The sequence below is a fragment of the Burkholderia seminalis DSM 23518 genome, assembly GCF_902832885.1.
Lineage (GTDB): Bacteria > Pseudomonadota > Gammaproteobacteria > Burkholderiales > Burkholderiaceae > Burkholderia > Burkholderia seminalis.
This window is the reverse complement of sequence record NZ_CADFDK010000008.1, coordinates 113456-228158: the sequence shown is the minus strand read 5'-3', so window position 1 is coordinate 228158 and position 114703 is coordinate 113456. Positions and strand designations below refer to the sequence as shown.

105 protein-coding genes, 1 tRNA gene, 1 pseudogene and 2 riboswitches (2 of these 109 cut by a window edge) are annotated in these 114703 nt (G+C 68.8%); of the genes and pseudogenes, 55 read left to right on the top strand and 52 right to left on the bottom strand.

What is annotated here, in order from left to right; genetic code table 11:
- From flhA to flhD, 19 genes are all read right to left on the bottom strand, one after another.
- Positions 1 to 1598 carry the 5' portion of a flagellar biosynthesis protein FlhA gene (gene flhA / locus HWX00_RS24310; protein ID WP_059559372.1) on the bottom strand. 505 nt of this gene lie to the left of the window's left edge, so the window shows 1598 of its 2103 coding nt (coding positions 1–1598); the start codon lies at positions 1596 to 1598; the stop codon falls past the left edge of the window.
- Between the two features lie 76 nt (positions 1599 to 1674).
- A complete protein-coding gene (flhB, locus tag HWX00_RS24305; RefSeq protein WP_034188074.1) occupies positions 1675 to 2874 on the bottom strand; it encodes a flagellar biosynthesis protein FlhB in 1200 nt (399 codons plus the stop codon).
- Between the two features lie 333 nt (positions 2875 to 3207).
- On the bottom strand, positions 3208 to 3588 hold the full coding sequence (locus HWX00_RS24300) for a DUF805 domain-containing protein (RefSeq protein ID WP_034188075.1): 381 nt from the start codon (positions 3586 to 3588) through the stop codon (positions 3208 to 3210).
- Positions 3589 to 3885: 297 nt separating this feature from the next.
- Positions 3886 to 4389: a VOC family protein gene (locus HWX00_RS24295; RefSeq protein WP_034188076.1), complete on the bottom strand. Its 504-nt coding sequence runs from the start codon at positions 4387 to 4389 to the stop codon at positions 3886 to 3888.
- Between the two features lie 164 nt (positions 4390 to 4553).
- Positions 4554 to 5786, bottom strand: coding sequence for a DUF3443 family protein (locus HWX00_RS24290; RefSeq protein WP_175029358.1), 1233 nt, complete (start codon positions 5784 to 5786; stop codon positions 4554 to 4556).
- 16 nt (positions 5787 to 5802) lie between these two features.
- A complete protein-coding gene (locus HWX00_RS24285) occupies positions 5803 to 6306 on the bottom strand; it encodes a DUF2844 domain-containing protein (protein WP_034188078.1) in 504 nt (167 codons plus the stop codon).
- A 258-nt stretch (positions 6307 to 6564) separates the two neighbouring features.
- Positions 6565 to 7296, bottom strand: coding sequence for a protein phosphatase CheZ (cheZ, locus tag HWX00_RS24280; protein ID WP_069707187.1), 732 nt, complete (start codon positions 7294 to 7296; stop codon positions 6565 to 6567).
- Between the two features lies 1 nt (position 7297).
- Positions 7298 to 7693, bottom strand: a complete 396-nt coding sequence (gene cheY, locus HWX00_RS24275) for a chemotaxis response regulator CheY (RefSeq protein WP_006485893.1) — start codon at positions 7691 to 7693, stop codon at positions 7298 to 7300.
- A 67-nt stretch (positions 7694 to 7760) separates the two neighbouring features.
- Entirely contained in the window at positions 7761 to 8852 is a 1092-nt protein-coding gene (locus tag HWX00_RS24270; protein WP_175029357.1) for a protein-glutamate methylesterase/protein-glutamine glutaminase, read from the bottom strand.
- Positions 8849 to 9613, bottom strand: a complete 765-nt coding sequence (cheD, locus tag HWX00_RS24265; RefSeq protein WP_034188081.1) for a chemoreceptor glutamine deamidase CheD — start codon at positions 9611 to 9613, stop codon at positions 8849 to 8851. Before cheD ends, HWX00_RS24270 begins: the two co-directional genes overlap by 4 nt.
- On the bottom strand, positions 9610 to 10602 hold the full coding sequence (locus HWX00_RS24260; protein ID WP_175868150.1) for a CheR family methyltransferase: 993 nt from the start codon (positions 10600 to 10602) through the stop codon (positions 9610 to 9612). The genes cheD and HWX00_RS24260 overlap by 4 nt, the downstream gene beginning before the upstream one ends.
- 3 nt (positions 10603 to 10605) lie before the next feature.
- Positions 10606 to 12567: a methyl-accepting chemotaxis protein gene (locus HWX00_RS24255; protein ID WP_034188083.1), complete on the bottom strand. Its 1962-nt coding sequence runs from the start codon at positions 12565 to 12567 to the stop codon at positions 10606 to 10608.
- A 37-nt stretch (positions 12568 to 12604) separates the two neighbouring features.
- Positions 12605 to 13120 (bottom strand): chemotaxis protein CheW, encoded by a 516-nt coding sequence (gene cheW / locus HWX00_RS24250; protein WP_006486165.1) that lies wholly within the window; start codon positions 13118 to 13120, stop codon positions 12605 to 12607.
- Positions 13121 to 13167: 47 nt separating this feature from the next.
- Positions 13168 to 15426 (bottom strand): chemotaxis protein CheA, encoded by a 2259-nt coding sequence (cheA, locus tag HWX00_RS24245; protein WP_124608591.1) that lies wholly within the window; start codon positions 15424 to 15426, stop codon positions 13168 to 13170.
- A 33-nt stretch (positions 15427 to 15459) separates the two neighbouring features.
- Entirely contained in the window at positions 15460 to 15837 is a 378-nt protein-coding gene (locus tag HWX00_RS24240; RefSeq protein WP_034188085.1) for a response regulator, read from the bottom strand.
- Between the two features lie 28 nt (positions 15838 to 15865).
- Positions 15866 to 16882, bottom strand: a complete 1017-nt coding sequence (gene motB / locus HWX00_RS24235; RefSeq protein ID WP_034188086.1) for a flagellar motor protein MotB — start codon at positions 16880 to 16882, stop codon at positions 15866 to 15868.
- A gap of 13 nt (positions 16883 to 16895) precedes the next feature.
- A complete protein-coding gene (motA, locus tag HWX00_RS24230; RefSeq protein WP_011350592.1) occupies positions 16896 to 17756 on the bottom strand; it encodes a flagellar motor stator protein MotA in 861 nt (286 codons plus the stop codon).
- A 168-nt stretch (positions 17757 to 17924) separates the two neighbouring features.
- Entirely contained in the window at positions 17925 to 18479 is a 555-nt protein-coding gene (flhC, locus tag HWX00_RS24225) for a flagellar transcriptional regulator FlhC (protein ID WP_034188087.1), read from the bottom strand.
- 93 nt (positions 18480 to 18572) lie between these two features.
- Positions 18573 to 18893, bottom strand: a complete 321-nt coding sequence (gene flhD / locus HWX00_RS24220) for a flagellar transcriptional regulator FlhD (RefSeq protein WP_011350590.1) — start codon at positions 18891 to 18893, stop codon at positions 18573 to 18575.
- A 666-nt stretch (positions 18894 to 19559) separates the two neighbouring features.
- Here flhD and HWX00_RS24215 point away from each other — a divergent pair.
- Positions 19560 to 20624, top strand: coding sequence for a glycosyltransferase family 4 protein (locus HWX00_RS24215; RefSeq protein WP_034188088.1), 1065 nt, complete (start codon positions 19560 to 19562; stop codon positions 20622 to 20624).
- A gap of 103 nt (positions 20625 to 20727) precedes the next feature.
- Here HWX00_RS24215 and HWX00_RS24210 read toward each other — a convergent pair whose 3' ends face one another.
- On the bottom strand, positions 20728 to 21024 hold the full coding sequence (locus HWX00_RS24210) for an H-NS histone family protein (RefSeq protein ID WP_006489320.1): 297 nt from the start codon (positions 21022 to 21024) through the stop codon (positions 20728 to 20730).
- A 300-nt stretch (positions 21025 to 21324) separates the two neighbouring features.
- Here HWX00_RS24210 and aqpZ point away from each other — a divergent pair, with 300 nt between their 5' ends.
- Positions 21325 to 22068, top strand: coding sequence for an aquaporin Z (gene aqpZ / locus HWX00_RS24205; RefSeq protein ID WP_034188089.1), 744 nt, complete (start codon positions 21325 to 21327; stop codon positions 22066 to 22068).
- 132 nt (positions 22069 to 22200) lie between these two features.
- Here the strand turns inward: aqpZ and HWX00_RS24200 are convergent, their stop codons facing one another.
- On the bottom strand, positions 22201 to 23025 hold the full coding sequence (locus tag HWX00_RS24200; protein WP_059559383.1) for a Cof-type HAD-IIB family hydrolase: 825 nt from the start codon (positions 23023 to 23025) through the stop codon (positions 22201 to 22203).
- 144 nt (positions 23026 to 23169) lie between these two features.
- Complete coding sequence (locus tag HWX00_RS24195; protein ID WP_059559387.1) at positions 23170 to 24051, bottom strand: glucosamine kinase nucleotide-binding domain-containing protein; 882 nt, start codon at positions 24049 to 24051, stop codon at positions 23170 to 23172.
- Between the two features lie 142 nt (positions 24052 to 24193).
- On the opposite strand from HWX00_RS24195, the gene HWX00_RS24190 reads away from it, so the two are divergent.
- Positions 24194 to 24796 (top strand): DNA-3-methyladenine glycosylase I, encoded by a 603-nt coding sequence (locus HWX00_RS24190; protein WP_034188092.1) that lies wholly within the window; start codon positions 24194 to 24196, stop codon positions 24794 to 24796.
- 86 nt (positions 24797 to 24882) lie between these two features.
- Here the strand turns inward: HWX00_RS24190 and HWX00_RS24185 are convergent, their stop codons facing one another.
- Positions 24883 to 26118: a PepSY-associated TM helix domain-containing protein gene (locus HWX00_RS24185; RefSeq protein ID WP_175028451.1), complete on the bottom strand. Its 1236-nt coding sequence runs from the start codon at positions 26116 to 26118 to the stop codon at positions 24883 to 24885.
- Between the two features lie 699 nt (positions 26119 to 26817).
- Entirely contained in the window at positions 26818 to 27030 is a 213-nt protein-coding gene (rpsU, locus tag HWX00_RS24180) for a 30S ribosomal protein S21 (protein ID WP_006401410.1), read from the bottom strand.
- A 522-nt stretch (positions 27031 to 27552) separates the two neighbouring features.
- Here rpsU and HWX00_RS24175 point away from each other — a divergent pair.
- The 3 genes from HWX00_RS24175 to HWX00_RS24165 all read left to right on the top strand — a co-directional run bounded on the left by HWX00_RS24175 (position 27553) and on the right by HWX00_RS24165 (position 30309).
- Positions 27553 to 28377, top strand: coding sequence for a flagellin domain-containing protein (locus tag HWX00_RS24175; protein ID WP_034188094.1), 825 nt, complete (start codon positions 27553 to 27555; stop codon positions 28375 to 28377).
- Positions 28378 to 28565: 188 nt separating this feature from the next.
- Entirely contained in the window at positions 28566 to 29975 is a 1410-nt protein-coding gene (gene fliD / locus HWX00_RS24170; RefSeq protein ID WP_034188095.1) for a flagellar filament capping protein FliD, read from the top strand.
- A gap of 37 nt (positions 29976 to 30012) precedes the next feature.
- Complete coding sequence (locus HWX00_RS24165; protein WP_059559395.1) at positions 30013 to 30309, top strand: flagellar protein FliT; 297 nt, start codon at positions 30013 to 30015, stop codon at positions 30307 to 30309.
- 139 nt (positions 30310 to 30448) lie between these two features.
- Here the strand turns inward: HWX00_RS24165 and HWX00_RS24160 are convergent, their stop codons facing one another.
- The 6 genes from HWX00_RS24160 to HWX00_RS24135 are packed head-to-tail and all read right to left on the bottom strand — an operon-like array spanning position 30449 to position 41661.
- A complete protein-coding gene (locus tag HWX00_RS24160; protein ID WP_175028450.1) occupies positions 30449 to 32725 on the bottom strand; it encodes an O-linked N-acetylglucosamine transferase family protein in 2277 nt (758 codons plus the stop codon).
- Complete coding sequence (locus HWX00_RS24155) at positions 32722 to 35208, bottom strand: tetratricopeptide repeat protein (RefSeq protein ID WP_175028449.1); 2487 nt, start codon at positions 35206 to 35208, stop codon at positions 32722 to 32724. Before HWX00_RS24155 ends, HWX00_RS24160 begins: the two co-directional genes overlap by 4 nt.
- Positions 35205 to 37709 (bottom strand): tetratricopeptide repeat protein, encoded by a 2505-nt coding sequence (locus HWX00_RS24150; protein WP_175868149.1) that lies wholly within the window; start codon positions 37707 to 37709, stop codon positions 35205 to 35207. Before HWX00_RS24150 ends, HWX00_RS24155 begins: the two co-directional genes overlap by 4 nt.
- A gap of 12 nt (positions 37710 to 37721) precedes the next feature.
- Complete coding sequence (locus HWX00_RS24145; protein WP_175028447.1) at positions 37722 to 38927, bottom strand: class I SAM-dependent methyltransferase; 1206 nt, start codon at positions 38925 to 38927, stop codon at positions 37722 to 37724.
- The gene (locus tag HWX00_RS24140) at positions 38924 to 39865 is read right to left on the bottom strand and encodes a UDP-glucuronic acid decarboxylase family protein (protein ID WP_175028446.1); all 942 of its coding nucleotides are present in this window, start codon (positions 39863 to 39865) and stop codon (positions 38924 to 38926) included. The genes HWX00_RS24145 and HWX00_RS24140 overlap by 4 nt, the downstream gene beginning before the upstream one ends.
- Entirely contained in the window at positions 39862 to 41661 is a 1800-nt protein-coding gene (locus tag HWX00_RS24135) for an O-linked N-acetylglucosamine transferase, SPINDLY family protein (RefSeq protein ID WP_069705882.1), read from the bottom strand. Before HWX00_RS24135 ends, HWX00_RS24140 begins: the two co-directional genes overlap by 4 nt.
- 558 nt (positions 41662 to 42219) lie before the next feature.
- Between HWX00_RS24135 and HWX00_RS24130 the strand changes: the two genes are divergently transcribed.
- Genes HWX00_RS24130 through HWX00_RS24105 form a run of 6 tightly spaced genes read left to right on the top strand, consistent with a single transcriptional unit; the run spans position 42220 to position 49820 of the window.
- On the top strand, positions 42220 to 43005 hold the full coding sequence (locus tag HWX00_RS24130) for a class I SAM-dependent methyltransferase (protein WP_175028445.1): 786 nt from the start codon (positions 42220 to 42222) through the stop codon (positions 43003 to 43005).
- Positions 43002 to 44387 (top strand): NAD(P)/FAD-dependent oxidoreductase, encoded by a 1386-nt coding sequence (locus tag HWX00_RS24125; RefSeq protein WP_175028444.1) that lies wholly within the window; start codon positions 43002 to 43004, stop codon positions 44385 to 44387. The genes HWX00_RS24130 and HWX00_RS24125 overlap by 4 nt, the downstream gene beginning before the upstream one ends.
- Positions 44388 to 44392: 5 nt before the next feature.
- Positions 44393 to 45100 carry a WbqC family protein gene (locus HWX00_RS24120; protein WP_049032510.1) on the top strand — a complete coding sequence of 236 codons (708 nt, stop codon included), beginning with the start codon at positions 44393 to 44395 and terminating at the stop codon, positions 45098 to 45100.
- 10 nt (positions 45101 to 45110) lie between these two features.
- Positions 45111 to 45761 carry a class I SAM-dependent methyltransferase gene (locus tag HWX00_RS24115; RefSeq protein ID WP_049032513.1) on the top strand — a complete coding sequence of 217 codons (651 nt, stop codon included), beginning with the start codon at positions 45111 to 45113 and terminating at the stop codon, positions 45759 to 45761.
- A gap of 58 nt (positions 45762 to 45819) precedes the next feature.
- Positions 45820 to 46980, top strand: coding sequence for a dTDP-4-amino-4,6-dideoxygalactose transaminase (rffA, locus tag HWX00_RS24110; RefSeq protein WP_034188106.1), 1161 nt, complete (start codon positions 45820 to 45822; stop codon positions 46978 to 46980).
- A gap of 44 nt (positions 46981 to 47024) precedes the next feature.
- On the top strand, positions 47025 to 49820 hold the full coding sequence (locus HWX00_RS24105) for a glycosyltransferase family protein (protein ID WP_175028443.1): 2796 nt from the start codon (positions 47025 to 47027) through the stop codon (positions 49818 to 49820).
- 43 nt (positions 49821 to 49863) lie between these two features.
- Here HWX00_RS24105 and HWX00_RS24100 read toward each other — a convergent pair whose 3' ends face one another.
- On the bottom strand, positions 49864 to 51393 hold the full coding sequence (locus HWX00_RS24100; protein ID WP_175028442.1) for a TIGR04222 domain-containing membrane protein: 1530 nt from the start codon (positions 51391 to 51393) through the stop codon (positions 49864 to 49866).
- Between the two features lie 563 nt (positions 51394 to 51956).
- Here HWX00_RS24100 and HWX00_RS24095 point away from each other — a divergent pair.
- From HWX00_RS24095 to HWX00_RS24050, 11 genes are all read left to right on the top strand, one after another.
- Positions 51957 to 52163, top strand: coding sequence for a tail protein X (locus HWX00_RS24095; RefSeq protein ID WP_034188108.1), 207 nt, complete (start codon positions 51957 to 51959; stop codon positions 52161 to 52163).
- A gap of 16 nt (positions 52164 to 52179) precedes the next feature.
- Positions 52180 to 52524, top strand: a complete 345-nt coding sequence (locus tag HWX00_RS24090; RefSeq protein ID WP_034188109.1) for a putative holin — start codon at positions 52180 to 52182, stop codon at positions 52522 to 52524.
- A 1-nt stretch (position 52525) separates the two neighbouring features.
- Positions 52526 to 52792 (top strand): phage holin family protein, encoded by a 267-nt coding sequence (locus tag HWX00_RS24085; RefSeq protein ID WP_034188110.1) that lies wholly within the window; start codon positions 52526 to 52528, stop codon positions 52790 to 52792.
- Between the two features lie 3 nt (positions 52793 to 52795).
- Entirely contained in the window at positions 52796 to 53638 is an 843-nt protein-coding gene (locus tag HWX00_RS24080; protein WP_175028441.1) for an N-acetylmuramidase domain-containing protein, read from the top strand.
- The gene (gene lysB, locus HWX00_RS24075) at positions 53635 to 54075 is read left to right on the top strand and encodes an Rz-like lysis system protein LysB (RefSeq protein ID WP_175028440.1); all 441 of its coding nucleotides are present in this window, start codon (positions 53635 to 53637) and stop codon (positions 54073 to 54075) included. Before HWX00_RS24080 ends, lysB begins: the two co-directional genes overlap by 4 nt.
- Positions 53963 to 54199 (top strand): Rz1-like lysis system protein LysC, encoded by a 237-nt coding sequence (gene lysC, locus HWX00_RS36950; RefSeq protein WP_226194209.1) that lies wholly within the window; start codon positions 53963 to 53965, stop codon positions 54197 to 54199. Before lysB ends, lysC begins: the two co-directional genes overlap by 113 nt.
- Positions 54192 to 54641: a phage tail protein gene (locus HWX00_RS24070; protein ID WP_175028439.1), complete on the top strand. Its 450-nt coding sequence runs from the start codon at positions 54192 to 54194 to the stop codon at positions 54639 to 54641. Before lysC ends, HWX00_RS24070 begins: the two co-directional genes overlap by 8 nt.
- Before the next feature lie 492 nt (positions 54642 to 55133).
- A complete protein-coding gene (locus HWX00_RS24065; protein ID WP_034188114.1) occupies positions 55134 to 55820 on the top strand; it encodes a phage baseplate assembly protein V in 687 nt (228 codons plus the stop codon).
- A complete protein-coding gene (locus HWX00_RS24060; RefSeq protein WP_034188115.1) occupies positions 55817 to 56179 on the top strand; it encodes a GPW/gp25 family protein in 363 nt (120 codons plus the stop codon). The genes HWX00_RS24065 and HWX00_RS24060 overlap by 4 nt, the downstream gene beginning before the upstream one ends.
- Positions 56176 to 57090, top strand: a complete 915-nt coding sequence (locus HWX00_RS24055) for a baseplate J/gp47 family protein (RefSeq protein ID WP_034188116.1) — start codon at positions 56176 to 56178, stop codon at positions 57088 to 57090. Before HWX00_RS24060 ends, HWX00_RS24055 begins: the two co-directional genes overlap by 4 nt.
- Entirely contained in the window at positions 57083 to 57625 is a 543-nt protein-coding gene (locus HWX00_RS24050; protein ID WP_175028438.1) for a phage tail protein I, read from the top strand. The genes HWX00_RS24055 and HWX00_RS24050 overlap by 8 nt, the downstream gene beginning before the upstream one ends.
- On the opposite strand, the gene HWX00_RS36945 is transcribed toward HWX00_RS24050, so the two are convergent.
- Positions 57619 to 57828, bottom strand: coding sequence for a hypothetical protein (locus HWX00_RS36945; protein ID WP_226194211.1), 210 nt, complete (start codon positions 57826 to 57828; stop codon positions 57619 to 57621). The genes HWX00_RS24050 and HWX00_RS36945 overlap by 7 nt on opposite strands.
- Before the next feature lie 154 nt (positions 57829 to 57982).
- Here HWX00_RS36945 and HWX00_RS24045 point away from each other — a divergent pair, with 154 nt between their 5' ends.
- The 9 genes from HWX00_RS24045 (at position 57983) to HWX00_RS24005 (ending at position 67361) form a co-directional block, all read left to right on the top strand.
- A complete protein-coding gene (locus HWX00_RS24045) occupies positions 57983 to 60253 on the top strand; it encodes a phage tail protein (protein ID WP_244131189.1) in 2271 nt (756 codons plus the stop codon).
- 16 nt (positions 60254 to 60269) lie between these two features.
- Complete coding sequence (locus HWX00_RS24040) at positions 60270 to 60908, top strand: tail fiber assembly protein (protein ID WP_034188119.1); 639 nt, start codon at positions 60270 to 60272, stop codon at positions 60906 to 60908.
- 55 nt (positions 60909 to 60963) lie between these two features.
- Complete coding sequence (locus HWX00_RS24035) at positions 60964 to 62136, top strand: phage tail sheath protein (protein ID WP_175028436.1); 1173 nt, start codon at positions 60964 to 60966, stop codon at positions 62134 to 62136.
- A gap of 28 nt (positions 62137 to 62164) precedes the next feature.
- On the top strand, positions 62165 to 62674 hold the full coding sequence (locus HWX00_RS24030) for a phage major tail tube protein (RefSeq protein ID WP_034188121.1): 510 nt from the start codon (positions 62165 to 62167) through the stop codon (positions 62672 to 62674).
- A 75-nt stretch (positions 62675 to 62749) separates the two neighbouring features.
- A complete protein-coding gene (locus tag HWX00_RS24025) occupies positions 62750 to 63130 on the top strand; it encodes a phage tail assembly protein (RefSeq protein WP_069705869.1) in 381 nt (126 codons plus the stop codon).
- Positions 63131 to 63138: 8 nt separating this feature from the next.
- Positions 63139 to 63252 carry a GpE family phage tail protein gene (locus HWX00_RS24020; RefSeq protein ID WP_006484104.1) on the top strand — a complete coding sequence of 38 codons (114 nt, stop codon included), beginning with the start codon at positions 63139 to 63141 and terminating at the stop codon, positions 63250 to 63252.
- 15 nt (positions 63253 to 63267) lie between these two features.
- The gene (locus HWX00_RS24015; RefSeq protein WP_175028435.1) at positions 63268 to 65838 is read left to right on the top strand and encodes a phage tail tape measure protein; all 2571 of its coding nucleotides are present in this window, start codon (positions 63268 to 63270) and stop codon (positions 65836 to 65838) included.
- A 24-nt stretch (positions 65839 to 65862) separates the two neighbouring features.
- Positions 65863 to 66294: a phage tail protein gene (locus tag HWX00_RS24010; RefSeq protein ID WP_034188124.1), complete on the top strand. Its 432-nt coding sequence runs from the start codon at positions 65863 to 65865 to the stop codon at positions 66292 to 66294.
- Positions 66291 to 67361 (top strand): phage late control D family protein, encoded by a 1071-nt coding sequence (locus HWX00_RS24005; RefSeq protein ID WP_069705867.1) that lies wholly within the window; start codon positions 66291 to 66293, stop codon positions 67359 to 67361. The genes HWX00_RS24010 and HWX00_RS24005 overlap by 4 nt, the downstream gene beginning before the upstream one ends.
- 166 nt (positions 67362 to 67527) lie before the next feature.
- Here HWX00_RS24005 and HWX00_RS24000 read toward each other — a convergent pair whose 3' ends face one another.
- Both HWX00_RS24000 and HWX00_RS23995 read right to left on the bottom strand, forming a co-directional pair.
- Complete coding sequence (locus HWX00_RS24000) at positions 67528 to 67824, bottom strand: hypothetical protein (RefSeq protein WP_034188126.1); 297 nt, start codon at positions 67822 to 67824, stop codon at positions 67528 to 67530.
- A 309-nt stretch (positions 67825 to 68133) separates the two neighbouring features.
- Entirely contained in the window at positions 68134 to 68625 is a 492-nt protein-coding gene (locus tag HWX00_RS23995; RefSeq protein ID WP_226194221.1) for a helix-turn-helix domain-containing protein, read from the bottom strand.
- Positions 68626 to 68715: 90 nt separating this feature from the next.
- Between HWX00_RS23995 and HWX00_RS23990 the strand changes: the two genes are divergently transcribed.
- The 6 genes from HWX00_RS23990 to HWX00_RS23970 all read left to right on the top strand — a co-directional run bounded on the left by HWX00_RS23990 (position 68716) and on the right by HWX00_RS23970 (position 74340).
- Entirely contained in the window at positions 68716 to 68931 is a 216-nt protein-coding gene (locus HWX00_RS23990) for a hypothetical protein (RefSeq protein ID WP_034188128.1), read from the top strand.
- Between the two features lie 167 nt (positions 68932 to 69098).
- Positions 69099 to 69347, top strand: coding sequence for an Ogr/Delta-like zinc finger protein (locus HWX00_RS23985; RefSeq protein WP_006485448.1), 249 nt, complete (start codon positions 69099 to 69101; stop codon positions 69345 to 69347).
- A gap of 127 nt (positions 69348 to 69474) precedes the next feature.
- Positions 69475 to 69732, top strand: a complete 258-nt coding sequence (locus tag HWX00_RS23980) for a hypothetical protein (protein WP_069705866.1) — start codon at positions 69475 to 69477, stop codon at positions 69730 to 69732.
- 5 nt (positions 69733 to 69737) lie between these two features.
- Positions 69738 to 72530 (top strand): toprim domain-containing protein, encoded by a 2793-nt coding sequence (locus HWX00_RS23975; RefSeq protein WP_034188130.1) that lies wholly within the window; start codon positions 69738 to 69740, stop codon positions 72528 to 72530.
- Positions 72531 to 72907: 377 nt separating this feature from the next.
- Complete coding sequence (locus tag HWX00_RS37325; protein WP_341773186.1) at positions 72908 to 73357, top strand: helix-turn-helix domain-containing protein; 450 nt, start codon at positions 72908 to 72910, stop codon at positions 73355 to 73357.
- Positions 73270 to 74340: a tyrosine-type recombinase/integrase gene (locus HWX00_RS23970; protein ID WP_338152894.1), complete on the top strand. Its 1071-nt coding sequence runs from the start codon at positions 73270 to 73272 to the stop codon at positions 74338 to 74340. The genes HWX00_RS37325 and HWX00_RS23970 overlap by 88 nt, the downstream gene beginning before the upstream one ends.
- Before the next feature lie 15 nt (positions 74341 to 74355).
- On the opposite strand, the gene HWX00_RS23965 is transcribed toward HWX00_RS23970, so the two are convergent.
- Positions 74356 to 74431, bottom strand: a tRNA-Arg gene (locus HWX00_RS23965).
- Positions 74432 to 74682: 251 nt separating this feature from the next.
- On the opposite strand from HWX00_RS23965, the gene HWX00_RS23960 reads away from it, so the two are divergent.
- Positions 74683 to 75567: a c-type cytochrome gene (locus HWX00_RS23960; protein ID WP_034188131.1), complete on the top strand. Its 885-nt coding sequence runs from the start codon at positions 74683 to 74685 to the stop codon at positions 75565 to 75567.
- Positions 75568 to 75650: 83 nt separating this feature from the next.
- On the opposite strand, the gene HWX00_RS23955 is transcribed toward HWX00_RS23960, so the two are convergent.
- Positions 75651 to 77738 carry a UvrD-helicase domain-containing protein gene (locus HWX00_RS23955; RefSeq protein WP_034188132.1) on the bottom strand — a complete coding sequence of 696 codons (2088 nt, stop codon included), beginning with the start codon at positions 77736 to 77738 and terminating at the stop codon, positions 75651 to 75653.
- 310 nt (positions 77739 to 78048) lie between these two features.
- Here HWX00_RS23955 and HWX00_RS23950 point away from each other — a divergent pair, with 310 nt between their 5' ends.
- The 8 genes from HWX00_RS23950 to HWX00_RS23915 all read left to right on the top strand — a co-directional run bounded on the left by HWX00_RS23950 (position 78049) and on the right by HWX00_RS23915 (position 88403).
- Positions 78049 to 78756: an SGNH/GDSL hydrolase family protein gene (locus tag HWX00_RS23950; RefSeq protein WP_175868148.1), complete on the top strand. Its 708-nt coding sequence runs from the start codon at positions 78049 to 78051 to the stop codon at positions 78754 to 78756.
- Positions 78757 to 78990: 234 nt separating this feature from the next.
- Positions 78991 to 80043, top strand: coding sequence for an oxidoreductase (locus HWX00_RS23945; protein ID WP_175029228.1), 1053 nt, complete (start codon positions 78991 to 78993; stop codon positions 80041 to 80043).
- A 201-nt stretch (positions 80044 to 80244) separates the two neighbouring features.
- Positions 80245 to 80613: a hypothetical protein gene (locus HWX00_RS23940; RefSeq protein WP_034188135.1), complete on the top strand. Its 369-nt coding sequence runs from the start codon at positions 80245 to 80247 to the stop codon at positions 80611 to 80613.
- A 121-nt stretch (positions 80614 to 80734) separates the two neighbouring features.
- A riboswitch (glycine riboswitch) is annotated at positions 80735 to 80837 on the top strand.
- Positions 80838 to 80871: 34 nt separating this feature from the next.
- Positions 80872 to 81005, top strand: a riboswitch (glycine riboswitch).
- 82 nt (positions 81006 to 81087) lie between these two features.
- Complete coding sequence (gene gcvT / locus HWX00_RS23935) at positions 81088 to 82206, top strand: glycine cleavage system aminomethyltransferase GcvT (RefSeq protein WP_175029227.1); 1119 nt, start codon at positions 81088 to 81090, stop codon at positions 82204 to 82206.
- Positions 82207 to 82323: 117 nt separating this feature from the next.
- Positions 82324 to 82704, top strand: coding sequence for a glycine cleavage system protein GcvH (gcvH, locus tag HWX00_RS23930; RefSeq protein WP_034188137.1), 381 nt, complete (start codon positions 82324 to 82326; stop codon positions 82702 to 82704).
- A gap of 58 nt (positions 82705 to 82762) precedes the next feature.
- Entirely contained in the window at positions 82763 to 85690 is a 2928-nt protein-coding gene (gcvP, locus tag HWX00_RS23925; protein ID WP_175029226.1) for an aminomethyl-transferring glycine dehydrogenase, read from the top strand.
- Between the two features lie 151 nt (positions 85691 to 85841).
- A complete protein-coding gene (locus HWX00_RS23920) occupies positions 85842 to 86984 on the top strand; it encodes an alginate lyase family protein (protein ID WP_034188244.1) in 1143 nt (380 codons plus the stop codon).
- Positions 86985 to 87014: 30 nt separating this feature from the next.
- Entirely contained in the window at positions 87015 to 88403 is a 1389-nt protein-coding gene (locus tag HWX00_RS23915) for an L-serine ammonia-lyase (protein ID WP_034188139.1), read from the top strand.
- Between the two features lie 66 nt (positions 88404 to 88469).
- On the opposite strand, the pseudogene HWX00_RS23910 reads toward HWX00_RS23915, so the two are convergent.
- Both HWX00_RS23910 and HWX00_RS23905 read right to left on the bottom strand, forming a co-directional pair.
- Positions 88470 to 88592, bottom strand: a pseudogene (locus tag HWX00_RS23910) (VapC toxin family PIN domain ribonuclease); the annotation flags it as partial.
- Positions 88593 to 88665: 73 nt separating this feature from the next.
- Positions 88666 to 88950, bottom strand: coding sequence for a type II toxin-antitoxin system RelE/ParE family toxin (locus HWX00_RS23905; RefSeq protein WP_175029225.1), 285 nt, complete (start codon positions 88948 to 88950; stop codon positions 88666 to 88668).
- Positions 88951 to 89039: 89 nt separating this feature from the next.
- Here HWX00_RS23905 and HWX00_RS23900 point away from each other — a divergent pair, with 89 nt between their 5' ends.
- Positions 89040 to 90743: a thiamine pyrophosphate-binding protein gene (locus HWX00_RS23900; protein ID WP_175029224.1), complete on the top strand. Its 1704-nt coding sequence runs from the start codon at positions 89040 to 89042 to the stop codon at positions 90741 to 90743.
- Complete coding sequence (locus tag HWX00_RS23895) at positions 90740 to 91834, top strand: glycosyltransferase family 9 protein (protein ID WP_175029223.1); 1095 nt, start codon at positions 90740 to 90742, stop codon at positions 91832 to 91834. Before HWX00_RS23900 ends, HWX00_RS23895 begins: the two co-directional genes overlap by 4 nt.
- Positions 91835 to 91882: 48 nt before the next feature.
- Here HWX00_RS23895 and HWX00_RS23890 read toward each other — a convergent pair whose 3' ends face one another.
- The 3 genes from HWX00_RS23890 to exaC all read right to left on the bottom strand — a co-directional run bounded on the left by HWX00_RS23890 (position 91883) and on the right by exaC (position 95451).
- Complete coding sequence (locus HWX00_RS23890) at positions 91883 to 92917, bottom strand: helix-turn-helix domain-containing protein (RefSeq protein ID WP_034188143.1); 1035 nt, start codon at positions 92915 to 92917, stop codon at positions 91883 to 91885.
- A gap of 217 nt (positions 92918 to 93134) precedes the next feature.
- Positions 93135 to 93677, bottom strand: a complete 543-nt coding sequence (locus HWX00_RS23885; RefSeq protein WP_124670642.1) for a hypothetical protein — start codon at positions 93675 to 93677, stop codon at positions 93135 to 93137.
- A 247-nt stretch (positions 93678 to 93924) separates the two neighbouring features.
- Positions 93925 to 95451 (bottom strand): acetaldehyde dehydrogenase ExaC, encoded by a 1527-nt coding sequence (exaC, locus tag HWX00_RS23880; protein ID WP_175029222.1) that lies wholly within the window; start codon positions 95449 to 95451, stop codon positions 93925 to 93927.
- Positions 95452 to 95773: 322 nt separating this feature from the next.
- On the opposite strand from exaC, the gene HWX00_RS23875 reads away from it, so the two are divergent.
- A complete protein-coding gene (locus HWX00_RS23875; RefSeq protein ID WP_059559541.1) occupies positions 95774 to 96202 on the top strand; it encodes a pyridoxamine 5'-phosphate oxidase family protein in 429 nt (142 codons plus the stop codon).
- 88 nt (positions 96203 to 96290) lie between these two features.
- Here HWX00_RS23875 and HWX00_RS23870 read toward each other — a convergent pair whose 3' ends face one another.
- Positions 96291 to 97895 (bottom strand): MFS transporter, encoded by a 1605-nt coding sequence (locus HWX00_RS23870; protein WP_175868147.1) that lies wholly within the window; start codon positions 97893 to 97895, stop codon positions 96291 to 96293.
- 162 nt (positions 97896 to 98057) lie between these two features.
- On the opposite strand from HWX00_RS23870, the gene HWX00_RS23865 reads away from it, so the two are divergent.
- Positions 98058 to 98942 carry a LysR family transcriptional regulator gene (locus HWX00_RS23865; protein ID WP_059559446.1) on the top strand — a complete coding sequence of 295 codons (885 nt, stop codon included), beginning with the start codon at positions 98058 to 98060 and terminating at the stop codon, positions 98940 to 98942.
- Here HWX00_RS23865 and eutC read toward each other — a convergent pair whose 3' ends face one another.
- From eutC to HWX00_RS23845, 4 genes are all read right to left on the bottom strand, one after another.
- Complete coding sequence (gene eutC / locus HWX00_RS23860) at positions 98943 to 99737, bottom strand: ethanolamine ammonia-lyase subunit EutC (protein ID WP_034188148.1); 795 nt, start codon at positions 99735 to 99737, stop codon at positions 98943 to 98945.
- The gene (locus HWX00_RS23855) at positions 99734 to 101131 is read right to left on the bottom strand and encodes an ethanolamine ammonia-lyase subunit EutB (protein ID WP_034188149.1); all 1398 of its coding nucleotides are present in this window, start codon (positions 101129 to 101131) and stop codon (positions 99734 to 99736) included. Before HWX00_RS23855 ends, eutC begins: the two co-directional genes overlap by 4 nt.
- 100 nt (positions 101132 to 101231) lie before the next feature.
- A complete protein-coding gene (gene eat, locus HWX00_RS23850) occupies positions 101232 to 102641 on the bottom strand; it encodes an ethanolamine permease (RefSeq protein WP_034188150.1) in 1410 nt (469 codons plus the stop codon).
- Between the two features lie 188 nt (positions 102642 to 102829).
- A complete protein-coding gene (locus HWX00_RS23845) occupies positions 102830 to 104293 on the bottom strand; it encodes a mechanosensitive ion channel (RefSeq protein ID WP_069705858.1) in 1464 nt (487 codons plus the stop codon).
- Between the two features lie 276 nt (positions 104294 to 104569).
- On the opposite strand from HWX00_RS23845, the gene HWX00_RS23840 reads away from it, so the two are divergent.
- Positions 104570 to 105448: an AraC family transcriptional regulator gene (locus HWX00_RS23840; protein ID WP_175027846.1), complete on the top strand. Its 879-nt coding sequence runs from the start codon at positions 104570 to 104572 to the stop codon at positions 105446 to 105448.
- A 65-nt stretch (positions 105449 to 105513) separates the two neighbouring features.
- On the opposite strand, the gene HWX00_RS23835 is transcribed toward HWX00_RS23840, so the two are convergent.
- Together HWX00_RS23835 and HWX00_RS23830 are read right to left on the bottom strand one after the other, a co-directional pair.
- Entirely contained in the window at positions 105514 to 105882 is a 369-nt protein-coding gene (locus HWX00_RS23835; protein WP_059559451.1) for a zinc ribbon domain-containing protein, read from the bottom strand.
- A 10-nt stretch (positions 105883 to 105892) separates the two neighbouring features.
- On the bottom strand, positions 105893 to 108421 hold the full coding sequence (locus HWX00_RS23830; protein ID WP_175027847.1) for a heavy metal translocating P-type ATPase: 2529 nt from the start codon (positions 108419 to 108421) through the stop codon (positions 105893 to 105895).
- Between the two features lie 91 nt (positions 108422 to 108512).
- Here HWX00_RS23830 and cadR point away from each other — a divergent pair, with 91 nt between their 5' ends.
- Together cadR and HWX00_RS23820 are read left to right on the top strand one after the other, a co-directional pair.
- A complete protein-coding gene (gene cadR, locus HWX00_RS23825) occupies positions 108513 to 108944 on the top strand; it encodes a Cd(II)/Pb(II)-responsive transcriptional regulator (protein WP_006477300.1) in 432 nt (143 codons plus the stop codon).
- Positions 108945 to 109012: 68 nt separating this feature from the next.
- Complete coding sequence (locus HWX00_RS23820) at positions 109013 to 109585, top strand: PadR family transcriptional regulator (protein WP_059559456.1); 573 nt, start codon at positions 109013 to 109015, stop codon at positions 109583 to 109585.
- 49 nt (positions 109586 to 109634) lie between these two features.
- Here the strand turns inward: HWX00_RS23820 and HWX00_RS23815 are convergent, their stop codons facing one another.
- The 4 genes from HWX00_RS23815 to HWX00_RS23800 all read right to left on the bottom strand — a co-directional run bounded on the left by HWX00_RS23815 (position 109635) and on the right by HWX00_RS23800 (position 113957).
- Positions 109635 to 111065: an FAD-binding oxidoreductase gene (locus HWX00_RS23815; protein ID WP_175027848.1), complete on the bottom strand. Its 1431-nt coding sequence runs from the start codon at positions 111063 to 111065 to the stop codon at positions 109635 to 109637.
- Between the two features lie 12 nt (positions 111066 to 111077).
- Positions 111078 to 111866 (bottom strand): ABC transporter substrate-binding protein, encoded by a 789-nt coding sequence (locus HWX00_RS23810; protein ID WP_175027849.1) that lies wholly within the window; start codon positions 111864 to 111866, stop codon positions 111078 to 111080.
- A gap of 62 nt (positions 111867 to 111928) precedes the next feature.
- Entirely contained in the window at positions 111929 to 113083 is a 1155-nt protein-coding gene (locus HWX00_RS23805) for a pyridoxal phosphate-dependent aminotransferase (RefSeq protein WP_059559464.1), read from the bottom strand.
- Positions 113084 to 113288: 205 nt separating this feature from the next.
- Complete coding sequence (locus HWX00_RS23800; RefSeq protein WP_175027850.1) at positions 113289 to 113957, bottom strand: TetR/AcrR family transcriptional regulator; 669 nt, start codon at positions 113955 to 113957, stop codon at positions 113289 to 113291.
- A 120-nt stretch (positions 113958 to 114077) separates the two neighbouring features.
- Between HWX00_RS23800 and HWX00_RS23795 the strand changes: the two genes are divergently transcribed.
- A protein-coding gene (locus HWX00_RS23795; protein WP_175027851.1) for an acyl-CoA dehydrogenase family protein crosses the window boundary here: on the top strand, positions 114078 to 114703 show its 5' end (the start). The gene runs 1027 nt beyond the window's last position; the window shows 626 of its 1653 coding nt (coding positions 1–626); it begins with the start codon at positions 114078 to 114080; its stop codon lies off the right edge, out of view.

Sequence of the window (114703 nt, the reverse complement as noted above, 5' to 3'; positions counted from 1 at the left end):
AGGTCCTCGACGAGCGACGGCGCGTCCTTGCCGGTGCGCTCGATGAGCGCCTGCACTTCCTGGCGGCCGAGCAGTTCGGCCGCATGCTGGACGACGAGATGGTTCAGGTGCGTCGCGACGACCGTGCTCGCGTCGACCACCGTGTAGCCGTACACCTGCGCCTGCTCGCGCAGCGCGACGTCGATCCACACGGCCGGCAGCCCGAACGCGGGATCCTGCGTGACCGCGCCCGGCAGCGCGGCCGTCACCTGGCCCGGGTTGATCGCGAGCCACTGGCCCGGGAACACTTCGCCGACGCCGATCTCGACGCCCTTCAGCGCGATCCGGTACGCATTCGGCCGCAGCTCGAGGTTGTCGCGGATATGGATCACCGGCGGCAGGAAGCCGATTTCCTGCGCGAATTTCTTGCGGATGCTCTTGATGCGCTTGAGCAGCTCGCCGTCGCTGCCCTTGTCGACAAGCGGGATCAGCCGGTAGCCGACTTCGAGGCCGAGCGGATCGATCAGCTGCACGTCGTCCCAGGTTGCCTCGTGGCTGTCGGACGGCAGCACCGCGGGCGGCGCGATGTCGGTCACGTCGCCGGCCGCCTTGCGGGCCGCCGCGCGCCGGGTCAGCGTGCGGGCCAGCCAGATCGCGCCGCCGCCGAGCGCGAGAAACGCGAAGTGCGGCATCCCGGGGATCAGCCCCATGACCACGATGATCACGCCGGTGATCGTCAGCACGCGCGGGTTCGTGAACAGTTGGCCGGTGATCTGCGTGCCGATGTCCTCGTCGGTCGCGACACGCGACACGATCACGCCGGCTGCAGTCGAGATCACGAGCGACGGGATCTGCGCGACGAGGCCGTCGCCGATCGTCAGCAGCGTGTAGTTCGTGCCGGCCGCGGCGAACGACATGTCGTGCTGGACCATCCCGACGATCAGCCCGCCGATCACGTTGATCGCCATGATGATCAGGCCGGCGATCGCATCGCCGCGCACGAACTTCGACGCGCCGTCCATCGACCCGTAGAACTCGGCTTCCTGCGACACGGCGAGACGCCGCTTGCGCGCCTGTTCCTCGTTGATGAGGCCCGCGTTCAGGTCGGCGTCGATCGCCATCTGCTTGCCGGGCATCGCGTCGAGCGTGAAGCGCGCGGACACTTCGGCGATCCGCCCCGCGCCCTTCGTGATCACCATGAAGTTGATGATCATCAGGATCACGAACACGACGATGCCGACCGCGAAATTGCCGCCGACGAGGAAGTGGCCGAACGCCTCGATCACCTGGCCGGCGGCGTCCGGCCCGGTGTGGCCCTCGAGCAGCACGACGCGCGTCGACGCGACGTTCAGCGACAGGCGCAGCAGCGTCGAGAACAGCAGCACGCTCGGGAACGCCGCGAAGTCGAGCGGCTTCATCGTGTACATGCTGACGAGCAGCACCATCACCGACAGCGCGATGTTGAACGTGAACAGCAGATCCAGCAGCATCGGCGGCAGCGGCAGGATCATCATCCCCAGAATCATGCAGATGAGGATCGGGCCCGCGAGCGCGCGCAGGTTCGTGCCGGCGAACGGGTTCTGGCGCTTGGCGAACAGGCCGGTGGTCGGGGTGCTCATGCTGCCTCCGGCCGGGCCGCGTCAGGGGCGGTAGCCGCTACGGGGAACGGCGCGCACGGGTGAGCGTGGGGGCGGATCATTGCGACGCTCCTTGCTGGCCGAGCGTGTCCTCGGCTTCCTCGCGTTCGTCGCCGGCGGCGACCGACGTGCCCTTGTCGAGTTCGGCCGGCACGTCGAGATCGACCGGCACCGCCGGAAACGCGCCGCCTTCCGAGCGGAAGCGCTTGAGCTGGTAGACCCACGCGAGCACCTCGGCGACGGCCGAGTACAGCGAGCCGGGGATCTCGCGCTCGAGTTCGACGTTGTGATACAGCGCACGCGCGAGCGGCGGCGCCTCGAGCAGCGGCACGTTGTGTTCGGCCGCGAGTTCGCGGATGCGCGCCGCGACGAGGTTCACGCCCTTCGCGACGACCTTCGGCGCGCGCATCTCGCCGTCCGTGTATTGCAGCGCAACGGCGAAGTGGGTCGGGTTCGTGACGACCACGTCGGCCTTCGGCACGGCCGCCATCATCCGGCGGCGCGCGATCGCGCGCTGCTGCTGGCGGATCCGCCCCTTCACGTGCGGATCGCCTTCGTTCTCGCGATGCTCGCGCTTCACTTCTTCCTTCGTCATGCGCAACTTCTTGTTGTACTGCCAGATTTGGTAAGGCACATCGAGCGCGGCGACCACCAGCATCCCGGCGACCGTCGTGCCGCAGCACACGGCGACCAGGTGCAGCGCGTCGGGGAGCGCGACGCCGAGCGGCTGCGTCGCGAGGCCGAGCAGTTCGTCCTTGCTGCGCCAGATCGCGACGCCGCCGATCCCGCCGACGACGATCGTCTTCGCGACCGACATCCCGAGCTGGATCGGCCCCTGGATCGAGAAGATCCGGCCGAGGCCCGAGATCGGGTTCAGGCGGTCGAACTTCAGCTCGAACGTCTTCTGCGAGATCAGCCAGCCGCCGAGCGCCATCGGCGCGAGCAGCGCGGCGAGACCGGTGAGCGCGAGGATCGGCAGCAGCGCGGTGAGGCCCTCGAGGCTCGCGCTGCCGGCCGCCGACAGCATCCGGTTCGTGTCGAATGCGGTCGCGCGATCGAACGTGAACGCGCCGCGCAGCATCGTCTGCAGATGCGCGCCCGACGGGCCCGCGAGCAGCCATGCGCCGTAGAACCCGGCCGCGAGCAGCGCGAACGAAGCCAGCTCGCGCGAACGCGCGACCTGCCCCTCCTCGCGCGCCTTCTCGCGGCGCCTGGGAGTGGCGGCTTCGGTCTTGTCGAGATCGCTCTCGTCTGCCACGGGGCCTCCAGTCGGGTACGGCGGAATGCCGCTTTCCAGTGACACCGATTATTCATGCAGGCGTCAAACGCCGATCGGTCGAGCAAAGCCGGGAAAGGGGGGTATTTCGGAGAATCGGGCGAGCCGGTGCGAACGCGGCTGGCGCGGGGGCGCAGCGACGCGCGGCAACGCGGAAAAACGTGCCGATCGGCGCGATGGCGAGGGGTCGGCCGCGGGCAGGACGCCGACGGCGGGAAGCGGGGAAAAGGGTGAAACGACTGCGGTGAACCGACGGGCGGGAAAGGCGGGATATTCAGGCCCCGGCGCGACGCTCGCGCGCCGGGGCGGGGCCGGTCAGACGGCCGGAATCGGATCGGCGCCGAAGCGGTTCGGGCCGTCGGTGCCGCGCGAGCACATCCACACGAGCAGCAGGATGCCGCCGACCACCGGAATCAGCGCGATCAGCAGGAACCAGCCCGAGCGGCCCGTATCGTGCAGGCGGCGCACGCTGACCGCGATGCCGGGAACGAGCAGCGCCAGCGAGACCAGGCAGATGACGCCGAGCAGCAGCAGCGTGATCAGGCCGCCATCGCGGCCGGCCGCGCCGATGACCTGGGCCGCGATCGAAAGAATGACGCTCAGCAGCGTGAAATACCAGTATTCGGCACGACGCGCACGGCCTTCGAATGTCGCGTATTTATTGAGTGCGGTACGAACGGCTTCGGAAAAACCCATCTTATTACCCTCCTGTTTTATATTGGCACCCCGGAAACAACGCCGGCATTATATGTTTGATTTTCACCGGACTCCATCTCTTTCGCCTGCCGGCCGGCGCTCGCCCGTTCGCATGGACGCCGATGCCGCGCGGGAAAGGCCGCTTAAGCATAATGCGGTACCGCGGCCTTGCATGCCGCGTCATTTTAATAATCTTGAAGACCTGACAGAAACGACAGCCCCCGATAATCCGGCATTTGATTACATTCGAATGAAACCGCGCACCAACGATAATCGCGTGACGTGCGCGGCATTCGATTATCCGGCCTGATCCGCCGCCTGCTGCAGCGCGGCGAGGTCGAGCTTCTTCATCGTCATCACCTGCGCCATCACGCGCTCGGCGCGCGCCGGGTCGCCCGTCATCAGTTCGGCCATCTGCACCGGCACGACCTGCCACGACACGCCGAAGCGGTCGCGCAACCAGCCGCACTGCTGCGCGCGCTCGTCGCCGCCTTCGGACAGGCGTGCCCAGTAATGATCGATCTCGTCCTGGTCGCGGCAGTTGACGACGAACGACACGGCCGGCGTGATCTGGAACACGGGGCCGCCGTTCAGCGCGACGAACGCCTGCCCGTCGAGCTCGAACGCGACGGTCATCACCGCGCCCTCCGCGCTGCCGGACGCGTGCGCGCCGGCCTTGCCGTAGCGCGCGACGTGCACGATGCGCGCGTTGTCGAACACCGACACGTAGAAGCCGGCCGCCGCCTCGGCGTCGCGGTCGAACCACAGGAACGGCGTGATGCGCTGGATACGCGGGTTCATGACGTTGTCTCCTCGATGTCGTGCCGGCACCGGTGCCGGTCTTACATCGTAGGCGCTGCGCCCGCGCGCGGCGGAAATCCGGCCCATCGGACACGCACGGCGGCGCGATAAAAAAAAGGGGGCGATCGCTCGCCCCCTTTGTTCCCGCGTGCCGCCGCGCCCTGTCAGAACGCGACGAACGGCGGCGCGCCGCCGCTCGCGGTCTTGTCCATCCCGAAGTAGATCGTCTTGCCGTAGAAGTGCGGCATGCCGATGTCCAGCCAGCTGGTCGAGCCGAACGGGCCCGCGATGTCGTTGAACGCGAACGTCGACGGGTTCGAGAACAGCGAATCGGCGTTCGAGACGGGCATCGACACGACACCCGACGCGCCGTTCTGGCCGCTCAGCGTCGCCGAGTAGGTCGTCGCGGACGACGGGCAGTAGAACTCCGTGTTCCGCGAACAGACCGTCTGCGCCGAATCGTTGAAGAAATACGCGTTCGAGCCCGTATCGAAGAACGCGGTCACGTTGCGCCCGAGGAACGTCGCGCTGACGTCGCCCGTCGTGGTCGACGTCAGGACCGTCTTGCCGCTCAGGCTCGGCAGGCCGAACGTCAGCGTCCCGGTCGCGCTCGCCTGCCCGTTGCTCGAGATGGCCGGCATCTGCACGCTCACGCCGTCGCTGTTCGCGAAACGATGGACCGGGTTGGCCACCTGCTGCGACAGCGGCACGAGCGCCACCGTGCAGCTCGCGTTGTCGCCGTTCGGGCACGCGTAGTAGTTGTTGCTCGACGACGTCGACGTCGCGCAGGTCGTGCCGCAGTCGTACGGCGCGGGCCCGATGCCGAGGATCCCGTTCGCGCCCAGCGCACCCGCCGAGTTGGCCGACGCGCCGCCGTTCGTGCACGAGCTCGGCACGTTGGTCGTGCCGAGGTCGCCGATGATCTGTACGGGCAGCGCGCTCGCCTGCTCGGTGCCGATCGACAGGTCGACCGTGCGTACCGATCCCCACGTGTAGCTCGACACGAACTTGCCGCACTCGGCCACCGGCGCGCCGCCGCTCGTCACCTGCGGCAGGCTGCCCAGCACGCCCGACACCGCGCTGCCGACGAGCCGCAGCCCGTAGGACGCGGTATCGACCAGCACGTTGTTGACCACCTGGCAGTTCGACGTGCCCGGCGCGCAGACCTTCACGCTGATGGTCGGGATGTTGATCACGTTCGCGACGCCCGTGGCGACCGTGATGACGGCGGTATTTCCGGAATTGCCGTCCGATCCGCCGGATCCGTTGTTGCCGTTGTTGCCCGTGTTGCTGCCGCCGCCGCCGTCGCCGCCGCCGCATGCGGTGACGAGCACGGCCGTCGCGGCCGCGAGGCCCAGCACGCCGAGCCAGCGCTTGAATGTACGATGAATGCTCAAGATCGCTCTCCCGCTGTCACTGGATGTCGGTGCCGGCCAGGCCGGCCGGCAGCGCCGCCGGCAGCCACGCCTGCCCCGAGAACGCGCCCATGTGGCCGCCCGTCCGGATCACGAGGCCGCTCGTGTCGACGGCCACGGGCGCACGCCAGCCGCGCGCCTTGTGCGCCGCCTGGACGCCTGCGGTGTACTGCGGGAAATAGCTGCCGAGCAGCGACGCGAGATCCGGCATCGTCGGCCCGCTCCACGCGAGGCCGAACACGCTGCCGGCGGCCGACGTGTATTCGTGGATGACGGTGCCCGACCCGAGCGTGATCTCGCGGACGGTATAGCCGGCCGTGCTCGTCTGCACGCCGTCCGCCGAACGCATCGCGCGCTGCAGCGCGCGCACGGTGGCGGCCTGATCGTCCGCGGGCGGCGACATCGGCGCGCCGCCCAGTTCAGCATGTGCGTGGACGGCCCACAGCACACCCATTGCGGCCGCCGCCTGTGCGACGGTCCAGCCCAAGCGTTTCAGCTTCACGTTCCCCCCTAAGGGATTGGCTTCGTTGCGGCGGCGCCGCCATCGGGCCTGCGCCGCCTGCCAACCGATGATTCGTACGAATGACGCTACGTTGCTGCTGACGCGTAGTATGCCTGCTGAGTGTGACCAAGTGTCAATTCGACGCAGGATCACGCCGCGCCGCAGGGACGCGGCGCGCACGGGGAAACGAGGCGGGAACGGGAAAGGCGCGCGGCGGGCGCCCCGCGAAACGGGGCGCGCCGACGCGTGGCGGCAAGGTCAGAAGCCGAGGCTCGCGAGCAGGTCGTCGACCTGCCCCTGGTCCTGGACCACGTCGGATTTGCCTTCCGGCGCGATCTGCGGGCCGTTGAGCAGCGACTCGGGGCTGCCGGTCGCACTCATCTGCTCGGCCGCGAGCGCGGCCGCGGTGGCCGCGAACTGTTCGCGCCGCTCGGGCGCGATGTTCTCGACGAGCACGGTGAGGAGCTGCTGCTCGATCAGGTAGACCATGTCCATGATCTTCTTGATCACCTGCCCGGTGAGATCCTGGAAATCCTGCGCGAGCATGATCTCGAGCAGCTGCGCGCTGGTGGCCGACGTCGCCTCGGGCAACGTGCGCAGGAACGCGCGCGTATCGTCCATCAGCTCGCGCACTTCCGCGTGCTCGATCGGCGCCGCATACCACTGCGTCCAGCGCGCGTCGAGCGCCTCGGCCTCGTTCTGGATGCGCGCCTGCATCGGCTTCGCGACCTCGATCGCATTCAGCACGCGCACGGCGGCCTGCTCGGTCATCGTCGCGACGTAGCGCAGCCGGTCGCGCGCATCGGGCACGGCCTCCGCCGCGCGCTCGACGTGCTTGTCGAGCCCGAGCTCGCGCATCGAGTCGCGCAGCGTGCGCGTGACGTGGCCGATGCGCGCGAGGATGCGGTCGCTCGCGAAATCGGCGCCTTCTGGCTGGCTGTCGGCGCTGAATCCCGCGCCGGCGAGCGCCGCATGGATCGGCTCGTTCACGTCAGCTCCCGGCCTTCGCCATCTTGTCGATGATCTTGTTCAGCTTCTCGTCGAGCGTCGCGGCCGTGAACGGTTTCACGACGTAGCCGCTCGCACCGGCCTGCGCGGCCGCGATGATGTTCTCCTTCTTCGACTCGGCCGTGACCATCAGCACCGGCAGGTGCGTGAGCGTCGCGTCCGCGCGGATTTCCTTCAGCATCGCGAGGCCGTCGAGGTTCGGCATGTTCCAGTCCGAGATCACGAAGTCGTAGCCGCCGCCGCGCAGCCGCGCGAGGCCGGCCAGGCCGTCCTCGGCCTCGTCGACGTTCGAATAGCCCAGTTCCTTCAGCAGGTTGCGGACAATCCGGCGCATCGTCGGGAAATCGTCCACCACCAGGATTTTCATGCTTTTGTCCATCGTCGTTCCTTTCCAGATTCGTTTCCGTCGGGACGCGTATCGTGGCACGCGCCCCGTGACATTCCATTCAAACGCGCTGCACGCGGTCGCCCATCGTCGCCAGGCGCGCCATCACGCGGCGGCTCATGTCGGCGAGCGGCGCGACCTCGTCCGCGCCGCCGAGCGCGATCGCCTCGCGCGGCATCCCGAACACGATGCAGCTCGCTTCGTCCTGCGCGAACGTGTAGGCGCCCGCGCGCTTCATTCCCAGCAGGCCGGCCGCGCCGTCACGGCCCATCCCGGTGAGGATCACGCCGATCGCGTTCTTGCCCGCGTGCGTCGCCGCCGAACGGAACAGCACGTCGACCGACGGGCGGTGCCGGTTCACCGGCGGCTCGTCCGACAGTTGCGCAATATAGTTCGCCCCGCTTCTCGCAAGCAACAGGTGCGCGTGGCCCGGCGCGATATACGCATGGCCCGGCAGCACGCGCTCGCCGTGCTCGGCTTCCTTCACCGCGATCCGGCACAGGCCGTTCAGCCGCTGCGCGAACGACTTCGTGAAGCCCGGCGGCATGTGCTGCGCGATCAGCACGGCCGGCGCATCCGGCGGCAGCGGCGTCAGCACTTCGCGAATCGCTTCGGTGCCGCCCGTCGACGCGCCGATGATGAGCAGCTTCTCGGTACTGACGAGCGGGTTGTTGATCATCGGCGCGGCCGCGGGGCTGTCGGCCGAGCGCGCGGCGGCTTGCGGCTGCGGCGCCTGGCGCACGCGCGCGCGCGACGCCGCGCGGATCTTGTCGGCGAGCTTTTCCGCGTAGTCGAGCATCCCGTCGCGAATCCCGACGCGCGGCTTCGTGACGAAATCCACCGCGCCGAGTTCGAGCGCGCGCAGCGTGATTTCGGAGCCGCGCTCGGTCAGCGACGACACCATCACGACCGGCATCGGCCGCAGGCGCATCAGCTTCTCGAGGAAGTCGAGCCCGTCCATGCGCGGCATTTCGACGTCGAGCGTGAGCACGTCGGGGTTGTGCTGCTTGATGAGCTCGCGCGCGACGAGCGGATCGGGCGCGGTCGCGCACACCGTCATGTCGGGCTGGCTGTTGATGATCTCGGTCATCAGGCTGCGGATCAGCGCCGAATCGTCGACGCACAATACTTTGATCTTCTGCACTGCGGTCATGCCTCCTGCTTTCTTGATAGGTTCGCCGCATACGGGTTCGCCGCCCGCACGCCGCCGGCACCGCCCGCGCTGCCGCTGCCGGCCGGCGCGGCGCCGCGCGCGCCGAACAGCTCGATGCGCGGGCGCGCCGGTTGCGGCGCGGCCGGCCGTTTCGCCTGGAACAGCTCGACGTGCGCGCGCGGGCGCGCCGCGCGCAAGCGGTCGGCCTCGCGCGCCAGCGCGGCTTCGCGCTCGGTCACGCCCGGCACCTGCAGCCGCAACTTCTTCACCATCGCGCGCCCCGTGCGCGGCATGAACGCGACCTTGCGCGGATGGACGTCCTGCAAGTCCTCCGCGGTGATGCGGATGCGTTCGAGCGCGAGGTAGCGGCGCACGAAATCCGCGTTGCGATCGCCGATGTTGATCGTTGTCATCCCGGCCAGCACGGCCGCGCCGCCGAACACCTTCGCCTCGAGGCGTTCACGGCGCCCGCCGGCCTTGATCAGTTCGTTGATCAGCACTTCCATCGCGTACGCGCCATAGCGCATCGATTCGGACGCGGCCGCGCCCGCATCGGCGCCGTCGTCGGGCAGCATGAAGTGGTTCATCCCGCCGATGCCCGCGTACGGATCGTGAATGCACGCGGCGACGCACGAGCCGAGCACGGTCATCAGCACCATGTCCTCGGCGGTCGTGTAGAACTCGTTCGGCAACAGCTTCACGCCGGGAAGGCCGAAGTGGCTGTCGAAATAGCGATTGGTCGCGATCGGCAGTGCGCTCATCCGCGCTCTCCATAGGCAGGCACGGCGCCCGCGGCCCGCGCGCGCACGGGCGACGGCATCGCGGCCGCCGCGGGCGCCTGCGCGCCGCGCGGCCGCGCACCCTGCGCGGCGTCGCGTGTCAGTTCGTACACCGTCTGCCCGCGCAGCCGGAACGCCTGCGTCACGTACGTGAAGTTTTCCGAATGGCCGGCGAACAGCAGGCCGCCCGGCTTCACGAGCGGCTCGAAGCGCGACAGCACCTGCCCCTGCGTCGGCTTGTCGAAATAGATCATCACGTTGCGGCAGAAGATCGCGTCGAACGGCTTCGCGATCCCGTAGTCCGCATCGGTCAGGTTCAGTTGCTCGAAACGGATCATCGCGCGCAGCTCGGGGCGCACCTTCACACGGCCTGACTGCGGACCCGTGCCTTTCAGGAAGAAGCGCTTGAGCCGCTCCGGCGACAGGTGCTTGACCTGGTCGTACGTGTAGATGCCGGCCTCCGCCTTCGCGAGCACCTGCGTGTCGAGATCGGTCGCGAGGATCGACGCGCCGCGCGCCGCCGATTCGCCGAGTGCCTCGATCAGCGTGATCGCGATCGAATACGGCTCCTCGCCGGTCGACGCCGCCGAGCACCAGACCGACACCGGCGCCGGGCGCCCTTTCACGAAATCCGACAGGATCGGGAAATGGTGCGACTCGCGGAAGAACGCGGTCAGGTTGGTCGTCAGCGCGTTGGTGAACGCTTCCCACTCGAGCGGATCGTCCTCCTGCTCGAGCAGGTCGAGGTAGTCGCGGAACGTGTCGAGGCCGCGCGCACGCAGCCGCCGGGCGAGACGGCTGTACGCCATGTCGCGCTTGTGCTCGGACAGCGAGATCCCCGCGCGTTGATGGATCAGCGCGCGAATGCGTGCGAAATCCACGCCCGTGAACGCGAAGTCGCGCCCCGGATCCCCTGCGCGAGGCGAGGCATCCGGTGCATCGGGTCGAAACGGCGCGCGCGCGTGCGACATGGCTTAGAAGGTCTCCCAGTCGTCGTCGGACGCGCCGGCCGCCGCCAGCGCCGGCTTCTCGCCGTTCAGCGCCGGGCGCACGAGCGCGGGCTTCGCGGCCGGCTTGTCCGCCGGTGCGGCCGACTTCGCGAGGCGCGGGCCATAGCCGCCCGCGGCGGTGCCGCGGGAAGCCGTTGCATCCTTCTGCGTGCGCGCGGTGTCGGCCGTGCGCTTCGGTTCGGCGCCGGCGCCCGACGCGGCCGCACGGGCGGCCGGCGCGGCGCGCCGTGCCGGTTGTGCCGCCGCCTGAGGCGCCGGCAGCGCGGCGACCGGCGCCGCGTCGTGACGCGGCTCCGACGGCAACGCAGGCACGGCCGCCGGTTCGTGCGCGACCGGCCGCGCGACGCTGCGCGCCGGCGCGAGCGCGATGCCGCCCGCGACGCGCCAGCCCGACACGATCGCCTTCATCTGGCGCGTCTGCTCCTCGAGCGACGCGGCGGCCGCCGCCGCCTGCTCGACGAGCGCCGCGTTCTGCTGCGTGACCGAATCCATCTGGCCGACCGCGCGGTTGACCTGCTCGATGCCGGTCGACTGCTCGTCGGACGCCGCGCTGATCTCGCCCATGATGTCGGTCACGCGGCGCACGGCCTGCACGATCTCTTCCATCGTCGCGCCGGCACGCGCCACGAGCGCCGACCCGCTGTCGACCTTCTCGGTCGAATCGCCGATCAGCTGCTTGATTTCCTTTGCGGCGCTCGCGCTGCGCTGCGCGAGCGAGCGCACCTCGCCCGCGACCACCGCGAAGCCGCGGCCCTGTTCGCCCGCGCGCGCGGCTTCGACCGCCGCGTTCAGCGCGAGGATGTTGGTCTGGAACGCGATGCCCTCGATCGTGCCGATGATGTCGACGACCTTGCCCGAGCTGGCCGCGATGTCCTGCATCGTCGACACGACCTGGCCGACCACGTCGCCGCCCTGCGTCGCGATGTCCGACGCGTTCACCGCGAGCTGGCTCGCCTGCCGCGCGTTCTCCGCGTTCTGCCGCACGGTGCCCGTCAGCTGCTCCATGCTCGACGCGGTTTCCTGCAGCGACGCGGCCTGCTCCTCGGTGCGCTGCGACAGGTCGATGTTGCCGGTCGCGATCTCGCGCGCGCCGACGTCGATCGACTCGGTGCCGCGATGCACGGCCTGCACCATCGTCGTCACCGCGTCCTGCATCCGCTTGATGCCGCCGAACAGGCGGCCGATCTCGTTCGTGCTGAACACGCTCACCGGCTGCGTGAGGTCGCCGCCGGCGATGCGCTCGAAGTGCGCGATCGCGTCCTCGATCGGCTTCACGATCAGGCCGCGCAGGACGAAGCGGATCGCGATCACGACGACGAACGCGATCGCGATGCCGGCGGCGATCAGCGCGACCATCAGCGAGATCTGCGACTGCGTCGCGGCCTGACGCTCTTCCGCGCGCTTCTGCAGCGATGCGATCACGGCCGCCGCCGTCTGGTCGAACGCGACGAACATCGGGCTGATCTTCGCGTCGGCAATCGCGTGGTACGCCGCCATGTCGCCCGCGCGCGCCGCCGCGAATTCGGGCTCGACGCCTTCCTTCACGATCGTCGTGTAGCGGGCGGTGAGCTCGTCGAGGAGCGCCTGCTCGACGCCGAGCTTCGGCAACGACTGGAACGCCTGCCAGTTCTGGTTCGACTTCGCGAACAGCTCCTGCGCGCGGTCGAGCACCTTCGCCGCGTCGGCCGCATTGCCGCCTTCGGTCAGCGTACGGAAGCGGTCGAGCGCGACGCGCGAGCGCAGCAGGTGCGCGGCCGTGTCGTCCAGCGTGTGAATCGCCGGCAGGTCGACGTGCGCGATTTCGTCGAGCGAACGGCTCGCGTGATTGAGCGCGTAGAGGCCGAGCCCGCCGACCGCGGCGGCCAGGCACACGAGAATGAGTCCGACCGCGGTGAGCGTCGTACGGATCGACCAGTTGTGCAACATTGCAGATTCTCCCGAAATTGCTGCGCGCGCGGCGCGCTTACCCGCCGAGTGTCTCGATCAGCGCCATTTCACGGCTCGACATCAGCTTCTCGATGTCCATCAGGATCAGCATCCGGCCGTCGACCGTGCCGAGGCCGGTCAGGTACTCGGTCGTCAGCGTCGCGCCGAATTCCGGCGCCGGCATGATCTGGTCGGTCTGCAGCGTCAGCACGTCCGACACGCCGTCGACCACCATCCCGACCACGCGGTTCGACACGTTCAGGATGATCACGACGGTCTGGTGGTCGTACTCGACGCGGCCGAGATGGAACTTGATCCGCATGTCGACGATCGGCACGATGATCCCGCGCAGGTTGATCACGCCCTTGATGAACTCCGGCGCGTTCGCGATGCGCGTGACGCTGTCGTAGCCGCGGATTTCCTGCACTTTCAGGATGTCGATCCCGTATTCCTCGTCGCCGAGCGTGAACACGAGGAATTCCTGGCCCGTCGCGTCGCCCTGCTCCGCGTCGCGGCGGCTCGTTGCCGCGTTCGCCGCGGCCGGATTGATCATTTGGACTTCAGCAGACACGTTTGCCCCCAATCGGTTAATGGCGAGAGTCAGAACATCGCGAGCTCGGCGCCGGCACGGGCGCCGTGCGTCGCACGGGTTTCACGGTTGAGCGCCGCGACGTCGACGATCAGGGCGACGCTGCCGTCGCCGAGGATGGTCGCCGCCGAGATGCCGTGGACCTTGCGGTAGTTGGTTTCGAGGTTCTTCACGACCACCTGCTGCTGGCCGACCAGCTCGTCGATCAGCATCGCGAAGCGGCGGCCCTCGGTTTCCATGATCGTGACGATCCCCTGCGTCGGGTCGGTGCGCGCGTCCTCGACCGAGAACACCTCGTGCAGCGCGACCAGCGGCAGGTATTCGCCGCGCACGCGCACCACGCGCTCGCCGTTGCCGACCGTGTAGATGTCGTCGGTCGACGGCTGCAGCGACTCCATCACGAAGTTCAGCGGCAGGATGAAGATCTCGCTGCCGACCTTCACCGACATCCCGTCGAGGATCGCGAGCGTGAGCGGCAGCACGATCCGCGTGGTCGTGCCGCGGCCGGCTTGCGACGTGATCTCGACGTGGCCGCCCATCGACTGGATGTTGCGCTTCACGACGTCCATCCCGACGCCGCGGCCCGACACGTCGGTCACCGTCTCGGCCGTCGAGAAGCCCGGCGCGAAGATCAGCTGCCAGACTTCGTCGTCGCTGATGTTGTCGGACACCTGCATGCCCTGCTTCGCGGCCTTCGCGAGGATCCGCTCGCGGTTCAGGCCCGCGCCGTCGTCGCTCACCTCGATCACGATGTTGCCGCCGTGATGCGCGGCCGACAGCACGAGCTGGCCGACCGCATCCTTGCCGGCGGCGACGCGCTTGTCGACGGTTTCGATCCCGTGGTCGAGGCTGTTGCGCACGAGGTGGGTGAGCGGATCGATGATCCGCTCGATCAGGCTCTTGTCGAGCTCGGTCGCCTGGCCGAACGTGACGAGCTCGACCTGCTTGCCGAGCTTGCCGGCGAGGTCGCGCACGAGGCGCGGGAAGCGACTGAACACGTAGTCCATCGGCATCATGCGGATCGACATCACCGCTTCCTGCAGGTCGCGCGCGTTGCGCTCGAGCTGCGCCATCCCGTTGAACAGGCGGTCGTGCAGCGCCGGATCGAATGCGCTCGCGGTTTCCGCGAGCATCGCCTGCGTGATCACGAGCTCGCCGACGAGGTTGATCAGCTGGTCGACCTTCTCCACGCCGACGCGGATCGAGCTGCCTTCGGCGCCCGCGGCGGCGGCCGCGGCCGGGCGCGCACGCTTGTCGTCGTGGTGCGCGGCGGCCGGCGCCGCGTGTTCGGCCGGCGGTTGCGGCGCGGGTTGCGGCGGCTGGGCCGGTGCGGCCGCGGCGGCCGGCTCGGCGGGCGCCGGCGCGGCCGGTTGCGGCGCGGCGGCCGGCGGCGCGAACACCTCGACGCGCGCCGGTTGCGCGGCGGCGGCCGGTTCGGCAACCGGCGCCACCGTGTCCTGCGCGGCAGCCGGCGCGGCCGGTGCGGCCGGCGCCGTGCCGTGCGCGACGCGGATCTGGCTTTCGTCGATCACGAAGCAGCACACGGCGACGATGTCGTCGGACGGCACATCGGATTCGAGCCACAGCGACAGGTCGGCGCCCGCTGCCTCGCGGCCGACGATCCGGCCGAGGTTGCCGAGTTCCTCGGTAAGCAGCGCCTGGTCCTTCGCGTCGACGCCCACCAGCGTGATCTTCAGGTGCGGGCCGCCCGCGCCCGCGTCCGCGTCACCCGCCGGATGCGCGGCCGCGACGGCCTGCTCGACCACGTGATCGGGCGCGCGCTCGCCACCGGCGGCGGGTTCCGCGGCCGGAGCGGCGGCAGCGGGTGCGGCAGCGGGCGCAGGTGCCGGCGCGGCGGCCGCCGCCGGTTCACCCGCGCCGCTCTCGGCCTTCAGCCGTTCGAGCTTCGCGCAGATCGTCGCGGCAGCCGCCGCGTCCGGTTCGGCGCTCGCGCGGTAGTCCGCGAGCTGGTCGGACAGCACGTCCTTGGTCTCGAGGAACGCGTCGACCATCTCCTTGGTCAGCGTCAACTCGTGGTTGCGCGCGCGGTCGAGCAGCGATTCGAGGATGTGCGTCGTATCGGTCAGCGCGGAAAAGCCGAACGTCGCCGCGCCGCCCTTGATCGAATGCGCGGCGCGGAAGATCGCGGCCAGGTCTTCGGGGTCGGGCGAGTCGACGTCGAGGTTCAGCAGCAACTGCTCCATCTGCGCGAGCAGCTCGTCCGCTTCGTCGAAAAAGGTCTGGTAGAACTGAGTGATGTCGAGAGTCATGCCCGGTCACCGGTTGAATTCGTCGCGTTCATGTCAGGATGCGGCCGGCTCGGAGAGCGTCGCGACCAGGTCGACCAGCACGGCCGGGTCGATCGGCTTCTCGATCCAGCCCGTCGCGCCCGCGTCGCGCGCGGCATCCTTGAAGGCATCGCTGCCCTCGGTCGTCAGCACGAGGATCGGCGTGTCCGCATACGCGGTCAGCTTGCGCAGCGCGGCGATCACCTCGAGCCCGTTCTTGCGCGGCATGTTCTGGTCGGTCAGCACCAGGTCGTACGGCGCGGTCGCGGCCATGTCGAAGCCGGCTTCGCCGTCCGGCGCCACCGTCACGTCATAGCCGGCCTGTGCAAGCGTCGCCTGCAGCAGGGCGCGCATGGTCGCGGAGTCGTCGATGGCGAGAATGGTTCGGATCATGTCTGTCTCGGAGCGGGTCTTGTCGATATCAGGGTTTCGGCACCGCGACGGCGGACGCCGCGAGCGCGGGGCGCACGGCCGGCGCCGCGCCGAGCTGCTGCGCGAGCTGCTTCGAGCCGGCCGCATCGGCCGACAGCGTCGTGGTCGTCGCGTCATCGCGCATCAGCGCCTCTTCGGATTTGCGGTTCAGCACGATCACGCTGATCCGGCGGTTTTCCGGATCGAGCGGGTCGGCCTTGTTCAGGTTCTGCGTCGACGCGAGGCCGAGCACGCGCAGCACTTTCGCCTCGTCCATGCCGCCGGAGATCAGCTCGCGGCGCGACGCGTTCGCGCGATCGGCCGACAGCTCCCAGTTGCTGTAGCCGCCCTCGCCGCCCGCGTACGGCACGGCGTCGGTATGGCCCTGGACGATGATCCGGTTCGGCACGTCGTTCAGCGTCTTGCCGATCTCGCGCAGGATGTCGCGCATGTACGGCTCGACGCGGTCGCTCGACATCGCGAACATCGGCCGCTTCTGCGAATCGACGATCTCGATGCGCAGCCCCATCAGCGTCGAATCGATGCGGATCTGCTGCTTGAACTGGCGCAACGTCGGATTCGCCTCGATCGCGGCCATCAGCTTGATCTGCAGGTCGTGCAGGCGCGCCTGCTCGAGCCGGTCCTGCGCGCCCTGCGCCTGCGAGCGCGTGTTGTCGTCGCCGGCCTTCGCGACGCGATCGGCGAGCTGCGTCGAGCCGTCGGTGCGGCGCAGCGTGCCGGCGTCGACGCTCGACAGGTCGCGGCCGCCGGCGTTGAGGATGCTGGAGTCCTGCGAATTGCGGTCGCCGCTGCCGAACAGCGCGGCCTTCAGCGGCGTGTTGAAGTATTCGGCGATGCCCTTCAGCTGCACCGGCGTGACCGAGCTCAGCAGCCACATCAACAGGAAGAACGCCATCATCGCGGTCATGAAATCCGCGTACGCGAGCTTCCATGCGCCGCCGTGGTGGCCCTTCTTCGCCGGGGCCACCCGCTTGACGACGATCGCGCGATCCTTGCTCTTGCTCATCGTGCGCTCCGCGTCACTTCGCCTTCACCCGGCGCACGTGCTCTTCGAGCTCCGAGAACGACGGGCGCTCGGTCGAGAACAGCACCTTGCGGCCGAACTCGACGGCAATCGCCGGCGCATAGCCGTTCAGCGTCGCGAGGATCGTCACCTTGATGCACTGGAACATCTTCGTCGACTCGGCGACGCGCTGCTCCGCCAGGCTCGCGAGCGGCCCGATCAGCCCGTACGACAGCAGGATCCCGAGGAAGGTGCCGACCAGCGCCTGCGCGATCATCGCGCCGAGCACCGCGGGCGGCTTGTCGGCCGACGCCATCGTGTGGACCACGCCCATCACGGCCGCGACGATGCCGAACGCCGGCATCGCGTCGCCGACGCGCATCAGCGCGTGCGCGGGGCCTTCGCCTTCCGCGTGGTGCGTCTCGATCTCCTCGTCCATCAGGCTCTCGATCTCGAACGCGTTCATGTTGCCGCCCACCATCAGGCGCAGGTAGTCGGTCAGGAACTCGACGATGTGATGATCGGCGAGGATCTTCGGGTATTGCGTGAAAATTGGGCTCTTTTCCGGATCGTCGATGTCGGCCTCGAGCGTCAGCGTGCCTTCCTTGCGCGCCTTCGCCAGCAGCACGTAGAGCAGCGCCATCAGCTCCATGTAGACGTCCTTCGTGTACTTCGACCCTTTGAAGAGGGTCGGCAGCACGCGCAGCGTGGCCTTGATGGTCTTGCCGCCGTTGCCGAGGATGAATGCGCCGACGCCGGCGCCCACGATCATCAGGATCTCGACCGGCTGGATCAATGCGCCCAGATGCCCGCCTGCCAGCGCATAGCCGCCGAAGACGGACAACAGCGTCACGAGTGTTCCCACGATAATCAGCACTGCCTGTCCCTCACGAAAGACCGGCGGGAAGACCGCCGTTAAACAGGTTTACGGCAGTCGGCAGGAAAACTTTCGCGGCCGCCCGGCGGCGGCCCGGCAGTGTTTACCAGCACGGCACGGACGATTCGCGCGGCCCGCGGCAACCGCCCGCGCCCCGCCCGGCGGCGCTCAGGCCGCGGTGGCAGCCAGTTCGGCGCGCGCGGCGGCGGCCTTGCGGGTCTTGCCGGCACGCGACGGCGGCTGGCAGAGGCCGCACACGAAACCTTGATGCGGATCATGCGCATGCGCGACGAAGTGGCCGCCGCAGCGCGTGCACGGGGTCATCTGCAGCATCCCCGAATCGAAGAAGCGCACGAGCGTCCATGCCCGCGTGAGGCTCAGCGCGGCCTCGTCGCCGGACAGGTTCACGTGCTCCTGATAGAGCCGGTACGCCTTCACGATCGACTGGATCGGCTCGCAGCGGCCGTGGTCCTGCATGAACCGGTAGATGTTGTAGAACAGCGACGAGTGGATGTTCGGCTGCCACGTCATGAACCAGTCGGTCGAGAACGGCAGCATCCCCTTCGGCGGCGACACGCCCTTCAGTTCCTTGTACAGCTTGATCAGACGGTCCCGCGACAGGCTCGTCTCCGCCTCCAGCAGCTGCAGCCGGGCGCCCAGTTCGATCAGTTCGATGGCGAGGGTGATTTCCTTCACCTCGATCACGACGCTTTTGCTTGCCATGGTGATAACCGTCCGCTTGACGTTGTTCGAATGGATGGCCAATACGCTGCCCTCCGGCGCGGTACGCCGGGACACAACGCAAGGCGGGATGGATCAGCGGACGCCTTCGACCTGCTGCCCGGCCATCAGGATGGCCGAGTGGGCGTGCGCGACGACATCGCTACGGCCCTTGTCGGCGAGCGACGACAGCAGCGCGTGATCGTCGAAGCGGAAGCGGCACAGCATCTGGTTCGACGCGGCAAGCTTCACGGTCTGTGCGAGCGTGAGGTTGGCGAGCACGTCGGCGAGTTCCTGGGAAATTCCCATGCGGAACATGCCCATCGCCTTGTCTTCCCGCAGCAGGCGCTGCGCGAGGAGGAGGTACGACAGGTTGACCTCTTTGATCTCACTGAGCATTTCGCTGGTAGCGCTCATGATTCCCCCGTTATAAGAGCTTTGCTTTGGCCATTCGTGTTATGAAAACGTTTGCTCGATCGGAGCGCTCCTGGCGCACTGTCGGCTCGTTTATAGTCTTACAGGGCGAATTTTGGCCAAACGCCATTTATGTCGGTATCAGCGAAGTGGCGTATGCCATGCAGGATTTGTCTGTAAACCGTGTAGGAATTTTTCCGACAAAGCGAATTGAAAGGGGCAATCGGGAAAGCGGATGACAGCGCGCATTCGGCTGCGAGGGTGCCGATGGCCGCCCGCTCGGTGGCGGAAGGCTTGCCGGCAGGGCTGCCGACAATCGGATCGGTAAAAATTATAGTGGTTTTTCACGATCGCGCAACAATAGTTGCGGCCATCTCGATTCATGATTCCGCGCCCTTTTTCTCGGGGTTTTCGCGTATTTCATCGTGTAACAAGCCTTAAGTGTTTGAAAAAACACTCGAACCCCGCAGGGCGATATCGATAATGGACTCCAATGGGCGGCGGCGCGAGCCGTGCCGGCCCGCCCCGCAGCTTGCCGTCCGGCGCCCCGCGCACCCCGTCCAGGGCCCGGCCACGTACGCCAGACGCGTGCGTCGGCGAGTTCCGCAACGTTGTATGGGATCCGCGTCGGCGCGATGGCGCCCACGGATCGAAAACCGGAGAACACCGATGCGAATTGCCCAGATCGCGCCGCTTTACGAAGCCGTTCCGCCGAAACTCTACGGCGGCACCGAGCGTGTCGTGTCCTACCTCACCGAGGCGCTCGTCGAACTCGGCCACGACGTGACGCTGTTCGCCAGCGGCGACTCCGTCACGTCGGCCCGTCTCGAGGCGGCGTGGCCGCGCGCCCTGCGGCTCGACCCGTCGATCCGCGATTCGATGGCACCCCACATGCGGCTCCTCGAGCAGGTGGCCCGGGTCGCGCACGAATTCGACGTGCTGCATTTCCACCTCGACTACCTGCCGTTCCCGCTGATGTCGCGCCTCGACACGCCGTACGTGACGACGCTGCACGGCCGCCTCGACCTGCCCGAGCTGCAGCCGGTGTTCGACGCGTTCCCGGACGCGCCGGTCGTGTCGATCTCGAACAACCAGCGCAAGCCGCTGCCGCAGGCCGCGTGGGCCGGCACCGTGTATCACGGGCTGCCCGACACGCTGCTGACGCCGCAGCCGGGCGTGAAACCCGAATACCTCGCGTTCCTCGGCCGGATCTGTCCCGAAAAGCGCGTCGACACCGCGATCCGGATCGCCGCGCAAAGCGGGCTGCCGCTGAAGATCGCCGCGAAGGTCGACAAGGCCGACGCCGACTATTTCAAGGAAGTGATCGAGCCGCTGCTCGGCCAGGCGCACGTCGAATTCATCGGCGAGATCAACGAGGCGCAGAAGCCCGCGTTCCTGTCCGGCGCGAAGGCGCTGCTGTTCCCGATCGACTGGCCGGAGCCGTTCGGCCTGGTGATGATCGAGGCGATGGCCTGCGGCACGCCGGTCGTCGCGTTCAACCGCGGCTCGGTGCCGGAAGTGATCGAGGACGGCGTGACCGGCTTCATCGTCGAGGACGTGCAGGGCGCGGTCGGGGCGCTGCACCGGATCGACACGCTGTCGCGCACCGCGATCCGCCAGCGTTTCGACACGCGCTTCAGCTCGAAGGCAATGGCGCAGCGTTATGTCGAAACTTACGAATCGCTTTGCGCGGCGGCCAAGCAACCGGTATTGCGCCGGGTCGCGAGCGCCTGACGCGGAAATCCGCGCGGAAATACTCAGCAAAATCCGCGCCGAAATCGGCGCGTAAAACAAAAGAGCCGCATCGACGATGCGGCTCTTTCTTTTCGGCTTCCGGTCATTCGATCAGGAAACGATCGCGGTTTTTCCCGACGATCCAATTCGGCGGCTTGCCGCGCCCGCTCCAGGTGGCACCCGACTTCGGATCGCGGTATTTCGGCGGCAGCGGCGCCTTCTTCGGCGGGCGCCCGCGCCGTGCCCGTTCCGCGAAGCCCAGGTCCTGGGCCGTCAGGCCGTATTCCGCAATCATTCGCTGGACGTCGGCAATGACCGCCGCCACTTCCTGGCGGCGCACGTCGTCCGCCTGAGCCTGCAGATCAGCGATCTGCGCCTTGAGTTTCGCGTATTGAGACATTTTTCGACTCCCCTTTTCGATGATGCGGCCCCGGCGAATCCGGCCGGGACGCCAACACCCGTTACGTCATCCGCACTGCCGCCCTGCCCTTCGAAATAAATACTGTCATCTTTAACCGATTCGGCTTTATCGAGAATGCGGACTTATTCTAATAAAAGGCATTCGTCAGCCATTCAAATTTAACAATCGTTGACCCTCCCGGACGCGATTCATTTCCTATAATCCAGACCAATTCCGGGCGAGGGATTAAATCCGCAGTGTCGTCCGGTGGTCTTCAACCCACTTGAACGAGGTCCTTACATGAATCTTTCTCAGCGTCTCGCTGCAGAGGTATTCGGCACGTTCTGGCTGGTGCTCGGCGGGTGCGGAAGCGCCGTGCTGGCCGCCGCCTTTCCGGGCCTCGGCATCGGCTTTGCCGGCGTCGCACTTGCCTTCGGCCTGACCGTGCTGACGATGGCATTCGCAATCGGCCACATCTCGGGTTGCCACCTGAATCCGGCGGTCAGCGTCGGCCTGACGGTCGCCGGCCGCTTCCCGGCACGCGATCTCGCTCCGTACATCGTCGCGCAGGTCGTCGGCGCCACGCTCGGCGCGTTCGTGCTGTACCTGATCGCCACCGGCAAGCCGGGCTTCGACGTCGTCGGCAGCGGCTTTGCGACGAACGGCTTCGGCGATCGCTCGCCCGGCCACTACTCGCTGAGCGCATCGTTCATCTGCGAAGTCGTGATGACGGGCTTCTTCCTGTTCGTGATCCTCGGCGCGACCGACAAGCGCGGTGTGCCGGCCGGCTTCGCGCCGATCGCGATCGGCCTGTGCCTGACGCTGATTCACCTGATCTCGATCCCGGTCACCAACACGTCGGTGAACCCGGCGCGCTCGACCGGCCCGGCGCTGTTCGTCGGCGGCGACGCGATCGGCCAGCTCTGGCTGTTCTGGGTGGCGCCGATGATCGGCGCGGTACTCGCAGGGATCATCTACCCGCTGGTCGCCGGGCGTGACGACGCCGTCGACCTGCTTCCGGCATCGGCTCGCACAAGCGAATAAAACACTACGGGGTCAAGCGAGCAGAGCAGCGAGCCTCACGCTGTCCAACAACATCGAGGCAGGCAATTTCGACGGGCGCCACTGGCGCCCGTTTTTCATTTCCGCACGGGACACGCGCCCGGGGCCGGACGCTCAGGAAGCGGCGACGTTGTCCTCGAGCGAGAACAGCGAGCGCAGGTGCCGGGCGACCCCTGCATCGAAGTTGTTGCCGATCCGCGGAATGTGCGGCAGCCGCGCGACCAGGTCGGGGTTCGCGTTGTTCATCATGAACGCGTGACCGGCGGTTTCGAGCAGGTCGATGTCGTTCATGTTGTCGCCGAACGCGATGCAGTGGCCGGTATCGACGCCGAGCCGCCCGAGCACCGTGCGCAGCGCGCGGCCTTTCGACACGTTCGCGGTCATCACTTCCAGACAGTCGGGCAGCGAATACGTGACGTACAGCGCATCGCCGAAGCGCACGCGCATCTGCTCGGCGACGACCGCCAGATCGGCCGGCTCGCCGATATACAGCACCTTCGCGATATCGGCGCCGTCGTGCGCGGCCATGTCGATCACGTCGTAGCGGAAGCCCGAATCCTGGTGGAAGTCGAGCAGGTGCGGCGCGTCGCGGTCGATCAGCCAGCCGTCGTTGGTGAACAGGTTGACGATCGTGCGGCCATGCGCGCCGGTGACCTCCGGCTGCACGAGGCTGCGGACGATCGCGGGATCGATGTCCTGCGCGTGAATCGTCGTGTCGTCCGGCGCATGCACGCGCGCGCCGTTCGACGTGATCAGGTACGGCCGGATGCCGAGCACGTCGCGAATGCCGGCGACGTCCGCGTAATGGCGCCCCGTCGCGATCACGAACTGCAGGCCGTCGCGGTCGAGCCGGCGGACGGTGTCGATCGTGTACGGATCGAGCTGGTGGTCGCTGTTCAGCAGGGTACCGTCGAGATCGGTGGCGATGACTTTGTACATGGGACGGGAGAATGGCGCACAGGACGCTGCGGAATCGCCATTTTAACGTCGTGCCCGGCGGCGCGCCGGGCGGTTCCCGGTCAAGCCGCCTTCGGCGCTGCGCCGACGCGCCTTCCACCCCGCCCTGGCCCGCGTTGCCTCGCTTCAGCCGCCTTCCGCCACCCGCAGCGCCTGCAGCGCGAGCCGCAGCGCGCCATGTGCGGAATCGTCGAGCGGCGCGCGCAGCCGCGCGGCATGGCGCGCCGGCACGGCCGGCGCGAGTGCATCCGCCAGCCCGCCGCACAGGGCGACCGGCAGCGCGTGCTGCGGATCGAGCGCGTCGATCATCTTGCCGATCTCGTCGCCGGCCTGCGCGATCAGCGCGCCCGCCACCGGATGCGTGCGGTGCGTGAACACGACCGGCGCGAGACGCGCGTAGATCGTCTGGTTCGCGTCGCACGACCACTGGACGAGCGCGTCGCGATCCTGCGCGCCCGTTTCCGCGAGCAGCGCATCGGCGAACGCATCGCGCGGCACGCGGCCGTCGAGCGCCTGTTGCGCGTATGCGAGCGCGCGCACGCCGAGCCACGCGCCGCTCGCCTCGTCGCCGGACGGAAAGCCGAACCCGCCGGCGATCCGGCACGCGCCGCCCGCGTCGAGCGCCGCCGCGATGCTGCCGGTGCCGAGCGCGACGATGAGCCCCGGCGCGCCGCCGTGCGCACCGACGACCGTCGTATATGCATCGCTCTCGATCGCGAGCGCGCCGAGCGGAGCCTGCGCCCGGAACGCTGCGAGCCACGCCGCATTGTTGACGCCCGCGAGCCCGCAGCCGAGCGCGCACTGCGACCAGTCGAACGCAAGGCCGGCCTGCGTGAACGCGTCCGCGCACGCCGCACCGATCGACGCCCACGCGCGCTCGATGCCAAGCCCGAGCCCCGACGGGCCGCCGCGCCCCTGCGCGAGCTCGCGCCCGTGCCGGTCGGCCAGCACCGCGCGCGTGCCCGTGCCGCCGCCGTCGATGCCGATCGCAAAAAGTAATGCCGCCATGCCTTCATCCCGCTGATTCGAACAGGCGCCAAGCTTAACCGGATCGGCGCCGCGCGCCCATCTGCCGTTCGGCCGGCTATCCCGCAAAAAGGGCTTCCGCTATGCTGGCACGATCGATTCGACACTGAAAACGAGGCAGACGATGTCGCAGCGGTGCAACTGGGTGAAGACGGAAGCGGACGCTCACTATCACGACACCGAGTGGGGCGTGCCGTCGCACGACGATCGCCACCTGTTCGAAATGCTGATCCTGGAAGGCGCGCAGGCCGGGCTGTCGTGGTCGACGATCCTGAACAAGCGCGCGGGGTATCGCGACGCGTTCGCCGAGTTCGACGTCGACGCCGTCGCGCGCTTCACGCCGAAGCGCATCGACAAGCTGCTGGAGAATCCGGGCATCGTGCGCAACCGCGCGAAGGTCGAATCGGCGGTCACCAATGCGCGCGCCGTGCAGCGCATCCGCGACGAACACGGTTCGCTCGCCGCATTTTTGTGGTCGTTCGTCGGCAATACGCCGATCCAGAATGCATGGCAGTCGTACCGCGACGCGCCCGCGTCGACGGAACAGTCCGACGCGCTCAGCAAGGCGCTGAAGGCATACGGCTGCAAGTTCGTCGGCTCGACGATCTGCTATGCACTGATGCAGGCAACCGGCATGGTCAACGATCACGAGATCGGCTGCCCGTGCCACGCGCGGTGCGCGGCGCTCGGCCGGAAACAGCCGGCACGCAAGCGCAAGGCGGGCTGACCGCGCAGGCGCAGGCACCGGCGCCAGCCGGGCACCCGTCCTTCAACGCCGCCCGCGGCGACGGTGGCCACGGCACCACCCGTCGCTTACCGCGCGGCGCGTGACGACGCCGGCACGGCCGACCGTGCGCTTCGTGCGGCCCGCACGCGTGCGCTGCGCTTCTTCACCCAGATGCAGATGCCCGTCACGCTCAGCATCGCGATGACGATGCCGAGCGCGCTGATCGCGACGCGGCCCGCGACACCGGCGATCCGCCCCGAGTGCAGCGGAAACTGCGCCTGCATGAACAGGTCGCCGGCCGAGCCGCGGCCGGGCACCTGGGCGGCGACCGGCTTGCCCGTCACCGCATCCCAGTACAACCACGCGTTACCCAGCCCGACGTCCCCGTGGTCGTTGCCGGGCGTGAAGAACCCGACCGCATAGACGTTCATCGCCGGCGCGAACAGCAGCGCACCGGGCGGCGCGGTGATTCCCGCGTCGCGCCCGGCCGGGCGCGCGATCTCGACGATTCGCTCGCGCGGCAGCACGGTGCTGCCCGGCGGAGCCGGCGGGAAACGCTCGGGATTCGTGTACGGCGTCTGCGCGAGCGGCGACAGCCGCGACACCAGCGGGCGCACGACCGGAACCGCGAGGTTCATCGAGATCGATGTGACCGCAACGACCAGCAGCAGCCCCCATACCCATACGGCGCCGGAGCGGTGCAGGTCGAATACGAGCGGATAGCCGCCGCGCCGCACGCGGAACGCGAACGACTTGCGCCAGCTCTTCAGGTTCGGGAACGCGAGCACGAGCGCGATCAGGCTGTCGATTGCCCACACGATACCGACGACGCCCATCACCCAGAACCCGAAGTTGATCCCGCCGTACTCGGGGAGGAACAGCGAGTAGTGCAGCCGGTAGATGAACGGCATCAGGTCGAGCCGCGCGAGCGACGGCGCGCCCCATTCGCGGCGGCCCTGCACCGCGCCGGTCGCGGGATCGACGGCGATCTGGCTGAAATCGATCGCGTACGGCCGGCCGGTCGCCGGGTCGGTGCGCGGTATCACGCCCGCCTGCAGCGTGTGCCCCGGCTCGACCGCGAGCGGCAGATAGGTCACCTGCACGCGCGGGTCGGCAGCCTCGATGCGCGTCGCCAGTTCGAGCGGCGCAAGCGGCGCGGCGCCGCTGCGCGCGACGTAGAAGTCGGGGTTCAACGCCGCGTCGAGCTCGTGGTCCCATGCGATCAGCGCGCCGGTGAGCCCCGCGACGAACAGGAACAGCGCGATGGCGAGCCCGAACCAGCGATGCAGGCGGACGAGAAACGGTCGCGGGAACGCATTCATCGCGTGCGCGGCGACGGGAAAACGGGCCGGCACAGGCGGCGGCCCCGGGTCGACGGGAGGAAGGTCATCTGATGTCAAACGCCGCGCAAGCGCCGGCCGGCCGCGCCAGGCGAGGCCGGATGCCCTTGTGCGCGGCCTGGAAATATTGCGCGTTCGGCGGGTCTTGATACGATGCGCGACATTTTAGCGCGATGCGAATGATTCTTACTCGCATTTTTGCTCACCCGCCATGACCGTCGGCTTCGCGCGACCGCCCGTCCGTCCACGCCGCGAGGCCGCCGCCCCCGCCTGCTTCGCCGCCTCGCTCGCGCATGCCGACGATTCGCCGGCGCGACGCCGCTGCGCGCGACCGGCGGCCTCGATGCGCCGGGCTGGCTCGCCATCGATGCGGGCGCACTCCCCGACGCAGGTCGGCCGCCACGCCTTGACGCTGCGCGCGCTAATCGGCAGCGTGCAGAACCGCCGTTACCGGGAATATCAGTACGCGGATGACCTGAAGCCGGGCGACCCGCGCACGGCTGGCCTGACCGCGAAAATCGACTTCCGGACGCCGCACCGGCCGGCCGCCAACCGCGGCCGCCGGCCGGAACGGCCGCCCCGCGGCGAGCCTCGGGATTTTCCCGGACCCCAAAAGCGAAACGGCGGAGCGGCCTCTTTCGAGGCACACTCCGCCGTTTCGCGGCGAACCGTCAGACGCTCTTAGTGGAGCTTCTTCGGCAGCATCTGGCTGCGCAGACGCTTGTGCAGGCGCTTGACGGCTGCTGCCTTCTTGCGCTTGCGGACTGCGGTCGGCTTTTCGTAAGACTGGCGCTCACGCAGTTCAGCGATCAGGCCATTTTTTTCGATAGCGCGACGAAAGCGGCGAATCGCCACTTCGAACGGCTCGTTTTCTTTCAGAAGAATCGTCGTCATGTCGTTCCTAAATTGCTTAAACGGTCAAAAACGTAGCGGCCAAGCGCCACGCACCGGCCATCCGAGCGTCCCCACGAACAGGCGAAACGAGCGGAAATACGGCCTCGGAGGCCGGAAAAGAGAGGCGGAAAGCACCGCGAGTACGCTTCACAGCCGCGTGCAGCGCCGCGTTTGACTGCCAGCAGACATGCCGAAAACGGCAGAGGCGTGACAGAAATCTCAATTCAGCCCGCCATCATAGCAGGGAATCACAGACAAAACCATCCTTTTGTCGATCGCGGGCAAACGTTCCACCCAACCGGGCGGTGTTCCTCGCCCTGGCCACCACGCTGTCCGCCATGCCGGGCGAGCCTTCCCGGCGAAATCCCCTCTTCCGTCCCGAATTTCCTCAAACATCCCTCTAAAGTTTTCGCCGGGTGCCGCCGTCAACCAGGAAAGGCGGGCAGCGCCAGACGCGAAAAAGCGCAACGCCGAAATCAGAACCTGTCTGTATCTCAGGCATTTTCCAAAACGAGGAAGCAAATGCTGAACATCAACACCAACATCCTTTCGCTGACGACGCAGACGAATCTGTCGGGCTCGCAAAACGCGCTGTCGCAAGCGATCAACCGCCTGTCGTCCGGCAAGCGCGTCAACACGGCAGCCGACGACGCGGCAGGTCTCGCGATCTCGACGTCGCAAACGGCAGCGATCAACGCGCTGACCCAAGGCGTGTCGAACGCGAACAACGGCATCTCGATGATCCAGACGGCAGCCGGCGCGCTGCAGTCGACCGTCGACAACCTGCAGCGTATCCGTACGCTGGCAGTCGAAGCAGGCGACGGCTCGCTGGATTCGAACGCACGTGCGAACCTGCAGGCTGAAGTCACGACGCGTCTCGGCGAAATCGACCGCGTGGCAACGCAAACGTCGTTCAACGGCCAGACCATCCTGAGCGCAGCCGGCAACGTCACGTTCCAGGTCGGCGCGGCAGCCAACCAGACCGTGGCCGTCAACTTCGGCGCGACGGTGTGGACGAGCACGGGCGGCGGCCTGAGCCTGAGCGGCCTGACGGTCAGCGACCAGACGAGCGCACAGTCGGCCATCACGTCGATCGACGCGGCACTGAAGAACGTGAACACGTTCCAGGCAACGCTGGGTGCGGCACAAAACACGTTCCAGGCTGCGATCACGACGACGCAAACCCAGGCAACGAACATGAGCGCGGCGCGTTCGCAGATCACCGACGCGGACTTCGCGACGGAAACGGCGAACCTGAGCAAGGCGCAAGTGCTGCAGCAAGCCGGCATCTCGGTGCTCGCGCAAGCGAACTCGCTGCCGCAGCAAGTCCTGAAGCTCCTGCAGTAATCGGGAACACCCCGCGCCGGGCGATTCGCCCGCGCGCACGGCGTCGTCCGCGTTGCGGCGCGCGACGGCGCCGGTTCGATTCGTCGGACCCGACACTCCAGGGAGGCATGCCTCCCTGCTTGCATTGAAACCGAAGTACGGCGACCCGCCGAAACGCGCGTCATCGCGCAAACGACTGGAGCACCCGCATGGCCACGACGAGCACGACGGATATCGGCAGCATCCTGGCGCAGGCCGGACAATCGATCATCAGCGGCGCGACCAATTCGACGCTCGACGTCAATTCGCTCGTCACGTCGCTGGTGCAGGCCAAGACCATCGGCCAGCAGACCACCCTCACGAACAAGCAGACGGCCGACAACACCGAACTGTCGGCGGTCGGCAAACTGAAATCCGCGCTGTCGGCGCTGCAGACCGCGATCACGGGCCTGTCGAACGGCACGACGCTGAGCGGCCTCGCGGCAACCGCGAGCGGCAACGGCATCACCGCGTCGGTCAAGAGCGGCGGCGGCGCGGTGGCCGGCTCGTACGCGGTCAACGTCACGCAGCTCGCCACCGCGAACAAGCTGTCGTCGGCCGGCATCACGTCCTCGGACACGATCTCCGCCGGTTCGCTGAGCATCACGCTCGGCACCGGCACGGCCTTCAACGTCAACGTCGCGGCCGGTGCATCGCTGTCGGACATCGCGAAGTCGATCAACACGACGGCCGGCAACCCGGGCGTCACCGCGTCGGTCATCACCGGCTCGGACGGCCAGCATCTCGTGATCCAGTCGAACAACACCGGCGCGGCCAACACTGTGTCGGTGAGCGGCACCGGCGTCAATTCGAAGCTGACCTCGGGCTACACGACCGTGACGGCGGCCGCCGATGCGAAACTGACCGTCGACGGCACGCCGGTGACGAGCGCGTCCAACAGCGTGTCGGGCGTGCTGACGGGCGTCACGCTGAACCTGACGACGCAGGCGCTGAACACGACCCAGACGGTCACGCTGTCGCCCGACACAACGGCCACGACGACCGCGATCAACGCGTTCGTCAGCGCGTACAACACCTACGTGACGACCGCGCAGTCGCTGTCGTCGTACGATCCGAACACGTCGACGGCCGGCCCGCTGCTCGGCGATTCGATGCTGAACACGATCTCGAACGGACTCGCGACCGCGATCAGCGGCGGCGTCACGACGGGCGGCTCGACCTATTCGCTGGCGGCCATCGGCATCAGCCTGCAGGCGGACGGCACGCTGCAGGTGGACTCGAGCGCGCTGAACACCGCGCTCACGTCGAACAACCCGGCGGTCGGCGCACTGTTCAACACGACGAACGGTGTCGGCCAGACGCTCAACAACCTGGTCAGCAACTACACGCAGACCAACGGCCTGATCGACCAGCGCACCACCGCGATCAACGCGGACCTGAAGAGCCTGTCGGACCAGGCGACGCAACTGCAGAACTACTCGGCCCAGCTGACCACGCAGTACAACGCGCAGTTCACCGCGCTGAACAACCTGATGGCGACGATGGCGAACAACACGAAGTACCTGACCCAGCTGTTCGGCGGCACCAACAGCGCGGGTGCGCTCGCCACCAACAAGTAACGCGCCCTTCGCACGACACCGGACGACGACCATGACCATGACGACCGATGCCCTGAACCATGCGCTGCACCTGACCCAGGCGATGCAGTCGGCGAGCGCGTTGCGCGACTGGGAGCGCGTCGCCGCGCTGGCCGACGCGCGCTCTCCGCTGCTGATGAGCCTGGCGCCGGAGCAGACGCCGGCCGCGCTCGACACGATCCGCCGGATCATGGACATCGACGCATCGATCACACAGGACGCGCAGGCCGATCGCGACCGGCTCGCGCAGCAGTTCACCGCATCGCGCGAGCGGATCCGCGCCGCGAGCGCCTACCAGACGACCGGCATGCTGTAAGCCTGCGAACAACAACGCGCGCCGCCATCGAGCGGGCGCCGACGTCGTATCGTCGAGCCGCATGCGTGCGGCTCTTTTTTCGCCGGCAGGCAGGGGGCGAAAGGAGGCGCCTTGCGCGCCCCCGGGCGCCGCGCCTACGCTAGTGCGCGCCGCGCGCCGCCTGTTCGACCGCCGCCGCATGCATCTGCGCGAACGCCGCTTCGAGGTGCCGGGCAAAGCGCGGCGCATCGCACAACGGCGAGCGCAGGAGCCGCTCGCGCAGCCCGGCCCGCACGGCGGCCAGGCGCGGCAGGTCGTTCGCGAACGCGGCCGCCTTCGCGACGTAAGCGTCGTCGCCGTCCGCGATCCATTCCGGCATGCCGAGCGTGTGCAGGATGCTTTCACCGATATGCGACAGGAAACGGTCGCCGCGCCGCGTGACGAACGGCGCGCCCATCCACAGCCCCTCCATGCTCGTCGTGCCGCCCGGATACGGGAACGGATCGAGCACGATGTCGATGTCGTTGAACGTACCGATATGCGCGAGCCGCTTCGAGCCGCCGCGCAGCAGCAGCCGTTCGGCGGGAATGCCGTGCGCGGCGAAGCGCGCGGCGAGACTCGTGCGCAGCGCCGCCTCGTCGAGCTGCGCCGACTTCAGCAGCAGGCGCGAGCCCGGCACCGCATGCAGCACGCGCGACCACAGCGCGACGACCGGCTCGCCGATCTTGTTCGCGTTGTTCAGGCAACCGAACGTCACGCACCCGTTTCCCTCGGCCGGCAGCGGCCCGACGTCGAGCGGCAGCGCGGGCGGCGTGAAGCACAGATAGCTGTCCGGCAGCCGCCACGGCCGTTCGACGAAATGCGCCGCCTCGTCGGGTGGAAGCACGTGGCGATCGCCGATCACGTAGTCGATCGCGGCGACGCCCGTCGTCGCGAAATAGCCGAGCCAGGTCGCCTGAACCGGCGCCGGCTTCCACGCGAACAGCGGCAGCCGGTTCGACGCCGTGTGACCGCTCAGGTCGACCAGCACGTCGATGCGGTCGGCCGCGATCAGGTCGGCGGCCGCACGGTCGTCGAGCGGCGTGAGGTCGCGCCACAGCGCGAAGTGGCGCTTGAGCGCCGCGGTCGTGTCGTCCTCGACCGGTTGCGTCGCGTAGGCCACCAGTTCGACGCGCGACCGATCGAGCGCCGCGACGACGCTCAGCAGGAACACCGCGACCGGATGCGATTTCAGGTCGCCGGATACGAAGCCGACCCGCAACGCGCGCCCGTTCGCCGGCCGCGGCGCGTGGCGATGCGGCGATGCCAGCGCCGCCATCTGCGCGCCGAACGCGCAGGCGCGTTCGCGCAGTTGCGCCGCCGACAGCCGGTCGGTGCCGGCGCCGTGGAACATGCGGCCCGAGTGCGCGTTGCGAAACGCCGGATCGAGCTCGAGCGCGCGGTCGTAGCTCGCGAGCCCGGCATCGATATGCCACAGCGCACAGAGGATGTCGCCCATCACCGCGTGCATCTGCGCGGTCGGGTTCGGCAACGACAGCGCGACGCGGCAACTGTCGAGCGCCTCGCGCCGCTTGCCCTGCCGCACAAGCGTCTGTGCCAGATGGTGATGCAGTTCGGCGCGATCGGGCGCGACAGCCAGCGCGCGCCGCAGGCTCGCCACCGCACCGTCGAGATCTCCCGCGTGATCGAGCGCGGCCGCGAGGCCGAACAACCAGTCGACGTCGCCCGACTCCGCCGCGCACGCGAGGCTCGCGATCGCGGCGTCGAGTTCGCCGCGCTCCAGCAGCAGCATGCCCAGCGCGTGATGCGCGGCGTGCAGGCCCGGCTGCAGCGCAATCGCACGGCGGTAGTGCGCGATCGCGTCGTCGTGCCGATGCTGCGCGCCGCACACGTTGCCCAGGTTGAAACACGCTTCCGCATAGGCGGGATCGAGCGCGAGCGCCTTCTCGTACGCGCGCGCCGCGGCATCCGCTTCGCCCTTGTCCCGCAGCGCGTTGCCGAGGTTGTTGTAGGCCGGCGCATAGTCGGGCCGCAGCGCGAGCGCCTGCGCGCAGCTCAGCATCGCGGCGTCGGCGTCGCCCGCCTCGTGCAGCGCGTTGCCGAGGTTGCTGTGCGCTTCCGCATAACCGGGCGCGAGCGCGATCGCGCGGCGATAGGCGCCGATCGCGTCGTCGAGCCGGCCGTGCGCGCGCAGCATGTTGCCGAGGTTGTTCAGGTAGACGGGATCGGCACGCAGCGCGATCGCGCGCTCCATCAGCGCGAGGCCGGCCGGAAACTGGCCGAGCTTGCATGCGAGGAGCCCGAGGAAATGCGTCGCGTCCGGCTGGTCGGGCGCGTCGCGGCGAATCGCCTCGTACAACACGCGCGCATCGTCGAGACGCCCGGCCTGATGGTGCGCGAGCGCCGCGTTCAACCGTTCCGCGACGAGGCCCGTCATGCGCGCGGCTCCGTCGTCTCGCCGGCCGCGTAGCGATCCCACATCCCGTGGAACGCGTCCTCGAGATTGCGTGCGAACCGCGCGGCATCGCACAGCGGCGACGCGAGCGTGCGTTCGCGCAACGTCGCGCGCAACGCAGCCAGCCCGTCGCGATCTTGTGCGAACGCGACGGCCTTGGCGAGATACGACGCTTCGCCGTCGGCGATCCAGTCGCCCATCCCGGCCGCATGCAGCAGACTCTCGCAGATGTGCGTGACGAAGCGCCCGCCCTTCATGCCGATCACCGGCACGCCCATCCACAGCGCTTCGGCCGTCGTCGTGCCGCCCGGGTACGGGAACGGGCTCAGCGCGATGTCGATCCGGTTGTACGCGGCGAAGTATTCCGCGCGCGGCGACCCGCCTTCGAGGATCAGCCGGCCCGCGTCGATGCCGTGCCGCGCGAAGCGCGCGCGCGTCGCCGCATTCAGGTCGCCCGCGCCGAGTTCGTGCGCCTTCAGCAGCAGGCGTGCATCGGGCAGTGCCTGCAGCAGCCGCGACCACAGCGCGACGACGTCGTCGCTGATCTTGGTGAGCTTGCCGAAGCAGCCGAACGTCACGCCGCCGTTCGCGGCCATCGGCAACGGGCCGACCGGCACGTCGTAGGCCGGTGGCGTGAAGCACAGGTAGCTGTCCGGCAGCCGCCACGGCGCCTCGACGAAGTGCTCGGCCTCGTCGGCCGGCAGCGTGTACGCATCGCCGACGAAATAGTCGATCGCGCGCACCCCCGTCGTCGCGAAGAAGCCGAGCCAGCTCGCCTGCACCGGCGCGGGCCGGTGCGCGAAGATCGGCAGCCCGCTCCAGTTCGTGTGCCCGGCGAGGTCGACGAGCACGTCGATGCCGTCGTCGCGAATCATCCGCGCCGCCTGGTCGCGGTTCATGCAGGTCAGTTTCTTCCAGCTCGCGAAGCCCGACTTCAGCCGCGCCGTCACGTCGTCCTCGACCACGAAGGTCACGTACGCATGCGGCTCGATGCGCGTGCGATCGAGATGCGCGAGCACGCTTTCGAGGAAGATGCCGACCGGATGCTGGCGCAGGTCGCCCGACACGAAGCCGACGCGCAGCGGGCGGCCGCGCGCGTCTCGCACGCGCCGGGCGCGATCGTGCTCGAACGGCTGCACGTCGCGCGCCAGGCGTTCGCCGTAGCGGTGCGCCTCGACCACCCAGTCCCGCGGCTCGAACGCCGCCGAGCTCGACATGTTGAACAGCAGGCGCGCATACGCGCGATGCGGGTCGTGCTCGATCGCCTCGCGAAAGGCCGCGACGGCGCCCGCGAAGTCGCGCTTCGCCCAGCGGATGTCGCCGAGCGTCAGCTGGATCTTCACCGGATCGATGCCGAGCGCCTGTGCGATCCGGTATTCGTCCATCGCCTCGTCGAGCTTGTCGAGGCGGAACAGCGCGGCGGCGAGGTTGTGGTGCGCATCGGCGTCGTCCGGGTTCAGGTCGATCGCGTGGCGATGGCTCAGCTCCGCGGCCGCCATCCGGTCGAGGTTGTGATACGCGAGGCCGAGAAAGTTGTACGCGTCCGCCAGCTCGGGATCGAGCTCGATCGCGCGCCGGCACAGGTGCACGGACGCCTCGTATTCGCCCTGCTGGCAACGCAGCTCGCCGAGCCGCGCCCAGGCCGGCGCGTAGCGCGGATCGATCTCGCGCGCGCGTTCGAACAACTGGGCGGCGCCGTCGAAATCGTTGATGCTGCGCAACGAGATGCCGAGCGCGCAATGGGCTTCGGCATCGTCCGGCTCGAGTCCCGCGCGTGCATGCGCGAGCGCGCCGTCGAAATCGCCGGTCGCCCGCAGCGCGGCGCCCAACCCGCGTTGCGCGACGCGCAGCGCGGGATTCAGTTCGAGCGCGCGGCGGTAGTGCGCGATCGCTTCCGTGTGTTTTTCCTGCGCACGCAGCACGTGGCCGAGGTTGCTGTGCGCTTCCGCATACGCGGTGTGGAACGCGATCGCCTTGCCGTAACTGGCCGCCGCCGCGTCGAGTTCACCGAGATCCTGCAACACGTTGCCGAGGTTGTTGTACGCCTCCGCGTAACCGGGCCGCAGCTCGATCGCGCGCGTACAGCTCGCCATCGCCTCGGCCGGCACCCGCGCGTCGCGCAGCGCGTTGCCGAGGTTGTTGTGCGCTTCCGGAAACTCGGGGCGCAGCGCCACCGCGCGGCGGTAATGCGCGATCGCGTCGTCGAGCCGGCCGCATTCGCGCAGCATGTTGCCGAGGTTGTTGAAGTACGACGCGTCCGGCCGCGCCGCGAGCGAGCGCTCCATCAGCGCGAGGCCCGCGTCGTACTGCTTCAGCTGGCAGGCGAGCAGGCCGAGGAAATGCATCGCGTCGGGCTGGCCCGGCTGCGCCGTGAGGATCGCGTCGTACAGCGTCTTCGCTTCAGCGAGACGGCCGGCCTGGTGATGCGCCAGCGCGCGTTGCAGGGTGTCGTTGATGTCGTTCATGCTGCGTGTGCCGTTTCCGTATAGCGTGCCCACATGCCGTGGAATGCGTCTTCGAGATGATGTGCGAAACGCGCCGCGTCGCACAGCGGCGACGCGAGCAGCGTGGCGCGCAAATCCGCGCGCAGCGCCGCCAGGCGCGCCCCGTCGGCGGCGGCCGCCACCGCCTTCGCGACATAGTCGTCTTCGTCGCCGGCGATCCAGTCGTTCACGCCGGCCGCGTGCAGCAGGCTCTCGCAGATGTGCGTGACGAAGCGCGTGCCCCGCATGCCGAGGACCGGCACGCCCATCCACAGCGCCTCGGCCGTCGTCGTGCCGCCCGGGTACGGGAACGGGCTCAGCGCGATGTCGATCCGGTTGTACGCGGCGAAATAGTCGGCACGCGGCGATGCGGGTTCGAACGCGAGCCGGCTCGCGTCGATCCCGTGCCGCGCGAACCGCGCGGCGGTCGCGTCGCGCACGGCCGCGTGTTCGAGTTCGCGCGCCTTCAGCAGCAGCCGGGCCGACGGCAGCGCGTGCAGCACGCGCGACCACACGCGCACGACGTCGTCGCCGAGCTTCACCAGCTTGCCGAAACAGCCGAACGTCACGCCGCCGTTCGCGGCCATCGGCAGCGGGCCGACCGGCACGTCGTCGGCCGGCGGCGTGAAGCACAGGTAGCTGTCCGGCAGCCGCCACGGCGCCTCGACGAAATGACGGGCTTCGCTTTCCGGCAACGTGTACGCGTCGCCGATGAAGTAGTCGATCGCATCGCACCCGGTCGACGCGAAGAAGCCGAGCCAGCTCGCTTGCACCGGCGCGGGCTTCCAGCCGAATACGGCCAGGCCGCTCGCCTGCGTGTGGCCCGCGAGGTCGACGAGCACGTCGATGCCGTCGTCGTGAATCGTGCGCGCGGCCGCCTGCGGATCGAGCGCGGCGATCGAGCGCCAGGCGGCCGCATGCGGCTTGAGCCGCGCGGTGACCGCGTCTTCCTCGTCCGACGTCGCATAGACGTGCGGTGCGACGCGCGTGCGATCGAGATGCGCGAACACGCTTTCGAGAAAGATCCCGACCGGATGCAGGCGCAGGTCGCCCGACACGAAACCGACGCGCAGCGGGCGGTGCCGCGCGCGCGCCGCACGTTCGCTTACGTCGTGCGGATAACGCGTCGAACGGGCCGCCAGATGCCGGCCGTAGCGGCGCGCGTCGTTCAGGTAATCGGCGGGCGGCACGCTCGCCGACGCGGCCGACGCGAACAGCAGGCGGCTCAGTACATCGGCCGCGCCGTCGTCCGCGTCGTCGCGCACCAGCGCCAGCGCGTCCCGGTACGCGGGCACGGCGGCGTCGACGTTGCCCTGGCCGCGCAGGATGTCGCCGAGATTCACGTGCATCGCCGCGCTCGGGCGGCCGGCCGACAGCGCCTGCCGGCAATACGCGAGCGCGTCGTCGTGCCGCTCGCGCTTGAGCAGCACGACCGACAGGTTGTGGGCGGCGCCGGCATCGGCCGGGTTCAGCGCGAGCGCGGTGCGGTAGCTCGCGTCCGCCGCGTCGAGATCGTTCAGGCCGTGATACGCATTGCCGGCATGGTTGTGCGCATCGGCGAGACCGGGCGCCAGCCGGATCGCATGCTGCGCATGCCGCAACGCCTCCGCGTAACGCGCCTGGCGGCGCAACACGCCGCTCAGGTTCGCATGCGCGACCGCCATCGACGGATCGTGTTCCAGCGCGCGCCCATAGTGCGACGCGGCGCCGTCGAGGTCGCCCGCATCGCGCAGCACGCCGGCCAGGTTGTTGTGCAGGTCCGCATCGCCAGGTTCGGCCGCGACGGCGGCACGCAGCACCCGCGCGGCTTCGCCGAGTTCGCCGAGCGCCCACAGCGACAGGCCGAGGCCGTGACGCGCGGCCGGCAGCGCAGGGCTCAGTTCGAGTGCGCGGCGGTAGTGCGCGATCGCTTCCGTGTGCTTGTCCTGCGCGCGCAGCACGTGGCCGAGGTTGCTGTGCGCTTCCGCATACGCGGTGTGGAACGCGATCGCCTTGCCGTAACTGGCCGCCGCCGCGTCGAGTTCACCGAGATCCTGCAACACGTTGCCGAGGTTGTTGTACGCCTCCGCGTAACCGGGCCGCAGCTCGATCGCGCGCGTACAGCTCGCCATCGCCTCGGCCGGCACCCGCGCGTCGCGCAGCGCGTTGCCGAGGTTGTTGTGCGCTTCCGGAAACTCGGGGCGCAGCGCCACCGCGCGGCGGTAATGCGCGATCGCGTCGTCGAGCCGGCCGCATTCGCGCAGCATGTTGCCGAGGTTGTTGAAGTACGACGCGTCCGGCCGCGCCGCGAGCGAGCGCTCCATCAGCGCGAGGCCCGCGTCGTACTGCTTCAGCTGGCAGGCGAGCAGGCCGAGGAAATGCATCGCGTCGGGCTGGCCCGGCTGCGCCGTGAGGATCGCGTCGTACAGCGTCTTCGCTTCCACGAGACGGCCGGCCTGGTGATGCGCGAGTGCAGCCTGCAGTTGCGGTCCGATCGACTCCATCGCGTGGGCCGCTCAATACGGATGCGGTTCGCGCCCGAAGTCGATCAGCCGGCCTTCGTGCTCGATCATCACGGCCGCGGCCGCGATCCCCTCGCGCGACATCTCGGCGACGATGTCGCGTGCGCGCCATTGCGTCGGGATGATGATCACGTCGGCCGGCGCCGCTTTCAGCGCGTCGCGGTATTCGATCTTCTGGCCCGTGCCCGGCACGTAGGTGCCGACCTTGTCGGGATCGGAATCGACGACGAGCGGAAAGCGTGCGGCGTCGGCATCGAAGTGATGGATGAACGCGGCGGCCTTGCCGGTACCGCCCCAGATCGCGACACGCCGCCCCGATTCGGCCAGCGCCGCGAGCTGCCCGGCGATCGCCGCGCGGTGCTCGACCGTGCGGGCCGCGAAATGCGTCGACGCATCGGCACGTTTGCGCGCCTGCTCGGGCACGCCGAGCCGCACCAGCGCATAGACGACTTCGCGGTCGTAGCCGTGCGCGAGCGTGACGACCTCGCCCGCGCGCGCCATCAGCGTGCGGAACGATTCCGTCGTGAACTGCGACACGTGCTCATAGAAGAAATCGGCGAGGCGCTCGGTCTCGAACACGCGATCGATGCACGGCACTTCCGCGAACAGCCAGCAGGCGTTCGGCTGGCGCACGGCGCCCCATGCGAGCTGCTCGACGAGCTTCGCGGGTTCGGTCAGGTGTTCGAGCACGTGGCGAATGACGATCGCATCGGGCCGGAAGGCCGGCATGTCGGCGAGCGGCTCGAACAGCCGCGCATGGAACTCGATGCCGTGGCCGGTGCCCGCGCTCGCGTTCGGATCGAAGCCGGCGAAGCGGCCGCCGCGGCTCGCTTCGGCGAGCCCGCGCACGAAATGCCCTTCGCCGCAGCCGATCTCGACGACGGCCGGTTCGGCCGGCAGCGCGCCGAGCAGCAGGTCGCGCGTGGCCGCGAGATGGCCCTTCCAGATCCCGCCGCTGTTGAACATCCGGTTCGGGTTGCTCTGATACGGAATCGCATCGTAGCTGAAGCGGTGGTTCCACACGTGCGAGCACCGCGGGCACTGGACGAAGTCGAGCACATGGCGCGGCAGCCGGCGGGCCGCTTCGGCGGACGCGGGCCAGGCAAGCGTCGCGAGCGTGTGCTCGCCGGCCGGGAAGAACGGCGCGGCAACGGTATGCGCGCAAACGGGGCAGGTGGCGTCGATCAGTTCGGGGGTCATGCATTCACCTGTTTGCGGAAATAGGCGATCGTTTCCTTCAGGCCGTCCTCGAGCGCGACGCCGGGCTGCCAGTCGAGGCGCTGACGCGCACGACCGATGTCGGGGCGGCGCTGCAGCGGATCGTCGGCGGGCAGCGGGCGATATTCGATGCGGCTTTTCGAACCCGTGAGCCGCAGCACGCATTCGGCCAGCTCGCGGATCGTGATCTCGCTCGGATTGCCGAGGTTCATCGGGCCGGTGTCGTCGTTCTGATCCATCATGCGCAGCAGGCCTTCGACGAGATCGTCGACGTAGCAGAACGAGCGCGTCTGGCTACCGTCGCCGTACAGCGTGATCGGTTCGCCGCGCAGCGCCTGCATGATGAAGTTCGACACGACGCGCCCGTCGTCGGCGCGCATGCGCGGGCCGTAGGTGTTGAAGATCCGCACCACGCGGATGTCGACGCCGTGCTGCCGGTGATAGTCGAAGAACAGCGTCTCGGCGCAGCGCTTGCCTTCGTCGTAGCACGCGCGCGGCCCGTTCGGATTGACGTTGCCCCAGTAGCTTTCCTGCTGAGGATGCTGCTGCGCGTCGCCGTACACCTCGCTCGTCGACGCCTGCAGGATGCGTGCGCCGCAGCGCTTCGCGAGGCCGAGCATGTTGATCGCGCCGAGCACGGCCGTCTTCACCGTCGACACGGGATCGCTCTGGTAGTGCACCGGGCTCGCCGGGCACGCCATGTTGAATACGCGGTCGGCTTCGACGTACAGCGGCAGCCACACGTCGTGGCGGATCAGCTCGAAATTGACGTGCCCGATCAGGTGCGCGACATTGTGCTTGCTGCCCGTGTAGAAGTTGTCGACGCACATCACGTCGTAACCGGCGCCGACGAGGCGCTCGCACAGGTGCGAGCCGAGAAAGCCCGCACCGCCGGTGACGAGCACGGACCGGCCGTTCACGACGCGGCTCCCGGCGCGGCCTCGACGTGGCGCGCCCACATCGCGTGCAGCGCGTCCTCGAAATGGCGCGCGAAGCGGGGCGCGTCGCACAGCGGCGCGGCGAGCACCTGCGCGCGCAACGTCGTGCGCAGCACGGCCAGCTCGGCCGGATTGCGCGCGAACGCGACGGCTTTCGCGACGTACGCATCGTCATCGTCGTCGGCGATCCATTCCGGCAGGCGCGCCGCGTGCAGCAGGCTTTCGCAGATGTGCGACAGGAACCGCGCGCCGCGGCGGCCGAGCACCGGCACGCCCATCCACAGCGCTTCGGCCGTCGTCGTGCCGCCCGGGTACGGGAACGGACTCAGCATCAGGTCGACGCGCCGGTACGCGGCGAGGTATTCGTCGCGCGGCGAGCGGCCCTCGAACAGCAGGCGCGCCGCGCCGATGCCGTGCGCCGCGAAGCGGGCCGACAGCGCGTCCTGCTCGCGCGGGTCGTCCAGATGCGGCGCCTTCACGAACAGTTTCGCGTTCGGCACGTCGGCCAGCACGCGCGACCATACCGCGATCACGCGGTCGGTGAGCTTCGCGAGCTTGCCGAAATAGCCGAAGGTCGGATAACCGTTCGCGAGCATCGGCAGCGGGCCGGCGTCGAGCTCGACGGCCGGCGGCGTGAAGCACAGGTAGCTGTCGGGCAAATGCCATGCGCGCTCGACGAAATGCGCGGCCTCGTCGTCCGGCATCACGTGGCGGTCGCCGAGCACGTAGTCGATCGCGCGCATGCCGGTGCTCGCGAAATAGCCGGGCCAGCTCACCTGCAGCGGCGCGGGCTTCCACGCGAACAGCGGCAGGCGGTTGTGGATCGTGTGGCCCGACGCATCGATCAGCACGTCGATGCGGTCGTCGCGGATCCGGGCGGCCGCGGCGGCGTCGCCGAGGCCCGCGAGGCGGGTCCACGACGCGAAGCGCTGCTTGAGGCGCGCGGTGACGTCGTCCTCGACGTCGCGCGTCGGGTACGCATGCAGCTCGACACGCGCGCCGTTCAGGTGCGCGAGCATCCCTTCGATGAAATAGCCGACCGGATGCGACTTCAGGTCGCCCGATACGATGCCGACGCGCAGCGGCCGGCCGATGCGCGCGGTCAGGTCGACGAGCCAGGTCGACCACGGTTGCGCGCGGCCGGTGACGAGCGCGTCGAAGCGGGCCGCTTCGTCGAGATACGCCTGCTGGTCGAACGCATCGCTGTAGTGGTACGCGAACAGCAGGTTGCTGCGCGGCTCGGGCAGCTCGGGGCGCAGCGCGACCGCGTGCTGGTACGCCTCGAGCGCGGCCGGAATCTCGTTCAGGTCGAGCAGCGCATTGCCGAGATTGTTGTACGCCTGCCCGTGGTCGGGCTGCAGCGCGATCGCCTGGCAGAACGCGTCGACGGCCGCGCGCGCGTTGCCCGCCAGCCGCTGCGCGTTGCCGAGGTTGTTGTGCGCGTCGACGTAGTCGGGCCGCAGCTCGATCGCGAGGCGGAAACACTCGGCGGCCGCGGCCGGGCGGTTGTGCGCCTGCATCACGTTGCCGAGGTTGTAGTAGTAGATCGCGTCGGGCTTGATCTCGATCGCCGCCATGATCAGTTCGGACGCCTCCTGATAGCGCCCGTACTGGTGACCGATCAGGCCGAGCAGGTGCAGCGCGTCCGCGTGCCGGGGGTCGGCGTCGAGGAGTTGCCGGTACAGCGTCTCGGCTTCTTCGAGGCGGTCGGCCTGGTGCAGCGCCAGCGCCGCTTCGATCGTGGCGACGGGGGAGTCGGGCAGCGTGAGATCAGTCATCGTGGTAAGCCAGCCTGGGTTCGATAGGGGCGCGCGCACCGGCGCGCGGGCCGGCACGTGATCGCGAAGGCACGCCCGGGCGGATACCGGTCGGCATGCGGGCGGACGGCCTTCGACATGCCAGCATTCTCGGCGCGCGCCTGTCGTTCCAATCGGCGGAGCAGGTGCCGGATTTGGTCGCTTTTCATGTGACCGCGCGGGTGCCGGCATGACGCCGGTCAAGGTTGCGGCTCGAGCGGCGCGGAACGCGGATCGTCGGCCGAGACGGCATGCCGCGCATGGGTGCCGGATCGCGCCGGGCCGCGCCGGATAACGGTTTTCGGCATTGCGGCGGCATGCGGCGGCTGCGCCCGCCCGGCCGCCGGTCGCGGCGGCATCCGTCGAAATGCGGGGTGAAACGGCCCGCTAATCCGCCGTTCGATCCGGGCGCGGATCGATAGACTCGGGCACAGACTTGGAGGCGTCCACCGCGCGGACGATCGCGCCGGGCGCAAGCCGCTTGCCGGCCCGCGGCTGGGGATGCCCTCGAATCCACCCTCAGCGCCTGGAGCCATGTGTATGCACGAGTCCTCAATCATCTCCAACTCGAACGACGATCAGCTCGCCGCGCGGCGCGAACTGTTCGACCTGATGCAGACCTATCCGGCGACGCAGGAGGAACTCGAACGCTCGCTCGGCCTGTTCGTGCGCGGCTCGCTGCTCGCGCGGATTCTCGCGACGTACGAGGTCTATGAGCAGATCGTGCCGTTGCCCGGCTCGATCCTCGATCTGGGCACCTGGCGCGGGCAGACCGCCGTGCTGTGCGAGAACTTCCGCGCGATCCTCGAGCCGCTGAACTTCCAGCGCCGGATTCACGCGTTCGATACGTTCACCGGCTACGCGGGCTTCTCCGACACCGATTCGCGCGATCGCAAGCTGTTCTCCGACGGCACGTACTCGCTCGCCGGCGACTACGCGGACCTGCTGCGCAACCTGCTGTCGCTGCACGAACGCAACAACGCGATGGGCCACGTGAACGGCAAGCACCACGTGTGGGAAGGCGACTGCCGCGAAACGCTCGCCGCCTACGAGGAAGCGCATCCCGGCGAACCGGTCGCGCTCGCGTGGTTCGACCTGAACGTGCCGGGACCGACGCGCCACGCCTTCGAGACCGTGATGAAGCGGCTCGTGCCCGGCGGCGTGGTCGCGTTCTGGCAGCTCACGCGCGGCGGCCAGACGCCGGCCGAAGGGATCCACTACGTGCGCGAGCTGCTCGGCAAGCACCCGCACCGCATCCACAAGGCGAAATCGTATCCGTCGCTGTGCTATCTGACGTTCCCGGAAGGCGGCGGGGTGCGCCCATGAAGATCGCGATCCTCGGCAACGGCATCCTCGGGCTGATGACGGCCCGTGCCTGGCAGCGCGCCGAGCCGGGCATCGAGCTCGTCGTCGTCGGTCCCGCGCAGCGCCCAGGTTCCGCGACGCGCGCGGCCGCCGCGATGCTCAACTCGTTCACCGAACTGGAAGGCGATTCGCTCGGCACGCCGCTCGACCGCTTCAAGTTCGAGCTGAGCCGCGCGGCGACCGCCGCCTGGCCCGGCGTGTTCGCCGAGATCTGCACGCCGGCGCACGCGGTCGCGCACGGCTTCGGCACCTACGTGCTCAACAACGCGGCCACCGACGCGCTCGACGACGAGAACTTCGCGGCGATGCGGCGCTTCTGCCGCGAATTCGAGGAGCCGTGCGAGACCGTCGATCCCGCCGGCATCCCGAACTATCACCCGCATCCGCAGTTCCGCGCGCTGAACGCGGTGTATCTGAAGCGCGAAGGCTGGACGAACCCGAAACAGTTTCTCGATGCGCTCCAGGCCAGCGTGGCCGCGGCAGGCCATGTCACCTTCGTTTCGGCCGAAGTCGAGCGCATCGACGTCGCGAGCGGGCGCGTGACCGGCGCCCGGCTGAGCGACGGCTCGACGGTCGAGGCCGACCGCTTCGTGCTCTGCAACGGCGCGAACCTGACGCGCGTGCTGCAGGCGAGCGTGCCGGAGCTGCCGGTGCAGCGGCTGTTCTACGGCATCGGCATGTCGATCGAACTGCAGAGCAGCGAGAACGTGCATACGCACTGCGTGCGCACGACCAACCGCGGCCTCGCGTGCGGCGTCTATTCGGCGCCGTACGGCCCGGACCGCACGCTCGTCGGCGCCAGCAACTACATCAGCCCGGTGCCGCACGAACACGGGCATGCCGGCAGCGCGTATACGCTGCTCAAATCGGCGATGGACCAGATCAATACGCGTTTCTCGCGCGCGAATCTCGTCAACGTCAACGTCGGCTGGCGCCCGACGACATCCGATCTCTATCCGCTGATCGGCGCGACCAGCGTGCGCGACCTGTGGATCCTCGGCGGCACCAAGCGCGACGGCTTTCATCTGTCGCCGGTGCTGTGCCGCGACCTCGTCGCGGCGATGCGCGGCGAGCCGATCGACCCGCGTTATGCGGACCTCGCGCCGGAGCGGCCGCTGATCCGCAACCTGTCGCGCGAAGCGGCGATCGCCAAGACGGTCCGCCACCAGATCAACGCGGCTTTCCAGCACGACTTCGTCCCGGCGCGCAACCGCATGGTCGAACAGCTCGAACGCGCGAGCCGCGCGGATCTCGAGGCACTGCACGACCGGCTCGGCGCGACGGACTGGGGCATTCCGCCCGAGCTCGTCGACATGTACCGGTACGGTCACATCCCCGCCTGATCGACATGAATCCGCAGCCGAAGCGCATCGCGATCGTCCAGTCGAACTACATCCCGTGGAAGGGGTACTTCGACCTGATCGCCGCGACCGATGAGTTCATCCTGTACGACGACGCGCAGTACACGCGGCGCGACTGGCGCAACCGCAACCAGATCAAGACGCCGCAAGGCGTGCAGTGGCTGACCGTGCCGGTCAAGGTGAAAGGCCGTTATCACCAGAGCATTCGCGAAACCGAGATCGACGGCACGCAATGGGCACAGCAGCACTGGACGCGGCTGCGGCAGAACTACGCGCGTGCGCCGCATTTCGCGCGCTACGCGGAGCAGCTCGAGGCGCTTTACCTGAACGGCCGGCACGACACGCTGAGCGCGCTGAACCTCGCGATGCTGGCCTGGATCAACCGGCAGCTGGGCATCGCCACGCGCATTTCTTCGTCGTCCGACTACACGCTGGAAGGCGACCGCACCGACAAGCTGCTGAACCTGTGCCTCCAGGCCGGTGCGACCGAATACCTGTCGGGCCCCGCCGCACGCGACTACCTCGACGAGAGCCGGTTCGCGGCCGAAGGCATCGCGGTGCGCTGGTTCGACTATCCGGCCTATCCGCCCTATGCGCAGCTGTGGGGCGAGTTCGTGCATGGCGTGACGGTGCTCGACGTGCTGTTTCATTGCGGCCCGGAGGCGCGCCGCCATGTCGTGACCGGCCGAACCTGAGGACCACGCGATGCACGATTCCCGACACTCGAGCCTGCTGGCGGACGTCGCCGCCTATTACGGCGCGCGCCTCGCCGAGCACGGACAGACCGCGCGCGGCGTGGACTGGAACGGCGAGGACGGCCAGCGGCTGCGCTTCGCACAGCTGACGAAAATCGTCGCGCCCGATGCCGACGCCTTTTCGGTCAACGACATCGGCTGCGGTTATGGCGCGCTGGTGGATTTCCTCGACGAGCATGCGGCGGGACGCCGTCATGCCTACGCGGGCAACGACGTGTCGCCCGAGATGGTCGACGCGGCACGGCAGCGTTATCGCGACCGCGCCGACGTGTCGTTTCACGTCGGCGATACGCCGCTGGCGAGCGCCGACTACGGCATCGCGTCGGGGATCTTCAACGTCCATCGCGGCCACGACGACGCGACGTGGCTCGACTACATCCACACGACGCTCGACATGCTGCATGCGACGAGCCGACTCGGCTTCTCGTTCAACTGCCTGACGTCGTATTCCGATCCGCCGTTCATGCGCCCCGAACGGCTCTACTACGCCGATCCGTGCGCGCTGTTCGATCGCTGCAAGCGCCGCTACTCGCGGCACGTCGCGCTGCTGCACGACTACGGGCTGTACGAATTCACGCTGCTCGTCAGGAAGGACGGCTGAACGCGCCCCGCGCAAGCTGCCGCCCGTCGCCCCTCATATGCTCCCGCGGAGTCCCGTCATGTTCGCTCCTCCCAATCTCGACCGCATTCCGTTCGGCCGGCCGTTCATCGTCGGCAAGGAGCTCTACTACATCGCGAAAGCGGTGGAACAGGGCGGGCTCGCCGGCGACCAGGCCTTCACGAAGCTGTGTCACCAGTGGCTCGAAGCGCGCATCGGCTGTCATCGCGCGCTGCTCACGCATTCGTGCACGGCCGCGCTGGAGATGGCTGCGATCCTCACCGACGTCGGCCCGGGCGACGAGGTGATCATGCCGTCCTACACGTTCGTGTCGACCGCCAATGCATTCGCGTTGCGCGGCGCGACGCCCGTCTTCGTCGACATCCGGCCCGACACGCTGAACCTCGACGAGAAGCTCGTCGCGGCCGCAATCACCGAGCGCACGCGCGCGATCGTCCCGGTTCACTACGCGGGCGTGGCGTGCGACATGGACACGATCTCGCACCTCGCGGCCGATTACCGGCTGTGGGTCGTCGAGGACGCCGCGCAGGCGATCCAGTCGACCTGGAAGGGCAGGCCGCTCGGCAGCATCGGCCACCTCGCGTGCCTCAGCTTCCACGAGACCAAGAACGTGATCGCCGGCGAAGGCGGTGCGCTGCTCGTCAACGACGAACGCCTCGTCGAGCGTGCGGAAATCGTCCGCGAGAAGGGCACCAACCGCAGCCAGTTCTTCCGCGGCCACGTGGACAAGTACACGTGGGTCGACGTCGGTTCGTCGTACCTGCCGGGCGAGCTGATCGCCGCGTTCCTGTACGCGCAGTTCGAACACGCGGACGTGATCACCGCGCAGCGGCGCGCGACCGTGAAACGCTACGAAGACGCGCTGCGGCCGCTGCACGAAGCCGGTCACATCACGCTGCCCGCCACGCCGCTGAGCGAGCAGGGCAACGGCCACCTGTTCTATCTCCTCACGCGCAACCTCGCCGAACGCACGGCGCTGCTCGAACGGATCCGCGACGCGGGCGTATTCGCCGTGTTCCATTACGTGCCGCTGCACAGTTCGCCGGCGGGCCTGCGCTACGGCCGGTGCGGCTCCGGCATGCAGGTTACCGACGACGTCGCCGACCGGCTCGTGCGCCTGCCGCTGTACCACGCGATGAGCGAGGCGGAACAGGATCGCGTCATCGACGTGGTATCCGATTTCTACCGGGCCGGCGCGTAACCGGCCGCCCGTCGCCCTTCATCGCGCCTTTCGCCATTCGTCCCATGAACGACTCGCCCCGCATCTTCGCGCCGCTCGACCATCCGTACTACCTCACCGCGCCCGGCTACAAGCAGACGTCGGGCGGCGTGCGCGCGATGCACTACCTGTGCCATGCGCTGAACCTGCTCGGCTGCGAGGCCTACCTCAAGACCACGGAAGTGCATCCCGCGCTGCGCACGCCGTTGCTGACGCAGGAGATCGCGCAGGCCCACTTCGAAGCGGGCCGCAGCCCGGTGGCCGTGTATCCCGAGATCGTCGAGGGCAATCCGTTCGGTTCACGCTGTGTCGCGCGCTATCTGCTCGCGGAACCCGGCCGCATCAACGGCAACCCGCTCGACCTGGCGCCGACCGATCTCGTGTTCGCGTTCGGGCCGACGATCGTGCCCGACGGATGGCAGGCCGACCTGCTGAGAATCCCGCTCGTCGATGCGCGCATCTTCCACTGCGACGGCGTCGACGACGCGACCCGCAGCGGCACGGCCGTCTTCCTGAACCGCCACCTTCGCCGCGGCGGCAGCCTGCATCCGGCGACGGCCGAATCCATCGAGATCTCCGGCCGCGTGCCGGAGCGCTCCGCGCACGAGCTCGCCGAACTGTTGCGCCGGGTCGAATGCGTGTACCTGTACGAGTGGTCCACCATCGCCTTCGAAGCGCTGCTGTGCGGCTGCCCGGTCGTGTGCATCCTCAACGACGCGTCGATGCCGGACGCGGAGCGCTGGGTGATGGGCGGCAAGGGCATCGCATGGGGACTCGATCCGCGCGAAATCGCGCACGCGAAAGCGACCGTGCATGAAGCGCGCGACGTCTACCGGGAAGAAGAGGCAACGTTCTGGCGGCAATTGCGGCACTTCGTCGACAAGACCCAGGCCCATGCCAGCGCGCTCGATGCGCGGCCCGATTCGCGTGGCCCGGCAGGCGCGCGGGCGGCAGCGGCGCGCGCAGTGCGGCGCATGGCCGTCGTCTGCGCCGAACCGGCCACGCACCCGCACATCGCGGCGCGGTTCGGCACCCCGTTCGGCCAGATCGATCGCGAATGGGCGGTGGACTTTCCCGTCGGCAGCAACGGCATCGACCTCGACGCGCTCCAGCGGGCGGACATCGTCGTCCTGCACGGCGCGGTCGCAAGCCTGCTGTCGGGCCCCGCGCTCGAGCAGATGTTCGCGCTCGGCAAGCCGGTCGTCTGCGATCTCGACCGGCCGCTCGACGCGCTCACGCTCGATGGCCCGGAAGTCGCCGGCAGCGCGCGCCGGCTGGCCGCGATGCACGACGCGATCCGGCGTGCCGATGCGCTGGTCGTGCCGTCGGACGCGATCGCGCGCACGTACCGTCACGTCAATGCGGCGGTACACGTGCTCCCCGGCGATGCCGACTGCATCCGCCACGGTACGCTGTACGCGTGGCTCGCCGAACAGGGCCGGCGGCCGGTTCGCGCACCGGCACCCGCGCCCGGCGGCGCGCACGTGCCGCGTGCCTGGCAGAAGAAGCGCCTCGTCGCCTATGCGCTCGATCCGGTCGACGGTGCGTCCGTGCAGCGCCGCGTCGCGCTGCCGTTCGCGCGGCTCGGCAACGATTGGGAATTCGTCTGGGGCATGGCCGACGGCACCGCGATCGCCACGGCGGACGCCGTGCTGCTCGATCGCCACACGCCGGGCCGGCTGTCGCTCGACGGCCTGCGCGCGATCTTCAAATTCGACAAGCCGGTGATTTATGCGACCGACTGCCCGCCGCCCGCGGCGCCGGACGATCCGGCGTGGACGGGCATCGCGTATACGCTCGGCAACGCCTGCGCTGTCGTCGTCCCGACGCCGGATCTCGCGCACCGCTACCGGCCGTGGAACCCACGCGTGTTCGTGCTGCCCGACGGCGTCGATCTCGACCTGTTCCTGCGGCCGGTGCCGGCCCATGCGGCGGATCGCGTGACCATCGGCGTCGCGGGCGACGCGCTGCGGCCGGCCAACTTCGCACGCGTGGACGCCGCGCTGCGCGCGGTCTGCGCGCGCCACGCCGGCCGCGTCGCCGTGCAGTTCTTCGGCACGCACGCGCCCGCCGGCTGGGCGGACCATCCGGCAGCCTCCTTCCTGCCCGCGCCCGATGCGTATCGCGCGTATGCGCAGCAGTTGCGCGTGCTGGACTGGGACATCGCGTTGATGCCGCTCGCCGATGCCGATGACAACGCGGCCAGCGCCATCCGGCGGCAGGAATTCGCGGCCGCCGGCATCGCCGTGGTGGCGAGCGACCTGCCGGCGCTTCGCATCGGCCTGAACGACGGCGACGACGTACTGCTTGCCGGCGACGACCCGCACGCGTGGGACGACGCGATCGACCGCCTGGTCACGCAACCCGCACTGCGCCGGCGGCTGGCCCGCACCGCGCAGGCACGCGTGCGCAAGCGCGACGCGCTGCAGGCGCAACTGCCGCTGCATCGCGAACTTTACCGGTTGTGCGTCGAACGTCAGGGCACGGCCGTGCAGTTGCCGCCGCGCGAAGCGCCGATTCCGGGCGTGCTGATCCTCGACGCCGCCGGCGACGTCGAGCGTGTGCAGGCCGCGCTGCGGATCGTCGCGGCACGCGCCGAACAGGATCTGCTGAGCGTGGTGCTGACGACGTCACCCGACCCGCTGCCCGAGTGGACGGACCGGCTGCGTTACCTGCGGGCCACGCCGCACGAGTATGCGGCCACGGCCGACCAGCTCGCCGCGATGCCGGCGTTCGACTGGTTCACGATCATCGACGCCGCGGACACCGAAGCCGGAGACGATATTCAGGAGACGACCGCCGCGGATGCGGCGATCGATTGACGAAGGCGCCCGGTCCCCATCGTGCCTTCGTGACCGGGCGCGCTCAGTTGCTCGACGAGCATCCGCCGCAACTGCTCGAACTGCAGGAGCTGGAGTTGCACGAACTCGACGAACTGCAGCTCGACGACGAGTCGCTCGAACCGTAGGAGGAACCGGTCGATCCGCCCGCCCGTGCGGCGGCCGGCGCCAACGGCGGCGGCTCCATCAGCACCATCGAATGCGCGGCCCATGCGGTGCCGGCCAGGGCGCCCGCGCCGAACAGCGCGGCGGTCCACAGCAATGCGTCCGGCCCGTCGTGATCGTCGCTGCGCACGGTCCGCCGCGCGGCGAGCGACGCCTGCCCGCCCACCGTCAGGCCAGGCCGCCCGAATCCGGTCAGCCGCCCCACGACGATGCGGTACGCAATCGCGAATGCCGCCATGCCGATGACGAGCAACAGGACCGGCCGCCCCCGGCTCAGCCCGACCGCCAGTTTCGCCGCGCCCGTGCCGAGCACCAGCAGCGCAATCGCGCGTGCGGCCATGCGCGCCGTCCGCAGGTCGCCCGGCGCCCAGAAGCAGCCACGCGCGCGCAACGATTTCGCGTGCTCGGCAGCGTGACGTGCCAGCAGCTGGCGGAATGCGCCGAAGCTGGCCTCCCCGTCAGGCTGCCCGGCCAGCCATTCGCATGCGTCCGCGTACGCACCCGCCCGAGTCGCGTCGATGAGCCGCACGCGCCCACCCAGCCGTCCGGCCATCGTCAGATCGATCGCGCCCGCATGGACGAGCGAAAGCGTCGCGACCTGCACGACCCGCGACGCGTCGCCGGCGAGGTACGCGGCCTCCTCGGCAGTCAGGTCCGATGGGAATGCGCGCCTGCGCCGGCATCGGTATTCGATCTGTTGCAGGAGCCCGATCAGCAGCAGCGCGGCGATGCAGACCGGAATGTAGAACGCGAGAAACCGCGGCCCCGTGTAATCCAGCACGTTGAAGTCCTGCGCCGATGCGCAGGTCGCGGCGACGCTTGCGGCGGCCGCCGGCCACGCGAGTTTCGGCAACCGGATGCCCAACGCGCCGCGCGGCGCAGCGGCGGCCGGCTCGTCTGCCTGCGGCGCCGCCGCTTCGGCCGGCCGATCGACCGGGCGCGGCCAGATCGACTCCGGCGGCTCTTGGCCGAACATCCGGCGATAGCTGTCGAGCGTGTCGCGATAGCGCCGCGCATACACGGCGCCCTCGTCCGGCGCGCCCGTACCGGGCATGTGATGCAGCCGCGCGCGCAGCACGCCGGCGCAGAAGACGTCCCAGTATTCGAGCGTGTACTGCAGGTGGAAATGCCATGCGGCATCGACCGCGACCGACGGTGTGACCGGATGCCCGGCCGCCTGCGCGAGAAACGCGAAGCGCTTGTATTCGTCGATCACGGCCAGCGCGTGGGCATGCGACCAGCCTTCGGCTTCGGCGAGGCGCCGGCTGTACGGCAGCGGCGCGCGTGGATCGTCGGGGGAATAGGCGTGCAGACGCGCGAGCAGCGCCTGTTGCGCATCGGTCAGCGCACGGGCATCGACCGCGGTCGGGGTAGACGGAAGGGCTGCCATCGGGAGTCGGCGTGATGCGCGGACGGCCGCCGCGATCGACGCTTGAGTTGTCGTTGCGGGAGATTCTCGCACGGCGGTGAGGCGGCGCGGCACAGCCGCCCGGAGCCGTCAGGTAGCGACAGCGGCGGCGGCTGGGATCGAACCAGCAACCCCTGCCTTCGGAGTTTTACCTACGCCTGCCCGCCCCTTGCCCGGCAAGGCTCCGCGCGCCTCCCTCCAGGCAAAACCAAGGCTGCACAAGATCACTCAAGGCCAGCCCGGTTCACCCAGGCTGCAATTCCGCTGCAAGGCGCGCACGGCACCCGCCCGCGAACATCCCGCGCCAGTCCGTGAAGCGTAAAGCGCGATGCGCGCCGCGACACGCGCCGCGCTGCGTGTCCGGACGGATCACGCACGCATCTCGTTGAACCCCGCCCCGCGAAGCTCGACCATGACAACCATCTTCACTGCCTCACGGCTCGAGACCTCGCCATGGCAAGCAGCACGACATCGACTCCCCCGCGCAGCGCGCCGGCCGGCAGCGCCACCGACAGCCGGCCCCTTCAGCACCGGAGGGACCAGCCATGATCGCGCGCACCTTGCAGGGCGACACGGTCGACGCGCTGTGCTGGCGTCACTACGGTCGGACCGACGGCACCGTCGAGACCGTGCTGGAAGCGAACACCGGGCTCGCCAGCCTCGGCGTCGTCCTGCCCGCCGGCACGCCCGTCTACCTGCCGCCGCTCGACACCGTGACAAGCGCACGGCCGTTGCTGCAACTGTTTGACTGACCCTGGAATCGCCTTCATGGCCGAACCGAACCTCACCACCGCCGCCATGCTGTCCGCCGCGCTCGGCGTCGCCGGGCTCGCGCCCGGCATCGACGGCAACGCGCTGATCGGCGCGTTCACGGGCGCCGCGCTCGTGGTCGTCACATCGAAGGAGATCGGTGTCGCGCGGCGTGCCGCCTACCTGCTGATCTCGCTCGTGATGGGCTACCTCGCCGCACCCGAAATCGTCGGCGCCACGCCGATCCATTCGACGGGCGTCGCCGCGTTCTTCGCGGCCGCGCTCGTCATTACCGTCACGCTGCAACTGATCGAGCGGGTCAAGACGCTGGACCTGCTCTCGCTGTTCCGCAAAGGGGGATGACATGCCTCTCCCGCTCGCGCTGATCGCACTCTCCGCGCACGTCGCCGTGCTCGTACGCGTGCTCACCTATCGACGCAACGGCGCGCGGCACCGGCGCCACGCATCGTGGTTCGCATGGAGTCTCGTCGCCGTCGCCGGCGGCGCATCGATCGAACTGCTGCTGCATGCGGGCTCCGTCGGCTTCTTCGACGCGGCCACCTCGGTATTCCTCGCGACGTTCGTCTGCGGCACGCGCGGCAATGTCGCACGCCTCCTGAGGAGCGAATGAATCATGAAGACCCGCCGCCTCGGCGACCACGGCGACGACGTGGGCCTGCTGCAACGCAGACTGATTCGCGCCGGTTACGCGGTACAGGTCACGCACTGCTATGACGCGGCGACCGAAGCCGCCGTCATCGCGCTCCAACGCGGGACCGGCCTCGTCGACGACGGCATCGCCGGCCCGAAGACCCTTGCCGCATTGGCCACCGGTCAACGCGATCCGAAACATCTCGCGCTCGCCGACCTCGAACGCGCCGCGCGCACGCTCGACGTGCCGCTTGCATGCGTTCGGGCGGTCAACGAAGTCGAGTCGCGCGGCGCCGGCTTCCTGCCCGACGGCCGGCCCGTCATCCTGTTCGAGCGCCATGTGTTCTGGAAGCGGCTGCAGGCGCGCGGCATCGACCCGGCGCCGTTCGCTGCCCGTCAGCCAGACATCGTGTCGTGCACGCGCGGCGGCTATCGCGGCAGCGCCGCGGAATACACGCGCCTCGCCGCGGCCGAGGCGATCGATGCCGGCGCCGCGTGGGAATCCGCGAGCTGGGGCTCGTTCCAGGTGATGGGCTATCACTGGCTGCGCCTCGGCTACGCGTCCATCGACGAATTCGTCGCATGCATGGAAACCGGCGAAGCACAGCACCTCGATGCGTTCGTCCGTTACATCGCGGCCGACGACGCGCTGCGCCGCGCGCTCGGTGCACGCCAGTGGGCCGCTTTCGCCCGCGCGTACAACGGGCCCGACTACGCGACGAACCTCTACGACGTGAAGCTTGTGCGCGCCTACGACCGCTATGCGCCGATACGCCCCTCGGCCGGTGCGGCATCGGGTTCGGCCAACGCCACGACCGGCACATGAACGGACTCGTCGCGAAATTCGCCGCCTGCGCCGTCGCGCTGTCCGCATGCGTCGCGGCAGCGCTGTACCTGCATGCGCTGCGTGCCGACCTGGCCATCGCGCAGCAGCAGCGAGCCGATGCGCAACAGGCGCTTGCCGCGCGCGACGACGTCATTGCGCGCATGCGGCAGGACGCCGCCGCGCACGCCCAACAGCAGGCACGGCTCGATCGCTCGCATACCGCGATCGCGTCGAAGCTCGACGCCATTCGACTTGAAAACCGGAGATTGACCGATGAAAACGCCACGCTTCGCGCCTGGGCTGACACTCCTCTGCCTGACGACGTTGTCCGCCTGCAAGCCAGTCCCGCTCTCACCGGCGCCGACGATTATGTCGAACACGTGCCAGACGGTGAAACCGTGCACGCTGCCGATGCTCGCGCCCCGCACCAACGGTGACCTCGACGGCGCGCTCACCCTCGTCAAGGCGGCCTGGGCGACATGCGCGGCCACCGTCGACATGATCGCGGCATGCCAGGCCGGCACGCCCACCCCCGACCATGGAGCCCATCCGCATGATTAAGCCGGACAGCCTGCGGCAGGCGCTCGCCGCCGCCATCCCGTCGCTCGCCGCCGAACCAGGCGCGCTGTCCGTACTCGTCGAGCAGGGGTCGATCGCGACGACCGGCACGCTGACGCCCTCGTTCGAATACCGGTACACGGCCCACGTGCTCGCGACGAATTTTTCCGGCGACACCGATCCCGTGTTCGCCGCACTGGTCGAATGGGTGCGTGCGAACCAGCCGGATCTCGTGACAAACCCGGCCGCGCGCGCGAGCGGCATCACCTTCGAGGTCGGCATCCGCGACCAGGCTGCCGTCGACCTGTCGATCCGGCTGGCGCTGACGGAAAGCGTCGCCGTGACGACCGGGCCTGACGGCCGGCACGAGATCACGCATGTCGACGACACCAAGGTCGATCCGGCCGACACCCTGACGTGGGTCGCGCTGCCGCAGATCCGCTGAGCCCGGCGGGCACCGGCCCGCCCTCCCGCACACCGCGTCGTTCGCCTCTCCCACGGCTGCGCGCCGCAGCCGGCCACCTCGTCTCGCCGCTAGGCGAAACCGCACCGCCCGATCGCACGCGGATCAGCTCGTCATCCCTTCCTGTCGAACCGGCCTTCGCCGGCGACGGCACGCCCATGCGCGGCCCGCGACAAGCACCCATGCGACATCCCTGCGGAGCGCGGGTCCCGCCATTCACGCGGCATCCGTTCAGACCACCTCGCCACACGCTCCATCGCATACCCAGCTCATCGCCCTGCTTCCCGACGTCGATCGGCACACACATTCAAACCTCGTGACGACGTCACGAAGGCGCACGACTCCATCCTCGCGCCGACCGGTGCAGCAATTGTCGATGCGCGTCTTCGTGCCGGCACCCGGTACGCGCTGTCGTCGTCGCGACGACACAGGCCATCACTCGCGCCGCGACCAGCCGACCGTCACCATGACTGCATGGACGCAAATGAAATTCAACGACAGGCACGCAACGCGGTGCGCAAGGGAACGATCCTCGCGGTCGACCATGCGGCGGCGTTGTGCCGTGTCTCGGTCGGCGACGCCGATGCCGACGGCAGCGGACTGCAAACCAACTGGATTCCGTGGGTCGCGGGCACCGCCGGCGGGACCCGCGAATGGCTGCCGCCGACGCCCGGCGAACAGGTCGTGCTGCTCTGCCCGATGGGTGACCCGGCGCAAGGCGTCGCGCTGCGCGGCGTCTATTCGAATGCCGCGCCTGCGCCGGCTTCGAGCCCGGATACCCATGCGCGCGTCTATCCCGACGGCGCAAGCATCACGTACGACCACGCGGCGCATGCGCTCACGGCCGAGCTGCCGGCCGGCGCGACCCTCCGTGTCGTCGCGCCGGGATCGGTCGTCGTACAGACCCGGGACGCGACCGTGCAGGCCGAGCGCATCACGTTCGACGCGCAGCAGACGACCTGCACCGGCGCGATGACGGTCAAGGGGCCGTTCGCGTTCGAATCCGGCATGACCGGCACGGGCGGCGCCGGCGGCGGCGCCACGATGCAGATCGACGGCGCGGCCACCTTCACGCGTGAAGTGAAATCCCAGGGCATCAGCCTCCCGCATCACACGCATCGCGAACAAGGCGATGGACAACTCGTGAGCGCACCGCAATGAAAGGCATGAACGCGAACACTGGCCGCTCGATCTCGGGCCTGGACCATTTCTACCAGTCGATCGGCAGAATCGTCACGACGCCGCTCGCGTCGTGCGTGAAGCGCCGTACGTTCGGCTCCGAATTGCCGGACCTGATCGACGCGCCTGGCAACGGCACCGTGCGCACGCGGCTCTATGCGGCCGTCGCGACGGCGCTCATGCGCTGGGAACCGCGCCTGACGCTCACCCGCGTCGTGCTCGCCGCGGACGACGCGAACGCGGCTGCCGGCTCGCTCTATCTCGACATCGAAGGCTGGACCAACGAAAGCGGCACCGCCGTATCGACTCGCGTGCCGGTCACGCACGGAGGCACGGCATGAGCGTGACGCCGATCGACCTCTCGCAACTGCCGTCGCCCGACGTCGTCGACACGATCGACTACGAGACGCTGCTTGCCGTGCGCAAGGCACGGCTCGTGTCGCTCTACCCGGCTGCCGAGCAGGCCGAGATCGCCGCGACGCTGGCGCTCGAATCGGAGCCGCTCGTGAAGCTGCTGCAGGAAAACACCTACCGCGAAATCGTGCTGCGGCAGCGCGTGAACGACGCTGCGCGCGCCGTGATGCTCGCCTATGCGGTCGGCGCGGACCTCGACAACCTCGCGGCGCTGTTCGGCATCCGGCGCCTGACGATCTCGCCCGCCGATCCGGAACACGGCGTCGCGCCGGTCATGGAAAGCGATACCGACCTGCGCGCCCGCACGCAGCTCGCACCGCAAAGCTTCTCCGTCGCGGGCCCCGAAGGCGCGTACGTCTCGCACGCACGCAATGCGGACGGCCGCGTGCTCGACGCGTCGGCGATCAGCCCGGCCCCGTGCGAAGTGCTCGTCACGGTGCTGGCGCGCGACGGCGACGGCACCGCCGACAAGGCGCTGATCGACGCCGTGGCCGCTGCGCTGCAGGCCGACGACGTGCGGCCGCTCACCGACCAGGTCACCGTGCGCGGCGCGGACATCCTGCGCTACCAGGTGCGCGCGCGGCTGGTGTTCTTCGCCGGCCCGGATCGCGCGGTGGCGCTCGCCGAAGCCAACCGCGCGATGAAGAAGTACACCGAATCGATGCACCGCCTCGGGATGGAAGTCACGCTCGACGGGATCTACGCGGCTGCCCGCGCGGCCGGCGTGCAGAAGGTGATCCTCGAAAGCCCGCTCGCCGGCCTGCCGGCGACGAAACAGCAGGCGCCCTATTGCACCGGGATCGAGCTGATCGACGGCGGGGTGTACAGCAATGATTGACATCCTGCCGCCGAATGCGTCGCGGCTCGAACGCCGGCTTGCCGCGACGAATGCCCGCATCGACGACGTGCCGACGCCGCTCGCGACGCTGATGAATCCGGACACGATCCGCCCCGACCTGCTGCCGTGGCTCGCCTGGCACCTCGGCGTCGACGCATGGAAGGACTACTGGCCCGAGTACGTGAAGCGCGCCCGCGCCGGCCAGGCGATTCCGATCGCCCGTCGCAAGGGCACGGCCGCGTCGGTGCGCGAGGTCGTCGCGGCCTTTGGCGGAAACATCGTCCTGCGCGAATGGTTCGAGCAGCGGCCGCCGGGTCGGCCCGGCACGTTCGACCTCGTGATGACGGTCAGCGGCCAGGAAGGCCAGCCGCCGACCGCCGAATACGTGGCCGACATCCTCGCGGAAATCGATCGCACCAAACCCGTGCGGGCGCATTACACGTTCACGCAGGGCTTCGAGATGCGGGGCCGACAACTGATCGGCGCCGCCGCGCGCGTGGCGGCCTATCGCCGCCTGAACCTCACCGACTACTGATCGCACATGGCAACCCAGATCATCATCACCGACGCCGGCCGTGCCGCACTCGTCGCCGCCGGCAACGGCGGCACGAACGCCCACCAGGCCGTGGAAATCGGCCTGGCGAACGCGCCGTTCGTCGCCGACAAGGGGCTCACGAAACTGCCGAACGAGCTGAAACGGATCAAGTCCTTCGGCGGCGCCAACGTCGCGCCGGACACGATCCACACGACGCTGAAGGACGACTCGGCGGACCAGTATTCGCTCTACGGATTCGGCCTCTACCTCGAGAACGGCGTGCTCCTGGCCGCATACGGCCAGACGACGCCGATCATGGAGAAGTCGCCGGCCGCGTTACTGCTGCTGTCGACCGACATGCAGTTCGCGACGATCGACGCGACGAAGCTCGTGTTCGGCGACGCATCGTTCCTGAATCCGCCGGCGACGACGGAGCGGCAGGGCGTGGTCGAGCTGGCGACGCAGGGAGAAGTGAACACCGGCACCGACGATACGCGCGTGCTGACGCCGAAGACCGCCGCGTCGCGATACGCGGCGCTGACCGGCGCGAAGTTCACCGGCCCGGTCGTCACGGAATTCGATGCGGGTCCTGATACCGCGCACGTGTCGATTCGTCCGCCGACCGGCAAGAACGGTCGCGAAGGCCGCGTGCGCCTGCATGGCACGTTCAGCGGCAACAATCCGGATACAGGGTCGCGCCTCATCGCAACGATCCGCTCCGGTTTCGACAGCGGTGCCTGGGGCCGCGAGTACGTCGATCTGTGGCTCAACAAGACCGCCAACGACGCCGAGATCGACGCGAACCAGGCGCGCGCCCTGCGCATCGGCTACGGCGGCCGCGTGCTGGTTGGCGACGTCAAGAACGACGACGGGAATTCGCGACTGCGTGTCGGCGGCGACACCGTTGCGGAAGGTACGAGCTATGCGAAGGCTGCCTCGATCGACGGTGGCGCCGGCAATTTCTCGACGCTGTTCTTCACCGACGGCGGCAAGATCCGCTGGTCGATGTTCAAGCGGGACGGCGCGGCAACCGGAGGCAACGGCGGCAACGATTTCGGCGTGAACGCGTTCGCGGACGACGGTGTCACGCAGTTTCCCGCGTTTCGTGTCAGCCGCGGCACGCAGGCGTTCTCGGTGGCGAAGCGCCTGCTCGTCGGTGATGTCGGTGATGACGGCCGCAATGCGGTTCAGGCAGGGGGGAGCGCCACGTTCAAGGGTGGCGTGACCTCGCGTGAACTGGACACCGGTGGCGCGAATTTCCGAACGGTCTACGGCGACTACGGTGCGTTCTGGCGCAACGACGGCGTGAACGTCTATCTGCTGTCGACGAAGAAAGGTGATCCGGAGGGCACGTTCAACGACTACCGGCCGTTCACGCTGAACCTCGCGACCGGTCGCGTCACTATCGACGATCAGGGAGCCGGCACATCGATCGGCGGCAACACCAGCATTCGTGGTGAGTTGGCTCTCGGCAATGGCCCATACGAAGGACGCCTGCGCATCGGCCCCATCGATGGCTACCTCTTTGGCAACGACAAGGCGGTTGGCTGGTGGGGCGCAAACAACGGCTCGTTCGCGTATCACACCGATGACCACACCTTCCGCATCGATGGCAAGCCGGCATGGCACACCGGAAACCTGACGCCGCTCGATCGCACGAAGGGCGGCACGATGACAGGTGATCTCTGGTTCGATCCGGGCAAGCGGATTTACCTGTCGGAAGGCAGCGCGCAAGCACCGTCCCTCACGTTCATCAACGACGGCGCACCGGACACCGGCCTGTACCACATCAACGATGGGTCGTTCGGCGTCACGTGCAACTCGGTCGCGCAGGCATCGTTCACGCCCGGAGGCACTGTCTTCAAAACGCCCGTGCAGGGCCCTACACCCGCGGCAGGCGACCGGTCAACGGCGCTCGCTACTACCGAATGGGTGCTGGCCGCTCTATCGACGAACTCCATCGGCCAGATCGTCTTCGAACCTCGTACGTCGGTACGCACGGGGTTCCTCAAGGCCAACGGCGCGCTCGTCAATCGCGCCGACTATCCCGCATTGTGGGCGTACGCACAAGCCAGCGGCGCACTGGTGACGGAGGATGAATGGCAGAAAGCCCTGTGGGGCAGCTTCTCGCACGGTAACGGCACGACGACATTCCGCCTCCCCGAACTGCGCGGCGAGCACATCCGCTGCTGGGACGACGCGCGCGGCATCGATACCAATCGAATACTCGGCTCGTGGCAGGACAGCGCGAACCGATGGCACGGCCACGGCGCAAGCGCGGGCGAAGTCGGCGATCACGCGCACTCGGCCTGGACCGACGGGCAGGGACAGCACGGCCACGGCGTCAATGATCCTGGCCACGCGCACGGTGTCCGGATGGGGCGCGTCGGCGTCGTCGCCACCTCCTACGGCCAAGGCTGGGGCCCGTACAACTGGGACCGGCAGGACATGCACGGCACCGAGGGTGCCGGCACCGGCATCTGGCTCAGCGAAGCCGGCAACCACGGCCACAACGTCGGCATCGGCGGCGCCGGTCGCCACAGCCACGCCATCACCGTCAACGGTGACGGCAGCAACGAAGCACGGCCGCGCAACATCGCGCTGCTCGCCATGATCCGCGCCTACTAACTCTGGATAACGAAACATGCTGATCCACCACTACAGCCAATCCAACGGCGAATACCTGAGCAGCGGCCAGCCCGACGCCGACCCGCGCAACCCCGACCGCTGGCTCGTGCCGTCATGGGCAACGTTCGACCAACCGCCGGCGCGCACGCCGACGACCTGGCCGTTCTACCGCGACGGCGCGTGGGCCCTGTTGCCGGACTTCCGCGGCCGCCTTTGCTATCGCACCGATACCGGCGAAGCCGTCGAAATCGCGACCGCCGGCAAGACGCCCGACGAACTCGGCCTGACGACCGAGCCGCAACCGTCACCGCGCCACGCATGGATCAACGGCGCGTGGGCCGTCCCGGCAGCGCTGCTCGAACAGGAAAAGCGCGACGCGGCGATGACCGAGTTCGAGCGCCGACTGGAAGCCGCGCGCAAGGCCAATGCCGGCAAGGCCGATGCCTATGCGGCGGGGCTGCTCGATGACGAAGGCGTCTACTACTTCAAGGCCTGGTCGGCCTACCAGATGGCGCTCGTGTCGGTCATCCAGGCGGACACGTTCCCCGATGCGGTGACGTGGCCGGCAACGCCGGCGCCGTATGTACCGCCGCCGCCCCCGCCTCCGGCCGAGCCGAGCGCACCCGCAGCTCCGGTCGCGGACCCCGCGGCCTGATCCGCACGGGATTCCTCCCGTTCTCTTTCATCTGCACACACAGGAGCCACACACCATGCCGCAGGATTACCACCACGGCGTACGCGTCATCGAAATCAACGAGGGCTCGCGCCCGATCCGCACCGTGTCGACGGCCGTCGTCGGCATCGTCTGCACGGCGTCCGACGCCGACGCCACCGCCTTCCCGCTCGACACGCCCGTGCTGCTGACCAACGTCGTCGCCGCACTCGGCAAGGCCGGCACCAAAGGCACGCTGCGCCGCACGCTCGATGCGATCGGCCGGCAGACCAAGCCCGTCACGATCGTCGTGCGCGTCGCCGAAGGCAAGGACGCCGCCGAGACGGCAACCAACGTGATCGGCAGCGTCACCGCCGACGGCAAGTACACCGGCATGAAGGCGCTGCTCGGCGCGCAGGCGCGCTTCGGCGTGAAGCCGCGCATCCTCGCGACGCCGGGCCTCGACACGCAACCCGTCGCCGCCGCGCTCGCGTCGGTCGCGCAATCGCTGCGCGCGTTCGCCTACGTCTCGGCCAACGGCTGCAAGACGAAGGAAGAAGCCGTCACGTACCGCAAGCAGTTCAGCCAGCGCGAGCTGATGGTGGTCTGGCCGGACTTCCTCGCGTGGGACGACACGATCAACACGACCGTCGTCGTGCCGGCCACCGCGTATGCGGCCGGCCTGCGCGCGAAGATCGACAACGACACGGGCTGGCACAAGACGCTGTCGAACGTCGGCGTGAACGGCGTCACCGGCATCAGCGCCGACGTGTCGTGGGACCTGCAGGATCCGGCGACGGACGCGGGGTTCCTGAACGAACAGGACGTGACGACGCTCGTGAACCGCAACGGCTTCCGCTTCTGGGGTTCGCGCACGTGCTCGGACGATCCGCTGTTCGCGTTCGAGAACTACACGCGCACCGCGCAAGTCATCGCCGATTCGATCGCCGAAGCGCAGATGGCCATCATCGACGGCCCGCTCAACCCGTCGCTGCCGCGCGACATCATCGAAACGATCAACGCCAAGTTCCGCGAATGGATCTCGCAGGGCTACCTGATCGGCGGCTCGGCCTGGTACGACCCGGAGCCGAACACGACCGACGTGCTGAAGTCCGGCAAGGCGTATCTCGACTACGAATACACGCCGGTTCCGCCGCTCGAAAACCTGATGCTGCGCCAGCGCATCACCGACCGTTATCTCGCCGATTTCGCCGCGCGCGTGAGCGCGTAACGACCGGCCTCACCAGGAGTCACACACGATGGGTATGCCTCGCAAACTCAAGGGATTCAACCTGTTCCAGAACGGCGAGAACTTCGTCGGTCAGGTTGTCGAAGTCACGCTGCCGAAGCTCACGCGCAAGATGGAGGACTACCAGGGCGGCGGCATGAGCGGCCCGATCAAGGTCGACTTCGGGCAGGAAGGGATCCAGCTCGAATGGACCTGCGGCGGCTTCATGCGCTCCGTGCTCGGCCAGTACGCGATCACGAAGCACGACGGCGTGCTGCTGCGCTTCGCCGGCGGCTATCAATCCGAGGATTCGACCAGCGTCGACGCGATCGAGATCGTGATCCGCGGCCGCCACAGCGAAATCGATCCGGGCACCGCGAAGTCGAAGGAAGACACCGCGTTCAAGGTCACGACGGTCGCCAGCTACTACAAGCTGTCCGTGAACGGACAGGACGTGATCGAGATCGACTTCGTCAACATGATCGAGAAGGTCAACGGCAACGACCTGTTCGCCGCGCTGCGCAACGCGATCGGCCTGTAATCCGCCACCCGGCCGGTTACGCCGGCCGGGCCCTGCCTCCGCCTTTCCTCCCGACAGATCAACGACAGGACCACCATGAATCCGATCCAATCCGAACCGGCCGCGAACGACCTGCAGGCCGACGCGCCCGCCGTGGCCGCCATCGCAACGCCCGAACAGGACGATCCGGCCACCCACACGCTCGACACGCCGATCGTGCGCGGCAACCAGACGATCACGTCGATCACGCTGCGCAAACCCAAATCGGGCGAGCTGCGCGGCGTATCGCTGTCCGACCTCGTCAGCCTCGATGTCGTCGCGCTGTCGAAGGTGCTGCCGCGCATCAGCTCGCCGATGCTGACGGAAGCCGACGTCGCCGGCATCGACCCGGCCGACCTCGTGCAACTGGGGGGCATCTTCGCCGGTTTTTTGATGCCGAAGGCCGTGAAATCCCGACTGGCCTCCCAGACCGCATAGAAGACCCGATGGCGGACATCGCGACGGTGTTCGGCTGGACACCGCCCGTGATGGACGCTTTCAGCCTGGCCGAGCTGATGGACTGGCGCGAGCGCGCGCGAGTGCGCGCCGGCGCCCAATGAGCGAAACGATCGACGATGGACAACACCACGAAACTGCGCGTCATGGTCGACATGGTCGACAACATGACGAAGCCCCTGCAAATGATGCTGACCGGCAACAAGGGGCTGGCCGACTCGCTGCGAGCCACCCGCCGCGAGCTGGACGACATGGCGAAGACGCAGAAGCGCATCGGCGAGTTTCGCGACTTGCGCGGCGGTGTGGCGAAAACCGCGACCGACCTCAAGACAGCGAAGCTGCGTGCCGGCGAGCTGCGCGTGGCGCTGCGCGCGTCCGGTCCGCCGTCGCGCCAGATGGTCGACGACCTCGCCAAGCTGGAACGCACGGCCACGGATTTGACGGCCGCGCAAGGCAGGCAGGTCGCGCGCATCCGCGAACTGCGCACGCAGCTCGTCGGCGCGGGCATCGACACGCGCCACCTCGACCAGCATGAATTCGCGCTGGCCACGAACAGCGCGCGACGCAAGGCGAAGATGACCGCCGACGTGCTCGCGTTCGACGACACGCGCCGCCAGCGCGCCGACGCCAGGCGCGCGAAGATCGACGCACTGAGCGGCGTGGGCAAGCAATGGGCGGAGCGCGGCAAGACGATCACGGGCGCCGGCAAGAGCATGTTCGGCATGCTGTCCGAACCGCTCGACGTCGCGAAGCAGGCCGAGAGCGAAACGCTGCGCCTGCGTGCGCAGGGCGCATCGGCCGACGCCGTGAAATTCGCGCGCGCGCAGCAGATCGGCGGCCAGTCGCTCGTCGACAACCTGGCCCTGATGCGCGAATCACTGTCGGCGCTGGGCGGCGACGAGCAACGCGCGCGCGTCGTGATGCCGATGCTCGCGAACATGAGATCGGCGAACGAGGCGCTGTTCGGCAAGGACGATGCCAAGGCGAACGTCGACAAGTTCACGGGCATGCTGAAGGTCATCGACCTGCGCGGCGGCACGAAGAACGAAGCCGCGTTCGGCGCCGAAGCGAACATCGTGCAGAAGATGCAGACGGCAACCGGCGGCAAGGTCAGCGGCGATGAATGGAACAACTTCGCCGAATCGGGGGGCGGCGCAGCCAGGAAGTTGCGCACGGACGCGTTCTATTACCAGATGCAGCCACTCGTCGAGAAGCTCGGCGGCAAGGCGGCCGGCGAAGGCCTCGCCGCGCTGTCCGGCAGCCTCTTCGACGGCAAGATGACCGCGCCCGCCGCACGGCAGTGGACGGCGCTCGGCCTGGTCGATCCGAAGCAGGTCATGCATGCGAAGAACGGCGCGATCCGCGGGCTCGAGCCGGGTGCGCTGGCGGGCAGCGACATGCTGCAGGCGTCGCCGCTCGAATGGCTCGAAAAGGTGCTGCTGCCGAAGCTCGCCGCGAAAGGCATCACCCAGCCCGACAAGGTGAAAGCCGCGCTGGCGAAGCTGGTCTCCGACAAGGCCGCAGTAACCCTGCTCACGACGATGTACGAACAACGCGAGCAGATCCACGACACCGAAAGACAGAGCGCCGCCGCCGACGGCATCACCGGAATGCGGGCGAAGGCCGCGGATTCGACCGCGGGCCGCGAGCTCGCCGTGCTCGCGCAATTGCGCGACCTGAAGCTCGAAATCGGCGAGAAAATCACGCCGGTCTACAACGCGGCGCTGGACGTCACGGCCACGATGCTCGAGAAGATCGTCCGGTTCGTGCGCGAACACGGCACGGCCACCCGGATTCTCGTCACGACCTTCGCGGCGCTGGGCGGCGCACTCACCGTCGTCGGCACGCTGGCAAGCGTTTTCGGCAACATCCTTGGATCGGTCAATGTGCTGCGCTTCGCGACGTCGATGGCCGGCGCGTTCAGGCTCGTCGGGCAGGCATTGATGATGCTCGGCCGGCTCGCAATGGCGCATCCGCTGCTGCTCGTCATCGGGTTGATCGCCGCGGCCGCTGTCTACGTCTGGCAGAACTGGGACACGCTCGGCCCGAAATTCATCGCGCTGTGGGAAACCATCAAGGGCGCATTCGGCGCGGCCGGCGACTGGATTGCCGCCAAATGGGACGCCACCGTCGAGTGGGTGAAAGCCGCACTCGGCGGCATCGGCGACTGGTTCGGCGATCTCGGCCCGCGTTTCCAGGAAATCGGCGCCAGCATGGTGTCCGGCCTGGTCGGCGGCATCACGAATCGCCTCGGCGCGCTGAAGGAGACGATCGGCGGCCTGGGCAGCTCGGCGGTCGGCTGGCTCAAGGAAAAACTCGGCATGCAGGCATCGACCCCATCCGACAGCACCGCGGCAGGCGGCACCACCGGCACCCCGGCCCGCATGACGCGAACCGCCGCCGCGCTCACGACCGCCGCCGCCCTGGTCGGGCCGCCCGCGTTTGCCGCAAGCCCCGCGGTCGCCGCCGCCGCGCCGCTCGAACGCTACAACCTGTCGCTCGACTACCGCCCGCCGCTCACGGCGCCGGCCGCCGTGGCGAGCGCCGCGCCGCCGGCCGGCCCCGTCACCATCAACATCGCGCCGCCGCCGGGCGTCGATGCGGCCGAGATCGCCCGCATGGTGCGCGCCGAACTCGAACGCACCGAACGCGCGAGGGCGTCGCGCACCGCGTCGCGCCTGTCCGATTGATTGTCCGCTGGAGGAAACCCGCCCATGATGATGTCGCTCGACCAGTTCGTTTTCAGCCTGGCGACCACGCCTTACCAGGAACTCCAGCGCCAGCGCAACTGGAAGCATCGCACCAGCTCGCGCATTGGCGTGCGCGATGCAAGCCAGTTCACCGGCGCCGGCGACGACACGATCACGCTCACCGGCATCGTCGCGCCCGACAACGGCATCGGCGAGATCGCCTCGATCGAGGCGCTCGCACGAATGGGCGACGCCGGCGATGCCTACGTGCTCGTCGACGGCAACGGTAACGTGTACGGCGCATATGTCATCGACAGCCTCAACGAGACGGCCACGTATCACACGAAAGAAGGCATTCCACGCAAGATCGCATTCACGCTGACGCTGAAGCGCGTCGATGATGGCGTGTTGGCCGAAGCGCCGCAGGACGACGAAAGCGGAGCGGCCGAGCAATGAGCACGCAGGAACGCACGCCGGCTGACGCGCAGGTCCGCACGGGACGTACGCAGCCGCAGGCCGACTACCGCATCACGCTCGACGGCCGCGACCTGTCGCGCCTGATCGCGCCCAACCTCATCAGCCTGTCGCTGTCGGAATCGCGCGCGGACGAGGCGGACATGCTCGACCTGGTGCTCGACGATGCCAAGGGGACGTTCGCCATTCCGAAGCGCGGCGCCAGCATCAAGCTGTCGATCGGATGGGTCGGCGAACCGCTCGTCGACAAGGGTACGTTCACGGTCGACGAAGTCGAGCACAGCGGCGCGCCGGACGTCATCACGATCCGCGCACGCTCGGCGTCGATGACCAACGACATGCACGAACGCCGGGAGAAAAGCTGGCACCGGCAGACGATCGGCGCAATCGTGCGAACCATCGCCGCGCGCTACGGGCTCACGGCAGCCGTCGACGCGACGCTTGCCGCGACGCGGATCGATCATGTCGACCAGACGCAGGAGTCCGACATGTCGTTCCTGACGCGTCTCGCGAAGCGCTACGACGCGGTGATGACCGTCAAGGACAAGCACCTGTTGTTCACGCCGATCGGTACGGGCAAAACGATCAGCGGCAAGACGCTCGACGTGCTGGCCGTCACGCGCGCGAGCGGTGACCAGCATCGTTATCACGTCGCGCAGCGCGACAGTTACACGTCGGTGCGCGCGCACTATCACTCGAACGGCAGTGCGCGGCGGCTGTCGGTGGTCGTCGGCGATGCGAAGGGCAAGAACGCCAAGGTGCTGCCCGACGATTACGCGACGGAGGCCGAGGCCCGCGCGGCCGCGCAAGCCGAATATGCGCGCACCCAGCGCGGCCAGTCCACGCTGAGCTACACGCTCGCACTCGGCCGACCCGAGCTGTTTCCCGAGATGCCCGTCACGGTGACCGGGTTCAAGCCGGACATCGACGACACACCGTGGCTCGTGAAGAAAGCAACGCATACGATCGGCGACGGCGGGTTCACGACCGCGCTCGAACTCGAGGTGCGCGACACGCCGAAGAAGACGCCTCGCTCCGGCAAGCACTGACCGACGGGCCGCCATGCCCGATACGCGATCGCAAGGTGTCGATCGCGGCGGCGAATTCAGGATTTCGGTGGGATGGGGCGCGAGGCGAGACGCAGGATGCGCAACTCGGATTCGCTGCGGCGGCCGGAGCGAATGCCGGCCTGCGGGGATCAGACTGGGTAGCGGTTCAGCTCGATTGCTGACGGCCGCCGAGCGTCATGCGCAGGTCACGCGTGTCGCCGCATTGCTGCAAGGTGGCACGCGCATCACGCAGATTGGCCATCGCCTGCAGCGCGGCCTCGAGCACCTGCCCGACCGACAGCATCGCGCTGTCGATCGCCGCGTGCGCATCAGCCCGCTCGTCGTCGGTCAGGTCCGAACGATACCGCGGCGGCCCCATCGTCAATCCACGCGCATCCGCGCGATGGTCGGTGTGTGCTGGCGCGCCGATCGTCCCGTTGTCGTGCTTCCTGTTGGTGTCCATTTTTCCGGTCTCCGCAAACTCAGTCATCAACCGGGGGCCGCCTGACACGACGGGGCGCCTCGGAACGCCCCGCCGCCAGCTCACCGGCTTTCAGAATGCTAAACCAATACTGTATGGATATACAGTGTTTCATCCGATTTTATCCGATGCCCTTGTGCGGCGCGCCGAGGGCGCCGCCACGACACGGAAAACGAGGAGAGGGATCGCCCCGACTGTCGCACACGCAACGGACCGAATCGGGCAACGGTTGGCCACGCGTGCTGCGCACACGTGCCTGATGGCGGCGTGGGGCACCGCCCCGCCAGACGCTTACTTCTTCGACGGCTTCGTCGCGCGTTCGGCCTTCAGCCGTTCGATCTCGGCCATCGCGCGATCGACGTTTTCGGCCGTGCGCTGATCGAGCGCCGCGCGACGCTTCTCCGGCAGGCGTTTCGCGCGCCGCGGCGTCGCGGCCTGCACCATCGCCCCCGAATTGATGCAACTGGCGAGGAACGCATGCAGCGATGCCTTGCCGGTGTCGTTGAGCTGCCGGTACATCGCGAGCACGTCGGCTTCGTCCGCGTCGCGGGTGCCCGCCTCCGGCGCCGCCCCGCCGGCGGCGAACCGCTCGCCGGTCAGCACGTAACCGATATCGACGCCGATCGCGCGAATGGCCAGCAGATAAGCCGCGTCGGGAGCGCGCTCGTCCGACTCGTACGCCGACTGCGAGCGTCTCGCGACGCCACCCACGGTCGCAAACTCGTCCTGGCTGAGCCCGATCCGCAAGCGCTCGTCCCGCAAGCGACTCCCGATTTGTGTCATAAATTACCCATTAACAATTGACGCGTCGTTTTTTGCTCATTACACTAGCCTCATCGTAACGCAAGACTATCTCCTCAAAGTATACCGACCATGACTACTCCCAAAGGACCGCGCCGTTCGCCGCGCGGCACGATGTCGGACAAACCCGTCTACGTGGGGCTGACGCCTGTCGAGCGCGGCGAACTCGAACAGCTCGCCGCGCAGCGCAACCGCTCGATCTCGAGCATGGCGCGCGAGCTGATCCGCCTCGGCGCGAGCCATCTGCGCGCGATCACGGCGCCCCGCTCCCGGAGCGCGCGTCATTGAGCCGGAACGCCTCCATGTCCCCCGCTTTCGAATGTGCCCGAAGCCCCGATTGTGAGCCGTGCGCGTGCCCGTGCCCATCCGCCGATCGGCCGGTGCTGCAGCCGAATCGCACGCACGCTCCCCGCCCGGCCCGGCCGCTCGAAGTCTTCAGCCCGGAGTGAGCCCTCATGCGAATCCTGAACCGCTGCCCGCACTGCCGCACGCGCGCCACCGCGCGCAGCAGCCGTGAAATGTCGCTGACCTTCCGCGAAATCACGTTCCAGTGCTCGAATCCGGAATGCGGCCACACGTACGTCGTCAACATGGAATTCGCGCGCACGCTGTCGCCGTCCGCGATCCCGAACCTGTCGTTGCAGCTGCCGCTCTCGCCGCACGTGCGCGAACGCCTCGCCGCGCAGCTCGAGCTGCCCGTCTGACGCCCTAACCCGTCACCTTCTCCCGTTTCCCTCGCATCGTGCCTGAACGGCGCGAGGGATTGTTTTTGCCATTGAAAGGATTCCTCATGATCTCGAACCGTGCGAGCCGCGGCCCGGAGGCACGCGCATGAACCGCTACGCCGATCCCGCACCGCACGACGTCGCGCTCCGGGCGGCCATCGCGGCGGCCGCCGACATGCCGTGTTTCGACCACGCGCCCGACCACGTTGCACGGCAACTCGCGCTCGGCTGCTTCGTGTCGGCGCTCGCCGACCGCCTTGCGCTCGGCTTCCCGCAATCCGCCGCCGCGCTGCGCGCGCTCGTCGCGTCACCGGCCACGGCGGCCACTTCCGCGCAGCCCGCACAACCTGAACGACAGCAATAACGACGATGGCCTCGATCGACGAACTGAAACGACACATCGACCTGCACGACCTGGCGGACCGTCTCGGCCTGAAGCGCGGCCGCGGCGGCGACCGTGCGCTCTATCACTCGCCGCAGCACGCGGATCGCAACCCGTCGCTGTCGATCTACGCGAACCACCCGAAATACGGCACCGGCTGGCGCGATCACAGCGCCGACGCCGGCGGCTCCTGCATCGATCTCGTGATCCACGCGCGCGGCGGCACCGTCGCCGATGCCGTGCGCTATCTGCACGACGCGTACGGCCTCCCGTCCGAGCGGCCGGCGCCGGCGGAGCGCCGCGAGAAATCGACCGTCGAGTACATCGCGGACCGGTGCCTGGCCGAGCGCGAGCGCGTGCGCGACTACCTCGGCGGCCGCGGCATTGCCGCTGCGGCAATCGACGCGGCGATCGCCGCGCGCACCCTCGGCTTCAATACGTGGACGAGCCCGAAGATCGCCGCCGGCGAGGTCGGCCACGGCGGCCCGGCCGCCGCGTTCGTGGTGCGCGCGCCGGGCGATGCGCGTGTCGTCGCGGTCGACATGCGCTACGTCGATCCCGCGCTCAACGGCGGCGTCAAGACGCAGACGCAGGGCGACAAGGCCGGCTATGCGTGGACCGCCGACGCGCGCCGGCTCGACCGCGCGAAGCGCGTGGTCATCGTCGAGAGCGCGATCAACGCGCTGTCGATCGATACCTGCGCGTTGCCCGGCACGGCCGCGCTCGCGCTGCGCGGCCTCGCGAACGCCGAGCGCATCGACTTCGCGTTCCTGCGCGGCAAGCAGGTCACGATCTGCCTGGACAACGACGAGCCGTTCGCGGACGGCCATCCGCGCGCCGGGCAGCGCCCCGGCCCGGAGGCCGCATGGACGCTCCACGAACGGCTGACGGCACTCGACATCAGCGCCGTGCTGGTCGACCAGTCGGACTGGCTCGCGGATCTGGCGGACGGCGACACCGCGCGCACACCGATCAACGACGTGAACGACTACCTGCAACTGCGCGGCCCGACCGACCTGGCGCGCGCGCTCGACCAGCTCGAACCCTGGCTGGTCGCCGGCCTGCCCGGCGACGCGTCACGCCGCGGCCGGCCGCGCATCTTCCTGCCGCCGCACGATTTCGCGCAGTACTGGCGGTTTCGCGTGCGGCCGGATTTCACGAGCTACATCACCAAGATGGATCGCAACGAGGAATCGGGCGTCGACACGCCCGTGATGACGGATCTGTGCGGCTTTCGCATCGCCGGCATCAGCCGCGTGGCCGTCGCGAGCGCGACGTCGACGATGACGGGCGACGCCGACCAGGCGCCCACCGTCTACTTCGCGGTGTCGGTGCAGGCGCCGCGGCACGGTGCGCAGCTGATCCGCCGCGTGATGCTCGACGACCAGCTGCACAACGTCGACCAATGGGGCAAGTTCGGCCCGATCTGGGCGCCGGCACCGTTCAAGCGGATGGTGAACATCCTCGAGCGCGGCGCCGACCTGGGTGCGCGCCGCGCCGCGAACTTCGTCGGGCTCGCGTGGCGCGACGGCCGGCTGATCGTCAACGAAGGCCCCGACTGCTACTTCACCGAAGCGGACAAGCAGTGCCCGTATCACAACCTGACGTTCCCCGGCGGCCCGGTGAGCGACGCGCGCCGCGTGATCTCGGCCTACCAGACGACGTTCCGGCAGAACGCCGCGACGATCCCGCTCGTGTGGGCGCTCGGCGGCCATCTGAAAGCGCTGCTCGGCTTCTGGCCGCACCTGACGATCCAGGCGAACAAGGGCGCGGGCAAGTCGACGCTCATCAAGCGCCTCGAGCGCTCGCTCGCGTTCACGATGTTCTCGGGGCAGTCGCTGCAGACCGAATTCCGGCTGCTGACCAGCATCAGCCACACGAGCCACCCGGTCGGCTGGGAAGAACTGTCGGCGCGCCGGCAGGATGTGATCGACAAGGCGGTCGGGTTGCTGCAGGAGAACTATCAATACACGGTGACGCGGCGCGGCACCGACATGACCGAATACCTGCTGTGCGCCCCCGTGATGCTCGCCGGCGAGGACGTGCCGGTGCGCAGCCTGCTCGGCAAGCTCGTGCGCACGACACTGACCGGCAAGCGCGGGCCGCTCCTGCCTGACGACCTGCCGCGCTTCCCGCTGCGGCAATGGCTCGAATTCCTGACCGGGCTCGACCGGCGCGCGGCACTGGACCAGTACGCAACGTTGCGCGACAAGGCACTTGCCGGCTGCCGCGCCAGCGGCGAGGACGACGGTGCACGGCGCATGGCCGGCAACTACGCGGCGGTCGGGCTGGCCTGGCGCTACCTGTGCGAGTTCGCCGGCATGGACCCGAGCGAAGGCGATTTCCCGCGCGACCTGCTCGCCGAGATGAACGGCCACGTCGCCGAAACGAGCGCCGACCGCGAGCCGTGGGTCTGGATCATGGAGACGGTGCTGTCGGAAATCGACGGTGGCAACTACAAGCATCCGTACACGTTCGACACCGTCGACGGCGAATTCTGCCTGCTGCTGCGCACCGGGCACGTAATGGATCACCTCGCGCACACGAGCGCGCTGCGCGACAAGTGGAACGGCCTGCCCGTGAAGTCCGATCGCGTGTTCAAGGCGCAGCTCAAGCACGCCGGTGTCGTGGTCGGCGAGAAGGAGGTCGAGCGCCGCATCTACATGCGCCGCGTGCCGTATCTCACGCCGGTGTCGCTCGAGCGCCTGGCGGCATTCGGCCTGCACGTGTCGGTGCGCGAGGACCTGGCGACCGACGCGCTGCACGGAGGCCGCGCATGAGCCGCGATTCAGCATACCGGCTGGCGCGCGGCGCGGGTCGCGGGAAGCGGTCACGCAGCGCACGCGAGTCGCGGTTGCCAGGGGTGCCGGCTCTCAAGTCCTTGATTCTTGAAGAAACTGCCGCCGCGCATCTGCCCGGATTCGCCACGTGTCGTGCCGTTTTTGCCACGAGTCCGGTTTGCCCGCCAACCGCCACACCCTCCTCTTTCTCTCTCTTCAACTCATTGAAGAGAAAGAAGAAAGAGCACCGGGAAGGCGCAACGGCCGGCCGCAATCGCGCGCCACGAGTCGGACACGCGATGCCATCGGTCGCGATCGACGGCGCAATTTCGTGCCACGGGTTCCGTGCCGCCGCCACGTGTGAATGATGGCGACCGATGGCAAACCAAACCCTTGAATATCAACGTGTTATGCACCGTTCACACGCGACCCATCACTCCACGAGTTGCGCTGCATGCCCACCCGGCGCGCGGCCTGCCGACGACGCGAATCCGGCGACCGTCGACCTGTCCGGCGCGGCGGCCTTGCTCGGCGCGCATCCCGAAACGGTGCGCCTGAAGGCCAAGGCCGGCGCGCTACCCGGCCGCAAGGTCGGCAAGCGCTGGATCTTTTCCATCGTTGCGCTGCAGCGCTACCTCGCCGGGGAATGGCTCCCGCGCGTCACGCAAAACAATCAGCAAGAGGAAGCGAACCCATGTCGCTCTACAAGCGGAAAACCAGCCCGAACTGGCAATACAAGCTGTACCCCCCTGGCGGCGGAACGCCGATACAGGGAAGCACTGGCACCCGCGACAAAGCGCAGGCCCAGGAATTCCACGACCGGTTGAAGGTCGACCTGTGGAACCAGGCTCGGCTCGGGACGAAGCCACGCCATTCGTGGAACGACGCGGTCATCCGCTATGTCGGCGAGCGATCGGGCCTCGCGAGCCTGGAAACGTCGAAGATCCATCTGCGCTGGCTCGACCGGCACCTGTCCGGCGTCGCACTCGCCGATATCGACCGCGGCCGCATCGATGCGATCGCGCTCGCCAAACGTCAGGAGCCGCGTACGGTGCGCACGCGGCACGGTGTCGTCGAAACAGGCCGGGCCGTCAGCGACGCCACCGTGCGCCGCGTGATCGGCGTGCTGAAAGCCGTGCTGAACGCGGCCGTCGAATGGGAATGGCTGGCGCGTGCCCCCGTCACGAAGCGCGCGAAGGTCGTCTCGAAACGCATCCGCTGGCTGACGCCGGTCGAGGCCGAGCGATTGCTCGCCGAGTTGCCCGCGCATCTCGCCGACATGGCGCGCTTCAGTCTCGAGACCGGCTTGCGCCGTTCCAATGTGACGGGGCTCCAATGGTCACAAATCGACCTCGCGCGTCGCGTCGCCTGGATCCATCCGGATCAGGCGAAGGCGCGAAAGGCGATCACCGTGCCGCTGTCGGACACCGCGATCGCCGTGCTGCGCCGCCAGCGCGCGAACCCGCGGTTGCCGGAATGCGTGGACAGCGTGTTCGTCTATCACGGCAAACCGGTCTACCAGACGGCCACGGCGGCATGGGCCAAGGCGTTGCAGCGCGCCGGTCTGTGCGACTTCCGCTGGCACGACCTGCGCCACACCTGGGCAAGCTGGCACGTGCAGCGCGGCACGCCGCTTCAGGTGCTCAAGGAACTGGGCGGATGGGAAACGATGGAAATGGTGCAGCGGTATGCACACCTGTCGGCCGACCACCTGGCGCAATGGGTCGCGCCGTTGACGTCTGAACCGACGCCGGTGCCCGCTGCAATTCAGCTGCAACGCGGCTGCACGACAAAGGGGGAAAACCGCTGAGAGCCTGAACAGGCTTGGCGCGCCCGGCTGGGATCGAACCAGCAACCCCTGCCTTCGGAGGGCAGTACTCTATCCATTGAGCTACGGGCGCGTGAGACAGTGAAGCGACCCCATATACAGGCCGCCCACGTTTGGCAAGACGGCAAGGATACCCGGTTTCCCATGACGCGTCCACCTTACCCGCCGAATGGCCGCCGGGCCTTGCTGCGTGCGGGTAAACACGCGCCATCGCATCGCTCGCCGTGATGTAAACGTTCCGTCTATAATCGTCCGTGCTTCATTGGACTGCCATTTTGCCGTTGCACCGCGCTCACAATTCCTATTCATGGAGACGAGGCAAGCATGAGCGAAGCACCCCACGAATCTCCCGTCAAAACCCCCGGGCAGCTGATTGCCGTCATCATCGCGTCGTTCGCGATTCCGATCATCCTGATCGTCCTGTTCGCCAACTATGCGAACCATGCGTTCCGTTCCGGCGCCGGCACGGATGCGCTGTCCGACGAGCAGGTCGCCGCGCGCATCGCGCCACTCGCGAAGGTCGACGTGAAGGACGCCAACGCGCCCCGCACGTACAAGACCGGCGAGGCGGTCTACAAGGCAGTCTGCGTGACCTGTCACGGCACCGGCGCCGCCGGCGCACCGAAGTTCGGCAACAAGGACGACTGGGCGCCGCGCATCTCGCAAGGCTTCGACACGCTGCTGAAGACGGCCCTCGCCGGCAAGGGCGCGATGCCGCCGCGCGGCGGCACGAGCCCCGACGACGTCAGCGACTATGAAATCGCCCGCGCGATCGTCTACATGGCGAACAACGACGGCGCGAACTTCCCCGAACCGGCCGCTCCGGCTGCCAATGCCGCGCCCGCCGCCGGCGCCGCCGCATCGGGCGCCGACGCGTCGAACGCGCAGGCCGCCGCCGCCATGGCCGCGATCGCCGCGATTCCGAAGGCCGGCGAAAAACCCGCGGCCGCGCCGGCCAGCGCCGACGCGGCAACGGCCGGCAAGGCGCTGTACACGTCGACCTGCCAAGCCTGTCACGCGGCCGGCGTGCTCGGCGCACCGAAGTTCGGCAGCAAGGAGGACTGGGCGCCGCGCCTGAAGGACTCGATGGACACGGTCTACAACTACGCGCTGCACGGCAAGGGCGCGATGCCGCCGAAGGGCGGGTCGACCGCGTCGGACGCCGACGTGAAGGCGGCCGTCGACTACATGGTCAACGCGTCGAAGTAATCGCGCCGGGCCATCCGTAAAAAACCCCCGCGACGCACACGCATCGCGGGGGTTTTGTCTTTCCGGTCCGCCGGACTACCGCATTACTTCTGCAGCAGCGCCTTCAGGCTCGCGAGCCGGTCCTTCGGCGACATCGGCGCTTCTTCCGGCGTCGGCGGCGGCGCTTCGTCGAGCCCCATCTCCGGGATGAAACGCGACGGCTCGCACACGACCGTCTCGCGGGCCCGCTTGCGCTTCTTGCACCAGTTCAGGTGCAGGCTGCGCTGCGCGCGCGTGATCGCGACGTACATCAGCCGGCGCTCCTCCTCGATCCGCTCGCTGTCGATCGGGCCGTCGTCCTCGCTGCCGCCGCGGTGCGGCATGATGCCTTCCTCGACGCCGACCAGGAACACGTGCGGATACTCGAGCCCCTTCGATGCATGGACGGTCGACAGCCGCACCGCGTCCGGATCCTCGTCCTTGCCCTCGAGCATCGACATCAGCGCGACGGTCTGGATCAGGCCGAGCAGGTTCTTGCCCGTATCGGCGAGCCCGTCCGCGTTGTGGAAGCCTTCGGCCTCGCCGTCGACGGCTTCCGTCTCGGGCTTGGTGCCCTTGCGCTTCAGCCATTCCAGAAATTCGAGCACGTTCTGCCACTTCGACTGCGCCTGCCGCTCGTCGAACGCGTCGTACAGGTACGCCTCGTAGTGGATCGCCTCCATCATGTCGTCGAGCACGACGGTCGCGGGCTCCTTGTCCGCGCGCTCGGTCAGGCGCTGGATGAAGTCGCAGAACATCCGCAACGGCTCGACCTGGCGCGCCGACAGCCGCGCCTCGATCCCGCCCATGTACACGGCCTCGAACAGCGACACCTTCGCCTGCCCCGCGAACGAGCCGAGCGCCTCGAGCGTCGTGTTGCCGATCCCGCGGCGCGGCGTCGTGACCGCGCGGATGAACGCGGGATCGTCGTCGGCGTTCGCGATCAGCCGCAGGTAGGCGCACAGATCCTTGATCTCGGCCTTGTCGAAGAACGACTGGCCGCCCGACAGCACGTACGGGATCCGCTCGCGCCGCAGTACCTGCTCGAAGATGCGCGCCTGGAAGTTGCCGCGGTACAGGATCGCGTAGTCGCGGAACTGCGCGCGCCGCTCGAACTTGTGCGCCGACAGCCGGAACACGACCGATTCGGCCTCGTGCTCCTCGTCGTTGCACGGCGTGACGGTGATCGAATCGCCCATCCCGTGCTCGGACCACAGCTTCTTCTCGAACAGCTTCGGGTTGTTCGCGATCACGTTGTTCGCGGCGGTCAGGATCCGCACCGTCGACCGGTAGTTCTGCTCGAGCTTGATCACGTGCAGCTTCGGGAAATCCTTGCCGAGCTGCGCGAGGTTTTCGAGCGTCGCGCCGCGCCAGCCGTAGATCGCCTGGTCGTCGTCGCCGACCGCCGTGAACGCGGCGCGCGGGCCGGCGAGCAGCTTCAGCAGCTCGTACTGGCACGCGTTGGTGTCCTGGTACTCGTCGATCAGCAGGTAGCGCAGCTTGTTCTGCCAGCGGTCGCGCACCTGCTCGTTCTTCGCGAACAGCTCGGCCGGCAGGCGAATCAGGTCGTCGAAGTCGACCGCCTGGTACGCGTGCAGCGTCGCGACGTAGTTGCGGTAGACCAGCGCGGCCTGGTGCTCGTCCTCGTTCGCCGCGATCGCCATCGCCTCGTCGGGCATGATCAGGCCGTTCTTCCACAGCGAGATGATGCTCTGGATCTTGCGGATCAGCCCCTTGTCGGTCGTGCCGAGCTGCTCCTGGATCATCCCGAAGCAGTCGTCCGAATCCATGATCGAGAACTGCGGCTTCAGCCCGACGTGCTCGGCCTCCTGGCGCAGGATCTGCACGCCCAGCGAATGGAACGTGCAGACGGTGAGCTGGTTGACGGGCACCTTGCGGCCTTCCTTGCCGGGCGTGGTGAGCGTCTTGCCCTCGAGCAGCTTCGACACGCGCTCGCGCATTTCGGCGGCCGCCTTGTTCGTGAACGTGACGGCGGCAATATGGCGCGGCTCGAAGCCTTTCGCTTCGATCAGGTGCGCGATCTTCTGCGTGATCACGCGGGTCTTGCCGCTGCCCGCGCCGGCGAGCACGAGACAGGGACCGTCGAGGTAGCGCACCGCTTCGTTCTGGGCGGGATTGAGGCCTGCGGACATGATGACGGATGGTGTTGCGGTTGACGGCGGAACGCCGGGAGGATGCCGTGCGCGACAGGCTGGCGAAGCAGGCGGACACGCGGGCAGGACGCGCATGTTAACACGTCGGCGGCGCGCATTTCGGGCGTGCCGCCGGACGGGGCCGCGCGGGCTTGCCGGGCGGGCACCCCCTGTCCGTCCGGCGCGGTCGTCCCTGCCCGTTCGGCCAATCCGGCCCCGTTCGCGCGGCGATCGGACACAATACCTACTCCCCGGCGCCACCCGCGCCGGTCCGATTTCATTCGTCTGAACCAACCACCGGATCGACCTCATGGGCTACCCGTTCGCCACCGCCGCCCTCGGCCCGCTGCTGTTCGCGCAGGGGTGCTACGTGCGGCGCGTCACGCCGCGGCTGCCCGAAGCGGCCGGCCCGCGCGGCGGCGTGGCCGGCGACGGCCCGCCGCTGCGTGTGCTGGTGGTCGGCGATTCGGCCGCCGCGGGCGTCGGCGTCGCCACGCAGCGCGACGCGCTCGCCGGGCAACTGGCGCACGCGCTGGCGGCCACGCACCGCGTGAGCTGGAAGCTGCTCGCGCGCACGGGCCTCACCACCCGGGAGCTCGTCGAGTGGCTCGCCGCCGAGCCGGCCGAGCCGTTCGACGTGGCCGTCACGTCGCTCGGCGTCAACGACGTGACGGGCGGCGTGGCGCCCGCGCGCTGGCTGGCGCAGCAGGCCGAGCTGGTGCGGCTGCTCGCCGCCCGCTTCCGGGTCGGGCACGCGATCCTGTCGGCGGTGCCGCCGATGGAGCGCTTCCCGGCGCTGCCGCAGCCGCTCGCGTGGTATCTCGGGCTGCGCGCGAAGCGGCTCAATGCGGCGCTCGCCGGCTGGGCCGGCACGCAGCAGCACTGCACGTTCCTGCGGGTCGACCTGCCGCTCGAGCGCCACCTGATGGCCGCCGACGGCCTCCATCCCGGTGAAGCCGCGTGCGCGGCGTGGGCTTCTCAGGTCGCAACGGCCGTGCGGCAACGGGCAGCCGCATGACGCGGTGTGTGGGCCGCACGCCGCCCGTTCACCGCTCAGCCGGGCAGCCCGCGATGCCGCGCGCGGCGCACGGCCTCGCGCAAAATGCCGGCCTTCCTTGCGCATGTGCTGCGTCGCGTCGCGCATTTCGCCCAACGTGCCTGTGCAAGCGGCGGCGCCATGCCAAAATAGCCGGTCGTCTTCGCGCCGTTTCGGCGCGCCATCCTTTAGTTTCCTTCGCAGCCAGGAATTGCCATGTCGTCATTGCTCAGGATTGGTTTGATGGGTTTCGGTTTCGCCGGCGCGACGTTTCACGCGCCGGTGATCGCCACGAGCGGCCGCACTGAAGTCGCCGCGATCGCGACGGGGCAGCCCGATCGCGCGCAGGCCGCGTATCCGGGCGCGCGCGTGGTCCCCGATCTCGACGCGCTGCTCGGCCTCGACGACATCGAGTGCGTGGTGATCGCCACGCCGAACGACACGCACTTCACGCTCGCACGCCAGGTGCTCGAGGCCGGCCGCCACGTGGTCGTCGACAAGCCCGTCACGCTCACCGCCGACGAGGCGCTCGCGCTCGCGCGGCTCGCGAACGCGCGCAGCCGGCTGTTCGCGCCGTTTCACAACCGCCGCTGGGACGGCGATTTCCTCACCGTGCGCGACATCGTCAAATCGGGCGAGCTCGGCCGCCTCACCTATTTCGCGTCGCACTTCGACCGTTTCCGGCCGACGCCGCGCACGCGCTGGCGCGAGGAACCGGCCCGCGGCGGCGGCCTGCTGCTCGACCTCGGCCCGCACCTGATCGACCAGGCGCTCGCGCTGTTCGGCCTGCCGGAAACGGTGAGCGCGACCGTCAAGACGCGCCGCGACGATGGCACCGCGCCCGATTTCGTCCACCTGCTGCTCGGTTATCCGGACAAGGAGGTCGCGCTGCATGCGAGCGCGCTGTCGGCGATCGAGCCCGCGCGCTTCACGCTGCACGGCACGCGCGGCAGCTACCAGAAGTTCGGGCTCGACACGCAGGAAGACCAGCTCAAGGCCGGCCTCACCGCGGACGACGTCGAATTCGGCGGCGGCAACCCGCCCGGCCTGCTGCGCGTGCTCGACGGCGACGTCGAGGTCGAGCGCCCGATCCCGACCCTCGACGGCCAGTACGCTGAGTTCTACCGCGCGCTCGCGGCGTCGATCCGCGACGGCGCGCCGTTCCCCGTCACCGCGCAGGACGCCGTCGACGTGATGACCGTCATCGAGCTTGCCGCGCAAAGCGAGCACGACGGCCGCCGGGTACCATTCGTGCGCCGCGCCATCTGACGGGCCACCGGCCGGGCCGGCGCCTGCCCGGCCGCAGCCGCCCTCCCGCGTCGTTCGCGGGCAGCGGCCCTGCGCGGGCCGCCCCGCCGGCACGGTCCGGAACATTCCGTTACAAATGGTGCGGGAACGAAAGTCAGCGGTCATCCGGTCTGACGCGTTTCTCAAAAAGTCGATCCGACACCAAACCGTCAGGAGAATGTGATGCAACGGTTGATTCGCGCAGCGGCATGCTGCGTCCTGGTTTCCACGCTCGCGGCCTGTATCGTGCAGCCGCAGCGACCGGTCCGACAGGCACCGCCGCCTCCGCCGCGACCGAATCCGCAGGTCGTCGCGAACGACCGCATGCAGGAGGTCCAGGGCCGGATCGACAACCTGCACCGCCGGATCGACGCGCGGGTCAACAACGGCTACTACCCGCCGCCGTACGGCGCGCAGCTGCACCACCGCCTCGACGTGATCCGCCAGGAAGCGAACGACATGTCGGCCCAGCACAACGGCGGCCTGTCCGGCGACGAGCAGCGCGTGCTGAACCAGGAACTCGACACCGCCGCACGCGCGATCGGCGAGTAATCCCGGCAGCGCCGCCCCTTCCCGGTGTCGGCGAAAGCGGCGGCCCCTCACGCCGCCGCTTGTCGCGAAGCGACATTATTTTGCCCAAATTGACAATGCCCATCTGCTCGCGTACAGTCGCCCGCACGCGTCGGGAGAGCGTGTAACCGGGTGGTTTCGACACCGGTTGCGCCGCCGAAGGGGCACACCCGCAAACTCTCAGGCAAAAGGACCGACCGCGTCGGGGAATCGCGTCCGCGCACTGCGCGGGCCATACGCTCCCCGCACTCTGGAGAGCGGCAGTAGCCCGCAGCGCACTGGTTGCGCGGGCAGGCTGCCCACCGAAGGGGCGCGCGCCGGCCGGGCTTTGCCCGCCGCGCAATCTCTCAGGTATCGAGGACAGAGGGGCATGTACCGGATCGCTCGGGCCATCGGCCGCGGCGGTCGGCACATGGCCGTTCTGATCCGCGCGCAAGCGCCTTGCCTGAGGCCTCGATGACTGCACTGAAACACACCCCGCTCAACGCCGCGCACCGCGCGCTCAATGCCCGCATGGTCGACTTCGGCGGCTGGGACATGCCCGTCAACTACGGCTCGCAGATCGAAGAACACGCAGCCGTGCGCACCGACGCCGGCATGTTCGACGTGTCGCACATGTGCGTGATCGATTTCACCGGCAGCCGCGTGCGCGCGTTCTTCGAGCACGCGATCGCAAACAACGTCGGCAAGCTCAAGACGCCCGGCAAGGCGCTTTACTCGTGCCTGCTCAACCCGCAGGGCGGCGTCATCGACGACCTGATCGTCTATTACTTCACCGAGGAATTCTTCCGCGTCGTCGTCAATGCCGGCACGGCCGAGAAAGACATCGCGTGGTTCAACCAGCTGAACGAGCAAGGCGGCTTCGGTCTCACGATCGCGCCGCGCCGCGACTTCGCGATCGTCGCCGTACAGGGCCCGAACGCGCGCGAAAAGGTGTGGACGACGGTGCCTTCCGCACGCGCCGCGACCAGCGAGCTGAAGCCGTTCAACGCCGCGCAGGTCGCCGGCACGCCGTTCGGCGACCTCACCATCGCCCGCACCGGCTATACCGGTGAAGACGGTTTCGAAGTGATCGTCCCGGCCGTGCACGTCGAAGCGCTGTGGGCCGCGCTGCAGCAAAACGGCGTGCGTCCGTGCGGGCTCGGCGCGCGCGACACGCTGCGCCTGGAGGCCGGCATGAACCTGTACGGCCAGGACATGGACGACACCGTCTCCCCGCTCGACGCGGGCCTCGCGTGGACGGTCGACCTCAGCGCGCCGCGCGACTTCGTCGGCCGCGCCGCACTGGAAGCCAACGGCACGCGCGCCGCGTTCGTCGGCCTGATCCTGCAGAAGGAAAACGGCAAGGCGGGCGGCGTGCTGCGCGCGCACCAGAAGGTCGTCACGCCGCACGGCGAAGGCGAGATCACGAGCGGCACGTTCTCGCCGTCGATGCAGGAATCGATCGCGTTCGCGCGCGTGCCGGCCGCCGTCCAGATCGGCGACCTGATCCAGGTGCAAATTCGAGACAAGAATCTTCCCGCGCGCGTGGTAAAACTGCCGTTCGTACGCAACGGCAAGGTCCTCGCTGCGTAACGGCCGGGAGGCGTGCCTCCCGGTAAGCCGGGAGATGGCGCCCGGCGCAACCCTACCCGGCGTGCCATGGCGGCGCGCCAGAAGAACGAATCACACCCTTTTATCCAGGAGCAACCGATGAGCAACGTCCCGGCCGAGCTGAAATACACCGACGAACACGAGTGGATCCGCACCGAGGCAGACGGCACGCTGACGGTCGGCATCACCGATCACGCGCAGAACACGCTTGGCGACATCGTGTTCCTCGAACTGCCGGCAGTCGGCAAGCAAGTGAAGGAAGGCGATGCCGTCGGCGTCGTCGAGTCGGTGAAGGCGGCATCCGACATCTACTCGCCGGTGTCCGGCGAAATCATCGCCATCAACGAAGAAGCCACCGACGCACCGGAAGCAGTGAACAGCGACGCGTACGGCGTGTGGCTCTTCAAGATCAAGCTCGCGGCCGGCGCATCGACCGACAAGCTGATCGACGCAGCCGCCTACGGCAAGCTGATCGACTAATTTCCCTACCCGAACCGCGTGGCGCCGGCCTCGGCCCGCGCGGGACCAGAGTCACGCCATGAAGCTCGAACACCCGGACCGCCTGATGAACCGCACGCCCCTCTCGCTCGCCGCGCTCGAAACGCACGACGCGTTCGCCGAACGCCACATCGGCCCCGACGCCGCCAGCCAGCAGGCCATGCTCGACACGCTCGGCTTCGCGTCGCGCGCCGCCCTGATCGAGGCCGTGATCCCGGCCTCGATCCGCCGCGCCGAAACGCTGCCGCTCGGCCCGTTCGCGCAGCCGAAGAGCGAGGCCGAAGCGCTCGCCGCGCTGCGGGTTCTCGCGGACAAGAACCAGGTGTTCCGCTCGTATATCGGTCAGGGTTACCACGACACGCACACGCCGGCCGTGATCCTGCGCAACGTGCTCGAAAACCCGGCGTGGTACACGGCCTACACGCCGTACCAGCCTGAAATTTCCCAGGGCCGCCTCGAGGCGCTCCTGAACTTCCAGCAGATGGTCGCCGACCTGACGGGCCTCGCGATCTCGAACGCGTCGCTGCTCGATGAAGCGACCGCCGCGGCCGAAGCGATGACGCTGCTGCAGCGCACCGGCAAGCCGGCGTCGAACGTGTTCTACGTCGCCGACGACGTGCTGCCGCAAACGCTCGAAGTGATCCGCACGCGCGCGCTGCCGGTCGGCATCGAGGTCAGGACGGGCCCGGCCGCCGACGCGGCGCAGGCGAACGCATTCGGCGTGCTGCTGCAATACCCGGGCGTGAACGGCGACGTGCGCGACTACCGCGCGCTCACCGAAGCGATCCATGCGGCCGGCGGCCACGTGGTCGTCGCGGCCGACCTGCTCGCGCTGACCGTGCTGACGCCGCCCGGCGAATGGGGCGCGGACGTCGCGATCGGCAACACGCAGCGCTTCGGCGTGCCGATGGGCTTCGGCGGCCCGCACGCCGCCTATCTCGCGGTGCGCGACGAATTCAAGCGCCAGATGCCGGGCCGCCTCGTCGGCGTGACGGTCGACGCACAGGGCAAGCCCGCGCTGCGCCTCGCGCTGCAGACGCGCGAACAGCACATCCGCCGCGAGAAGGCGACGTCGAACGTGTGTACCGCGCAGGCGCTGCTCGCGATCATGGCCAGCATGTACGCGGTCTACCACGGCCCGCACGGCCTGAAGACGATCGCGCTGCGCGTGAACCGCATCGCGGCGCTCTTTGCCGCCGGCGTGAAGCAGCTCGGCTTCGCGACCGTCAACGACACGTTCTTCGACACGCTGACGGTCGACACCGGCGCGCGCACCGCGCAGGTCCATGAATTCGCGAAAGCCAAGCGCATCAACCTGCGCCGCGTGAGCGACACGCAAGTCGGCGTGTCGGTCGACGAAACCACGACGCGCGACGACCTCGCCGACCTGCTCGACGTGTTCGCGCAGGCCGCGGGCGGCACCGCACCGGCCGTCGACGCGCTGGACGCGGGCCTCGCCGGCGTCGCCGCGCTGCCGGCCGGCCTCGAGCGCACGAGCGCGTACCTGACGCACCACGTGTTCAACCGCCACCATTCCGAAACCGAAATGCTGCGCTACCTGCGCAGCCTGTCGGACAAGGATCTCGCGCTCGACCGCTCGATGATCCCGCTCGGCTCGTGCACGATGAAGCTGAACGCGACGTCGGAAATGCTGCCCGTCACGTGGCCCGAGTTCGGCGGCATCCATCCGTTCGCACCGGCCGAGCAAACCGTCGGCTACCGCGAGATGATCGACCAGCTCGAGCAGATGCTTGTCGCGGCCACCGGCTACGCGGCCGTGTCGCTGCAACCGAACGCCGGCTCGCAGGGCGAGTACGCGGGCCTGCTGATCATCCACGCGTACCACGCATCGCGCGGCGAAGCGCATCGCGACGTGTGCCTGATCCCGGCATCCGCGCACGGCACGAACCCGGCGTCGGCGCACATGGCCGGCATGAAGGTCGCGGTCGTCGCCTGCGACGCGCAGGGCAACGTCGACATCGCCGACCTGAAGGCGAAGGCCGAAGCACATTCGAAGGACCTCGCGGCGATCATGATCACGTATCCGTCGACGCACGGCGTGTTCGAGCAGAACGTCCGCGAGATCTGCGAGATCGTGCACGCGCACGGCGGCCAGGTGTACGTCGACGGCGCGAACATGAACGCGATGGTCGGCCTGACCGCGCCGGGCCAGTTCGGCGGCGACGTGTCGCACCTGAACCTGCACAAGACCTTCTGCATCCCGCACGGCGGCGGCGGCCCGGGCGTCGGCCCGGTCGCGGTCGGCGCGCACCTCGCGAAGTTCCTGCCGAACCAGCGTTCGACCGGCTATGCGCGCGGCGAGGAAGGCATCGGCGCGGTGTCGGCCGCCCCGTACGGCTCGGCGTCGATCCTGCCGATCTCGTGGATGTACATCGCGATGATGGGCGCGAAGAACCTGACCGCCGCGACGGAAACCGCGATCCTCAACGCGAACTACATCGCGAAGCGCCTCGCGCCCCACTACCCGGTGCTGTATTCGGGCCCGGGCGGGCTGGTCGCGCACGAGTGCATTCTCGACCTGCGCCCGATCAAGGAGTCGAGCGGCATCAGCGTCGACGACGTCGCGAAGCGCCTGATGGACTACGGCTTCCACGCGCCGACGATGAGCTTCCCGGTGCCGGGCACGCTGATGGTCGAGCCGACCGAATCGGAATCGCAGGAAGAACTCGACCGCTTCATCGCCGCGATGATCGCGATCCGCGAGGAAATCCGCGCGGTCGAGGAAGGTCGCGCCGATCGCGAGGACAACCCGCTGCGTCACGCGCCGCATACGGCGGCCGTCGTCACCGCGAACGAATGGCCGCACGCGTACTCGCGCGAGCAGGCTGCGTACCCGGTCGCGTCGCTCGGCACGAACAAGTACTGGCCGCCGGTCGGCCGCGCGGACAACGCGTACGGCGACCGCAACCTGTTCTGCTCGTGCGTGCCGATGTCGGAATACGCGTAACGCACGCCAGCCCCGGCGCCGCCCGACGATGACCGCACCGCACGCAACCCGGGGTTGCGTGCGGTTTTTGCGTTCGCCGGGCGAACCGGTTCACGTTCCCCCGCCAATCCGGCTAACATCACACGCGATCCAGCCAATGAAGGAGTTCCGCATGGTGCGTCCGATGTTTCCGGGCCATGGTGCAAACAGGACGCGGCCGCACGCGCGTGCCGGTCGTTTCGTGCCGATGCTCGTCGCCTCGCTGTCGCTTGCCGCCGCCGGCCTCGGCGCGTCCGGCGGCGCGCGCGCGGCGATGAATTTCTGCGCGGCGCCGGCGCTGCAGGCGAGCGAGACGACGCAGGCCGAGCCGGGCGTGCAGGCGCTGATCCGCAGCGTCGACGCGCGCATCGGCGAGCAGCCGAAGGCGATGGCGCGCGTGCACACCGAGGGCACGCTGCCGCACGAAGGCATCTACGACCAGAGTGCGGCCGCGCTGAAGGACATGGACCTGATGCGCGACGCGGCGCTCGCGTGGCGCGTGACGAACGCGCCGCGCTACCTGCAGCTCGTCGACCGCTTCCTGTCCGCGTGGGTCTCGACCTACCAGCCGAGCTTCAATCCGATCGACGAAACGCGCTTCGAGAGCCTGATCGTCGCGTACGACATGACCGCGAGCGCGCTGCCGGTAAAAACGCGCAACGCGACGGCCGCGTTCATCGCGAAGCTCGGCGCCGGCTACGTCGCGCAGATCGACGCGCAGAAGCGCCCGCTCACCGGCACCTGGCGCAACAACTGGCAGAGCCACCGGATCAAGCTGATCGCGCTGTCCGCGTTCACGCTCGGCGACCGCAAGATGATGAACGCCGCGCAACGGCTGTTCGTCGAGCATCTCGCCGACAACATCGGCCCGGACGGCAAGACATGGGACTTCGAGGAACGCGATGCGCTGCATTACGCGGTCTACGACCTGCAGCCGCTGGTGACGGCCGCGCTCGCCGCGCGCCGCTTCAACCGCAACTGGCTGCGCGAACGCGGCGCGAACGGCGCGACGCTCGCGGCGGCGCTCGACTGGCTCGTGCCGTACGCGCTCGGCGAGAAGACCCACGAGGAATTCGTGAATTCGCCGGTGCCGTTCGACGCGAAGCGCCGCGAGGCCGGCTTGCCGGGCTATACGGGGCAGTGGGACCCGAAAAACGCCACCGAACTCTTCCATCTGGCCGCGCGGCTCGACGGGCGCTATGCCCGCGTCGCGCAGCAGCTTTCCCCAACGCCGCCCGCATGGCTCGCCGCGTGCCTGCCATTGCAGGCGCGCTAGCACTACTCTTAAAGCAAGGCAGGTATCGAAATGGCAGTCAGCGTGTTTGACCTCTTCAAGATCGGCATCGGTCCGTCCAGTTCGCACACGGTCGGGCCGATGCGCGCGGCGCTGATGTTCGTCCAGGGCCTCGAGCGCGACGGGCTGCTCGACGCGACGGCCCACGTGAAGGTCGAGCTGTACGGCTCGCTCGGCGCGACCGGCAAGGGCCACGGCACCGACCGCGGCGTGATGCTCGGCCTGCTCGGCGACGCGCCCGACACCGTCGATCCCGACACGATCGACGCGCGGCTGGAAGACGTCCGCCAGTCGAAGAAACTCGCGCTGCTCGGCACGCATCCGGTGCCGTTCGTGCTGAAGGAGAACATCGCGTTCTACCGCCAGGCGCTGCCCGAGCATCCGAACGGGATGAAGCTGCGCGCGAGCGACGCGAACGGCGCGGTACTGGTCGAGCGCACCTACCTGTCGGTCGGCGGCGGCTTCGTCGTGACGGCCGGCGCGCCGAACACGAAGGTGCTGAGCGCGGCCGAGCAGATGACGCACCCGTTCCGCACCGGCGCCGAGCTGCTCGCGCTGACCGCGTCGACCGGCAAGTCGATCGCGCAGCTGATGTGGGAAAACGAGCGCGCGTGGCACACCGAGGAAGAAACGCGCGACGGGCTGCTGAAGATCTGGGCCGTGATGCAATCGTGCGTGTCGCGCGGCTGCGGGATCGGCAACCCCGATGCCGACGGCAACCTGCCCGGCCCGTTCCAGGTCAAGCGCCGCGCGCCGCAGCTGTACCGCACGCTGACCGGCAGCCCGGAGCGCGCGCTGCAGGATCCGCTGTCGATGATCGACTGGATCAACCTGTACGCGATCGCGGTCAACGAGGAAAACGCGGCCGGCGGCCGCGTGGTCACCGCGCCGACCAACGGTGCGGCCGGCATCATCCCGGCCGTGCTGCACTACTACACGCGCTTCACGCCCGGCGCGAACGAGCAAGGCGTGATCGACTTCCTGCTGACGGCCGCCGCGATCGGCATTCTGTACAAGCTCAACGCGTCGATCTCGGGCGCGGAAGTCGGCTGCCAGGGCGAAGTGGGTGTCGCGTGCTCGATGGCGGCCGGCGCGCTCGCGGCCGTGCTCGGCGGCACGCCGCAGCAGGTCGAGAACGCGGCCGAGATCGGCATGGAACACAACCTCGGCCTCACCTGCGACCCGGTCGGCGGGATGGTGCAGATCCCGTGCATCGAGCGCAACGCGATGGCGTCGGTGAAGGCCGTCAATGCGGCGCGCATGGCGCTGCGCGGCGACGGCTCGCACTACGTGTCGCTCGACTCCGTGATCAAGACGATGCGCGAGACCGGCGCCGACATGAAGACGAAGTACAAGGAAACGTCGCGCGGCGGGCTGGCGGTGAACATCGTCGAGTGCTGATGCGGGTTCCGGCGGCCACGCGGGTCACGATGTCCCGCATGGCCGCCGGGCGCTAACGGGCGTGCATCAGTCGTTCAACCCGCTCTCGAGCCGCAAGCCCGGATAACCGGCGAAGTCCCGCTCGTTGTGGGTCACGAGCACGACGTCGAGCGGCACAGCGTGAGCGGCGATCGGTTTGTCGGGATGATCTTCTTCCGCTCGCGGGCGGGGTTCATGCACACCGCGACAGGCTCGATGCAAGCCATGTATCCGCATGACGCCATCACGGCCACTGCCGTCGCGCATGCAACACGCGAAGAATTGCCACGATGTGCCCGGTGGGTCGAATGCGATAGACGAGCACATGGTTCGGCGCAATCACCAGTTCGCGCGTACCTGCCACGCGCCCTCGCCGATACAGTTCCGCGCGCGCCGGCAACGCCGCTGCCTTCTCCTCCAGCAGTTCGTCCAGTTCGAGCGCGGCCAGCGGATCGTCCTGGCCGATATGGTCCATGATCGCGGCGCGATCCTCGCGCGCCTTGGGATTCCAGTACAGCGCGAGGATCAAGCAGCGTCACCCCGCTTGCCGCGGCACTTTTCAGCGCCCGGCCAACGGGCGTAAGCTGTACGTCCCGCTACCCAGGGAGACGGCAGCCCATGTCGCATGCCAAGGATCTCGAGCCGCGCGCCACCACCGGTGCGCGACTGCTCGTCGATGCGTTGCTCGCCAATCACGTCGAACGCGTCTTCTGCGTGCCGGGCGAAAGCTTCCTCGCCGTACTCGATGCGCTGGCGGACGACACCGCGCGCATCCAGACGGTCGTCTGCCGTCACGAGGCGGCCGCCGCGAACATGGCCGAAGCGGTCGGCAAGCTGACCGGCCGTCCCGGCATCGCATTCGTCACGCGCGGGCCCGGCGCGACCCATGCGTCGATCGGCGTGCACACCGCGTTCCAGGATTCGACGCCGATGATCCTGTTCGTCGGCCAGTGCGCACGCGAGCACCTCGACCGCGAAGCCTTCCAGGAAATCGACTACCGCCGGATGTTCGGCCAGATGGCGAAATGGGTCGCGCAGATCGACGACCCGCGCCGCCTCCCCGAATACCTGAGCCATGCGTTTCACGTCGCGACGTCGGGCCGGCCCGGCCCGGTCGTGCTCGCGCTGCCGGAGGACGTGCTGTCCGAAGCGTGCGCGTCCCAACCCGTCGTGCCGGCCGCGAAACGCGTCGCGGCCGCGCCGTCGGCCGCGCAGCTCGACGAGCTGCGCGAGCGGCTCGCGCGCGCGGAGCGGCCGTTCGTGATCGTCGGCGGCAGCGGCTGGACGCCCGACGCGTGCGCGAACCTGCGCACCTTCGTCGAACGCTGGCAACTGCCGGTCGCGTGCGCGTTCCGCTTCCAGGACACGATCGACAACGCGCACCCGAACTACGCGGGCGACGTCGGCCTCGGGATCAACCCCGCGCTCGCGAAGCGCATCCGCGACGCCGACCTGCTGCTCGTGATCGGGCCGCGCCTCGGCGAAGCCACGACCGGCGGCTATACGCTGCTCGACATCCCGAAAACGCGCCAGACGCTGATCCACGTGCACCAGGGCGCCGACGAACTCGGCCGCGTGTATGCGGCCGACCTGCCGATCGTGTCGGGGATGCCCGAGATCGCCGCGCCGCTTGCCGCGCTCGAGCCGCCCGCCCGTCCGGCATGGGCCGGCGCGGCCGCCGACGCCCATCGCGCGTACCGCGAATGGCATGCGCCGCTGCCGATGCCCGGCGACGTCCAGCTCGGCGACGTGATGGTGCAGTTGCGCGAGCGCCTACCGCACGACGCGATCCTGACCAACGGCGCCGGCAACTATGCGATCTGGCTGCATCGCCACTTCGCGTACCGGCACTTCCGTTCGCAGCTCGCGCCGACCAGCGGCGCGATGGGCTACGGGCTGCCGGCCGCGCTCGCCGCGAAGTCGCTGTACCCGTCGCGCGCGGTCGTCGCGCTGGCGGGCGACGGCTGCTTCATGATGGCCGGCAACGAACTCGCGACCGCGATGCAGTACGGGCTGAACATCGTCGCGATCGTCGTCAACAACGGGCATTTCGGCACGATCCGCATGCATCAGGAGCGCAACTATCCGGGCCGCGTGCACGGCACGGGGCTCACGAATCCCGATTTCGCCGCCTATGCGCGTGCATTCGGCGCGCATGGCGAGACGGTCGAGCGCACCGCCGAATTCGCGCCCGCGCTCGAGCGCGCGCTGACCTGCGGGTTGCCCGCGGTGATCGAGATCCGCATCCCGCAGGACGCCAGCACGCCGGCCGCAACGCTCGAACAGATCCGCGAGCAAGGCCGCCGGGCGCGCGGCGGGTGACGGTGGACACGCACACCGCGCCGCCCGGCGCCGGGCTGTCGCATGAGGACGCGCTGGCCTGCCCCGGCACGCTGCTCGCGCCCGACGGCGCGCTCGTCGCGCCGTACGACCTCGAGTCCGGCAACCTGCGTGCCGACGGCCACGTGCCGGCCGCGCCCGCGCTCGGCCTGCTGCACGCCGCGCATCGGCCGTTCCGGCTCGATTACGACGACGCGCGACACGTGCACGTGATCAACGGAATGGGCGTCACGCTCGGCGATTCGGTGATCGGGCTGACGGCCGTCGCCGCGCTGCGTGCGGCCCACCCGGGCCTGCGTTTCACGCTGTACCGGCCGGCCCGCGCGCCGCGCTATGTCGACACGCTGTATGCGCTCGCGGCCGACGTCGTCGCGCCGTCGCGCACGCTGCCGTGCCCGGTCGACGCGCTGCCCGCCGATGCGCCATGCATCGACGTCGGCAATCACCTGTACTGGCCCGCATTCGCGCGGCTGCCGATGATCGATTTCTTCCTGGATGCGCTCGGCGTCGACCCGGCCGCCGTACCGGCCGCCGCGAAGCGCAACCGCTGGCTCGCCCGGCTGCCGCTGCCCGCGCTGCCGGCCGCGTGGCAGCGGCCGTACGTCCTGTTCTGCCCGAACGCGAGCACCGCCGTGCGCAGCGTGCCGCCCGCGCTGCGCGCGGCATTCGTGGATCGGCTCGTGCAGCGCTACGGGCTGCCGGTGGCCGGTTTCGGCCCGGTCGCGCATCCCGACTACGTCGACGTGAGCGGCGACGCCACCGACACCGCGCGCTTCATCTCGTGGGTCAAGGGCGCCCGCCTGCTGTTCGCGCCCGACACGGCCGCCTTGCATCTCGCCGACGGTTTCGACGTGCCGACGCTCGCGTGCTTCACGACGATCGGGCCGGCGCTGCGCGTGCGCGACTATCCGCATTGCGTACCGGTCGAACTCGAATTGCCGGCCGAATTGCGCGGGCTGCACCGCAGCGAGCGGCCGGACGATCTCGCGGCGGTCGAAGCCGCTTACCGGAACGTCGACTGGGATGGGCTGCCGTGGCCCGCACCGCGCGATGCGGCGGCGGCCACCGGATAAGGAACCCGGGCGCGGCAGCGAGTCGGAACGTCGCCCCCGCCGCCTTCGTCACCCCGCGCCGACTCGCACCGCGCGATCGCGCAGCGTCTCCGACGGCCGCTTGCCGAACAGGCGCCGGTAATCGGTCGCGAACTGGCTCAGGTGCCAGAAGCCCCATGCCTCCGCGACATCCTGCACCGAGCCGGCTGCGCGGCCGCACAGGTCGCGCCGCGCGCCGTTCAGCCGCAGCGTGCGCAGGTAGGTCGCGGGCGCCATCCCGAGCACGTCCTGGAAGCAGTACTGCAGCGTGCGCCGGCTCACGTGCAACTGCTCGCACAATTCCGGCACGCCGACCGGGCGCGTGCGGTGCGCGAGCACGTAGTCGCGCGCCTGATCGACGATCCAGCGCCGCGTCGACGGCGCGGCGCCGCTGCCGTCGTCGGCCGGGTGCGCGCACACGTCGAACAGCGCGGCCAGCACGTCGGCCTGCAGGTCGTCGCGCTGCGCATCGGGCAGCGGGCCGGCCATCGCCACCGCGCCGTCGAGGCGGCGGCCGAGCAGCGCGCACAGGCGCGCGAGCCGCGCATCGCCGACCTGCATCACGCACTGCGTGAACAGCCGCTCGTCGAGCGCACGACGTTCGACCTCCTGCGCGTAGCGGCGCAGCACGTCGCCGCGCACGACGACGCCGTAGATCGAGAACTGCGCGGGCGTCACCAGTTCGAATTCGACGTTGCCGGGCCGGAACGCGAGCGCACCGGGCCCGATGCGGCACGCATCGACGCGCGCCGTGCCGTCGGACACGAGCGGAATGCCGAACCAGTACGCGTCGCCGCGCACTTCGCACGCCTGACGCAGCAGGTGGCTCGTCGATTCGCGAAACAGCTTCATCGTGTCGAGCGGCAGCTCGGTCAGCGTGCCGACGAAGCGGCCGGCCGCGAGCTGGTCGTAGGTCTGCCGCCAGCCGATCAGGTTGCGCGCCTGCTCGTCCGCATCGTGCGCGACGCTGACGACCGCCTGCCCGGCCAGCGCATCGTCGCCCTGCGCATTGCGCCGCGTGTCTTCGGCGGTCGGTTCTTCCCTGCACGCCACGTATTGATCCATCGTGTCCTCCCTCACCTGCGCGGAACCGCGCCTGTCACGCAAGTCCCGTGCCGAACCGCATGGCCCAGCGAATCGCCCGCCATTGCACGCTGTCCGGCCGATACGCGCCATGCGGGCGCACCCGAAGGCGGCGGGGCGCGCACGCCGCCGGTGCGATACGCGGTGCAACATGCGCCGCGACCGCGCATCCGTGCCGCGACCGGCTCCCACACACCGGCTAGCCGGCCGGCTTCAGCCGCACGACCCGCGTGCCGCAGTTGCCGTACGCCTGCGCGACCGCCAGCTCGACGATCGTGCTGCCCGCCGCCCACGGCGCCGCGTCCGCTTCGGGCTGATCGGCCCGCAACGTGGCGCGGCCGTTGATCCGGTACCGGATCCCGCGCACGAAATCGACGAACAGCAACCCGACACCGCTGCCGTCGTACACGGCCGACGCGATCCGGCCGCCGCCGTCATGTGCGGCCAACGCAAACCGCAGCGTCTTCGTGTCGATCACGCGAACGACGGGCAGCAGATCGCCGTTCGCATCGCGCAGGCTCTGCACGATGTCGCAGGTCACGACAGCGCCGGTGCCGCCCGCTGCGCCGACGAACATGAACGGCTGCGATTCGACAAACTGCCGCACGCCGATGCTCAGGCGCGTCGTCACGACGTCGCTCATCCGCTCGGCTTCGTCGGCGACGCCGAAGCGGTGCTGCGCGTCGAGTTCACCCGGATGAAATACCGGGTGACGCGGAAAGGATCGGGGCGGTTCTGCCATGCTGGTTCTTGTTAAGCGCGTGAGCGCACCGTGCCGCCGCGAACGGGCGGCCGCCGGTGTCGTCTCCGGTGCCGGATGCGACGATGCAGCGCCGGCGCCGAATGTCGAAATCGAAACGGGCCACGCGCCGCGCGAGCGCGCCCGGCGCCGTATGCGCTGCCCGCGTCACCGTGAAAGACCGGCAACCGCACCGGCCGGCGTTGCGCTGCCGGCCGGTGCGTCCCGGCGCTTGCCCCCGTGTCGGCGATCAGAAGAACCCGAGCGCCTCGGCCTGATAGCTCACCAGCAGGCACTTCGTCTGCTGATAGTTCGACAGCGCCATCTTGTGCGTCTCGCGGCCGATCCCCGACTGCTTGTAGCCGCCGAACGCCGCATGCGCGGGGTACAGGTGATAGCAGTTGGTCCACACGCGGCCGGCCTCGACCTCGCGGCCAATCCGGTACGCACGCGTGCCGTTGCGCGTCCACACACCGGCGCCGAGCCCGTAGAACGTGTCGTTCGCGAGTTCGATCGCTTCCTGCTCGTCCTTGAACGTCATCACCGACGCGACCGGCCCGAAGATCTCTTCCTGGAACACGCGCATCTTGTTGTTGCCGAGCAGCATCGTCGGCTTCACGTAGTAGCCCGTGCCGAGTTCCGCGGCCGGCGCCGTGCGCTCGCCGCCCGTCAGGCATTGCGCGCCTTCGCCGCGGCCGATGTCGATGTACGACAGGATCTTGTCGAGCTGCTGCTGCGACGCCTGCGCGCCGATCATCGTCTGCAGGTCGAGCGGGTGGCCGGCCTTGATGCGTTCGACGCGCGCGACGGCCTTCTCGATGAAGCGTTCGTAGATCGATTCCTGGATCAGGATCCGCGACGGGCACGTGCACACTTCGCCCTGGTTCAGCGCGAACATCGCGAGCCCTTCGAGCGCCTTGTCGAGGAACGCGTCGTCCTGGTCGAGCACGTCGGCGAAGAAGATGTTCGGGCTCTTGCCGCCCAGTTCGACCGTCGACGGGATCAGGCTCTCGGCCGCGGCGCGCAGGATGTGCTTGCCGACCGGCGTCGAGCCCGTGAACGCGATCTTCGCGATCCGCTTGCTGGTCGCGAGCGCTTCGCCCGCTTCCTTGCCGAAGCCGTTCACGATGTTGATCGTGCCGGCCGGGAACAGGTCGCCGATCAGCTCCATCAGCACCAGCACCGACGCGGGCGTCTGCTCGGCCGGCTTCATCACGACGCAGCAGCCGGCCGCGAGCGCCGGCGCGAGCTTCCACGCGGCCATCAGCAGCGGGAAGTTCCACGGGATGATCTGGCCGACCACGCCGAGCGGTTCGTGGAAGTGGTACGCGACGGTGTTGTCGTCGATCTCGGAGATGCCGCCCTCTTGCGCGCGGATGCAGCCCGCGAAGTAGCGGAAGTGGTCGATCGCGAGCGGCAGGTCGGCGGCCATCGTCTCGCGCAGCGGCTTGCCGTTGTCGATCGTCTCGGCCACGGCCAGCAGCTTCAGGTTCTTTTCCATCCGGTCGGCGGCGGCGAGCAGCAGGTTAGCGCGCTCGGCCACGGACGTCTTGCCCCACTTGCGGCGCGCGGCGTGCGCGGCGTCGAGCGCCAGCTCGATGTCGTCGGCGCCCGAGCGCGGCACGCGGCAGAACGGCTGGCCGTTGATCGGCGACACGTTCTCGAAATACTCGCCCTTCACCGGCGCGACCCACTTGCCGCCGATGTAGTTGTCGTACTGCTGACGGTACGGGTATTCGACGTCGAGGCCCAGTTGCTTCAGGTCAAACGGGTTCATACATGTCTCCTGTTCATCGTGCTTTGTGTGGATGCAGCGCCGGTTGGAATGCGCTGCATCCGTTTACGCAACATGCGTGCCAAACAGGACATGACCACGTCGATCGCCGCCGGCCCGTGTGCGCACCGTGCGGTGTTCACGCGTGAAGCACGATGGGTGCGCCGATTCTGAACACCGCGATTGCGCAGCGGCGCGGCCGGTGTTCGAAATTTCCACAGTGCGCGGCACTGCGCTGCACGCGGATGCGGGCCGCGCCGCGTGGCATGTCGCTTGCATGCGACCCGACGATCGACACGCAACGGCCTTCGCGCCGCCCGACACCATGAACGACCCGTGCCCGCTGACCGACGACGCCATCGCGTTCATCCGCGAGCAGGCGTTCCTGATCGTCGCGACCGCCGACGCGGCCGGCAACGGCGACTGCTCGTACCGCGGCCGCCAGCCGCGCGGCGACGGCTCGTTCGAGCCGCTCGTCCACCTGCCCGACCGCCGCACGCTCGTGCTGCCCGACTTCGCGGGCAACAACCTCTTCAATACGATCGGCAACCTGCTCGTGAATCCCGCGATCGCGCTGCTGTTCGTCGATTTCGTGCGCCAGACGACCTGGCTCGTGCAGGGACGCGCGACGATCGACGAGGATGCGGGAAGCCGCGCGCACCTGTGGCCCGATGCGTTGCGCTATGTGGTGGTCGACGTGGAACGGGCACAGGCGCGGGCCGATGCGGCGCTGCCGCCGCTCGTGCTCGCATGACGCGTCGCGTGTGATCCACGCGCGACGGAATAGGCCGGCGCGCGGCTTGCCGTCATCCGCACCGCCACGCGCGACGACGACGCAACGCTCAACGTCCGTGCGTTTCCGCGCAGGCCGGTTCGATCCGGCCGCGCACTGGCGCGCCGGCGCCGTCATCCGCTTCAGGCGTTTCAGCCACGGCAGCCCGCCCGCCGAGAAACGCGAACACCACGGCGGCACACAACACGGTAACGACGGCCAGCCCGGTCAGCAGCCGGTCGAACGCATGCGCGTAGCTCGCGATCAACGCCGCGTGCCCGACGCCCGGCAACGCGGCGGCCGCGCCCGCGAGATCGCCGGTCGCGAGCCGTGCGGCCGCCCGCAGCGTCGCGTCCGGCGTGCCGGCCGCGCCCGCCGCCTGCGTCAGCCCGGTCCGCGCGAGCGCGGCCAGCACCGCGCCGACGATCGCCAGCGCGATCCCCTCGCCGGCCACCCGCGTCGTGCTGAAAATGCCCGTCGCCATCCCCGCGCGCTCCTTCGGCACGACGCTCACCGACAGCCCGTCCATCAGCCCCCACGGCATGCCGGCGCCGACGCCGATCGCGAGCATCGGCGCGATCGCCGCGGGCCCCGCGCCGCCGCGCAACGCGATGCCCAGCCACACGAGCCCGGCCGCCGCGACGATGAGCCCGAGCCCCGAGATCACGCCGGCCGACAGCCAGCGCGTGAGCGTCGCCGCGACGAACGGCACGACCAGCATCGGCGCGGAGATCGCGAGCATCAGCCAGCCGGCGTCGATCTCGCTGAAGCCGTCGATGCCGATGAAGCGCAGCGGCAGCACGACGAGCAGCACGATGTAGCAGCAGCAGGTCGACACCGGCAGCACCTGCACGCCGACGAAGCGCGCGATGCGAAACAGCGACAGATCGAGCATCGGCCGCGCGACACGCGTCTCGATCGTCACGAACGCAGCCGCGCCAAGCGCCGCCCCGGCCAGCAGCGCGATCACGAGCGCGCTCGACCCGCCGCGCGCGGGCGCCTCGATCACGCCGAACGTGAACAGCGTCAGCGCGGCCGTGAACGCGGCCGTGCCCGGCCAGTCGAGCCCCGTCGCGTGCGGGTCGCGCGACTCGTGCATGCGCGGCAGCCCGAACACGAGCGACAACACGCCGGCCACCGCGCTCGTCATGAAGATCGCGCGCCAGCCGTAGTGCCCGATCAGGCCGCCGGCGAGCACGGGCCCGAACGCGAGCCCGATGCCGAAGGTCGTGCCGAGCAGGCTGAACGCACGCGTGCGCGCCGCGCCGTCGAACTCCTGCGCGAGCGCGGCGGTACCGCCGGCGAGCGCCGCGGCGGCCGCGAGCCCTTGCGCGGCGCGCAGCAGGTCGACCGCGAGCATCGACGGCGCGAACGCGAGCGCGACCGACATCAGCGTGAAGCCGCCGACGCCGATCGCGAACACGCGCTTGCGCCCGAACTGGTCGGCGAGCGCGCCCGACGCCATCAGGAGGCTGCCGAACGCGAGCATGAACGCGTTGGTGATCCAGTTCATCGCGACCGGGCTGCCGTGCAGGTCGCGGCCGATGGCCGGCGTCGCGACCGCGCCGCCCGAAAACGACAGCGGCAGCGCGACGGCGGCCATGCAGACGGCGGCCAGCACCCATGCGCGCCGGCGCGCCGACTGGGCCGAAACGGCCGATACAGGGTGATCCATCATCGCTCCTCGAAAAGCCGGCGCGGCTGCGCCGTCAGAGCGACAGAAGATAAATCCGATTCAATCCGCGAAAAACTACGCAAAGCTCCGCATATAACGGACTAAAATTCCGCAATTCCCGTGGCGCGAGCGTCGTCTTGCGCCCTTCGATTCGATGGAACGATGGAAAACCTCTCCGGCATCGTCGCGTTCGTCCGCACCGCCGAAGCGTTGAGCTTCGTCGCGGCCGGCCGTGCGCTCGGCATTTCGGCGTCGGCGGTCGGCAAGACGATCGCGAAACTCGAACAGTCGCTCGGCGTGCGCCTGTTCAACCGCACGACGCGACGCGTCACGCTCACCGACGAGGGACGACACTTCTACGAACGCTGCCAGCGGATCCTCGAGGATTTCCGCGATGCGGAAGCGGCCGTGACGGCGTCCGCGCAGCGCCCGCGCGGCAGGCTGCGCGTGAGCCTGCCGGTGATCGGCTACCGCTTCCTGCTGCCCGTACTGCCGGAATTCCGGCAGCGCTATCCGGACGTCGAGCTCGATCTCGATTTCAACGACCGGATGGTCGACGTCGTCGAGGGCGGGTTCGACGCGGTGATCCGCAGCGGCCCGCTGTCCGATTCGAGCCTGATGTCGCGGCGGCTCGGCCCGTTCGCGTTCGTGCTGTGCGCGACGCCCGCGTATCTCGCGCAGGCCGGCACGCCGCGCACGCCGCGCGACCTCGAGGCGCACGACTGCATACGCTACTGCTTCCCGACCACCGGCAAGCTGCAGGACTGGGCGCTCGCGGCCGACGACGGCACGCCGCTGAAGCTGCGCACCGCGATGACCTGCAACAACATGGAGGCGTTGCGCGGCACCGTGCTCGCGGGGCTCGGCATCGGCTACATGCCCGACTTCCTCGCGCGCGACGCACTCGAACACGGCGCGCTCGTCACCGTGCTCGACGACTACCGGATCGCGCCGGGGCAGTTCTCGATCGTGTGGCCGTCGAGCCGGCAGTTGTCGCCGAAGCTGCGCGTGTTCGTCGATTTCCTGTGCGAGCGGCTGTTCAGGTAGTCACGCCGCGCCGATCCGCCCGGCTTCCGCCGGCGGCGGCAGCGCATCGCTGTCGTCCTTCAGCCCCACGCCGGTGAGCCCGAGGCGGCGCGCATGCGTCATCAGGTAATGCAGCTTGTGCGCGGCTGCCGCATGCGGCAGCCCTTCGGGCCGCACGTTCGAGATGCAGTTGCGCAGCGCATCGTGGCAGCCGACTTTCGGCGCCCACGTCAGGTACACGCCGAGGCTGTCCGGCGAGCTGAGCCCCGGCCGTTCGCCGATCAGCATCGCGACGACCTTCGCGCGCAGCAGCTCGCCGATCTCGTCGCCGAGCGCGACGCGCGCCTGCTTCGCGACCACCACCGGCCCGACGCGCCAGCCGTCCGCGTCGAGCCGCGGCCGCACGGCCTGCAGCAGCGGCAGCGCCTGCTTCGCGGCCGCGAACGCCGACAGCCCGTCGCCGACCACGAACACGACGTCCGGCGCCTCGTCGAGCGCCGCGCCGTAGCCGGCCAGCAACCCGCGGCTGTCGTCCGACAGCTTGCGGCCGAGATCGGGCCGGCGCAGGTAATGGTCGCGATCCGGCGCGGCGCTCTGCACGCCGAGCGTCGGCAGCAGGCCGGCCGCCTCGATCTCGCGCCGCAGCGCGTCCGCATCGAGCGGCTGGTGCACCGCGTCGCGCGCCTGCGCATGCGACAGGTTGAAGGCCAGCAGCGGCGCGGTCGGCAGGCTGTTGCCCGCGCGGCCGAGCGCGATCCGCGCGTTCGTGAACGACTTCAGCTGCGCCCACGGATTCTTCTCGACGGCGTCGCTCATGCGGACACCCCCATCCAGTCGTTCGCCCCCGCGAGCAGCGGCACGCGTGCCGTCGCCGTGCGCAGCACGCCGTGCGCGTCGGCAATCTCCATCGTCTCCAGCCATTCCTCGAATTCCGGCGCGCGGCGCAGCCCGAGCACCTCGCGCACGTAGAGCTGGTCGTGGAACGACGTGCTCTGGTAGTTCAGCATCACGTCGTCCGCGCCCGGGATCCCCATGATGAAGTTGATGCCGGCCGCCCCGAGCAGCGTCAGCAGCGTGTCCATGTCGTCCTGGTCGGCTTCCGCGTGGTTCGTGTAGCAGATGTCGCAACCCATCGGCACGCCGAGCAGCTTCCCGCAGAAGTGATCCTCGAGCCCCGCGCGGATGATCTGCTTGCCGTCGTACAGGTATTCGGGGCCGATGAAGCCGACCACCGTGTTCACGAGGAACGGCTCGAACTTGCGCGCGACCGCATACGCGCGCACTTCGCAGGTCTGCTGGTCGACGCCGAAGTGCGCGTTCGCCGACAGCGCGCTGCCCTGGCCCGTCTCGAAATACATCAGATTGTTGCCGACGGTGCCGCGCTTCAGCGACAACGCGGCCTCGCGCGCCTCGCCGAGCAGGGCCAGCGAGATGCCGAAGCTCGCGTTCGCTTTCTCCGTGCCCGCGATCGACTGGAACACGAGATCGACCGGCGCGCCCTTCTCGATCGCCGCGATCGTGTTGGTCACGTGCGTGAGCACGCACGACTGGGTCGGCACGCCGTAGCGTTCGCGGAACGCGTCGATCATCGCGAGCAGCTTGACGATCGCCGCGAGGCTGTCGGTGGCCGGGTTGATGCCGATCATCGCGTCGCCGCAGCCGTACATCAGCCCGTCGAGCATCGACGCGGCGATGCCCTTCACGTCGTCGGTCGGGTGGTTCGGCTGCAGCCGCACCGACATCCGGCCGGCCAGCCCGACCGTGTTGCGAAAGCGCGTGACGACGCGGCGCTTGCGCGCGGCCGCGATCAGGTCCTGGTTGCGCATCAGCTTCGACACGGCCGCGACCATCTCGGGCGTGAGGCCCGGCGCGATCCGTTCGAGCGCCGCGCCGTCGGCCGCGGGCGACAGCAGCCAGTTGCGGAAATCGCCGACGGTGAGGTGCGAGATTTCCGCGAACGCCTGCGCGTCGTGATCGTCGATGATCAGGCGCGTGACCTCGTCGTCTTCGTACGGAATCACCGCCTCGTTCAGGAACGCCTTCAGCGGCACGCCCGCGAGCGCGATCTTCGCGGCCACGCGCTCCTCCTCGCTCGCCGCCGCGACGCCGGCGAGCTGGTCGCCGGAACGCAGCGGGCTCGCCTTCGCGAGCAGCGTCTTCAGGTCCGCGAAGCGGTACGTGCGCGGACCGATCGTCTCCGTATAGGACATCTGCGAGCCTCCTTGCCCATCCTTGCCAAAAGCCGACGGCGCGCCCGTTCGACGGGGCGCGCCGGATGCCGTCAGAAACGGCCTGCCATCTTCACGCTGCTCACTCCTCCAGCAGCGCGTCGCCCGGCGCACTCGCCCGCTGCGAACGCGTCGCGAGGAAGTACGCGTAGCCGACCGCGAGGAAGCCGACGAATACCAGCGCGACCAGCCCGTTGAAATACACCATCGTGCCGAGACAGACGAGCGCGGCCAGGATCGCGAACGCCGGGAAGATCGGGTACATCGGCGCGCGGAACGGCCGCGCCATGTTCGGCTGCGTGCGGCGCAGCTTGAACAGCGACGCCATGCTCACGATATACATCACGATCGCGCCGAATACCGACATCGTCACGATGTTCGCGGTCAGCGTCTGCCCGCCGAACTGGATCAGCTCGTCGCTGTAGATCGCCGCGATGCCGACCACGCCGCCCGCGAGAATCGCGCGATGCGGGGTCTTGAAGCGCGGATGGACCTTGCCGAGCCATTCGGGCAGGTAGCCCTCGCGGGCCAGCGCGAAGATCTGGCGCGAATAACCGAGGATGATCCCGTGGAACGACGCGACGAGCCCGAACAGCCCGAGCCACACGAGCATGTGCATCCAGCCGCTGTTCGCGCCGACGATGTACTTCATCGCCTGCGGCAGCGGATCGTTGATGTTCGCGAGCTTGGTCCAGTCGCCCGCGCCGCCGGCGAACACCATCACGCCGATCGCGAGCGCGACGAGCGTCAGGATCCCGGCGACGTACGCGATCGGAATCGAGCGCTTCGGGTTCTTCGCTTCCTCGGCGGCCATCGCGACGCCTTCGATCGCGAGGAAGAACCAGATCGCGAACGGGATCGCCGCGAACATCCCGTGGAACGCGCCCACGCTGAAATGATCGGCGCCCGACCAGCCGCCCTTCGCGAAGTTGCTCCACGCGAAGCCCGGCGACACGACGCCCATGAACACCAGCAGCTCGAAGATCGCGAGCAGCGTGACGACGAGCTCGAAGGTCGCCGCGATCTGCACGCCGACGATGTTCAGCGCCATGAACACGAGATACGCGCCCATCGCCGCGTGCTTCGGCTCGAGGCCGGGGAACTGCACGTGCAGGTACGCGCCGATCGCGAGCGCGATCGCGGGTGGCGCGAAGACGAACTCGACGAGCGTCGCGGCGCCGGCGAGATAACCGCCGGTCGGGCCGAACGCGCGGCGCGCATAGGCGAACGGGCCGCCGGCATGGGGGATCGACGTCGTCAGCTCGGTGAAACTGAAGATGAAGGTCGTGTACATCGCCGCGACGAACAGCGCGGTGATGACGAAGCCCAGCGTGCCGGCGCTCGCCCAGCCATAGCTCCAGCCGAAGTATTCGCCGGAAATCACGAGGCCGACCGCGATGCCCCACAGTTGCCAGGTCCCGAGCGTCTGCTGCAGCGCGGGCTGGCCGGACTTGGCGCCGGCGGCGGGCCGGCCATTCGACTCTGCTTTCATCGGACATTCTCCTCAAGGGCGCCGGGCCTTGCCGGCCCGCGCGACTGAGAATCGATGCTAGAGAGTCATTAAACGACGTGTTATCGAAATTCGGCAAAGATCGCGGCTGACATTTCGCTGACGGAAACGCCGGCCGCGCGGGTTGCAACGGCGATCCGGCCGCACGACGCGGGCCGGATCGCCCGTGCTTACTGGCCGCCGCCGCGCTGGTTGAACCAGCGGTCGAGCAGCTTGCCGGCTGCCTCGCGGCCGCCGAGGCCGAACGACAGCGCCACGGCCACCGCGATCGCGCCGAGCACGAGGCCGAACGCGAGCTGGACGATCTCGTTCGCGATGCCCATCGCGCGCAGCCCCATCGCGAACACGAGACCGAGGATCGCGAATTGCGCGATGCGCGCGAACAGCACGCTGTGTTCGCGGTCGGCCTGCTCGAGCACGCGGCGCGCGAGGCCCGCGAGCCACACGCCGATCACGAGGATCACGCCGCCCATCAGCACGTGGCCGCCGAATTCGATGAACAGCGTGACGACGTCGCGCACCTGCGAGAAACCGAGCCGGTTCGCGGCTTCGACCGACGCGAACAGCATCGCGAAGAACACGATCAGCCGTGCGACCAGCACCGACGGCTGCAAGATGCCCGAGAACACGCGCTCGACGCCGAGCACCGCCGGCAGCCCGTCGGCGCCCGCGGCTTCGAGCAGCTTCTGCGCGAGCGACGCGACGAAGCGCGCGAAGTAGAACGTGACGACCACGATCACGATCGCCGCGACGATGTCCGGCACCGCGCCGAGGAACTGGTTCAGCATGTTGGTCGCGGGAATCGAGATCGCCTCGATCTTCAGCGCGTCGAGCGCGGAGATCAACGTCGGCACGAACACGAACACGTAGACGATCGTGCCGATCAGGCTCGACACGCGCACGGGCGTCGGGCTGTCGAGGCGCTGCGTGAGGCGATCGGCGCCGGCGGCGACCAGCAGGTTCGTCACGAGGCCGCGCAGCACGCGCGCGACGACCCAGCCGACGAAGCCGATCACCGCGGCCGCGAACAGGTTCGGCACGATCGCGAGCAGCTTGTCGACCATCCCCTGCACCGGCGACAGCAGCCCCGACAGCGCGAACGACGCGAGGATCGCCGGCAGGAACATCAGGATCACGAGCCAGAACAGCACATCGCCGAGATAGCCGCTCATCGGCTGCATGCCGGCGCCTTCGGACAGCTTGTCGTCGATCCGGCTGGCCTTCAGCGCGCGGTTCGCGAGGCTGCGCAGCAGCGACGCGATGAGCCACGCGATCAGCGTCAGCGCCGCGCCGCCGATCAGGTTCGGCAGGTAGTTGACGATGTGCGTGACGAGCAGCGAGAACGGATTGGAAACCGCATACAGATTGAGCACGTTGAAGATGCCCACCGCGGTGACGAGCAGCACGAGCCAGAACAGCCCGCCGGCGATGATGCGCTCGACGCACGCGCCCTGGCCGGTGCTGTCGCTGATCCGCTTGTCGACCTTCAGCGCACTGAGCAGGCGCAGCGCGCCGGCCCGCACCACCACCGCGATCAGCCAGCCGATCACCAGGATGCCGATCGCGCCGGCGATCTTGGGCAGGTATCCGCCTAGCGTGCTCTGCAGCGACGTGATGAAGCTGGAAGCATCCATTTCTTCTTCTCCCGAAAACGTGGTGTTGCGATTGAACATCGACGAACTACCTGCGTACTTCGAAAAGCGTGCGGCCCTGTCCGAGCAACTTACCCGAGAAAAATGACGCGATCACCCGATTTCACCGTCTTTAACTTTAGTCATTGATTGCGGAGGGGCAAGACCCCATTTCGGCGAAAATAAAAAGGGGCGGATTCAGGGCGGCTACGCATTTCCGCAAGATTTGTCCATCGCGCCCGTGCTACCGTGGTTTCCGTTCTCGCCCCGGACCCGTCGATGACAGCCGAAACGAAAACCGACCGCCCCGCGTGGCGCCGCTATGCGGCAAGCGTGGCGCGCGTTCACGAAACCATCCTCGCGCACCTCGATGGCCCGCTCGACCTGAACCGGCTCGCCGGAGTCGCGTGCCTGTCGCCGTATCACTGGCAACGCGTGTACCGCGCGCTGTACGGCGAGTCGATCGTGCTGACGATACGGCGGATGCGCATCGTGCGCGCGTCCGAGGATCTCGTGTGCACCGCGCGGCCGATCGACGAGATCGCGCGGCGCGCGGGCTACGGTTCGGCGCACGCGTTCGCGCGGGCATTCCGCGACGCCTACGGCGTGCCGCCTGCCCAGCACCGGCGCACGGGCGTGCACCGGCCGATCTACCCGCTACAGAGAGGAGAGGAAGACATGTTCAAGCATGAGGTCGAGATCCGGCGCCTGCCGGAACTGCGTGGCTACGCGGTCGCGCACACCGGCGCTTACCTGAAGGTCGGCGATGCGTTCGGGCGGATCGGCGCGTGGGTCGGACAGCACGGGCTGATCGGCCCGGGCGCGAAGATGATCGGCATTTTCTACGACGATCCGGACACGACGCCCGAAGCGCAGTTGCGCGCGAAGGTGTGCTTCATGCCGGCCGACGGCGCGCCGGACGTCGAGCCCGCGCCGCCGGTCGAACGCGCGACGGTGGCCGGCGGCGAGTACGCGGTGCTGCTGCATACGGGGCCGTATGCGGACCTGAAGACGGCCTACCAGTGGCTCTACGGCGACTGGCTGCGTCACTCGGGCCGCGAAGCCGCCGACGCGCCGCCGTTCGAGCTGTACCTCAACACGCCGATGGATGCGGCGCCGGCCGACCTGCGCACCGAGATCTACCTGCCGTTGCGCTGATCGACAGGCCGCCGGGCCCGCCGTGAAACGACGCGCGCCGGCCGATGATCATGCGCGCAGGCGTGTTAAGTCGCCTGCGTCCCGCACCCGGGACAGAAACGCGCGTCGGCCGCCAGCGCCGTGTGGCAACGGCTGCAGGCCCGGCTGCGTTGGGCCGCGCCGCACTGCGCGCAGAAGCGCGCATCGGCCGCATTCAGCGCGCCGCAGCCCGCGCACGCGAGCTGGCTCAGCGGCAGGTTGCCGCCCTGGCCGCCGTTCGACGCGTCGGCCGGCGCCTGCCAGCCCCAGCCGTGGCGATCCCGGCCGCGTGCATCGTGGCCGCCGTGCCCGTCACGACGCTGGTCGCCGTGATGCCCGCCGCCGTGGCCACCGCTGCCGTGCCCGCCGCCATGACCACTGCCGTGGCCGCCCAGGATCCGTTTCAGAAAGCTCATCGCCCGCTCCTCAACGCTTGGCCGGTGCGCCGCCGAACGCCCCGGAGGACGACAGCAGCCGCAAGCCGTTGGCCACGACGATCAGGCTCGCGCCCGCGTCGGCAAAGACCGCCATCCACATCGTGCCGAGCCCCGCGACCGTGAGGCCGAGGAACACGACCTTCACGCCGAGCGCGAAGCCGATGTTCTGCACCAGCACGCGGTGCGTCGCACGCGACAGCCGCACGAATGCGGGAATCTTGCGCAGGTCGTCGTCCATCAGCGCGACGTCGGCCGTCTCGATCGCGGTGTCCGTGCCCATCGCGCCCATCGCGAAGCCGATGTCGGCACGCGCGAGCGCCGGCGCATCGTTGATCCCGTCGCCAACCATCCCGACCGCGCCCGCGCCGCCGGCCGACAGCGCCTCGACCGCCGCGAGCTTGTCTTCCGGCAACTGGTTGCCGCGCGCGTCGTCGATGCCGGCCTCCTGCGCGATCGCCTGCGCGGTGTGCGGGTTGTCGCCCGTCAGCATCGCGGTGCGGATGCCGAGCGCGTGCAGATCGGCGATCGCTTCGCGGCTCGTGTCCTTGATCGTGTCGGCCACCGCGAAGATGCCGAGCACGCGCACGTCGTCGACCAGCACCACGACGCTCTTGCCCTGGCGCTCCAGCGCGTCGAGCTTCGCTTCGAGGGCCGTCGAGCAACGCTCCAGCTCCTCGACGAGCCGATGGTTGCCGAGCCAGTAGCGCGTGCCGTCGATCGTGCCGCGCACGCCGCGCCCGACGATCGCTTCGAAGTCCTGCACATCGGCGAAGGCCGTCGTGCCGGCATCGCGCGCCGCGGCCGCGATTGCCTGCGACACCGGGTGATCGGAGCGCGCCGCGAGGCTCGCGCCGAGATGCCGCACGCGCGCCGCATCGGCGTCGTCCGCATGCAGGTCGAAGTCGGTCTGCACCGGCTTGCCGTGCGTGATCGTGCCGGTCTTGTCGAGCGCGAGCCACGCGAGCTTGCGCCCTTCTTCCAGGTAGACGCCGCCCTTCACGAGAATCCCGCGCCGCGCGGCCGCCGCGAGCCCCGACACGATCGTCACCGGCGTCGAGATCACCAGCGCGCACGGGCACGCGATCACGAGCAGCACCAGCGCGCGGTAGATCCAGTCCTGCCACGCGCCGCCCATGACGATCGGCGGCACCACCGCGACCAGCAATGCAACCGCGAACACGATCGGCGTGTAGACGCGCGCGAACTGGTCGACGAAGCGCTGCGTCGGCGCCTTCGCGCCCTGCGCTTCCTCGACCGCGTGGATGATCCGCGCGAGCGTCGAGTTCGCCGCGACGGCCGTCACGCGGTATTCGAACGAGCCCGATTCGTTGATCGTGCCCGCGTACACGGCGTCGCCGGTCGCCTTTTCGACGGGCAGGCTCTCGCCGGTGATCGGCGCCTGGTTGACCGTCGAGCGGCCCGCGACGACCTCGCCGTCCAGCCCGATCCGCTCGCCCGGCTTCACGCGGACGACCGCGCCGAGCGCGACCTGCGCGGCCTCGATCGTACGCCACGCGCCGTCGGCCTGCCGCACGGTCGCGGTATCCGGCGCGAGCTGCATCAGGCCCTGGATTGCGTTGCGCGCGCGGTCGAGCGACTTCGCCTCGATCAATTCGGCGATCGTAAACAGCACCATCACCATCGCGGCTTCCGGCCACTGGCCGATCGCCATCGCACCCGTCACCGCGATGCTCATCAGCGCGTTGATGTTCAGGTTGCCGTTGCGGATCGCGATCCAGCCCTTCTTGTACGTGGTGAGCCCGCACGCGAGCACCGCGGCGAGCGCGAGCGCCGCCGCGAGCCATACCGGCAGCCCGGCCCACGTCGCGCCTTCGGATGCGATCGCGGCGACGCCGGCCAGCGCCAGCGGCCACCACGGCTTCGCGGGCGCGTCGGCGACGCGCGGCGCCGGTGCGTCGGCCGTCGCGGCCTCGGGCGTCATCCCGAGCGTGCGGATCGCGCTTTCGATCGCCGGCTGCGCGCCGGGCACGTGCTCGACGGTCAGCATCCGCTGCATCAGGTTGAATTCGAGCGCCGACACCTCGTCCATCCCGCCGAGCTTCTTGCGGATCAGCGTTTCCTCGGTCGGGCAGTCCATCTGCATGATCCGGAACGCGGAGCGCACATGACCCGACGCGGTCGCCTGCGCGACCGGCAGCGGCGCGAGCGTCAGCGCGGCAGGCGCGCAGCAGTCGCCGGCCGCGTGGTCGTGGTCGTGGTCGTGGTCGTGGTCGTGGTCGTGGTCGTGGTCGTGGTCGTGGTCGTGGTCGTGACCGGCATGGTCATGCGCGGCGTGGTCGTGCGAACACGTCGCGCCGTGCTGATGCGCGTCGTCGTGCGAATGATCGTGATCATGGTCGCGGCCGCGCGAGACAACCTCGCCGTGCGCGCGCTCGCCAGCCGCCGGCGCCGCATCGGCAACGGTCGCCGTCTGCGTGTCGCGCGGGTCGGCGCAGCATGCATCGGCGCCGCCGGCATGACGGTGTCGCGGGTCGCGGGTACGCTGGGCGTCGGTCATGACAACCTCCTCAATGGCTTTCAATGGCTTGACGGAGTACAGTTAACACCCTGAAGCCACTACAAGGTCAACCCTTACACGGGAGAAAGGCATGAAGATTGGCGAACTGGCCAAGGCGGCCCGCTGCACCCCCGAGACGATCCGTTTCTACGAAAAAGAGGGGCTGATGCCGGATGCGGAGCGCACCGACTCGAACTACCGCAACTACACCGACGTGCACGTCGAACGGCTGCGCTTCATCCGCAACTGCCGCGCGCTCGACATGGCGCACGACGAAATCCGCGCGCTGCTGCGGCTCACCGACACGCCGGCCGACCGCTGCGATTCGATCAATTCGCTGCTCGACGATCACATCGGACACGTCGATGCGCGCCTCGCGGAACTCACGCATCTGCGCGACCAGCTCACCGAATTGCGCCGCCAGTGCGTCGGCGAACATTCGGTCGAGGATTGCGGCATCGTGCATGGTCTCGCGACGATGGAAACCGTCGCGCCGGCCGCGAAGCGATCGCACCTCGGCTGAAACCCTTGTGAAATAAGATAGTCTGGTTGAGAATAGTTATATTCTGACTAGATATAAATTAACTATTCATGTCTACGAGTCGTCCGTCCCCGCTCGCGCTGGCCGTCCTTGCGACGCTCACCGAAACGCCGATGCATCCGTACGGGATGCTGCAGCAACTGAAGGCCCGCGGATACGACGAAGTCGTCAACGTGCGGCAGCGCACGAGCCTCTACCAGACGATCGACCGGCTGCTGCGCGACGGGCTGATCGCCGTGCACGACACCGAGCGCGACGGGGCATTTCCGGAACGCACGCTGTATGCGCTGACCGAAGCCGGGCACACGGCGGGGCAGGCGTGGCTGCATGCGCTGCTCGCGGAGCCCGCGCGCGAATTCCCGGTGTTCGGCGCCGGTCTCGCGTTCCTGCCGCTGCTCGACGCCGACGACGCGCGCCACCAGCTCGAGCTGCGGATCGCGCGGCTCGACGCCGAGCGCGAACGGCTGGAAGGGCTGCGGGCCACCGCGCAGGCCGACCAGGTGCCGCGCCTGTTCCTGCTGCAGAACGAACATGCGCTGGTGTTGCTCAATGCGGAGCTCGACTGGACGCGCAGCGTCGTCGAACACCTGAAGATCGGCGCGCTGCGCTGGGTGGACGGCTGACGTACCTATCTCGCCGGTCGCTTCCCGTCGGTCACGGGAATCGACCGCGTCAAAGCACCTTGCCGGGATTGAGGAGGCCGTGCGGGTCCAGCGCGGCCTTCAGGCGCCGCATCAGCCCGATTTCCGCGTCGCTGCGCGTATGCGCGAGATAAGCGCGCTTGAGCACGCCGATCCCGTGCTCGGCCGATACCGAGCCGCCCATGTCGCGCACCACCGCGTACACGCCGTGATCGAGCGCCTCGAGGTCCGCCGCGGTCATCCCGGCCAGCGATACGCCGATATGCACGTTGCCGTCGCCGACATGACCGAAGAACAGGCACGTGACGTCCGGCCAGCGCGCCCGCAGCGCCGCCTCGCAGCGCCCGGCGAACGTGCCGAGCTCGCCCGTCGGCAAGCTCACGTCGAAATTGACGAGATGCGGCAGCGCATCGATCGCCAGGCCTTCGCGCAACGTCCACAGGTCGCGCGCCTGCCGCTCCGACGTCGCGAGCACCGCGTCGTCCACCAGCCCCGCGTCGAACCCCGCCGCGAGGCCCGATTCCAGCGCCTGGCGCGCATCGCCGCCCGGCGCGCTCGTCGCGCATTCGATCAGCACCGCGAAGCCGCCTTCGCCCGCGAACGGCGCCGTGACGTCCGGCGTGTGACGCGCGACGTAGTCGTAGAACGCCGGCCACATCGCCTCGAAGCTGACGACTTCCGGCAGCGTGCGCACGCGGTTCCACAGCTCGACCACCGCGTCGTAGTCGCGCACGCGGCACAGCGCGGTGGCCGGCGCCGCGAGCAGCGGGTGCAGCCGCAACACCACGCGCGTGACGACGCCGAGCGTCCCCTCGCTGCCGATGAACAGCTGCTTCAGGTCATAACCCGCGTTGTTCTTCAGCATGCGGTTCATCGACGAGACGATCGTGCCGTCCGCGAGCACGGCTTCGAGCCCGAGCACCTGCTCGCGCATCATCCCGTAGCGGATCGCGCGCGTGCCGCCCGCATTGGTCGCGAGCATGCCGCCGATCTGGCATGAACCCCGCGCGCCGAGATCGACGCCGAACGTGAAGCCCGCCGCTTCCGCGGTTTCCTGCACCGTCTGCAGCGGCGTCCCGGCGCGCACGGTCATCGTGCCGGACGCCGCGTCGATCGCTTCGATACCGGCAAAACGTTCCATCGACAGCACGACCTCGCCGCCGAGCGCGACCGCGCCACGCGCGAGCCCGGTCAGTCCGCCCTGCGGCACGACCGGCAGCCCGAGCCGCGTGCACAGCGCGAGCGTGCGCGACACGTCGTCGACGCTGCGCGGGCGCACCAGCGCGCGCGGCCGCACGCCGGCCGGCTCGTTGTACGCGGTGAAGTAACGCGGATCGATCTCGGCGGAACGCGTAACCAGCGCATCGCCCAGTTCCGCGACGAGCACGGCGTCGGGCGCCTCGCCCGGCTGCGCGCCGCCGCGCGGTTCGCCGCCCGCGGCCGCCGTCTCCCGGTTCTGCATCGTGCGGCCCGCTTACTTGGTCGAAATATCGATATCGCCGAAATACTTCAGGCCGAGCGACTTCACCGTGCCGTCCGCCTTCAGCTTGTCGATCGCCGCGTCGAGCTTCGCCTTCAGTGCGTCGTCGCCCTTGCGCAGGCCGAATGCGATCCCGCTGCCGAGGATCCTGTCGTCGTGCACCGGCTGGCCGACGAACGAGAAGCCCTTGCCGTCCGGGCGCGACAGGAAGCCGCGCTGGCCGGACGGTGCGAGCACGAGCGTCGCGTCGAGGCGGCCCGCCACGAGATCCGCGTACGCCTGGTTCTGGTCCTGGTACGCGACGATCGCGACGCCCGCCGGTTCCCAGTGCGCCTTCGCGAAGGTTTCCTGGATCGATGCCTGCAGCACGCCGACGCGCTTGCCCTTCAGCGATTCGGGCGTCGGCAGCAGGCCGCTGCCGGTGCGCGCGATCAGCTGGGTCGGCACGCGATAGATGATCGTCGTGAAGTCGATCGTCTGGCGCCGCTGCTCGGTCGCGTTCATCGCCGAATTGATCGCGTCGAACTTGCGGCCCTTCAGTGCGGGAATCAGCCCGTCGAACGACGTCTCGACCCATTTGCACGACAGCTTCGCCGTCTGGCAGACGGCATTGCCGACGTCGATGTCGAAGCCCTGCAGGTCGCCGTTCGGCGCTTTCGATTCGAACGGCGGGTATTGCGCTTCAAGGCCGAAACGCAGCGTCTGCGCGTCGGCGAGCGCCGCGCCGGAGCCGATTGCGCAAGCAAGTGCGAACGCGAGTTTCAGGGTGGCCGTGTGCTTCATCGTGATCTCCAGTGTCTGGTCGATGCGACGGGCCCGTCGCCGGGTGCCCGTCGCCGGTTTTCCTACAGCGAACGCAGCCGCCGCGCGCCTTCGACCAGCGTCGCGTCGTCCTTCGAAAAACTGAGCCGGATCACGCCGGCATCGGTGCCGTCGGTGTAGAACGCCGACAGCGGAATCGTCGCGACACGCGCGTCGCGGATCAGGCGCAGCACGAAATCGCTGTCGCTTTCGTCCGAGAAGTGACGGAAGCGCGCGAGCATGAAGAACGAGCCTTCGCTCGGCAGCAGTTCGAAACGCGAACCGGCCAGCTCGCGCGCGAGCAGGTCGCGCTTGGCCTGGTAGAACGCCGACAGGCCGAGATAGCTGTCCGGCCGCGCGAGGATCTCCGCGAACGCGACCTGCATCGGCGTGTCGGCCGAGAACACCATGAACTGGTGGACCTTGCGGATCTCGTCCATCAGTTCGGCCGGCGCGAGGCAATGGCCGACCCGCCAGCCGGTCACGTGGAACGACTTGCCGAACGACGACACGATCACGCTGCGCTCGGCCAGCTCGCGATGGCGCGCGACGCTCTGGTGCTGCGCGCCGTCGAACACGACGTGCTCGTAGACCTCGTCGGACAGCACGACGATGCCCGTATCGCGCGTGAGCTGCGCGAGCCGGTCGAGATCGTCGGCCGAGAACACGGTCGCGGTCGGGTTGTGCGGCGTGTTGACGATGATCATCCGCGTGCGCGGCGTGATCGCGGCAGCCACTTCATCCCAGTTCACGCGGAAATGCTCGGGCGACAGCTTGATCGCGACCGGTGTCGCGCCCTGCAGCCGCACGATCGGCGCATAACTGTCGAACGACGGCTCGAAATAGATCACCTCGTCGCCCGGATGCACGAGCGCGCTGATCGCCGCGTAGAGCCCCTCGCTCGCGCTCGCGATCACCGTGATCTCGGTCGCCGGGTCGTAGCGCGCGCCGTACAGCGCTTCCGTCTTCTCGGCGAGCCGCTCGCGCAGCGCCATCACGCCGGCCATCGGCGCGTACTGGTTGTGCCCGTCGCGCATCGCGCGCGCGACGCCTTCGACGAGCGCCGGATCGGGCGCGAAATTCGGCGCGCCCTGCGACAGGTTCAACGCGTCGTGTTGGGCAGCCAGTTGGCCGATCACCGTGAAGATCGTCGTCCCGACGTCGGGCAGTTTCGAACGGGGCGCCGTGGCGCTTCGCATGACTCCTCCTTCTGATGTCCTTCGGGCGGGCCCGCGTCACGCGCGGCCCTCCGTCTGCCGCATGATTTAGCCCGAGCCAATATCGGCGGACAATCGAAAGTTCGTCATGGCGTCCATGCATTTTCCTCATGGCTCACCGGGAGAAGCACGCAACGGCAAGGCTGGTGGGCGGGCCCGACATGCGAATCAGGCATTTCCCGTGGCGCTACGCATCCGCCGCCGCCAGGTACGCGAGCAGCACGGCCCGCAGTTCGCGGCGCTGCGCGGCGAAATCGAGCGCGGGCCCGAGCGTCAGCAAGGCCTGCGACAGCCCGCCGTAGCAGATCGTCTGGGCCATCCGCGCGAGCCCGTCGAGCCGCGCGGCCGGCGGCGGATCGGCCGCCTGGGCCAGCGCGTCGCGCCACAGCGCGACATACGCGTCGTAATGCCGGCGGTACGCGGCCAACGGCGAGACCTGCCGCTCCAGCACGAACAGCGCGCCCCACAGCGCCGCATCGGCGGCGATCGCGTCGACCTGCAGGTCGACCAGCGCGGCGGCGAGTTCGGCCCGCGGTGCGCCGCGCAGCCGCTCGACCGCATCGCGCAGCCGGTCGGCCAGCGCCTGCACGCGACGGTGGATGCAGAGCGCCGCAAGGCTCTGCTTGTCGCCGAAATACTCGTAGAAGGTGCCGATGCTCACGCCTGCGACGGCCGCGATCTCGCGGATCGTCGCCTTTGCATAGCCGCGTTCGAGCAAAAGCTGAACGAACGCCTGCTGCAGCGCATCGGAGCTCGCCTGCGCGCGCGACTGGCGCGGCCGGCGGCGCAATGCGGGCGCGGGTTGCGCCGCCGGCTGGCCGGGCGGCGCCGGAACCTGAACATGTCGCGGCGGCATATTTGCTACTCTGAAATCGGCAGGGAATACGTTTTACCGGGCGCCCGAAGCCGTGCCGAAGCGCGCGCCGCGCGGCATGGCGCCGGCTGCCCGCGAAGCATGAGACCGGAGACACACGCGATGACCGAATCGACTCACGCCGTCACGAACCAGGTCGACGAACTGGTCGACTATAACCTCTTCGCGACGGATCTCGCGCTACGCGACGCGCTCGCCCGGGCAGGCGCCGACTGGGCCATGCCGCAGCTCGATGCGTACGGCGCGTGGCTCGGCCGCGCCGACACCGCGCGGCTCGCCGACGAAGCGAACCGCCACGCGCCGGAACTGAACACGTTCGACCGGCGCGGCCGCCGCATCGACCGCGTCGATTTCCACCCGGCCTGGCACGCGCTGCTCGGCCAGTACCGCCACGAAGGCTTCGTGTCGCTCGCGTTCCGCGAGTCGCGCCGCGGCCGCTGGGCCGCGACCGCCGCCGGCTTCTACCTGCACGGCCAGATCGAGGCCGGCACGCTGTGCCCGGCCACGATGACGCAGGCCGCGATTCCCGTGCTGCAGAAGGAACCGGCGCTGTGGGGCCTGCTGCGCGACAAGCTCTATAGCGACGATTACGATCCGCGCGACGTGCCGGTCGCCGACAAGCGCTCGATCTGGTTCGGCATGGGCATGACCGAGAAACAGGGCGGCTCCGACGTGCGCGCGAACACGACGCTCGCCACGCCGGTCGGCGCGGGCGGGCGTGGCGCCGA

Coding starts and splice junctions, on each gene's coding strand:
- HWX00_RS24090 (WP_034188109.1), top strand. CDS start 52,180: ATGGCCGAACCGAACCTCACCACCGCCGCCATGCTGTCCGCCGCGCTC.
- HWX00_RS24210 (WP_006489320.1), bottom strand. CDS start 21,024: ATGTCTCAATACGCGAAACTCAAGGCGCAGATCGCTGATCTGCAGGCT.
- HWX00_RS24050 (WP_175028438.1), top strand. CDS start 57,083: ATGATTGACATCCTGCCGCCGAATGCGTCGCGGCTCGAACGCCGGCTT.
- lysB (WP_175028440.1), top strand. CDS start 53,635: ATGAACGGACTCGTCGCGAAATTCGCCGCCTGCGCCGTCGCGCTGTCC.
- HWX00_RS24295 (WP_034188076.1), bottom strand. CDS start 4,389: ATGAACCCGCGTATCCAGCGCATCACGCCGTTCCTGTGGTTCGACCGC.
- HWX00_RS24015 (WP_175028435.1), top strand. CDS start 63,268: ATGGACAACACCACGAAACTGCGCGTCATGGTCGACATGGTCGACAAC.
- rpsU (WP_006401410.1), bottom strand. CDS start 27,030: ATGACGACGATTCTTCTGAAAGAAAACGAGCCGTTCGAAGTGGCGATT.
- aqpZ (WP_034188089.1), top strand. CDS start 21,325: ATGAATCTTTCTCAGCGTCTCGCTGCAGAGGTATTCGGCACGTTCTGG.
- HWX00_RS24300 (WP_034188075.1), bottom strand. CDS start 3,588: ATGGGTTTTTCCGAAGCCGTTCGTACCGCACTCAATAAATACGCGACA.
- HWX00_RS24260 (WP_175868150.1), bottom strand. CDS start 10,602: ATGTCGCACGCGCGCGCGCCGTTTCGACCCGATGCACCGGATGCCTCG.
- HWX00_RS24085 (WP_034188110.1), top strand. CDS start 52,526: ATGCCTCTCCCGCTCGCGCTGATCGCACTCTCCGCGCACGTCGCCGTG.
- motB (WP_034188086.1), bottom strand. CDS start 16,882: ATGAGCAAGAGCAAGGATCGCGCGATCGTCGTCAAGCGGGTGGCCCCG.
- HWX00_RS23875 (WP_059559541.1), top strand. CDS start 95,774: ATGAACGACCCGTGCCCGCTGACCGACGACGCCATCGCGTTCATCCGC.
- HWX00_RS24030 (WP_034188121.1), top strand. CDS start 62,165: ATGGGTATGCCTCGCAAACTCAAGGGATTCAACCTGTTCCAGAACGGC.
- HWX00_RS24120 (WP_049032510.1), top strand. CDS start 44,393: ATGAATCCGCAGCCGAAGCGCATCGCGATCGTCCAGTCGAACTACATC.
- HWX00_RS23815 (WP_175027848.1), bottom strand. CDS start 111,065: ATGCAGAACCGGGAGACGGCGGCCGCGGGCGGCGAACCGCGCGGCGGC.
- HWX00_RS24255 (WP_034188083.1), bottom strand. CDS start 12,567: ATGTTGCACAACTGGTCGATCCGTACGACGCTCACCGCGGTCGGACTC.
- HWX00_RS23915 (WP_034188139.1), top strand. CDS start 87,015: ATGGCAGTCAGCGTGTTTGACCTCTTCAAGATCGGCATCGGTCCGTCC.
- HWX00_RS24200 (WP_059559383.1), bottom strand. CDS start 23,025: ATGTACAAAGTCATCGCCACCGATCTCGACGGTACCCTGCTGAACAGC.
- gcvT (WP_175029227.1), top strand. CDS start 81,088: ATGACTGCACTGAAACACACCCCGCTCAACGCCGCGCACCGCGCGCTC.
- eat (WP_034188150.1), bottom strand. CDS start 102,641: ATGAAAGCAGAGTCGAATGGCCGGCCCGCCGCCGGCGCCAAGTCCGGC.
- HWX00_RS24125 (WP_175028444.1), top strand. CDS start 43,002: ATGAAGATCGCGATCCTCGGCAACGGCATCCTCGGGCTGATGACGGCC.
- HWX00_RS24115 (WP_049032513.1), top strand. CDS start 45,111: ATGCACGATTCCCGACACTCGAGCCTGCTGGCGGACGTCGCCGCCTAT.
- HWX00_RS23805 (WP_059559464.1), bottom strand. CDS start 113,083: ATGCGAAGCGCCACGGCGCCCCGTTCGAAACTGCCCGACGTCGGGACG.
- HWX00_RS24005 (WP_069705867.1), top strand. CDS start 66,291: ATGAGCACGCAGGAACGCACGCCGGCTGACGCGCAGGTCCGCACGGGA.
- HWX00_RS23800 (WP_175027850.1), bottom strand. CDS start 113,957: ATGCCGCCGCGACATGTTCAGGTTCCGGCGCCGCCCGGCCAGCCGGCG.
- HWX00_RS23885 (WP_124670642.1), bottom strand. CDS start 93,677: ATGGCAGAACCGCCCCGATCCTTTCCGCGTCACCCGGTATTTCATCCG.
- gcvH (WP_034188137.1), top strand. CDS start 82,324: ATGAGCAACGTCCCGGCCGAGCTGAAATACACCGACGAACACGAGTGG.
- HWX00_RS24185 (WP_175028451.1), bottom strand. CDS start 26,118: ATGAATGCGTTCCCGCGACCGTTTCTCGTCCGCCTGCATCGCTGGTTC.
- eutC (WP_034188148.1), bottom strand. CDS start 99,737: ATGAGCGACGCCGTCGAGAAGAATCCGTGGGCGCAGCTGAAGTCGTTC.
- HWX00_RS23990 (WP_034188128.1), top strand. CDS start 68,716: ATGACTACTCCCAAAGGACCGCGCCGTTCGCCGCGCGGCACGATGTCG.
- HWX00_RS24000 (WP_034188126.1), bottom strand. CDS start 67,824: ATGGACACCAACAGGAAGCACGACAACGGGACGATCGGCGCGCCAGCA.
- HWX00_RS24160 (WP_175028450.1), bottom strand. CDS start 32,725: ATGACGGGCCTCGTCGCGGAACGGTTGAACGCGGCGCTCGCGCACCAT.
- HWX00_RS24070 (WP_175028439.1), top strand. CDS start 54,192: ATGATTAAGCCGGACAGCCTGCGGCAGGCGCTCGCCGCCGCCATCCCG.
- HWX00_RS24145 (WP_175028447.1), bottom strand. CDS start 38,927: ATGACCCCCGAACTGATCGACGCCACCTGCCCCGTTTGCGCGCATACC.
- rffA (WP_034188106.1), top strand. CDS start 45,820: ATGTTCGCTCCTCCCAATCTCGACCGCATTCCGTTCGGCCGGCCGTTC.
- HWX00_RS24035 (WP_175028436.1), top strand. CDS start 60,964: ATGCCGCAGGATTACCACCACGGCGTACGCGTCATCGAAATCAACGAG.
- fliD (WP_034188095.1), top strand. CDS start 28,566: ATGGCCACGACGAGCACGACGGATATCGGCAGCATCCTGGCGCAGGCC.
- HWX00_RS24155 (WP_175028449.1), bottom strand. CDS start 35,208: ATGAACGACATCAACGACACCCTGCAACGCGCGCTGGCGCATCACCAG.
- HWX00_RS24130 (WP_175028445.1), top strand. CDS start 42,220: ATGCACGAGTCCTCAATCATCTCCAACTCGAACGACGATCAGCTCGCC.
- HWX00_RS23940 (WP_034188135.1), top strand. CDS start 80,245: ATGCAACGGTTGATTCGCGCAGCGGCATGCTGCGTCCTGGTTTCCACG.
- HWX00_RS24025 (WP_069705869.1), top strand. CDS start 62,750: ATGAATCCGATCCAATCCGAACCGGCCGCGAACGACCTGCAGGCCGAC.
- HWX00_RS23840 (WP_175027846.1), top strand. CDS start 104,570: ATGACAGCCGAAACGAAAACCGACCGCCCCGCGTGGCGCCGCTATGCG.
- HWX00_RS24150 (WP_175868149.1), bottom strand. CDS start 37,709: ATGGAGTCGATCGGACCGCAACTGCAGGCTGCACTCGCGCATCACCAG.
- cheW (WP_006486165.1), bottom strand. CDS start 13,120: ATGATCAATCCGGCCGCGGCGAACGCGGCAACGAGCCGCCGCGACGCG.
- HWX00_RS23945 (WP_175029228.1), top strand. CDS start 78,991: ATGTCGTCATTGCTCAGGATTGGTTTGATGGGTTTCGGTTTCGCCGGC.
- HWX00_RS24020 (WP_006484104.1), top strand. CDS start 63,139: ATGGCGGACATCGCGACGGTGTTCGGCTGGACACCGCCCGTGATGGAC.
- HWX00_RS24010 (WP_034188124.1), top strand. CDS start 65,863: ATGATGATGTCGCTCGACCAGTTCGTTTTCAGCCTGGCGACCACGCCT.
- HWX00_RS24055 (WP_034188116.1), top strand. CDS start 56,176: ATGAGCGTGACGCCGATCGACCTCTCGCAACTGCCGTCGCCCGACGTC.
- HWX00_RS24195 (WP_059559387.1), bottom strand. CDS start 24,051: ATGGCGGCATTACTTTTTGCGATCGGCATCGACGGCGGCGGCACGGGC.
- HWX00_RS23955 (WP_034188132.1), bottom strand. CDS start 77,738: ATGTCCGCAGGCCTCAATCCCGCCCAGAACGAAGCGGTGCGCTACCTC.
- HWX00_RS24040 (WP_034188119.1), top strand. CDS start 60,270: ATGCTGATCCACCACTACAGCCAATCCAACGGCGAATACCTGAGCAGC.
- HWX00_RS23870 (WP_175868147.1), bottom strand. CDS start 97,895: ATGGATCACCCTGTATCGGCCGTTTCGGCCCAGTCGGCGCGCCGGCGC.
- HWX00_RS23890 (WP_034188143.1), bottom strand. CDS start 92,917: ATGGATCAATACGTGGCGTGCAGGGAAGAACCGACCGCCGAAGACACG.
- HWX00_RS24175 (WP_034188094.1), top strand. CDS start 27,553: ATGCTGAACATCAACACCAACATCCTTTCGCTGACGACGCAGACGAAT.
- HWX00_RS23950 (WP_175868148.1), top strand. CDS start 78,049: ATGGGCTACCCGTTCGCCACCGCCGCCCTCGGCCCGCTGCTGTTCGCG.
- gcvP (WP_175029226.1), top strand. CDS start 82,763: ATGAAGCTCGAACACCCGGACCGCCTGATGAACCGCACGCCCCTCTCG.
- HWX00_RS23845 (WP_069705858.1), bottom strand. CDS start 104,293: ATGGATGCTTCCAGCTTCATCACGTCGCTGCAGAGCACGCTAGGCGGA.
- HWX00_RS24045 (WP_244131189.1), top strand. CDS start 57,983: ATGCAGTTCGCGACGATCGACGCGACGAAGCTCGTGTTCGGCGACGCA.
- HWX00_RS24135 (WP_069705882.1), bottom strand. CDS start 41,661: ATGACTGATCTCACGCTGCCCGACTCCCCCGTCGCCACGATCGAAGCG.
- HWX00_RS24165 (WP_059559395.1), top strand. CDS start 30,013: ATGACGACCGATGCCCTGAACCATGCGCTGCACCTGACCCAGGCGATG.
- HWX00_RS24240 (WP_034188085.1), bottom strand. CDS start 15,837: ATGATCCGAACCATTCTCGCCATCGACGACTCCGCGACCATGCGCGCC.
- HWX00_RS24190 (WP_034188092.1), top strand. CDS start 24,194: ATGTCGCAGCGGTGCAACTGGGTGAAGACGGAAGCGGACGCTCACTAT.
- HWX00_RS23975 (WP_034188130.1), top strand. CDS start 69,738: ATGGCCTCGATCGACGAACTGAAACGACACATCGACCTGCACGACCTG.
- HWX00_RS24270 (WP_175029357.1), bottom strand. CDS start 8,852: ATGACCGCAGTGCAGAAGATCAAAGTATTGTGCGTCGACGATTCGGCG.
- HWX00_RS23985 (WP_006485448.1), top strand. CDS start 69,099: ATGCGAATCCTGAACCGCTGCCCGCACTGCCGCACGCGCGCCACCGCG.
- HWX00_RS24100 (WP_175028442.1), bottom strand. CDS start 51,393: ATGGCAGCCCTTCCGTCTACCCCGACCGCGGTCGATGCCCGTGCGCTG.
- HWX00_RS23820 (WP_059559456.1), top strand. CDS start 109,013: ATGTCTACGAGTCGTCCGTCCCCGCTCGCGCTGGCCGTCCTTGCGACG.
- cadR (WP_006477300.1), top strand. CDS start 108,513: ATGAAGATTGGCGAACTGGCCAAGGCGGCCCGCTGCACCCCCGAGACG.
- HWX00_RS23835 (WP_059559451.1), bottom strand. CDS start 105,882: ATGAGCTTTCTGAAACGGATCCTGGGCGGCCACGGCAGTGGTCATGGC.
- HWX00_RS23855 (WP_034188149.1), bottom strand. CDS start 101,131: ATGTCCTATACGGAGACGATCGGTCCGCGCACGTACCGCTTCGCGGAC.
- HWX00_RS23920 (WP_034188244.1), top strand. CDS start 85,842: ATGGTGCGTCCGATGTTTCCGGGCCATGGTGCAAACAGGACGCGGCCG.
- HWX00_RS24095 (WP_034188108.1), top strand. CDS start 51,957: ATGATCGCGCGCACCTTGCAGGGCGACACGGTCGACGCGCTGTGCTGG.
- HWX00_RS24065 (WP_034188114.1), top strand. CDS start 55,134: ATGGACGCAAATGAAATTCAACGACAGGCACGCAACGCGGTGCGCAAG.
- HWX00_RS23980 (WP_069705866.1), top strand. CDS start 69,475: ATGAACCGCTACGCCGATCCCGCACCGCACGACGTCGCGCTCCGGGCG.
- HWX00_RS24105 (WP_175028443.1), top strand. CDS start 47,025: ATGAACGACTCGCCCCGCATCTTCGCGCCGCTCGACCATCCGTACTAC.
- exaC (WP_175029222.1), bottom strand. CDS start 95,451: ATGAACCCGTTTGACCTGAAGCAACTGGGCCTCGACGTCGAATACCCG.
- HWX00_RS23995 (WP_226194221.1), bottom strand. CDS start 68,625: ATGACACAAATCGGGAGTCGCTTGCGGGACGAGCGCTTGCGGATCGGG.
- flhD (WP_011350590.1), bottom strand. CDS start 18,893: ATGAGCGCTACCAGCGAAATGCTCAGTGAGATCAAAGAGGTCAACCTG.
- HWX00_RS23960 (WP_034188131.1), top strand. CDS start 74,683: ATGAGCGAAGCACCCCACGAATCTCCCGTCAAAACCCCCGGGCAGCTG.
- HWX00_RS23810 (WP_175027849.1), bottom strand. CDS start 111,866: ATGAAGCACACGGCCACCCTGAAACTCGCGTTCGCACTTGCTTGCGCA.
- HWX00_RS23830 (WP_175027847.1), bottom strand. CDS start 108,421: ATGACCGACGCCCAGCGTACCCGCGACCCGCGACACCGTCATGCCGGC.
- cheA (WP_124608591.1), bottom strand. CDS start 15,426: ATGACTCTCGACATCACTCAGTTCTACCAGACCTTTTTCGACGAAGCG.
- HWX00_RS24215 (WP_034188088.1), top strand. CDS start 19,560: ATGCGAATTGCCCAGATCGCGCCGCTTTACGAAGCCGTTCCGCCGAAA.
- HWX00_RS23900 (WP_175029224.1), top strand. CDS start 89,040: ATGTCGCATGCCAAGGATCTCGAGCCGCGCGCCACCACCGGTGCGCGA.
- HWX00_RS37325 (WP_341773186.1), top strand. CDS start 72,908: ATGGCAAACCAAACCCTTGAATATCAACGTGTTATGCACCGTTCACAC.
- HWX00_RS23865 (WP_059559446.1), top strand. CDS start 98,058: ATGGAAAACCTCTCCGGCATCGTCGCGTTCGTCCGCACCGCCGAAGCG.
- cheD (WP_034188081.1), bottom strand. CDS start 9,613: ATGAGCGCACTGCCGATCGCGACCAATCGCTATTTCGACAGCCACTTC.
- HWX00_RS24060 (WP_034188115.1), top strand. CDS start 55,817: ATGAAAGGCATGAACGCGAACACTGGCCGCTCGATCTCGGGCCTGGAC.
- HWX00_RS24080 (WP_175028441.1), top strand. CDS start 52,796: ATGAAGACCCGCCGCCTCGGCGACCACGGCGACGACGTGGGCCTGCTG.
- flhC (WP_034188087.1), bottom strand. CDS start 18,479: ATGGCAAGCAAAAGCGTCGTGATCGAGGTGAAGGAAATCACCCTCGCC.
- cheY (WP_006485893.1), bottom strand. CDS start 7,693: ATGGACAAAAGCATGAAAATCCTGGTGGTGGACGATTTCCCGACGATG.